Consider the following 102,670-nt stretch of genomic DNA (forward strand, 5'->3'; position numbering starts at 1 on the left):
TACTGCGAGGCCAACCAAATGTTCGTACATCGCATGTGTTGAAATAAGATTAACCAAGGTTTCCTACCACATTGATTTGTTTGTTTTCTGGGATTTCGTTGTAAGACAATACTGCCAGCCCTTGTGTAAATGTACGAGCGTAACGCGCTAGAAGAGGGCGCAGCTGTGGCATAACGAGAAGGATCGGAGGTAGCCCCTGTTGCTTAAGCTGTTGTCTGATCAATGGCAAGTTTTGTTGGAACTGACCAAGAATGTTTGGCTCAATTGGGAAGCTATCTAGTGTTACCGTACCAGAAGATTGTGCTTGTTGCAGTGAAGTTAGTAGCATTTGTTCTAGCTCATCAGACAGTGCGTAGACATTTAACTCGTTCTTTTGTCCTGCAATTAAGTTAACAAGCGTACGCTTTAGTGCACAGCGCACATCAGATGCAAGTAGGATCGGGTCCTTTGTATTTTCCGCGGATTCCAACATTGTGTTGGCAATCGTGCGAATATCTTTTAGTGGCACTTGGTCCAATAAAAGCTGACGATATACTTTCAGCTGCTGTGCTGGATTAAGTGCTGCTGCTAATGCTTCTGCTAGTTTCGGGGCTTGTTGTGTCAAACGCTGGGTTATTGCTTCCACATCGTCGTGCGTAAACAATTCTGCAAGGTTTGTCTTCATGATTTTACTAATATGAGTGGCTATAACAGTGCCATCGTCGACAACTTGGTAACCCATATTAAGTGCTTTTGCTTTATCTTGATGCTCAATCCACACAGCTGGCAACTGATAAGCAGGATCGCTACCCAAAATGCCATCTACCTCACCGTAAGTTTCGCCAACCGCTATCGCCATTAAACGCTCTGGTTCAATAAAACCTTGCTCAATGACTTCGCCATTTAGAGAAATTGTGTATTGGTTTGGCTTGAGGCTCAGGTTGTCACGAATACGAACTTCAGGTAATAAAAAGCCAACTTGTTCAGAAAGGTTTCGACGCACACCGCGGATACGTTGTGATAAAGGAGCCCCTTGTTCTTTGTTGACTAGATGGACGAGTCGGTAACCAAGCGCAAGTGATAATGTTTGGACGTGAGGAATATCATCCCATGTCAGCGGTGTATCATCGTCTTGCATTGCTTGTGAAAGTGCTTCGACCTCTTCAATCTGGGAGTCTTGCACTGGCTTCTTGGTTTGACGCCACCCTGCGAACGCTAATGCGCCAGCAAACGCAAAAAAGGCTAGGTGTGGCATACCCGGTACCATACCGATTACCGCCATAATACCTGCGACAGTAAATAGCGTTGCAGGAGTTGCCAGTAATTGCTTTTGCATGGTTTCCGACATGCCATTATCGCTATCATTAATTCGCGTAACGATAATCGCGGCAGCCGTTGCCAATAGTAGTGAAGGAATTTGAGCAACTAGACCATCACCGATTGTGAGTAGGGCATAAGTTTTAAAGGCGTCAGACGCAGCGAGTCCATGCTCGAAGACACCAATACTAATACCACCAATGATATTGATAAACAGAATCAACAAACCTGCGATGGCATCGCCACGCACAAACTTTGATGCACCATCCATCGAACCATGAAAATCGGCTTCGTTGGCGACTTCTTTACGGCGTAAGCGAGCCGTTTCCTGATCGATAAGGCCAGCGTTTAAGTCGGCATCAATTGCCATTTGTTTGCCTGGTAAAGCATCCAACGTAAAGCGGGCTGAAACCTCAGAAATACGTTCACCACCTTTGGTGATTACGACGAAGTTGATGATCATCAAGATGACGAACACCACCATACCAACGACGTAGTTACCGCCAATGACGACTTCACCGAATGCTTGAATGACCTTACCCGCTGCGTCACCACCATTATGTCCTTCTAGGAGTACAATTCGCGTAGAAGCCACGTTCAATGTGAGACGTAATAATGTTGCGACCAGCAAAATAGTTGGAAAAACAGAGAAATCTAATGGTCGCTTTGCGGTTGTGCTGACCAGCAATACTAGGATTGCTAAGACGATATTAAAGGTAAACAGCGCATCCAGTAGCAGAGGAGGCAAAGGAAGAATCACCATTGCTAATATCATTAGCAAGACGATTGGAATGCCAACGTAGCCTTTGGTTGATGTTTGAAGTTGTTTTAACCGGTTAAGCATACTTTCGTGTCCTTGGATAAACGCGGGTTAATCAGTGCTGCAAATGTTTTGGAATCGAAAAATGAGGTAAAGGAATTGGCTCTTTTCCCTCACCTTTACGAAAGGCTTTCAATTGCAAAACGTAAGTAAGAATATGTGCCACTGCGATGTACAGTTGGCTTGGGATTGCTTGTTCAATCGCCGTCGTGTGATAAATCGAACGGGTAAGTGGCGGGGAGTTAATGATTTCCACTTTGTTTTCTCGGGCGATACGTTGAATGTGCATAGCGGTTTCGTCTACACCTTTTGCGACGACAAAGGGCGCGTCAGAAAGTGAAGGCTCGTATTTCAGTGCGACTGCATAGTGCGTTGGGTTAGTGATGATCACGTCAGCCGTCGGCACCATTTTATCGATCTTACGGCGCGCAAACTGTTGCTGTATTTGACGAATACGTTGCTTTACTTCCGGACGACCTTCATTATTTTTAAATTCCTCTTTCAATTCTTGTTTCGTCATGCGGAGTTCTTTTAGGTGTTCCCAACGCTGATAAGGAATGTCGATAACCCCAAATAACAACAAGGCGAAGCCCATTAAGAGTAAGCCTTCAAACAGAATTGACATTACTAGAGAAAAACCTTGGCTGAGCGGGAGATTTTGCATGCCAAGTAATGGCTGTAAGTGGTTGTCTAAATAGCCATATAAGATGCCGAATATCACGGCTACTTTGAACGTTGACTTTAAGAGCTCAACCACTGAGCGGGTCGAAAAAATGCGCTTTATCCCGCTCAAAGGATTAATTTTGCTGAGCTTTGGCATTACGTTCGCGGGACGGAACATCCAGCCGCCTAGCACAAGGCTACTACCACAGGTCACGATAATAATGACGGTAAACAATGGTAATAGCATGTCGATGATGACCGCTAAACTTTGTCCCAATTGCTCGACAAGTTGTTTAGGATTTTCTAGGTCGGCTCGCGTCAGCATCATGTTGTAGCGAAAGATACCCGACATGCTTTCCCAAATACTATTAAGCTGAGAGTAAAAGTAGAGCGCCACCGCTAGAAATATCACCGCAGTAGTAAACTCTTTCGCGCGAGGAATTTGTCCTTCCTGGCGGGCTTTCTTTACCTTCTGCGGTGAGGCTTTTTCAGTTTTGTCTTGAGAAGATTGATCGCTCATGCTCCCCCCAACATAAAGTTACTCAAGTGTCTAATGGTGTCGTGAACGAGCGCCGTGTAGCGACCAGGAACACCAGAAACTGAGATTAATACGCTGAATAGACCCAGCAGCATCGTCATAGGAAAACCTAACGCATAGACATTAAGTGATGGTGCGGCTCGGTTCATTACACCAAAACTGATGTTGGCTAGAAGCATGGAAACAATAGCGGGCAAAGCCAAAGCGAGTGAAGAGGCAAACATCCAACCGAAAATATTGACAACACCTTGCAGAGAAAGCGATGTGATACCAGATCCGACTGGCCAAACAACAAAGCTTTGAATCACGATATCTATGACGAGTAAGTGTCCTTCTAGCGCGAGAAACAACAAGGTTGAGAAAATCAGAAATATGCGTCCCAAAATGGCGACAGAAAGCCCGTTAATAGGATCATTCATCATCGCCATACCTAAGCCCATTTGCAGAGAAATCACCTGGCCAAGCATGGTGAAAACGTTAAAGAGCATGTGCAAAATTAACCCAAACATTACCCCCCAAATAGCTTGCTCAAAAGCAAGGAACAGGGAAGTCATAGAGAATAACTCGACTTGTGGCATGGGTGGCATTAACGGTCCAGTAATGACAACGATCGAGAGGGCCAGTAAAGTACGAACCCAAACAGGAATAATCGCATCACCAAAGAAAGGCATTGAAATAAATACGGCTCCCACACGAAAAAACGGCCACCAGAGTTGACCGAGTATCGCCGAGAGCTCTGCAAATGTGATGGCCATTAGCCAATCATCCCTGGTATGTTGTGGAACAAGAAATCAAACAGTTCCATGATCTTACGGAGCATCCAGTGACCTGCAAAAATCACCATTAATAAGGTAACGAGCAAACGTGGCAAAAAGCTGAGTGTTTGCTCGTTGATTTGTGTGGCAGCCTGAAATACGGCGATACACAAACCGACAATTAAGCCTGGAACAACCAATACGGCAACCATCAAAATGATCAGCCATACTGCATCGGAAAATAACGTTACGGTTAGTTCTGGGGTCATAACTGCTCCTAGTTAACCGAAGCTGGCAGATAAGGTGCCAACTGTCATTGCCCAACCATCCACGAGTACAAATACCACCAACTTAAAGGGAAGTGAGACAATTAAAGGTGATAGCATCATCATACCCATTGCCATCAGGACACTGGCGACAACCAAGTCGATGACCAAAAACGGGATGAAAAGCATAAAACCAATTTGGAAGGCGGTTTTCAGTTCACTAATGACAAATGCAGGCAAGACAACGGCAAATGAAATATCCTCAACGTTTTGGTCGAGAGGCTCATTGGCAATACGTAACATTTGTTCAAGAGAGCTTTGGTGCGTCTGTGCCAACATGAACTCTCTCACTGGTTTCTCTGCAACAGAAAAAGCCTGTATTAGCGTGATTTCGCCGTTGTCGTATGGCTGAAACGCATTTTCATAAATATCGCTCCAGACAGGGCGCATAATCAGTAACGTCAATGCGAGAGCGATCCCGACCAACACTCTGTTAGGTGGGCTTTGTTGAAGACCAAGAGCTTGGCGCAAAATCGCAAGGACAACGACAATTCGAGTAAAGCTCGTCGCCATCAAAATAAATGCTGGAAGAAAACTGAGCGCCGTCATCAACAACAGAATTTGCAGTTTAACGCTGTATTCTTGTTGTGTGTCGCCATCAGAAACGGACAAGATAGTTAAGCCGTTGTCAGCCGCCATTGTTGGGAAAGCAAACAAAAGTGACACCAATACCAAAAGAGGTAACCAACGGTGCCAAGCGCTCAGATTTTTCATTGTGATGCCTACCTAAGATTATTGACCAACGCCACTCAATGCAGAGTCATGTACATCGATCAGACGAAGTCCATACTTATCATTGACAACGACAACTTCAGCGTGGCCCATAAGAGAACCGTTTACTTTCACGTCTAAAGGCTCGCCATTGAGCTTTTCCAACTCGATAACCGTGCCTTCACCCGCTTTCATTAAGTCCCCAAGTGGGATCTCCTTACTCGCAACTTCCAGCGTGACTGTGACAGGAATGCTTTTGAAAAAGCTAAGGTCACGTTCCGCAGTGGCTGGTTCTTGTTGGAGCGTATCTTCGGCTTCAAAGTCTTCTAATTGAAAATCATCAAAGTTCAGTTCTTCTGCGTCGAATGCATTAGTTTCTAGCGCTTCGCTCATCGCTGCGGTTCCTTATCAGGGTTAAAGATCAAAACAAGTTGGCCGTCTTGCTCGGCAATACGACCTGTAAATAGAGATTGGTTGCCAATGCTTACTGGAACCGTGTTAAGAAGCTCAATAGGTAAAATATCGTTGGGTTGTAAGCCAACCACATCACTTAAAGGCATCTTCTTTTTACTTAGAACAACGTTCAGTCGAACGGGGGTCGTCTCTAAAGAACGACAGAAAGGTTGAAACAAATCGGTATCAGGTTGCAGTTCAAGCTGCTCGATCAGCGTTTGAATAAGATGACCATCTAGCTTGAGATGAATTGAGCCTTGATGATCGTCAAACGCAATGTTTAATTGAACGTTAATGCCAATTCCTCTAGGGGTCTCATACTCACCCGTGTCCCACATTTCACCAGGAGCAAGCCAACCGATGATGATTCGACTGATGCGCTCTTGTAAACGTAAGTCACTGGCCGTCAGAGTAGCGACTGAACGCTCTGCACTTGCACCATAAAATCTATCAGCTAACTTTATTAGCGTGTGAGGGTTACCATGGATGAATACCATGCCGCCTTCCTGATGTTGATAGGTCGACGTTTGCTCTTTGTCCATCTCAACCGATGTAAAGCGGTGCAAGTCTACTGAGGTTAAGCTAGCTTCCACTTTTCCTGTGCTGAGCCAATTTTGTAATTCAGTCGTAAGGTTTGAGCAAGATTCTGAAATTAAATTATCGAGCTTCTCACGAATGATATGAATAGGTTTGCCTAATAATTCTACATCAAGTAGTTGACTATCAGAAATAGGCTCGCTAACTCTATTTTCCATTTATATTTTACCGTGCGTTAACAATCGAAAGTGTTTTAACTTAATGGCGTGTAGTCTACACAGAAATTTTAATGATCTTTTAGCTCCAAACTCTAAGATTGTGACTTTAGTTCACATGTTGCTTTGTTCATATAGTCATAATCTTTTAATGAAATTTAAAAAGAGTTAGTTTTCTTTATAAATCGCTTAATAAATAAAATAACAATGTTGAGCGTTTTAGTTGTTATAGATTTTTTAAATTGCCTTTATGGCGTAACAACAACTTCAAACAAATAAATTATAAGATACTGTTTTTTATGCTTAAAGCTTCCATTGGAGGCTAAGCGTGCTCTCTTGAGCGTTTTGTAACCAATTTTAATATTCAGAATAGGTAATTAAAATGATTAGCTATGCCAGTTCTCTCGGCTTGGTGGCATATTTAATTAAACGGTTTAAGTCATGGGAATGTAAGATATACATGAATCATGTCCGTTTGATAATTTGTAACACAATTATTGTTATCAGTTTTATTTTTTCAAAAGTGTCATATTCAGAAGAAGTCTTAACAATCCCTATGGACCTCTCTAAATGGACATATGAGGGAAATAAATTCAAATGCAACTTGTTGCAATTAAATAATGACTATGGGAAGTTTTATTTCCTAGCGGAACCTAATAATAAATTCTATTTTATTTCCGATATAGAATATGAAAACAATAAATGGAAAACGATTGCTTTAACAACTCAAAATGCTCCTTGGAGTAATGAGCTTTATAGAAAATAATTTGGCTCCCTTGAATTTACTAAGCCGTCTCAGCGTTTCATCTTTAATAAAGGCGCTGAAGAATTCATGGATTCAATTGCTTCGGGTAGTTGGGTGACGCTGTCACTTAAAGGAAGTAATGCTTCCTCTGTTTCAGAGATTGTGATTCCTACTCTTCAAATTCAAAACGCATTGAAATCATTTAATGCGTGTCGCGCGCGATTGCCTAAATTGTCTTTTTCAGAGGCAAGGGATATGGCGCTCTCATTTGAGTTTGGTCAGAAGACGTTAAGTCGTGGACAGAAAGCAACACTAGAAGCGCTGTATAGCTATGTATCTGTGGATGATCGAGTGACCAAAATCCTCATCGACGGTCACACCGATAACGTTGGTTCAAGTTTAACGAACCTTTCTGTGTCACGTACTCGAGCAGAGCAAGTCACCAACGCTTTGATTGAGCTTGGGGTCGACGAGTCGATGATCGAAACACGAGCTCATGGTTCGCGTTACCCAATTGCCAGCAATAACTCGGTTAATGGCCAAGCAAAAAACCGACGTGTCACCCTGCGTTTAGTGAGGGACAACGAGTATACGGCTACGAAACACCACCCAGATCTACAATCACAAAATCAACAAACGAAAGTTAAGGTTCAATGATGACGAAAACGAAAATTTTGTTGGTTGAGCCAAATGAAGCTCTTGCTCAACCAGTATTGGATGTGTTGCAAAATGCAGGTTACACCGCGAAACACACTCGTACTGGTCGAGGCGCTTTGCTTGAAGAGCGAGCAGAAATCACTTTAGTGAGCTCTACGCTGCCGGATATGTGTGTTCGTGAGTTTGTCGCGTGTCACCAAAAGCAGCGAAATTCGGGTGTTGTTATTGCGATTGTCGACCAAGAACAAGGCATCTTGGCTGCTGAGACGATGAAAGCGGGCGCTACTGATTATCTATTACGCCCATTTGAATCTAATCAGTTGGTTAATCTGCTTAAACGTGTTGAAGCGTTAGGTAAGCCAATGGCCAACATTGTTGCGGAGTCTTGGAGAAGCAAACAAGTTCTGCAATTAGCGCATCGTGCAGCATGTACTAACGCGAGTGTGCTTATTACAGGTGAATCGGGAACGGGTAAAGAAGTGCTGGCGCGATATGTGCATGAGCACTCTCCGCGTATCAATGGTCCATTTGTGGCGGTTAACTGTGCCGCCATTCCAGAGTCAATGTTAGAGGCTGTGCTATTCGGTCATGTAAAAGGCGCGTTCACCGGAGCGACAAATTCTCAAAGCGGTAAGTTTGAAGAAGCAAATGGCGGGACGATTCTGCTTGACGAGATTGGTGAAATGTCACCTGCGGTTCAAGCTAAATTGTTACGCGTCCTTCAAGAGCGTGAAGTAGAACGTGTTGGTAGCCATAAAGCCGTTCAGCTCGATATTCGTGTTATTGCGGCAACCAACAAAGACTTACGTGAGGAAGTTCAAAAAGGCACGTTCCGTGAAGATCTTTATTATCGATTAGATGTGCTGCCTCTGCACTGGCCGCCTTTGCGTGAAAGAAAAGAGGACATTCTACCGATTAGCCAATTCTTTATTGAAAAGTATCAAGATAGCAGCCGCTGTCACCTATCCCAAGATGCGATTAGTGCGCTGAGTCAGTATCACTGGCCGGGCAATATTCGTGAGTTGGAAAATGTCATTCAACGCGCTTTGGTCATGCGTCATGGTGATTACATTACAGCCCATGACCTGATGCTGCCTATTGAGCTTGTCGCGTCAGTTCCTACAGCAGAGCCAACTTCAAGTTTTGGTCATGTAGAAGCGAAGAAGCAAGCTGAATATCAGTTTATTTTGGAAAAGTTACGTCAGTTTGGTGGAAACCGAACGAAAACCGCAAACGCGCTTGGAGTCTCTACTCGAGCGCTACGCTACAAGCTCGCAGCAATGCGAGAACATGGTATTGATTTACAGTCGGCACTAGGCTCGGCTGCCTAATAGGAGAAAAAATAGATGGCAAGTCAACCTACTCATGCGGTCTCGGCAGAGCAACTTATGTTGTCAAAAATGCAGGCGATGCAGGCACAAGTGCAGCCGCCAGAGTTTATCGTGAGTGCAAATCCTTTAGATCAACAATCACTAAACGCACCTTTATCGTTCTCACAAGCGATGACAAATGTGTTGGATACAGTGAATCAACATCAATCAGTGGCTAGTCAAAAAATGACGGCCGTAGAAACAGGAAAAAGTGATGACCTAGTTGGTGCAATGGTCGCGAGCCAAAAAGCCAGCTTGTCCTTTAATGCTTTGATGCAAGTGCGCAACAAAGTCGTGACCTCATTTGAAGATATTATGAAGATGCCGGTGTAATTCATGTCAGAACTAACCCCCCAAGTCGCCGGAAACACAGCTATGGCTACCGGCACAGCACAGACATTTTCTACTGCCAACGGCATGGACGATGTGACAACGAAGCTGAAGCAAATCTGGTCTAGCAGTCAGAGAAACTTAGTGCTATCTGCGGTGTTAGCTGCGATTGTTGCAGCGATTATTGTGGTTGCACTATGGAGTTCCTCACAGAGCTTTCGTCCGCTATATAGCCAACAAGAGCGTTTTGATATCGGCGAAATTGTGTCGGTATTAGAAAGCGAAGGCGTAAGCTACCGCATGCAAGAGCAAAATGGACAAGTTCTTGTACCAGAAGGTGAGGTTGCGAAGGTGCGCATGTTGCTTGCATCAAAAGGTGTTAAAGCTAAGCTGCCGACAGGTTTGGATTCGCTCAAGGAAGATAGCTCTCTTGGTACGAGCCAATTTATGGAAACGGCGCGTTATCGTCATGGTTTAGAAGGTGAGTTAGTACGTACTATCATGTCTTTGAACTCAGTAGCGAACGCGCGTGTTCATTTAGCAATACCTCGTCAAACTCTATTCGTCCGCCAAAACAGTGAGAATCCTTCAGCATCTGTCATGCTTGAGCTCAAACCTGGTGAAGACTTAAAGCCTGAACAAGTTGAAGCGATCATTAACCTAGTGGTTGGCAGTGTCACGGCAATGAAGCCAGAATTTGTTTCTGTCATTGACCAGTACGGCCGTCTTCTTAGTGCAGATGTCGCTTCTGCGGAAGCTGGTAAAGTAAATGCGAAATATCTTGAATACCAGAAGAGTGTTGAAAAACAGATCATCCAACGCGCAGCAGATATGCTTACGCCGATTGTGGGGCCGAGTAACTTCCGAGTACAAGTCGCTGCCGATCTGGACTTTAGCCAAGTTGAAGAAACACAAGAAATTTTGGATAACGCGCCGGTTGTGCGTAATGAGCACACCATTCATAACAACTCGGTTGATCAAATTGCGTTGGGTGTTCCAGGTTCTCTAAGTAACCAACCGCCAGTGACAGGATCTGGTGAAGTGGAAACGAACGACAGCCAAAACACGAATGCGCGATCTGAAGTGAATCGTCAATATGCTGTAGGTAGTAGTGTTCGTCGTACTCAATACCAACAAGGCCAAATAGAAAAGCTTAGTGTCTCGGTTCTGTTGAACTCGAAAGCTTCGCCAGATGGTGTGGCGTGGAGTGAAGCCGATAAAGAGCAAATCTCAAACATGATCATGGATGCTGTTGGTATCTCTGCCACACGAGGTGACAGCTTAAGTTTAATGAGTTTCAACTTTACCCCAATTGAAATTGATGCTCCTCCTGCACTGCCGTGGTGGCAAGACCCTACAGTACAGCAGCCAATACGCTACGTTATTGGTGGCTTGTTAGGCTTGGCGATGATCTTCTTCGTACTGCGTCCATTAATCATGCACCTAACTGGCGTTGATAAACCTGTGCCTGAGCTAAATTTTGCTGAGCCTCAGGAAGAGCCTGACTACGAAAACTTGCAAACGCGTGAAGAGCGCGAGCATGAAGAAGTACTTGATCGCCGCCTATCTGAAAAAGGCATCTCAGCCTCTTCAGGTTTAGATGTAAACAGCGACATGCTACCACCAGCAGGTTCGCCATTAGAAATTCAATTGAAACACCTACAGCTTATTGCTAATGAAGAGCCAGAGCGCGTAGCCGAAATACTGAAACAATGGGTAAACATCAATGAACACAGTTCTATCAAAGCAGACGCTTAGTTATGTTGAACAAACCGCGCTCGTGCTATTAGGCATGGGCGAGGATGCCGCAGCGAAGGTTTTGCAACACTTTAGCCGTGATGAAACCCAGCGTGTGACTCGTGCAATGGCGAAGTTAAATGGCATTAAGAGCGATTCTGCTCGTGGTGTTATTCAAACTTTCTTTGAAGATTTCCGTGAGCACAGCGGTATTCGAGGAGCCTCTAAGGAATACCTATCTAATACATTGCGTAAAGCGTTGGGTAACGATTTGGCAAAAGGGTTATTGAATACGTTATATGGCGATGAAATTCGCAACAATATGCAGCGCTTACAGTGGGTGGAAGCAGAAACTCTCGCTCGTTTCATTGTGAACGAGCACCCACAAATGCAAGCAATTTTTCTAGCGTATTTGCCAGCGGACAGCTCTTCAGCGGTATTGAAGCACTTGCCACAAGATTACCATGACGAAATTTTGTTCCGTATTGCTCAATTGCAAGATATCGATCATCAAGTTGCCGTTGATTTGCATGAACTCGTTGAGCGTTGCATCGAAAAAGTATCCGCGAGTCAAAGCACGCCGTTATCAGGTGTTAAGCAAGCAGCAGATATCATTAACCGCTTTGAAGGTGACCGTGGTTCATTGATGGAAATGCTGAAGTTGCATGATGAAGATGTTGTTAATGCAATCGAAGAAAACATGTTCGACTTTATGGTTCTTGGCCGACAACGCGAAGAAACCATGGACATGTTGGTGCAGCAGATTCCGCTAGAGTTGTGGGCAGTCGCGCTAAAAGGTTCCGATATTACCTTACAACAAGCTATTAAGCGTTCAATGCCGCAACGTATGGTGAAAGCGCTAGAAGATGACATGGACGCACGCGGCGCTGTTGCGTTAAGTCGAGTTCAAAAAGCACGTCAAGACATCATGCAAATGGTACGTGAGCTGGATGAATCTGGTGAAGTTCAGCTGCTTCTCTATGAAGAGCCAACGGTGGAGTAAGGTCATGCTAGAGACAAAATCAAGTACTATGCGATTGCCTCCGAGCGGGTATCGTTTACACCGTTTTCCTCCTTTAGCGCAACCTAAGACTATCGAAGACGAATTCGGGCTAGATAACCAAGGCTGGCAAGAACCTCAAATAGATATCCAACAGCAACTTGAAGAAGGTTTTCAACAAGGTTTGCAACAAGGACATGAGGAAGGCTTACGCCAAGGTATCGAACAGGGCAAGCAACAAGGTCTGTTGGAAGGCCAAAAAGAAGGTTTCCAAAAAGGCTTTGTTTCCGGTGAGCAGTCTGGAAAGCAAGGCTTTTTGGAGGCGGCGAAGCCTGTCAATGAACTTTTTCACGCCCTTTCTCGTTGGCAAGATGAAAAAGAACAGCAACAACGCCATATGATTTGTGAACTGGTACAAAAGGTAGCTCAGCAAGTGATTCGTGCCGAGCTCACTTTAATGCCTCAGCAGATCCTAGCTTTGGTGGACGAGACATTGTCTGCCATGCCTGGTAAAGCGGAAACAGTAACTGTGCATTTAAATCCGCAAGATTTAGAGCGCATTACTCACATCAATGCTGATTTGCCGCAATCTTGGAAACTGGTCCCTAATACGGAGCTTCCTATTGGTGGCTGTCAGTTAGTGACTGATGACGCAGAAGCGGATGCGAGCTGCGACTCTCGTTTGGAAGCCTGTATGGACAATGTAAAGCAACACCTTTTGGATGAAGTCAGTATTCCACAGGTAGAGTCTGAGCATGAGTAATACCCTAAGCCATGAACTATTAAGTGAGCGTTTGAGCGAAGCCTTGGCTTCGCTCGATTCAATCCCTGTTGCTCGCGTAACAGGGCGATTGATAAAAGTAAACGGCTTAATGTTACAAGCCGTAGGGTGTCGGTTTAAGCTTGAGCAGCGTTGTCTCGTAGAAACCGCGGAAGGCGATATGATCGAAGCGCAAGTTGTGGGCTTTGAACACACTATTGCTTACCTCATGCCTATCCGCCGTTTAGGTGGTCTGTTTGCAGGTGCAAAAGTCATCCCTCTTGATGGTGACAGTACCGTACAGCTAAGCTCTCAGTGGTTAGGACGCGTACTGAATGGTTTAGGTGAGCCGTTAGATGACGGGGCACCGCTTAAGGGGGGTGATCGAGTTTCACTTGAACCAAAACCGATTAACCCACTGAAGCGACGCCCAGTTGATACGCCACTCAACGTAGGCGTGCGAGCGATTAATGGACTATTGACGGTAGGCAAAGGCCAACGTATTGGTTTGATGGCTGGCAGTGGCGTCGGTAAAAGTGTGTTAATGGGGATGATCACCAAAAACACGGAGGCCGATGTAATTGTGGTCGGGCTTATCGGTGAGCGAGGCAGAGAAGTACGTGAGTTCATCGAGAGAAACTTAACCCCAGAAGCGCGCAAGAAAGCGATCATTATCGCGGCTCCTGCTGATGAATCCCCGCTAATGAGGTTAAGAGCGACACTACTTTGTCATCGCGTTTCAGAGTATTTCCGAGACCAAGGCAAAGACGTTCTACTTCTGATGGACTCTCTAACCCGATACGCCATGGCACAGCGCGAAATCGCTCTTTCGCTCGGTGAGCCTCCAGCTTCTCGTGGTTATCCGCCCTCAGTCTTCAGCGTGTTACCTCAACTATTAGAGCGAGCGGGTAACAGTGAAAATCAACATGGTAGCTTAACGGCAATTTACACCGTATTGGCAGAAGGGGACGACCAACAAGATCCTGTCGTGGATTCCGCGCGCGCCATCTTAGATGGGCATGTCGTTTTATCGCGTCAACTGGCTGAGCAAGGGCATTATCCCGCGATAGATATCAACGCGTCTATTAGCCGTTGTATGAATACTTGTACGCAGGCCGCACACAGCACGATTGCGAATAACTTCCGTCAAATGTACTCCAACTACCTTCAGGTTAAAGAGTTACTGCCATTAGGGGGTTATCAACCAGGACAAGATCCTGAGTTAGATCAATCTGTTGCTATGTATCCAAATTTGCGTGCATATCTACAACAAGCTGCCAACGAGTCTGTAGATTACCCAACCAGTTTGACCGAGCTCGCGCAGCTTTTTCAAAGTGCTTAATCAAATGGGAGTGACAAGGCTGAAATGAAATCCAAGTTAAAAGCCGTAGGCAAGTTACAGCAAATGGAAGAAAAACAGCGTGACCGTGTGGGTCAACAACTTGATGCCATGCGTCAGCGTCACTCCCATCTTTCAATGCAATTGGAACAGTTGTCGGCGTTGAAAGGCCACGCTGGACAATCAACCCGAACCGGCCCGACGCTGACGAGCGCGGCTTTGATGAACTTTAATCGTGTTGACCAAATGCTACAAAGAATGCTTCGTCACCACGAGCAAGAGCAAGCCGTTATGCAAGCGGAATGTGCATCTGTACAGAAAACGCTAGAACACAAGCACGCACGCGTTCAAGGGTTAGAAAAAGTGCTTGAACGTTGGCGTACTAAGCAGAACTATGAAAAAGCGAAAAAAGAGCAAAAGATGATTGAAGACATCATTAACTCTCGCGTTAAGCGCAAGATATTATGATGTCTTGTTGACGCTACTAGGAGCGCGAATAATTTCTGCGGTGTCTTAACCAACCAAACCAGCCTCCAAGCATGATCAACCCTGATCCGAGAGCACCGCCGCCACTGCTGCCGTTGTTACCAAAGCCAGATGTGTTGGTATCGACAGGCTCAAAGCCAGAGTCCCCTTCGCTATGATAATCTTCCGAACTTGCTAAGAGGGCGTTATAACTGGTTTTTACACCTGAGCTGGTTTGGGTCTCAATCCATGTTGCATAGTTCAAAATCTCGGTAAACACACTTGGAATCGCAGCGGATTCGCAAACTGAAGAACCGTAGCTCACAATGCCAATTTGCTGATACATGCCATTATTGTCTTGATAGGTGAGAGGACCGCCTGAGTCACCACGACAGATGCCAGTGTAGCTTCGTTCAGGAAATCCATTCGCACATAAACTTTCCTGAGCGTTAAACCCTGTTACCAACGAAGCGCATTGGGTGTCGGTAAGGGGTTTTACTTCTGCCCAGCGTAAATAGTTAGGGGGGCTTTCATCATTGGTTGAGGTCTGACCTAAACCGAATATCTGATAAACTGACTTGCTGCTGTAGTCTCCAAAGTCTTGCGGTAAAGTGATGGATTGGACGTTATCGGTGATAGGTCTAGTCAATTCAAGGACAGCGATGTCATTAATCCATAAATCGCTAGGCACATAATCAGGATGAATCGTGATAGAGCGAACATCTTTGAATTCTTCAACAAACACGTCATTCATCGTAGGGTTTTTGACTAGCACTCGTAGATCGTTGATTGTCCAGCCATCAGTAAAAACGCTTGGTTCTACGCAGTGGGCCGCAGTTAAAATGAAGCGGTCGTTTACAATGGTTCCCCCACAAATATTGGCAAACTGATTAGCGCCAGTTTTATGTAGAATAAGACGTGCAAAAAAAGGAAGTTGGTTTTGGGTAGCCTGCTGACCCCCAATAATTGCCGTGGAGATCCCTTGTTCTGAAAGGCGGTTATCATTTTCTACTTCAGCGGTCGTACTCAAAGATACTGCAAAACAGAGTGCGCTTAGCCATATTTGATACTGCTTCATAAACCATCCTTGGATGAAAAGTGCTCTTCTAACTTTATACTAGTTTTTCAGTGAATGTGCTTAACAAAAGTTTCTAATAGTTGAATGATTGTTGTAGCCAAGATCGCAACAGATGAAACGATTCAAGCTTTAGCTTGTGTGGCGGGCATACAAAGTAAAGCTGTTGATGAGGATTAATGACGGGTTCACCCAGCTCGATTAGCTGACCATATTTGATGTCATCCTTCACAAACAAGCGATGAGTGACCAATAACCCCAAACGACGAGTTGTGGCCTGGACGGCTTGTATCGACATGTTAAAAGTGATTGGTTTTTTATTTTTAGGTCGCTGGATACCCGTCGCGTCCTGCCACACGTTCCAGTCGTTTTTTCTTCGCTCGTTAGTAACTTCAATGATGGGATACTGCTTTAAGAGTTGAGTGATGTTTGAGTCCTTTGTCGTCGCTAACAATTCAGGGCTGCACACCAAAACCAGTTCATCTTCACTGAGCTTTTCGCAGTAGTAATCCTGCCATTCTTCGGGATTTCCATGCACCAAGGCCGCGTCGATACCTTCTTGTTCTAAATTGAATCTGCCAGACAGGTTTGATAAACGAACGTCTAATTGAGGAGCAAACCCTTGTAAATCTGACATTCGAGGAATCCACCAGTGAAGAGCCAATGAATTCACCATATTGAGCGTAACACGCTGCAAGTTCTGATCTTGGATGAGTGCTTCCGTTGCATCGACAATTTGCTCTAAAGCGGGTGCCACCTTCCTGTAATACTTTTTACCGTCCGCGTTGAGTTGAACTTGTCTGCCTATGCGATCAAATAGAGGCTTGTTGACTTGACTCTCCAGCGATTTAATTGCCTGACTTACGGCTGAGTGGCTCACACTTAATATCTGTGCTGCTTCTGTCATGCTGCCAGACTCAGCTACTGCAACAAATGCGTAGATGGACTTTAAGGGGACTAGTTTCCGCATAATTTAAAAACCGTAGCTGGTGATAGATAAGTTAAACTGTAAGTTTTTCTTACATCAATGGTTAATATTACTCGCTATTTACGATAAGTGATGTCTTTTAAAATACTCCATATATTAAGGAGTATTGAATGAATGCTGTAAATAAATCTATCCTTTTCATGTTAATGTCTACGTTAAGCTTATCTGTTACTGGACTGTTAGCAAAGCAGTTGTCAGGCGAACTTTCCGTCACACTATTTAGCTTCTTACGTTTTTTGGTGCCTGCGCTTATCTTGCTTATCTTACTTCGTGTGAAAAACCTTACCTTTCCTAAAGCGGGCACGCTAAAGCCTATTTTATTGCGTGCTCTTTGTATCGGTTTGTCACAACTTTGCTTTATCGCGTCATTACAAACGTTAACGCTCGTTGAAGGGGTTGTGTTGTTTGCTACTGGCCCATTATTTATTCCCTTGGTCGAAAAGCTGTTCATGAGGGGGCGCATTCGTGTTTCAACATTGGCGGCTTTAGCAATGGCGTTCACTGGTGTGGTTATGTTGGCGGGCGGTGGAAGTGGGATTACATGGCGAGCGGATTTATTGCTCGGCTTGGCTGGTGGACTCTTCAATTCTGGTTCTCAGCTTACGTTATATAAAGTGAGTAAAACAAATATGTCGCCGCTAGAAATCAACTTTTGGGCGTTTGGTTTTGCTGCCGTATTTCTGTTGCCGCTAACTTTGTTTAACGACTTCGACGTGTTACTTAATATGAGTGTTATGGCGCCTGAGATTTCTTCAAATACGCTGTGTATCGGTATGATGTCTCTGATGATCATTAACACCCAAGTTTTTCGCTCCAAAGCATATAAACTGGCAAGCAGTGGCTCTCAACTTGCGCCACTCATTTTTACTAACTTATTGTTCACTGCGGTTTGGCAGAGCCTGTTTTTTGAAGACCGAATGAGTCGAAGTCAAATTATTGGGATGAGTTTAATAGTGCTCGCGATCATACTGAACACATGTTGGGTTCGCTTTACGGCGCATCGCAGTGGCGGTTTACAAGCGAGAACTTCCTAGTCTGTCGGAAAATGAAGGGGGCAGGTAGATAAATTGGTCGTGTGGTTTGATTTTTCCTGAGTATGGGCTAGCGTCAAGAAAGGTTCAGGGAGAGAAATCATGCTTACGCTAAATTATTACGTCGAAATTTCGGCGACACCGCAACGAGTGTGGGAAGTGCTAACCGATGTTGAGTTGTATAAACGTTGGGCACAAGCCTTTTCACCGCAGTCTCAATTTGAAGGAGCTTGGGAAGAAGGAGGTGGCATCACTTTTTTTGATCCAGATATGGGCGGGACAACGGCGATCATAGATACGGTGCTACCGCTTCAAAAACTTGAATTTCATCATGTTGCCATTTTTAATCCGGATAATCGTCAACAACTCGATGCTGACCTAGCATCTAGGTGGATCGGATCGCGAGAGATCTACCAGATCGATACCAACAACGATCGTTTACTACTCAATGTTACCATTCATACTCACAACGACTTTGTTTCTATGTTTAATCACGGATGGGAAAAAGCCTTACCCTTGATAAAAGCCATTAGTGAAGAGCAAGCTTAGGGTTCTTGCTTATCTTGGGCTGACGATGCGTTGCCTGAAGGTATACAATAGCACGCAAGATAGCTCACCTAAGAGAGTGGATGATGGAATTTAAAGTTGATACCCATACACATACGTACGCCAGTGGTCACGCGTACAGTACCTTGCTTGAAAATGCAAAGTTGGCAAAAGAGAACGGGCTGGATATGTTCTGCACGACCGATCACGCAGAATCAATGCCGGGTGCGCCTCATTACTGGTTTTTCTCTAACCAGAAAATTCTGCCTCGCTTTCTTGAAGGCGTTGCGATTATTCGTGGCGTTGAATCTAACATTATGAATACCGAAGGCGACATTGATATTCCACTGAGTGTGGACCGCAACTTAGATTGGGTGATCGCGAGTTTTCATGAACCCGTTTTTCGTCCTGCAAACAAGCAAACTCACACGGAAGCACTTGTTAATGTCATTCAGAGTGGCCGTATTGATGCGCTCGGTCATCTTGGTAATCCAAATTTCGACTTTGATTTTCAGACCGTTTTAGCGTGCGCGAAAGAGCACAATGTCGCGATTGAAATTAACAACACCACTCTGAAGGGCAATAGCCGAGTAGGCAGCGTAGACCGTTGCCACGAGATTGCACAAATCGGGAAAGATCTCGGTGTTTTCTTCACCACGGGCAGTGACGCGCACTTCTGTCACGATGTTGGTAATCTGGAGTTGGTTGGAGAGTTAATGGACAAAGTGGGTATTGATAGCAAGAAAGTGATTACTCACACCGCTCAGCAGTTTTTGTCTTTCTTAGCTTTGAGAGGCCGTAAACCAATTGCAGAATATGACAGCATTCTCAACGCATAAACTTGATTACATTTAAGGTATGCACCTGACGCCAGATTGCTTTACACTGCGACCCGGAAATACTCAAATAAGCTAGTTTTTCGCCTTTTATGGCGTAGGTTATTTGGGTGAATAAAGCCGACACAGAATTCGGCACTATAAATGGAGAAGTGAAAAATGTTACGTCCTTTAGTCCTAGGGTGTGCGATTGCGTTTGGCTCAACATACGCAATGGCAGAAGCGGTTGATTTAAAACAAAACATGAAACAGATGAAGATGGAATTCAAACAGGCGGCGGAAGCGTCTGATGTTGACACCATGAAATCTGCGATTGATAGCTTGCAAGCGATTGTTGAACAATCTAAGCGTGGTAATTACCCACCAGAGAAGTTTGATACTTACTTAGAAGGCTTTAACAAGCTGACGGTAACGCTAGATAAGATTGAAGCGGATCTTGATGCGGGCAAGCTACAAGAAGCAAAAGCTCAACTGCGTGAAATCGATAGTCTTCGTGAAGAGTACCACGGCAAGCGCAATCCAAGCATTTGGAGCAAGTTGTTCGGCTAATTATCTACTGAGCGGAGCATTTGCTCGTGGCAGTGGGTTACGTGTTATCTCTAAGTAATGAATGAACACATTATCAGCCTGCCATTTCGGCGGGCTTTTTTGCGCCTGTCAATCGATGCATTCAAGAAAACCTGTGAGGTAGCAACCACTTATTGATACTGTTTTTTGAGCTATCACTCAAAATTGGTTACGCTGTGTGAAATTTGTTAAGTCACCGTTATGCGTAGATTAATTCCTTTTTACCGCTCGATGTTATTTGCTAGTGCTCTCAGTTGGGTGCTAGTGACACTGATGCCTGTTATCAATGCTCATGGTAACAGCATGGGCGTGTGGGCGACGCTATGTACGCTTAACGGATTTGAGTTGGTCCAAATAGAAGAGGGCGACAATTCGGTCAGCCACAAAGGCAAGCCTTGTCCGTTTAGCCACTTCTCGACTTTTCATCACGATACACTTCCAACGACACCGATACTTTCAAGACAGAGCTTGGTGACTTCTGACAGCTACGCTTATTTGGCTCTAAGTGTGCGATTTGAAACACCAGTTCCTCGAGCGCCGCCAGTTTCCCTTTTCTCATAACGAAAACAATTACACGATACCCAAGTAACCTCGAGATGCTTGGTTCAGCGAGAATGACTTGGTTTGTAGACGCGGCGGCGATTTAAAGGTCTAGTGGGTCTAAATCAAGATATCGACAACAAAGTATATAAGCCAAGGCAACTCGCCCTTCGGGAGCGTGTCATTGCTCCGATTGCTGCTTCAAAAAACTTGGAAAGAGTTGTCTATTACACAGCGTTGTTTTCTTTGCACTCGAATCAATGACAACGCTCTGAATCCAGCATCTTGAAGTCACTTGGGTATATAGTCAGCAACACTGCCACTTCGAGCAGTAGTACTCCCGAATCTAAGTCAAATAGCGCCACATACGAATGCGTATGTGTAGGATGCGTTTGGCTGAATTTGGGTGTTCAACAATGAAAAAAGGAAAATACACATGTTGAGAAACTCGGCAAAGCCTCAACTCAAGGAAGCCTCACGCGCAAAATCCATCTACTTTATGACGTGGCGATGGCACTTCTACGCAGGTTTGTTCGTCATTCCATTTATGCTGATGCTTTCCCTCACGGGATTGGTGATGTTGTTTGATGACGAAATCGAACTGGCTCGATACGAAGCGACATTACAAGTTTCACCACAAGAGCACATGATTCCTGTCTCTGCACAATTGGAAACCGTAAAGCAGGCGTATCCCGATTTTAATATCACTCAATTTGTACCTGCTAAAACGGCCGATATTGCCAACCGATTCTCGATTCAAAACCAAGAAGGCAGCTCGCTGATTGTTGCAGTAAATCCCTATACAGGAGACGTACAGGGCACCATTAATCGTGGTGATAGCATTTATGAACTGATGAACAGCATTCACGGCACATTGCTCATCGGCGACCTAGGCGACCGTTTAATTGAAATCGCCGCAAGTCTGGGGATTTTGCTGTTGGTGTCTGGTTTGTACCTTTGGTTACCGAGAGACAACGCCAGCCGCGCCGGCTTTTTGAAAATTCGCCTTAACAATGGCCCTCGAATTTTGATGCGTGACCTACATGCGAATTTAGGTGGTGTACTGTCGCTTGTTCTGTTGTTCTTTTTGATTTCAGGATTGTCGTGGGCAGGGATCTGGGGGGCGAAAATGGTACAAGCTTGGAATACCTTCCCAACCTATTACACATGGGGTGAGAAACCGGAATCCACACTGACACATAAAGATCTTAACCACGGTGCTTCAGAAGAGATGCCATGGAACTTAGAGCTTGCTGCTGTGCCAGAATCGAAAGATAAGCCCGCTCATGATCATGCCAATATGAAGGAAGAGATGGCATACGCAGGCAGTCATGATGCGCTCTCCATTGATGATATCATCCTCAAGGCTGAAATGATGGGCTTCACTGGCTATAAGCTGTTTTTACCACGCTCTGAGACGGGCGTTTACACCGTTGCAGCTAACTCTATGGGCGGCGACATTTCCGACCCAAGACAAGATCGCACCAGCCACTTTGACCAGTATTCCGGTCGCTTGTTGGTGGATGTAACGTGGCAAGATTACAGCCTATTTGCCAAGTTCATGGCGGCAGGTGTGTCATTGCATCAAGGTGATGTGAGTATATTGAACAAAGTACTCAACGTAGTGTTCTGTTTGGCGTTCATCTTAATCTCAATCACAGGTGTGGTGATGTGGTGGATTCGTAGACCAAGTCGCAGTGCCGCATTGGGCGCGCCACCTAAGTTTCAACAAGACAGTATTTGGAAGCTTGGCTTAGTAACGTTAGTGATATTGTGTCTCGCGTTCCCGATGGGCGGTTTGGCAATTGTTACGGTTCTCGCACTGGATTGGCTGTTGTTCAACCGCGTTGAGAAACTGAAAACGGCGTTGAATTAGTAACAGACAAAGAATGGAATAATAAAAGAGCCTGTGAAGTCGAAGTGCTGGCTCTTTTTATTTCTGGTAAATCTCCAGTGGCAAGCCATCTGGGTCTTGGAAGAAGGTAAAGGCTTTGCCTGTAAATTCGTCAATACGAATTGGCTCAACTTCAACGTCATTCGATTCTAGGTAGACTTTCACTTGCTCAACATCATCAACCAAAAAAGCGAGATGTCGCAGGCCTTGCGCTTCGGGAAAGCTCGGTCTCTCAGGGGCGCCCGGAAAGCTAAACAGTTCAACTTGACTGCCGTCAGGTAAAGCGAGGTCAAGCTTGTAGGAGTCTCTGGCTTCACGATAGTTCTCGGCAATGACTTTCAGTCCTAACACTTCAGTGTAAAAGCGTTTTGACTTTGGGTAATCGCTGCAAATGATCGCGACGTGATGAATGGCATTAAACATGGTTAGCCTCTTCAAGCATGGTTAGTATCCTCGGAGACTAAATGCTCCTTAACGAAGTCGATAAACACACGCAGACGAGCGGGCATGTATTTGGTTTGCGCATACTGCATCGCGATAGCGCCATGATAGTTACTCTTGATCATCCAATCCGGCAGAACCTCCACCACTTCTCCTTGCTCTAAAGCGTCTTTGATCACGAAGTCATGGAAGATCCCAATTCCCAAGCCAGACTTAACCCCGTTCAAGCGCATTTGAGAATGGTTGACGGCGTAGCGTCCACTTACTGCGATCGAGTGGAACGCTTCCTCTTTAAAGAACGACCAGATGTTGTCTTTGTCGTTCTCGGCAAGGTAAATACAGTCGTGCTGCTCAAGCTCGGTTGGGTGCTCAGGCATACCGTGTTTGGCTAGGTAATCTGGAGAGGCACACAAAACAAGGTTGGTCTTGCTGATCTCTTTGAGGACCAGATTCTCATCGGGTTTGTCGGTGAGCTTGAATGCGACATCAATTCCTTGGCGGAACAGATCGATCTCACCATCTGCTGCACGCAGCTTAAGCTGTATATTTGGATAACGTTCTAGGAATGGCAACACAAACGGTTGAAGCACCGAATTAAGAAATGCTTCAGGGGCTGCCACTGTGAGTGCGCCTGTTGGCTCGGCATGATCTTCCGCTGATAGCTCAACGGCTTGCTGCGCGGCATTCACCATTGCGATGCTTTGGTCGTAAACCTTTTGCCCAGCTTGAGTAATGATCAACTTACGAGTCGTGCGCTCAAACAGTTTCACTGAGAGGGCTTGCTCTAATCGTGTGATCAACTTACTTAAAGCCGATGGCGTTACGCCGAGTTGTTTAGCAGCAGCGGTAAAACTGCCTTCGTTTACCACCAAGATAAACGAAGCAAGATCAGGAAGTAGGGCTATGAGTTTTGGATTAACCATAATTGTTCAGTTCTGCGCAGCGGAATAACGATATTGTCTGGTACGGTTTCACGAGGTTCAAGTGTCACCGTCTCGCTTTAACGATATTTTGCCAAAAATGCTTTGAGTGCAGGCAAGCCAGATTCACCAGTATGGTATTGCTGCCAACAGTGATAAATGGCCGTTTCGTGGTCTGCAATCAACTCGATAGCATCTCGCTCAGCGATTGAATACTGCTGTGAAGCGTTCACTTCTTCATGCCACTCTCGATACTTAACCTCATAAGGTTCTACCCACTTCAGAAGAGTCGCCACCAACTCTTGCCATGGTAAACCAATCCACTTGGTTGCATCTGCCAAGCCTTTATCTAGCATCTCTTGGTGTCGACTTTCGATATCTATGCCATTTGTTTGCAGTACAGGTCTGAGCTTTTCTGCGGTTAGCTCTTCCACTTCAATCAAGGTTTGCCACAGTGTTTGTTGTTCACTTTGGGTGTAATGGCTCAAGTAGTGGTTGAAAAAAGCGATGCCGTAGATTTCGCCATAGTAGGCAGACAGAACGTTATGAATCATGGTGAGAATCGTGATTTAAACAGGGAATATCGCATTGTAGGAGGGGAAAGCGCGACGTGTAAACACCTGATTAAGAGTAAAAAAGTGCTGCTGACAGAATTCGAACAGAACTTGTGAGAATTTTATGAGAATTCGATGAAGTTGCTGATAGATTTGCTCGTCATTCTTAGAGGCAAGAACGCAAAACGTTCGAAACGTAATGCTTAACCTACTCAAGTCACGAACAAAGAAGTAAAGCCGTACACATGAGCTTGGGTAGTTCAACCCTCATTAAAGGATGGAATCACAATGAAAAAACGTACCCAACTCGGACTCGTCATGACTTCAGTCGCTATGGCACTAGGCTCTGCATCAGTGAATGCGGCGGAATTGGAAATCACCGTGACAAACGCAACCCAAGGCATCTACTTTACGCCTCTTATTGTTGCCGCACATGGTTCTGATCTTCAAATGTTCAGAACGGGTCAAGCAGCAACGCCAGAACTAGAAGCAATGGCAGAAGGCGGTGATATCTCTGGTCTTGCTAGTGTGATTGGTAACGCTGGTGGTGCTGTGGTTGAGAACCCTGCTGGTGGCATTTTGAATCCGGGTGTTGCAACCACCTTCACCTTGGACAGTGGCGACCACGGTTATCTTTCTCTGAGCGCGATGTTGTTGCCAACCAATGATGGTTTCGTCGGTCTGGATAGTTGGAAGATTCCAACGGAAGCGGGTACATACCGAGCAACGCTAAGAAGTTACGATGCCGGTACAGAAGCGAACGATGAACTTGCGTCTAGCATGCCAAACCCACCTTTCATTACCTTTGGTACTGGCGGCACAGGCGTTGAAGCAACGGTAACTAACGACAAAGTTCACGTGCATCCGGGTAACCTTGGTGATAGCGATCCAGCCGGCGGCATCAGTGACCTAGACAGCAGCAGCCATCGTTGGTTAAACCCAGTTGCAACCATCACAATCGTTGTGAAGTAAGGGGGATGTATGAAATACAGAATCTTACTAGTTGCAGCTTCAGTCGGCTTGCTCGCCGGTTGTCCAAGCGATGATGATAACGATGTAGTGAAATCGTACCGCTACACCGTCAACGTGGCGAACTTGACTGCGAATCAACCTATGTCTCCGCTCGCGGTACTCACTCACAATGGTGACTACCAACTGTTTGAAATTGGACAAGCCGCATCTGTTGAACTTGAGCATCTTGCCGAAGGCGGGAGTAACGCTGAGCTGATTGAGTTGATGAACAGCAATGACAGTGTTTACCAAGGTATTTCGGGTAATGGATTGGTGTTGCCGGGTGCATCGGACGAAGTCACCATCACGGTTGACCCTAGTCGTTACGGTTACTTGTCTGTTGCGTCTATGTTTGTGAATACCAATGATGCCTTTGTTGGCGAAACGGGGCTATCGCTCAAATCGCTCGCAGTGGGTGAAAGCTATGAAATGAGCATGAACGTTTGGGATTCTGGCACGGAACTGAACGATGAACTTGCCGCAACCATTCCAGGCCCAGCAGGTGGCGGTGAGGGTTTCAATGCCGCACGTAATGACAGCAATGACATTGTTGCTTTTCATGCGGGTGTTGTTAGCCAAGATGACGGATTAGTAAACTCAGCACTTTCTGCGAACCATCGTTTCCTGAACCCAGGTGCGAAAGTCACCATCACTCGAGTCGAGTAACACAGGCTCCGATGACGTCTCCTTTCCAAAGCGCTTGTAGCCGAGCGCTTTATCCCTCATGGCGTCATCGGAACCTTTTTTGAAAGAATTTCTAATTTGTTCCGGTCATGTGCAAAGTGAGGATACTCGAAGGCAAGGAAAGGACCATGGAACAACAGGCAATCAATTTAGTCGCGAACATCTTGTTGGTGGAAGATGACGATGATTTGGCAGAACTGGTTCAGATGCATCTCAAGTTTCAAGGACACCAAGTGTCGCGAGCCACAAATGTCGCCGATGCTAAAGCGCAATACCAGCAACAACCCTTTGATTTATTGATCCTTGACCGAGGTTTACCAGATGGTGATGGCCTAGACATCTGCCATTATTTGCGTCAGCAACAAGATTGGAGCCCAGTGCTCATGCTGACAGCCAGAGACGGTGAAATGGACAAGGTTGACGGTTTAGAAGCGGGCGTTGATGACTACATCACTAAGCCATTTAGCGTATTAGAAGTCCAAGCACGAGTGCGAAACGTGCTACGCAGAGTCAGCCAAACCGTAGAAGCCAAAGTAGCAAATGAAGTCCTCAATGATGCGATGGATTTTGGTCCGCTGAGAATCATTCCGGAGTTGCACCAAGTATCCTTAAACGACAAGGATGTCACTCTTACCGCGACAGAGTTTACTTTGCTGCAGTTTCTCGCGACTCGTCCGGGCAGAGTCTACAGTAAAGATGAATTGCTCGATCACGTTTGGAATACCAGTCATTCTGGTTATCACCACACGGTGTGTAGCACCATAAACCGTTTACGCAGCAAGTTGTCTTTGTCTGATTCTGATCATCACTTCATTCAAACTGTTTGGGGTGTTGGGTATAAGTTTCAACCAAGACACTAATGCAAGAAAGTAAGTCAAAACATCAAGCCAAGACAGTAAGTCGGCAGTTGTTTTCACCGTCACTTTTCAATCATCACGGGTGTTTCTAAAACATCGCTGTTTAAGGAGGCGATAGGATGAGCTTCAAATCTCGCTTGGTAGTATTTACTAGCTTGTGGTTCTGCCTCGCGGCGGTGGTGATTGCACTGACTTACAATTGGCAAAAAGAAACCATTGAGTTACGCACCAAGCAAAGCCTGCATAAAGAGCTAGCCAGCCACATGCGTGATGATAATCCGCTGATGATCGGAACGGATTACAACCCTAAAGCACTTAAGTCGATCTTTCACACGCTCATGCTGATTGGCCCTGATTTTGAAATCTACTTCCTCGATAGCCAAGGCAATATCACCACTCATGCAGCACCGGAAGAGGCGGAAATCATGGGGAAGGTGGATCTCAATCCCATTAAGCAATTCTTAAATGACCAGCCTTTTCCTATTTTGGGTGAAGACCCACGTAATCGTGGTGAGCACAAAGTCTTTTCTGTCGCGGCGATAGAGGAATTAGGTTCTACGGTCGGTTATCTCTACGTGGTGATTGGCAGTACCCGACATGATGCCATTGCCAATGCTCAAGTCGATACCCCTTACATCGCGCTGGCAGGACTGGTCTTAGTTTCCATTTTAGGCTTTGCTCTTGGAGCTTATGTGCTGGTGAAACGTAGCCTATTGAACCCGATTGAGCGTGTGACCAAGCAACTTCAACAGCAAGCCGAACATGATTTCCGCCTGCAACCTGATTTTACTCACCAAGTGCCGGAGCTCGTGCCGATTGCGCACTCTTATCAGATGATGGCGAAGCACATTCAGCAGCAGTTTTTACAGTTGGAGTATCAATCGTCTCATCGTCGTCAAAGCTTGTTGCAGCTTAGTCATGATTTAAAAACGCCGTTATCGAGCGTGCTGGGTTATTTGGAAACATGGCGTTTGCAACATCCGGAATCCGATCCTTTGATTGACGTCGCTTTCCGAAATTGTGAGAAGCTCTCAACTCAATTGTATTCTTTGTTAGACGCCGCGCGCAAAGAAGCTCCAATGCCAAACTACGAGTACCGCCCCGTAGATCTTGGCGCGTTGATGGCAGAATGTGCCGAAACGATGCAGAGCCAGTTTTCTCGTAAAGAAGTGGTGTTGAAAGTGGATATCGATAGCGAAATCCAAACCGTGGGTGACAAGGGGCTATTGGAGCGGTTGGTATTGAACCTGCTTGAAAATGCATTGCGCCACAGCCCAATCGGCTCGGAAGTGCATTGCCAAGCACATTTGAGTGAGGATAAGTCGCGTATCCACTTTACCTTCGTCAATCACATCGAGGAAGAAGCGGAGGGAGGTTCTTTGGGGATCGGGACGAAGATTGTCCAATCGATCTTAATGCTTCACCACAGCTATCTTGAGACCAATGCAACCTCCTCTCAGTATCAACAGAAGTTCACACTTCTCGCAATCTAAAGAGAAGTGTGAGACATAAGTTAATGTTTATTCAATAACACCACATACGACGCGAGCGCCACCACCACCTAGCTTATTTGGGTGATCGGAGTGATTGTCACCACCTGCATGGATCATTAACGCTCGACCTTTTAAATCCGATAATTTTAGGCGAGGTGCGACAACGGGCTGATTGGCATTGCCGTCCATGTCCACATAGAGTGGAGGCAAGTCGCCTAAATGATTGTCATCGGTCCAAGGATAGCCATGCTTCCCTGTGTTGTTAGGATCATAATGGCCACCTGCTGCGCCGCCTAATACGGTTTTGTCATCCTTTTCTATGCTATCGCAAGATGGATTAGTGTGAACATGGAAACCGTGCACACCTGCTGACAAACCTGATAATTGAGGCGTAAAAACAACGCCATAATCACTTTGTGAAATCTCAATGGTACCCGCACTCTCATTGGTGTTGAGAGCAGTCATTTCTACCGTTTTTGCTAGCGCGTTAGGGGCGGCGACAAGAGCGGATGCAACTGAAATGCATAGCAATCCTTTTAACATGGGACCTCCTTCTTTTAGGGTGTACGCTCAAGCACATATTAGTGAAAACCTGTTTTACTTATGTATGTTGAGCGGTGAGTTTATGTCATAGAGTGATGTGTATCACTTTATGGTCTTAAACTGATATCTCGATCCGAAATCAGCTTTCTTTTATTTAGTCTTAACATATTGAGATCGTTAAGATATAAAAAGAATAGACGCCAATCTTAAAATAGCCTGAATATTTTTAAATTAACGCAAAGTTAAATTTTTAATGACTTTATAACAAAGCTCATAATTGTTTTATAAAGAATTTGGTGGAATTGTCCGCAATAAAGAATAGTCAAATTAACGAATATATTAATGTGAATATTGTTGTTTATAGATTTGTGGTCAAACTGTTGCTTATATCATCAAATAAGATAAAAAATTGGAACTAAAGTCACTTAATGGCAGAGGAAAAAATTAAACTCTGATTGTAATGGGTAATAATGTTTTAGTAACAGATAGTTACGCACTTAAAATTAATAATATGGCTAATTTCCGACAAGGATTGAAAAAGATGAAAGACAAGGAATCTATTCAGACTAATAGCAGCCGCCGTAATTTTCTGAAAGGCGCAACAGGAGCTGTTGTTGCTGGTGTGAGTGCTTCCGCTTTCTCAGGCGTAGCTCAAGCACGAGAACAGAAAATTGATTGGAGCAGCCGCGGGCTAGGTAGAAAACACGATAAGCGCTTCTGGCGTAAAGTGCGAAGACAGTTCGTTTTGGACAAACGAACCACTTACATGAACATTGGTACAACAGGTTCAATGCCAAAACATGTTCTTGAAGATTACGAGCATAACAACAAGCTGGTGGCTAAATATCCTTGGGATATGAAAGGCAAATTTGGCTCTTGGCCGTATGTTTCTGAGATGGTTAAAGACGTCGCACCAGGTTTTGGTGCTAACCCAGAAGAGATCATTCTCAGCCGCAACACTACTGATGGCTTATGCTCGATCATTAATGGCTTACACTTTGAACCAGGTGATGTGATTCTAACGACACACCATGAACATATTGCTGCAACATCACCTATGAACGTAGCGAAACATCGTTTTGGTGTGGATGTGGTAGAAATTCAACTACCAGTATTTACTGGTACTGAAAACGTTTCTGAGCAAGATTACATTCAAGCGTTCCGAGACGCGCTTGATGCGAATCAAAACGTTCGCCTAATTGTTTTCTCTCATATCACATACAAAACAGGAACCGCGCTACCAGCAAAAGCCATTTGTGCTTTAGCAAAAGAGTATGGTGTGCCTACTCTTGTTGATGGCGCGCATACGGTCGGTATGTTTGACCTTGATTTCCACGATATGGATTGTGATTTCTATGCAGGATCTGGTCATAAGTGGCAGTGTGGTCCGGGCGCGACAGGTATTCTGTATGTTCGTGATAATGGTAACCGTTTGAATGAGTATTGGAGTGACCGAGAGAACCCGTTATGGTTGATCAACTCCTCACTTTCTCATGCTGATTACCTGGGTAAACAGCTGCAAATGCAATACATTGGTAACGATAACTATCCTGCGAAACAAGCACTAGTTGATAGTTGCAAAATGTGGGATGAGATTGGTCGAGACCGTATCGAAGAGCGAGTTGTAAGCCTTGGTAGTTTATGTAAAACCTTGCTTCAAGAGTACTTACCACAAGCCAAAATGTATTCACCAAACGTGGAAGGCTTAACCAGTGGCTTAACGACGGTTAATCCGTTCTCCGATGTAACTAATGAAGAGATACTGACGGAATTCCGAGATCGTTTACGTGAAGAGTATGGTTACATCATCCGTACGACTAGCTTTAAGCTGCATAAGGATGATGACTTTGATACTTACGCGCTGCGTATCTCTACGCATTTGTTCCATGACGAACAAGATGTGGAAGGGCTCGTAGTGGCGATGACGAATTTGTATTACTCGTCGTTCTAACATCGTTGTTTATCACTCAAGCGCCCATTATTGGGCGCTTTGTGAAAGGTAAGGATATTATTATGTCAGTCATAACATTCAAAAGAACTTTAGCGACGGTGGCGCTCATGGTTACCTCTGTTGCGTCATCTGCCGCTTGGTCAGACGATTTACAACAAATCCGTGAACGCGGTGTACTGCGTCACATTGGTGTCCCGTACGCTAACTTTGTCTCCTATATTGAACAAGGTGAAGTGGAAACTTTGACTGGCTTGGATGTAGAGATAATAAAAGGTTTTGCCAAGTCGTTAGGTGTTCAGTACCAGTATGTTCCAGCACAGTGGAGCGACGTGGTTGGTAAGTTGACAGGGCAAAATGTGCAATATCACAACAAGCAGGCTGTTGTCGGAGAAAGTGTTCCAATTGAAGGCGACTTGATCGCAAATGGCGTTACTATTCTTGATTGGCGCTCTGAGGTTGTCGATTTTTCACAAGATTATTTTCCTTCAGGTGTATGGTTGGTTTCCAGATCCGACTCTAGTCTGAGCCCGATTAAACCAAGTGGGTCGGTCAATGAAGATGTTAAAAACGTCAAGCAGCTGATCGATGGTCGCGAAGTGTTAGCTTTAGAACATTCTTGCTTGGATCCTAACCTTTATGACTTATATGACACAGGTGCAAAAGTTATATTACCTGATGGGGCGCGTCTCCTTAATGAGATGGTTCCAGCGATAATGAAAAATGATGCGGAAAGCACATTATTAGATGTTGCGGATACGCTAATTGCCCTCGAAAAATGGCCGGGCGAAATAAAAGTCATTGGCCCTATATCTGAAAATCAAAAAATGGCTGTTGCATTCCGTAAAAATTCCCCTGAATTACGCAAAGCATTTGATCGTTATTTAAACTCGATAAAAAAAGACGGTTCATACGAAAAATTAGTAAAAAAATACTATCCATCTATTTACTACTTTTATAACGATTACTTTATAGAAGATAAAAAGAAAGTCCGATGAATAAGGCCGTTAAAAAATTTTCCAGTAAAAGATTTATTACAATAAGCGCAATATTAGTTTCAATTTACCTAGCTATGCTTATTACTGTGACTAGCGTAGGTCAAAATAAATTAAAAGAATCTCAATACAGAGAACTAGATTTAAAAGTTAAAAGTTATGCAAGCACACTCGATAATTTATTTACCATAGCGAGTGAAGATGTTGATAATCTAGCTACAGATAAAACAATACAAACATTCTTTGGTAATTTAGCTTCTGGAATGTCAATGGAGTATGGGTTAGGTGCCAGTTTAATTAATTTAAAGCGTCGCTTCGATGAGAAGATAGACAGTAAGCTAATTAATAGCAGCCAAATCTATAAAAAGCTCACGCTGGTAGGCAGTGATGGAGTCACCATTGTCACCACTGGATCTGAAAACCTTGCCGAGCACAAAATGGACATACAAACCTTAATGACTCAACACGGGCATCCCGAAGAGGTTTGTGCGACGCGATACAATGATGACGTTCGCATTCAAGTCATTAAGCAAGTTAAGTTCTCCGGAAAGCCTGTTGCTTTTTTAATTGCCGATCTTAATAAGAATATTGTTATTGACCAACTTACTAACCAAGAACACGAAGATAGTTATAGCCGAATGGTGCTAAAAATAAAAGACGTGGAAATGGTTGTATGGGATACCATAAATAAAATACCTTCTCACAATAAGGATGAGAACTATTTCGTTTCTGAGGCTGTAGACGGAAAAATTTACTTTGAAGTGCCTGTGGATAAACATCACTTTAAATTGATGGCGTGGTTCGAGCCTTTGAGTGAACGAGATATATTTACATCACGGCTCTTTATTATTGGTTTGAGTATTCTGGCCGTTATGATCGTCATTGCTTTATGTTATGCATTCATCACGAACAATAATAGGATTGAATTGAAAATTAAGCTTGAAGAAGAAAAAAAGCGTAAAGATATTCTTTCTCAACAGAATAAAAAATTAACGAACGAAATTGAACGTCGAAAAGCGTCTGAAAAAGAACTCGCCTTCCAAGCTAAATATGACACATTAACTAATTTGCCTAATCGTAGTTATGGTTCCGAGCGATTGGCTTTGGAGTTAATTAGGGCATCGCGTAGTGGGTCTAAAGTTTTGGTGATGTTCATCGACTTAGACCACTTCAAGCAGATTAACGATTCAATGGGACACTTTGTTGGGGATGAAATCCTTAAACTAAGTGCTCAGCGACTGTATCAAGTCGCGAGAAAAACAGACTTATTGGCGAGAATTGGTGGGGATGAGTTTTTACTCGTCATCCCTGATTTGCCTGATAATGATACTGCAAAGCGAGTTGCTTCAAGTGTACTTTCGGCGTTTAACGATCCGTTTGTTTGGAACAACCATGAATTCTTCTTGAGTAGTAGCGTCGGAATGTCTGTGTTCCCGGATGACGGAGACAACGCTGAGCAGCTTCTTGCATGTGCAGATATGGCAATGTATCGGGCGAAACAAGATGGGCGTGATGGCTTTTGTTTTTATAACCATAATATGAACCAAGATTTGCAACGCTATTTGGATCTGGAAAATCGTCTGAGAAGTGCGATCTCCAATCAGTTGTTAGAACTGTATTATCAGCCAATTATTGAGCTGAGTAGTGGTAAAATCGTAGGGGCAGAAGCGCTAATGCGTTGGAATGATGACAAGTACGGATTCGTAAACCCTGAAGAGTTTATCTCTATTGCAGAGAAAAATGGTTTAATTCATCAAATTGGTGAGTTTGCTATTCAACAAGCGTGTCGACAAGCGGCACAATGGCAAAGTCTGACTCCGTTGTTTGTTTCTGTAAACTTTTCTAGTGTTCAATTTAGGTATTGCGAGCGCTTACTTACGTTTATTAAACACAGCCTTGAGGAGTCTGGTCTTCCGTCAGATAAGTTCGATATTGAAGTGACAGAAAGTCTCCTCTTCAATCACGATTCTGAGCTATTAGACATGCTTAATAACTTACGAGCGTTAGGCACCAAACTTACTATTGATGATTTTGGTACTGGTTATTCTGCGCTGAGTTACTTGCAGAAGTTTCCGTTCGACCGCTTAAAGATTGATCGTAGCTTTATGCAAAATATGTTCGAGAACGACTCAGACCGCGAGCTTGTGAACGTAATCATAGCAATGGCGAAAGCGCTGGATCTTAAGATCGTCGCAGAAGGCATCGAAGAACAGCGTCATGTGGATTACCTGAAAAACCTAAACTGTGAGTTCGGACAAGGTTTCCACTATAGCCGACCATTACCTGCTAAGGACTTTGAAGCACTTTTGGCTAAGCCTACCTGGCTATAATTCCTTTTATAACAACCTCATAGAAAAGCATTAATTGAATTTATGCCTAGGATTCATTAATGCTTTTCCACCTTAAGGTATAATCCTTCCTCCTTCCTTGAATTACACTACAATTAATTGATGAGTGATAGCCCGTGACGCCCGTCACATAAAGGCTAAGCCTAATTCTAAACGAGTAAATACTCGCCAAAATAACTAGGAAGGAATTTCAAATGTCTTCTGCATTCTACCAACAGATTCAGCAGCAAATCGAAGAAGTAAAGGCGGAAGGCCTTTACAAATCAGAGCGTGTCATCATGTCTCAACAGCAAGCGGCTGTTAAAATCTCTACTGGTGAAGAAGTACTAAACTTCTGTGCGAACAACTACCTTGGTCTTGCTAACCACCCGGCACTTATCGAAGCGGGTAAAGCAGGCATGGACGAGCACGGCTTTGGTATGGCTTCAGTACGTTTTATCTGTGGTACGCAAGACATCCACAAAGAGCTTGAGCAGAAGCTTTCTAAGTTCCTAGGTAAAGAAGATACGATTCTTTACACATCATGTTTCGACGCAAACGCGGGCCTATTTGAAACTATTCTAGGCAAAGAAGACGCAATCATCTCTGACGCTTTAAACCACGCGTCAATCATCGACGGTGTTCGTCTATGTAAAGCAATGCGTTTCCGCTACTCAAACAACAACATGGAAGAGCTAGAGCAACAACTGATCGCTGCGAAAGAAGCAGGTGCTCGCCACATTCTTATCGTAACGGACGGTGTGTTCTCAATGGACGGCGTAGTAGCAAACCTTCCGGCTATCTGTGACCTAGCAGAGAAGTACGGCGCGTTGACTATGGTTGATGACTCTCACGCTGTTGGCTTCATGGGCAAAACAGGTGCAGGTACGCACGAGCACCACAACGTAGTTGACCGTATCGACATCATCACTGGTACGCTAGGCAAAGCAATGGGCGGCGCTTCAGGCGGTTACACATCTGGTAAAGCGGAAGTGATTGACTGGCTACGTCAGCGTTCTCGTCCATACCTATTCTCTAACTCTGTTGCACCAGCAATCGTAAGCGCTTCTATCCGCGTTCTAGATCTACTAGAAGAGAGCGGTGACCTACGTGATCGTCTATGGGAAAACGCAGCACACTTCCGTACTCGTATGGAAGACGCTGGTTTCACAATGGGTGGTGCTGACCACGCAATCATCCCAATCATGCTTGGCGACGCAAAAGTAGCAGCAGAATTTGCAGAGCGTGCGCTGGAGAAAGGCATCTACGTAATCGGCTTCTCATTCCCTGTAGTACCAAAAGGTCAAGCACGTATCCGTACTCAAATGTCTGCGGCGCACTCTCGCGAGCAACTAGACCGTGCAATCGACGCGTTCATCCAAGTTGGTAAGGACATGGGTCTTATTTAAGATTCTAGGCCTTAGACAATAGGGCCTTTAATTAAGGTTACATTATGAAAATTAAAGCATTATCAAAGCTAAAGCCTGAAGAAGGCATCTGGATGACTGAGGTTGATAAACCTGAAGTCGGCCATAACGACATTCTGATCAAAATTAAGAAAACCGCTATCTGTGGTACAGACGTACACATCTATAACTGGGACGAATGGTCACAAAAAACCATTCCAGTGCCTATGGTTGTCGGTCACGAATACGTGGGTGAAGTGGTTGCGATTGGTCAGGAAGTTCGTGGCTTTGAAATCGGTGACCGCGTATCTGGCGAAGGTCACATCACGTGTGGTCATTGTCGTAACTGTCGTGGTGGCCGTACTCACCTATGTCGTAACACAATTGGTGTGGGTGTTAACCGTGAAGGTGCATTCGCTGAATACCTAGTGATCCCAGCGTTCAATGCGTTCAAGATCCCTGAAGGCATCTCTGACGATCTAGCGTCTATCTTTGACCCGTTTGGTAACGCAGTACACACAGCACTTTCTTTCGACCTAGTAGGTGAAGACGTGCTTATCACAGGTGCTGGCCCAATCGGTATCATGGCAGCTGCGGTTGCTAAACACGTTGGTGCTCGCCACGTAGTGATCACAGACGTGAACGAATACCGTCTAGAACTTGCTCGTAAGATGGGTGTAACACGCGCAGTAAACGTGGCTGAAGAGAAGCTAGAAGACGTAATGGCTGAGCTAGGCATGACAGAAGGCTTCGACGTTGGTCTAGAAATGTCTGGTAACCCAGCAGCATTCAACTCAATGCTAACCACAATGAACCACGGTGGTCGCATTGCACTACTAGGTATTCCACCGTCAGACATGGGTATCGACTGGAACCAAGTTATCTTCAAAGGCTTGGTGATCAAAGGTATCTACGGTCGCGAAATGTTCGAAACTTGGTACAAGATGGCTTCACTGATCCAATCTGGTCTGGATCTATCGCCAATCATCACGCACCACTACAAGATTGATGACTTCCAAGAAGGCTTCGATGTAATGCGCAGCGGTATGTCAGGCAAAGTTATTCTTGATTGGGAATAACTTATTCAAGTAAGAAATGCGCTCCTTTTTGGGGCGCATTTTTGTTTCATGAAGATTTTTGTTTCGGGAAGAAATGGTCGCCAATCTTTTCTAAACTTCTCGTATCGTTCTGCTACTTTTTTTAGATTTTTTCCACTCAACTTCACCCTACCTTCTAACTAATTGTCAATTCTGTATTTGGAACAAGATAATAACCATTTGTTTTTAGAGGTTATTTTTAGCATTACATGCTTAAAAATCGTCATTTTTAAGTTTAATGTTTTTATTTTCCGTTCGTCTTTATCCTTATCCTGCTTCTTTTTATTGTTTTACATTTTATATGCATTTGGTTTGTCATAATTGAGCTATAACTAATAAAAAGGTTACCGATATACAGTGGAATGTAAAAATGGAGCTTTATATGAAAAGATTTTATCTGATGATGCCTCTGCTCTTAACCTCATTTAGTTGGCAAGCGAATGGAGCGTCAGTGAGCGGTACGATTGATGTTTCAATTAACCTTGTACAAGGTTGTGTGATTAATGGAAATAATGCGGTAGATGCAGCTTCTGGCGTTGGCTTTGGCTCACTCGCCTTTGGAGACGTGCCTGCAATCTTCAGTGAACAAGATGGTGTGGTAAATGGTGGTAGTGCGACGGGTATTGAAGTGCTTTGTAGTAATGGTGTGACACCGACGTTTACATTGGGCACCGGATTGTATGATGCAAGTGCGACCGTTGGTACCTACGCGATGTCAAATGGCGCGCAATTTATTGATTATACGTTGTTTACCGACTCAGACCGAAGCACACAAATTATACAAGGTGGGACGGTAGCTCTGTCTGAATTTACTAGTGCAACATCGCAAACTATTGAGCTTTTTGCGAAAGCTTACGGTACGAGCAGCATTGCCGGTACATACTCCGATACCATCAGTGTGACGCTAAGCTGGTAAAACGTGACGCTGGTTGTTAGGGGCTTTTCACTTGTCGCGATGAGTTTGTGTTCTTTAACTGTGCTGGCTGATGCGACACAAACTTTTCAGGTGTCTGCCACCGTAGATACAGGTTGTTTGATTAACGGCGCAGTACAAGAAGAAAGCGCAACCCAAGCCGGGCAAATAGGCACGTTAGATTTTGGTGAGCATTCTTCAGTTTACGTGACGGAAGTACAAGGCAGCATCACTTACAGTTCATCACTCACATTAAGTTGTACTCCGGGTATTACGATGAATGTTTCCGTAAATGGCGGGATGAATGCATCGGATGGTGTACGTAAGCTAAAGCACAGTGAAGAAGCGACAACGGTAGATTACTTTTTGTTTCAGGATCTAAATTATACGCAGGTGCTTGATATTGACACGCAATATTCCGTCGATACTGACCAAGACCCAGATAATATTCAGTTTCCTATCTGGGCAAAGGCGACAATAAATGGGAATGAAATGGCTGGAATTTATATGGATACGCTTACGCTGACATTAGAGTGGTAAGTGAACTTTGGAGGGGTGAAATGGAATTCATACTCAAAAAACTATTATTAATAACCTTCCTTTTTGTTTTTTTCTCAAATGCCAACGCTAACTCATTATTAATTTGGCCGATTTACCCCAAAATATCAGAGGAGAGTAATGCAACATCACTTTGGATGGTAAATAAAGGCAGTGTTGATTCTTATTTACAGGTGAGAATTTTTAAGTGGGAACAAAACGAAGGAGAAGATAGCTATTCAAGTCAAAGCCAGTTAATTGCAACCCCTCCGTTTGTCAAAATTGAACCAGGTGAAAAGCAGTTAATCCGCATCATCAACCAAGATGAGGCCTCTGCGGGTAAGGAGTATGCATACCGAGTGATCATAGATGAATTACCGCCAACTCAAAACCCTCAAACAGAATTGACGGAAAATGAACTCGCTGTCAAAGTCCGAATGCGTTACTCGATACCTTTGTTTATTTACGGGAAAGGGCTGACTGATACTCAAACACCAAACCGTGACAGTGAATTATGGGGTGATTTACAGGCACAGTTTATTAAGAAAAATAATCAGCGTTTTGTTCACATTAAAAATTCAGGAAAACACCATGTTCGCTTAGTGAATTTACAGTTGAATCTACCAAATAAAGATCCTGTCGTTATTTCCGATGGACTAGCTGGCTATATTCTTCCTGAACAGTATAAGGTTTGGTCTATTCCCCATAGTAATGTCAGGCCCTTGAGTTTGAGCGCGAATATTGGAGGTAAACGTTACCAAATACCATTGAAGCAATAATGAATAGATTTAATACAATGAATGCTTTCTTGTGGTTGGTATTACTTAGCGTAACGTGGAGCAGTATTGGTCTTTGTGCAAATTCAGCAAACCACTTCTCTGAGCTACCGAGTCCTGAAAATTTCTCATTAGAAAAGTTTGAGAATATTAGCCTCAATCTGGAGTTGGTGATCAATCAAAGAGCAACAGGGCTTGTTGCGAAAGTTGAGCGAGTTGGCGATCAGTTCTTTTTGCTCCGGGAGGACCTCATTTCAGTTGGGGTTACCGCCACGTCGTTGCCTGGAACCGAAGAGAGACTTGAGGTTACGTCTATCCCAGGTGTTAACGTGCGTTACTTGCAATCGTCATTGCAACTCGCAATTGACGTACCGCCTAATTGGTTACCGATGCAGAGCTTATCAGCGCAGGATATGGGGCGATTTTCCCCGGCTCAGTTTGGGCGTGGTGGCCTGCTTAACTACAACGTATTTGGTGTGTACGAGAACGAAAGCCGACAAAAGGAGGTTTCTATAAATCATGAAGTCAGAGCCTTTTCTGAGTTTGGCGTTTTTTCTACTACCGGGATATTTAAATCTAACTTTCATCGCGATGTTCAGTCCCAGCAAAGCAGCCAGTACACTCGTTTTGATACGAGTTACGAGTACGTCAATCAAGAGAAGCGAATTCGTATAGAGGTAGGGGACTATATTGTTCGCCCTTTATCTTGGAGCCAACCAGTAAGACTGGCGGGTATTCAGTTGTCGCATGATTTCTCTATGCGTCCGGATGTCGTGACGACGCCGTTACCTGCATTTTACGGTGAGGTCACAGCGCCCACTACGTTAGATTTGTTTATCAATGGCTTTAAAACTGACTCAATGAATGTTGGGCCCGGTCCTTTCATTATTAACGATATTCCAATGCTCTCTGGTGCTGGGGAAGCAACGGTAATTGCAACGGATGCTCAAGGTAAGCAAACGGTCATGACCAGCCCATTTTTTCTCTCTTCCGATCTACTCAAGACCGGATTTACATCTTACAGTGCGAGTATTGGTGCGATCAGAGAAAATTTCGGTAATGCATCTAACGACTATGGAGACGGTGGCGTGGTTACCGCTCTGCGTCATGGCATGACTGATTGGTTAACATTAGAAGCTCAAGCCGAAGCAAAAGATGACCTGATCGTTGCGGGGCTGGGCTTTGTCACCAATGCTTTCAATTTAGGTACGGTGGATGCCTCGTTTCGTGTGAGTAATTTTCAGGATCAATCTACCTCATATGCGCTAGGTTATAGTTATCAGTCTCGGCGGTTTAGCTTCGCTGCTCGAACTCAAGTAGAACAAGCCGACTTTTATACCTTATCTCATTTACCAAATTACGAAATGCTCGATGACGGCAAGGACGCTTCACTCGCGTCGCGCCATCTATCACAAATCAATATGGGAGTCCGTTTGGGAGATTGGGGCTCACTTTCTGGTGGGTACTTTGATATTCAACAATCCGACTCAGATTCACGTACCCTAAATCTTACTTATAGCTACGCTCTGCCTTTTAATATCAATATGTCCCTGTCTTACAACCATAGTATTGGTGGTCAGAGTGTTACGTTGGCGCAATTCTCTCTACCTTTCAGTTCTTTGGGGGGAAGTTCGGGGCTAACGCTGAAAAGAGAGGATGATGGCGATGTGCGAGGGCGAGTGGGTTACAGCCGCCTTGCGCCAATACGAGGTGGATGGGGCGTCAATTTAGCGCATGATATTAACGAACACCCAGAAAACCGTAAACAGGCTGATTTGACCTACCGTGCGTCATGGGCGCAGTTCAGAGCGGGGTTAAATGGCACCAGTGGCGACTATGATTATTTTGCGGAAATGGCAGGTTCGGTCTCTACGTTGGATGGAGAAATATTCCCAGCGAATGAAGTGTATGACAGCTTCGCTGTGGTGAGCACCAGTGGTTTTGAAGGTATTCCGGTTAAATATGAAAATCAAATTGTCGGAGTGACAGATGATGAAGGTTACTTACTTGTTCCTTGGGCTACGGCGTATTACACCGCCAAATATGAAATCGATCCACTTAATTTACCTGCCAATGCTGCGTTTTCTGCAACAGAGCAGTTTGCTTCGATACATTCGGGCTACGGCTACCTGTTAGAGTTCCCAATAGAGCTACAAATTGCACTGAGCATGACGGTGGTAGACGAAAATCATTTGTTCCTTCCGATTGGTACATATGGCCGCTCAGAAACGGGCTTAACAAGCCAAATTGGTTGGGATGGTTTTACGTACTTTGAAGGCGTTGACCCAGGCCGCTATATTCAGTTTTATCCTCAAGGACAGTCGCCATGTAAAGTGTTTATTGAGGGGTTGTATCAGCGTGACAGTCAAAAAATACAAACATTGCCTGAGCAGGTTTGTATCAAAGCCGAAGAAGAGACCACACTATGATTTTGCGCAGCTGGTTTGCTAGCCTACTTCTCTTTTTCTCGTGCTCGACAATGGCTTGTCAGCTCACGGCGGCAGCACCTTTAATCTTGTTTGGCAATGTTTCTTCGTTTACTGTTTCAAGCTCTCAGCAGCAAAGCTCAGCTCAGCCTCATGCGGGGATTACGTGTGACTTTTCTACACTTGTGTCTTTGTTAAGTGGCGACTACGTATCAGCAACGTTTAACAGTATAAATAATGGTTTGCTATTAAATGAGGATGATTCGAGTTCGGAGCTCAGCTATCAGATTTTTGGCGATCCAGGTTTTTCACAAGAGTATGTATTCGGCCAAACTTACAATTTTTTTGAAATCGGGTTACTCGATTTACTCGGGTTGTTTGGCACTCAAGCCGAGTTTCCGCTCTATGCTCGGACGGGAGTGGGTAGTAATCTTTCCGCTGGGACTTATAAAGACCAAATCACCGTATCCTGGATTTGGGATTACTGTAAGGGTATCGGGGTTCTAGGGGTATGCATTGGCCGCGCCAATGGCAGCGCTCAAAGCGTGATTACGGTTGAGTTGGAAGTGACCCCTGATTGTATGATCACAGCGCCAGATATTGATTTTGGTTCGTCCCCATTAGTGGCCGGTTTTGAACCAGTCAGTCAGGTTATATCGTTAACTTGTACCAAGAATAGTTCCTTCTCCATTGGCTTGAATGACGGCCTAAATGCGTCCGGCGGTCAGCGGCGAATGATTTCTAGTGGTCACTATTTGGAGTATGAAATCTATAAGTCATCAACGATGGAGCGCTGGGGAGGCACCAGTTCTGAACGTCGTGAACACGGTGACGTCGATACTGGCGGCTCCATTCCGGATGGTATCACTCCACAGAATTATAATTATCGCGCGCAGATACTAACCAGCCAAACGACCCCTCCTGCAGGTACTTACACCGATTCAATAATCGTTGACGTTCAATTTTGAGCATCATGTCAATTACATCATTAGAGGCTTCTATTCCAAAAATCTTTTGTAATCATAGTTTTCACTCTGTCACTGCTTAATTTTGTGAGATTAGTATGGCTTTATTCTCACGGAATTTAACTTTCAGAAATAAGGAAAATGATGAAGAAGTCACTAACAACACTAGGTTTGGCACTGGTATTTACAGGAACAGCTTATGCAGCAAGCTGGGGCTACGAGGGAAACCATGGGCCAGCTCATTGGGGTGAGTTTGCATCTGAGTGCGCAAAAGGTCAAAACCAGAGCCCAATCAACATTGAATCGGCGACCGAAGCGAAGCTAGAAAAATTGAATTTCGACTACGAAGGTAAGGCAATTTCACTGCTGAACAACGGTCACACTTTACAGACTGGTTTAGAAGGTAAAAACACACTCACCATTGATGGTAAAGAGTTTACGTTGAAACAATTCCACTTCCATACGCCATCTGAAAACCATGTGGACGGTAAAGAATACCCTCTAGAAGCACACTTTGTGCATGCCGACAAAGTAGGTCATCTAGCTGTTGTCGCGGTGTTCTTTAAACTGGGTGACGCGAACCCAGATCTAGCTAAGATGCTAGCTAACATTCCAACTAAAGATCAAGATGTTACCATCAAGGTTCCATTTGATGCTGATGCCCTTATCCCAAGTGATAAAGACTACTACCGCTTTAACGGCTCACTAACGACACCACCATGCTCTGAAGGTGTGCGTTGGTTGGTGATGAAAGAAGCACAAACTATTTCTCCTGAGCAGATAAAATCTTTTTCGGAAGTAATGGGGAAAAACAATCGCCCAATCCAACCGCTGAATGCACGTATAGTGTTAACGCAACAATAACCACTTCATGCGAAGAAAAATAAAAAGCCCGCTTAAACACAGCGGGCTTGATTATTTGGGTATTGGTGAGAACTAGAAGCCGTGATCTTCTTGCTCTTCCGCTTTTACCATTTGTATAGGATCAAGCTTAAGCGTCTGAGTAGGGAACGCGATATCTGCATCGTGTTCTTTAATGATGTTGATTACCTTAAGCAGTATGTCCTGCTTAACCTCATGGTATCTCACCCAATTCACGGTTTTAGTAAAGGTATAGATAAAGAAGTGCAATGATGATGGACCGAATGTATCGAAGTTGACGATAAGTGTTTGGCGTGCATCAATGTCTTTGTGATTTTTCAGCATTTCTTTTACCGCGGTGATAATTTGCGGCATTTTTTCAGCATCGTCGTAACGAAGTCCAATTTTTTCGTAGATACGTCGGTTCAGCATGCGAGATGGGTTTTCTACGACAATGCTGCTAAACACTGAGTTTGGCACATACAGTGGACGCTTATCGAAAGTTCGGATAATGGTCATACGCCAGCCAATGCGTTCTACCGTCCCCTCTATTTGTCGGTCTGGAGAACGGATCCAATCGCCAACTTTAAATGGACGATCGAAGTAGATCATAAGACCTCCAAAAAAGTTAGACAGCAAATCCTTCGCCGCTAAACCGACGATCAAACCACCAACACCACCGAAGGTAAGTAGGCCCGATAGTGACAGACCAAATGCCTGCATTACGGTTAGAATTCCGACGGTAATAAAGAACAGGCGCGCGACCTTAGCTATCGCTTGTACTGTTGTTTCATCTCGGTTCTTTTGTTCGAGAACATGCTCTTCAACATTGGTAATGAGCCGCATAACGGTCCATACGAAGATGCTGATGATTAAAATCAGTTTCAGCGTACTTAACCAGTTTATTTTATCGTTGAGCTCGCTCTCTAATATGATGCCGATAGAGACGGTTGCTGGCCAACACCAAATGAGTGTACTGACTGGCGCTTTTAGCGCATCAAGCAACATGTCATCCCAGTGGAAGGGCGTTTTCTCTACGAGCGCAGCGAGGCGAGAGCGGATCAGCCGCCAAGCTATCCAAGCTATAAAGCTAGCGAGCGTAATGAAAAGGACGCTTCCACTCCAATTTTGATGAGACGTTTCAATGTAGCTTTGTAATTCGGTAAACCACTGTGGCATATGTAACTTATTTCTAGTGAACCATGGAAGGAAAGGTAGCAGATATTACTCCTTCACCCCAGTGATTTCCTTTAAATCATTTACTTATGTCTAAACCGTCCGAGATGGACTTTTCCTTCCGATGACAAGAGAGTCACCTCAATGTTCTGTTGAGCGACCGCCTCATGCATGTTCAGAGGTACGCTACCAATGATTGAGGGTTGATATTTGGACGATCAATTATAACTTCTCTGACTTATCGCTAACATTTATCTTAAGTAAGTGTGAGAGTGTATTGGCTCTTGAATTAGCGGAGGCAGATATGGAATTTACAGAGCTGGATCGAAACGCGCTCTACGACATCTGGATGTCACAAAAAGCCAAAATGCACATCACTCAAATGGAAATGGCTAAGCGCCTTGGTTTGAGTCTACACGAGTTTTCTGGCTTGTTACGTGGTAATTCTCCACTGACGCTAGGTTTTGTAAAACAGCTATGCGAGCAGCTACATGTACGTCCTGGTCAGGTGATTCCGTCTTTGACGGAGCGTGATCTATCTACATCTGGTACCGTTTATTTACAAAATCGTGTGACGGTGGATGGTGATATCAGTAACGTGTTTATCGACGGAAACCAAGTCGTGATCGAGTACGTTCACCAAGTTAGCTAGCTTGCTCGTCAAATTATCGGGTTGAAGAGCAATAAAAAACGAGCCACTGTTGGCTCGTTTTTTCGTTTCTGTTTTGCTCGCTCGCAAAGATTATGGGATTTTCACTAGCGAATCGCGTGAAAGATCCGCGATAGACTTAGCTCCAGTCAGCGTCATTGCTACACGCATTTCTTTATCGTACAGATCCAGTAGATTTTCAACGCCTGCTCCGCCTTGTGCTGCCAATGCGTACACAAATGAACGACCAAGAAGCGTACAGTCTGCACCAAGTGCGAGCATACGAACGACATCAAGACCAGTACGAATACCAGAGTCTACGAAGATCTTAAGATCACCTTTTACTGCATCAGCAATGCTTGGTAGTGCTTTAGCACTTGAAAGTACGCCATCTAACTGACGGCCACCATGGTTAGATACCACAATGCCATCCGCGCCGAAACGTACCGCATCTTTCGCGTCTTCTTCATCTAGAATGCCTTTGATAACCATTGGGCCATCCCAAAAATCACGAATCCACTCAAGATCTTTCCAGGAGATAGAAGGGTCGAAGTTTGCGCCTAACCAGCCGATGTAATCTTCTAGCTTTGTTGGTTCACCACGATAAGTTGAGATATTACCTAAGTCGTGCGGTTTACCAAGTAGACCCACATCCAGCGCCCAGCTTGGGTGGCGCATCGCCTGGAATACACGACGCATGGCCGCGTTAGGGCCACTCATACCTGAGTGCATGTCACGGTAACGTGCGCCAGGAACTGGCATATCAACGGTAAACACCAGCGTTGTTACGCCTGCTGCTTTTGCACGCTCAAGTACGTTTTTCATAAAGCCACGATCTTTCAGCACGTAAAGCTGGAACCACATTGGACGTTCAATTGAAGGTGCGACTTCTTCAATCGGACAAACCGAAACAGTTGACATAGTAAATGGGATGCCTTTTTTCTCGGCTGCTTTTGCTGCTTGCACCTCGCCTCGGCGCGCGTACATACCAGTTAGACCAACAGGAGCTAGCGCGATTGGCATTGCCAGTTTCTCACCGAAGATCTCGGTTTCGAGGCTCAAATCTGTCATATCGCGTAGGACGCGTTGGCGAAGAGCGACATCACCTAAATCGTCAGTATTACGCTTCAGCGTGCGTTCGTCGTAAGAGCCGCCATCAATATAATGGAATAGAAACGGGGGAAGCTTGGCTTTCGCGGCAGCGCGGTAGTCAGTAGAAGCTGAGATAATCATAATGGTGTCCTAGCGGTTATTCTAAGCAAAGTTGTGGAGCAATTTGCTCTTTCGTTGAGTCTTCATCGCAAAGCAGTGAAGACATCAAAATGAGTATAGTTACCTATGGTTCACTTACGTTTGAACCGATGATGTTGGTAACCCATTTACATAATTGGTTGAAAAATTTTATTAAATCACTCAATCAGTTATGCAAACTGGAAAGGATGACACAGCTGTCGGGGGAATTGATGTAGCAAGCTAAATCAACATGTCGGGGTAGTAGTGCAGACAGCTGTGTCAAATTAGGCAGGGCTGTAAACCCTGCGTTTCGCGTTACTTCATTAAGACATCTGTCATTTGGAAGCCATAAATCAGAACCAATCCAATAATGCCTGTCATTACAATGTAGTAGAACGTAGGGATAATCGTTTTACGCAATGTTGCGCCTTCTCGACCAAGCAAGCCTACCGTGGCTGATGCGGCAACAACGTTGTGAATCGCAATCATGTTACCTGCGGCAGCACCGACGGCCTGGAGTGATACAACAATCACACTCGAAATAGACAACGTTTGTGCCACTTCGAATTGGAACTGGCTGAACATCATATTTGATACCGTGTTTGAGCCAGCGATGAACGCACCCAGTGCACCAACGGTGGCACTCAGCGCTGGGAACGCAGAACCAACAAGGTCAGAGGCGAAGTTTGCGGTTGTGACGGGCATACTTGCTAGGTCAGCACCGTTGATGCCTGAGTTGATAAAGATACGAACCATCGGAATGGTAAATACCAAGACAAAACCCGCCCCAATCAGTGTTTTGCTTGACTCGCCAAACGCTTCACGCAATGGCTTTACACTACCGCTTTGTAACATTGCAGCAAGTAGTGCGACAAACACCAGAATGCCACCAGGAAGGTATAACGGCTGAATCGCAGCGCTAACGCCAGTCTCACCAAGAATGTTGCTGAACGACAAACTTACGCTTTGTACAAAGCCTTTCAGCTCAGGGCTTACGCGGCTTGCGACGAGAATAACTGCCAGCATTACATATGGAACCCAAGCTTTTACGATGCTCATTGGCTTGCCCGGATTGTCGTTTAGATCGACTTTTAGCGAGCCTAACCACTCTGCAGGCCACTTGTCTTCGCTTTCGAAATCCCACTTAGTCTTTGGTACTAAGAAGCCTTTTTTCGCTGCGGTAACAACGATAGACAGACCAACCAAACCACCGATAAGTGAAGGGAACTCTGCACCTAAGAAAACACCGGTTAACGCGTATGGAACGGTAAAAGAGACACCAGCGAATAGTGCAAATGGTAGAATATCCAGACCTTCACTCCAGCTTCTGTTCTTGCCGAAGAAACGTGTTAACATCATCGCCATTAATACTGGGATCATCGTACCTACGACTGCGTGAATGACAGCAACGTGCGCTGTGATATCTTGCAGGTACATTTCCCACGTTGCACCTTGTGCGGCCAACGACTCACTGATGTTATGGGTGTCTAAACCTTTGTTTACACCTACGATGATAGGCGTGCCTACCGCGCCGAATGAAACAGGCGTTGACTGAATCATCATGCCCATAAGGACAGCGGCTAGCGCAGGAAAGCCGATTGCAACCAGTAGTGGTGCAGCGATTGCTGCCGGGGTACCGAACCCAGATGCGCCTTCAATGAACGAGCCAAAGCACCAAGCAATGATGATGGCTTGTACACGGCGGTCAGCCGAAATATCGGTAAATCCATTACGGATTGTGGTGATCGCTCCAGTGTGTTTTAAAGTGTTGAGCAAGAAGATGGCACCAAACACGATCCATAGAACAGAGACAGTAATGCCCAGTCCTTGGAATACGGAGGCCAGTACGCGATTGGCTGACATATCCCAAAACATTAGTGCGATAGCGACGGTTAGACCGAACGCAACAGGCATGGCTTTTTTAGCAGGCCAGTTGAGACCAACCAATAAGATGGCGGCAACAACAATTGGCGAAAATGCCACTAGGGCAAGTAGGGTTTCACTCATTTGTACATCCTTCGTACGCTGACTTCTCGAACGGTGTCAATCCGCTGTAGAGGTGACTTTTTGTTGTAATGGTTTTGTTAATTTGGCGTGAATTTACTCCTTTATTTTTTGTTGATATAGGGAAATAATGAAAATAATTAATTCCAAAAGTGACATAATGGTATGAGAGCAGACGACTTAATCCTATTTTCTCAAGTAATCGAACTTGGCAGCTTTAGTAAGGTTGCAGAGGCAAATAACCTTACAAATTCGGTAGTTAGCAAAAGAATGGCGAGGTTGGAGGAAGAAATAGGGGCTCAGCTATTATATCGAACAACGCGCAAATTAACCTTGACCGAGGCAGGTAAGGTGTTACTCCACAGTGCTAAAAATGTGAAGCAGGCCACTCAGGAGGCTATGGATGCTGTTGCAGGCTTTGGAGAGAATGTGAGCGGTCATATAAAAATGTCCGTGCCGTGTATCTCTGGAGATTTGATACTTGCTGATGCTGTTGCCGAATTTTGTAACCTTCATCCGGGTCTGACCGTGGACATGTCATTGGATAATCGCTTTGTCGATTTAGTGGCTGATGGTTACGATTTAGTCATTCGAACTGGCTACTTAGCCGACTCTAGTTTGATCGCACGACATATTCTCGATTCCCAATGGGTGGTATGCGCGTCACCTTCTTATATTGCGAAAAATGGGAAACCGATCGAGCCGATTGATCTCACCACGCACAATTGTCTGCAATACGCTTACCAAACCACAGGTGCAACGGATTGGGAGTTTAAAGGAGAAGATGGCAATTACATCGTCAAAGTATCGGGCTGCTTTTCTACTGATAACGCGACCGCATTACGTAAAGCCGCTCTGGGCGGCCATGGTATTGCTTACGTCCCGCGCTGTTTGGTGTATCACGATATTCGTAATGGTCAACTGGTGGATATTTTTCCTGAATTAGTAGGTAAAAAGTTGGGTATCTACGCGGTGTATCCGTTTACTCGTCAACCACCGAACAAAGTGAAGCTGCTTATTGAGCACATTCGTGACCGATACTTAACGATATCTCATTATTTCTAGGTTCTTCATAGATTTAAAACAATGTCGTTGAAATCAAAATAGGGTGCTCTAAGGTAATCACCGCAATAAAACGATTGAAGATAAACAACTTAATAAAAACAACGGAGTAACACGGACGTTATGCATTACCCAAAAACACGTAAAGATTCTGTCGTGGACACTTATTTTGGTCACGACATTACCGACCCTTATCGCTGGTTAGAAGATGATCGCAGTGAAGAAACCGCTCAATGGGTTTCGGGTCAAAATTCGGTCACCTTCGATTTCCTTGGTCAGATACCGTACCGCCAACAAATCCGTGACTTAGTGGCGAAGAGTCAAAACTACGAAAAATATTCCCAGCCATTTGTACGTGGTGACTACACCTACTTCTACAAAAACGACGGTTTGCAAAACCAAAGCGTATTGTATCGACGTAAAGGCGAGGGAGAAGCCGAGGTTTTCCTTGATCCAAATACTTTCTCCGAAGAGGGCACTACCTCTCTTGGCGAAGTTAGCTTCTCTAAAGATTATCGTTTGGTCGCGTATTCCATCTCGGAAGGGGGCAGTGATTGGCGCAAAATCTTTGTTATTGATGCGGAAACCAAAGAACAGTTAGAGCCTGAGATTGTGGATGCAAAGTTTACGTCGATTTCTTGGTTGGGCAGCAAAGGCTTCTATTACTCTAGCTATGATAAGCCGCAAGGCAGTGAGTTATCTGCGCGAACTGAACATCACAAGCTTTATTATCATGAACTTGGTACACCTCAGTCTGAAGATAAAGTGATTTTCGGTGAGTTGGATACGCAGGTTCATCGTTATGTGTCTGGTACCACGACGACGGACGATCGCTTCCTCATTATTTCTGGCGCAGAATCCACATCGGGTAATCGTCTGTTTTATATTGATTTACAGTCTGAGTCCCAAGCGATTGTGACGCTTCGCGAGACAACGCAAGGCGACACCTACTTGATTGATAGTCAAAACGAAACCTTGCTGCTTTACACCAACCTAGATGCGCCGAACGGCAAAGTTGTCAGCTACAACACTCAGACAGAACAATGGGCTGACGTGATTGCTGAACAGGAACAGCCGTTAGAAATCAGCAAAGGTGGCGGTTATCTGTTTGCGACTTATATGGTGGATGTACTTTCTAAAGTGCAGCAGTTTAACTACCAAGGTGAATGGATTCGAGATGTAGAACTGCCGGGAGAAGGCACGGCTTATGGTCTAGCTGGCAAGTTAGAAGAAATTACACTTTACTACACATTCACTAACTATGTGACACCACCGACGATCTTCTCATTTGATGTTGAGTCTGGTGAATCGACGCTGTTTCAAGAATCAAAAGCGCCATTCGATCGCAGTGAGTATGAATCAAAACAGGTGTTCTACACCTCAAAAGATGGCACGCAAGTTCCGATGATCATCTCATACAAGAAGGACATCGCGCTTGATGGCAGTGCGCCAACCATGCTGTATGGTTACGGCGGTTTTAACATCAGCCTCACTCCGATGTTTTCTGGCAATGTGGCCAACTGGCTGGAATTGGGTGGTATTTACGCTGTAGCCAACATGCGAGGCGGCGGTGAATACGGTAAAGCTTGGCACAACGCAGGCACTCAGCAGCAAAAGCAAAACGTATTTGATGACTTTATTGCGGCGGCGGAATACCTGATTGAAAACGACTACACTAGCTCCGAGCGCCTAGCGATTCGTGGTGGTTCAAATGGCGGCTTGTTGGTTGGTGCGTGTATGACGCAACGTCCTGAGTTATTTAAGGTGGCGCTGCCAGCCGTAGGTGTGCTTGATATGCTGCGTTACCACACGTTTACGTCTGGAGAAGGCTGGAAGTATGACTATGGCACGTCTGAGCAAAGCGAAGCGATGTTCCAATACTTGCTTGGCTACTCTCCTGTTCACAATGTAAAAGAAGGCGTGCAATATCCTGCTACCTTGGTGACAACTGCTGATCACGACGATCGTGTGGTTCCAGCACATTCGTACAAATTTATTGCGGAGCTGCAAGACAAACAGCAAGGCGCTAATCCAGTATTGATACGCATTGATGTTAATGCCGGTCATGGTGCAGGAATGCCGCTGAGTAAGCAAATTGACCTCACCACAGACGTGTATGCATTTACGTTACATAATATGGGTATTGAGTCGATTTAATGCCTTAGTTACTCGAAGCTTCTGAGAATAAAAAATGCCGCGACTCTGTCGCGGCATTTTTCATGGTTGGGGGAACTCAATTCATACTGTTTACCAGTATTTGAGCCAGGTTGACTAAGTCTGACTCTTGAACCAACCAGTCTCGGCGGCCAAACCGAAAGGCAGCTATGCCATTCTTAAGACAAGATGAAATCATCACCTTTTCTTAATCCTAGTTTATGAATATGAAACTGTGATGAACCTAAGCCGCATTGTGCTGATTTTCACTGTTTTCAAGATCAAATGAGGCATCTATCAGTTTTTTCGTGTAGTCATTTTTAGGGTTTTGGAAAATATTTTCGGCTGTACCTTGTTCCATGACCTCGCCTTTTTGCATGACAAGAACACGATCAGAAAGGGCTTTGACGACTGATAGATCGTGGCTAATAAACAAGTAGCCAATATTGTGTTTTTTCTGCAAATCTTTCAGGAGATCAATCACAGTCAGTTGAACCGAGCGGTCCAATGCAGAGGTTGGCTCATCAAGCAAAATAAACGAAGGCTCAAGAATTAGTGCTCGCGCGATAGCAATACGCTGACGCTGGCCTCCCGAAAACTCGTGTGGATAACGGTTGATGGACGCGGGATCTAAGCGAACCTCTCGAAGCACGTCGCGTGCTTTCTGCATACGTTCTTTTTTACTCAACATTGGCTGGTGGACAGTTAATCCTTCAGTGATGATCTCGCCGATAGTCATACGAGGAGAAAGCGAACCATAAGGGTCTTGGAATACCATCTGAACGTCTTTTTTCAGCTCAAAACGTTCTTTGTTTGTCAGCAAGGCCATATCTTGGCCTTTATATTCTATTTTGCCAGTTGAGGGCAGTAGACCTATCAAAGCTCGGCCGAGTGTAGACTTACCTGAACCGGACTCCCCAACGATCCCGAGGGTCTCTCCTTGTTTAAGCTCAAGAGAAATGCCTTTTACCGCTTCGAAGTACTCATTCTTGCTCGCAATAAAATGCGACTTTACCAAGAATTTGACTCGTATATCGTCAGCCTTTAACAGCTGCGTAGCACTTTCGCTAATAGGCTCCTTACTGCCTTTAGGAATCGAATTGATTAGCATACGTGTGTATTCGTGCTTTGGGTCCTTGAAGAGTGTTTGTGTTTCGCCTTCTTCGACGACTTCTCCTTTACACATCACAATGACACGGTCTGCAAAGTGTTTTACGACGCCTAAGTCATGAGTAATAAATAGGATTGCCATGCCCATCTGAGCCTGAATTTCTTTAATCAGGTGCAACACTTCTGCTTGAACCGTGACATCCAACGCCGTTGTTGGTTCGTCGGCGATCAAAATATCGGGCTCGTTAATCAGTGCCATCGCAATCATGATACGTTGCAATTGACCACCAGAAAATTCGTGTGGGTACTTGTTGTACGCTTTTTCTGGGTTTGGCATATGAACCAATTCAAACAGCTCTAACACCTTTGCTTTTGCTGTTCGTTTGTCGACCGGGCGGTGACACATGATGGCCTCAGCGACTTGGATACCCACCCGCATGTACGGGTTTAGTGAGGTCATCGGCTCTTGAAAAATCATGCCAATGCGATCACCGCGAATACTTTGCATTTCACGCTCTGTTTTATCCAAGATGGAGCTACCCTCAAACATGATGGATGAGCTTTCATGCAAAATAGCGTTGTCTGGCAGTAGTTTCATCAGTGCATTGGTTGATACTGACTTGCCAGAGCCAGATTCGCCAACGATGGACAGCGTCTCGCCTGCTTTTAAATCGAAGCTAACATTCTTTACTGCATCGACGATACCATCGTTTGTCGTAAAGCTGACTGATAGGTTGTTCACCGAAAGAATGGTTTTAGAAGACATCACAGATCCTTGTGGTTGATAAAGCAAATGATACTCAAGTAATGGACAGCACAAACCTAGTTGTCCTCAATGCTTGAGCTTTAGATTAATTATACAGGTGAGAAGGCGAAGATTTTGCCGAACTCATTGCTTGCAAATGTAAGAACTGCTCATGTGCGCGCGTTACGTGCTCGAGTTCTATCATCCATTGAGCATTACGTTGGGCAGAGCAAAATGCCGCCATGTGAGCTAACAAGTCTTCGCTCTGTTGACCAAGTAGGTGACCTACGCGCTCAATCAGTTCATGGCTCTCTAGCTGCAAAAATTGAAATAGCGCGTAAGTTTGATTGAGTATTGAGAACGCATCATGCTGTAAGCCGAGTTTGTTGAGAATCTCTGATTGCGTCACGCTGGCATCTCTAAGCCCCGTAATGAGACATACAAACTGGCAAGGTTTAGTTTGTGCATTTTCTAGCGCTAGATGAATGTGGTTGGGTAGATTGTTGAGCACGTCGTCATATAAACGATGAGCTTCTGGCCAATGGCCTTGTTCCATCAGTTGCTCCGCTTTTAAGTAGCGCATCCAGCATTGCTCAATATTCATATCCATCTCCACAACATTTGATTTGTTTAGATATTAAATGAAATTGATTATCAATTGCAAGTGCGTGTTAATATCACTTATGTGTTCATAAAATGTCCAATCAATCTAGGGTGGAAGGTAAATCACTTAAAATTAAGCAAATAATCTCTACACTCAAATAACGAAAATAAGAAAAAAGGAAGTGGATATGGCAATACTAAGATTGGAAGCTAAGCAGCTATATTCTGTAGCAGATCTAGAGAATATGCCATGTAAGTCGACCAAGGAGTTACCTCCAATTGATGAAATCGTGGGCCAAGAGCGCGCGCAAAAAGCGGTCGAGTTTGCGATGTCCATCAAAGAGAAAGGGTATAACATCTACGCCATTGGTCAGAATGGGCTAGGTAAACGCACCATGATCTTGCGCTATCTGAATCGTCACCAGCACGATGCAGCAGCCCTGTTTGATTGGTGTTACGTTGCGAACTTTGAGGATACCCGTACACCAAAGGTATTAAAGCTGCCTTGTGGTATCGGAAATAAGCTACGTGTTGATATTGAAGCTTTAATGGGCAAATTATTAAATGCTTTACCCCTAGCATTCGACAATGAAATGTACTTTAGCCGCGCTGAGCGATTAAAAAATCAATTGGCAGCTAAGCAACAAAACGAGCTGGATCGTATTAGTCGAGAGGCAAAAGAAAAGGGCATCAGCCTAACACTGACTACGCAGGGGGATTATCAGTTTGTCGCCATGAACGGTGATGAGCTTCATACGGAAGAGTCCTTTGATGTACTAAGCAAAAAAGAACAAGAGCAATTCAGCGATGCTATTGATGAACTCGAAGTGCGATTGCGCTCGATGGTTCGTGAGCTTACGGAGTGGGAAGAGACATACAGCGATAAAATCAAAAAGCTCAATGATGAAGTGACGCTTGATGTGATTACTCACTTCATCAAAAAACTCAAAGTGGATTACGCGCAATATTCCGAAATCAAAACCTACTTAACTGAGCTGCAAAAAGATATTGTTGAAAACGCAGATATCTTCCTTGACCAAAGTGGCGAGCAAGGCGAAATTGCGACGGCATCCTTGGATAAAAAATTGCCACGTCGTTATAAAGTGAACGTCTTGGTAAGCCGTAAAAGCAGCGAATTTCCTATCGTTGTTGAAGAAAATCCCAACTATCATTCACTCTTCGGGTCGATTGAGACTGCCACTTTCAAGGGAACGGTGTTTACCGACTTCTCGCTGATTCGTGCAGGGAGCTTGCATAAGGCGAATGGCGGCGTTCTATTAATGGATGCTCAGAAAGTACTTGAACAGCCTTACGTTTGGGATGGTTTGAAGCGCGCATTGCGTGCTCGTCAATTGAGTTTTACGTCTCTAGAAAAAGAAGTCACATTGACGGGGGCGGTATCACTCGATCCTGAACCGATTCCGCTTGATATCAAAATTATCTTATTTGGTGATTACCGAACTTACCAATTACTCCAACATTACGATCCAGAGTTCAGCGAGTTGTTCCGTGTGACGGCAGATTTCGAAGACGAAATGAAACGTACGCCGGAGTCTGAGCTGCATTACGCGCGCTTTATCTCTAGCGTGGTGCATGACAACAATATGCTGCATTGCGATCGCAAAGCCATTGCTCGGATCATCGAATACAGCTCACGTTTGTCTGGCGACCAATCCAAGCTATCTCTACATTCGGCTAATATCGCCAACTTGCTTCGAGAGTCGAATTACGTGGCTCGTCAAGCCAACTCCAACATGATCCGTATTGGTCATGTTGAAGAGGCGCTCAATAACCAAGAAATGCGAGTAAGCCGATTACGCGATAACGTAATGGAAACCTTTATTAACGGCACAACGCTGATTCGCACCGAAGGAGAAGCCGTAGGCCAAGTGAACGCACTTTCGGTATTGAGCACTAGTGACTACATGTTTGGTGCACCGAATCGCATCACAGCGACGACGTGTTACGGTGATGGGGATGTTATCGATATCGAGCGCAGCGTGGATTTGGGGGGCAGTATTCACTCTAAGGGCGTAATGATTTTGTCTGCCTACTTATCTTCCGTATTTGGTAAAACGGCACGAGTGCCATTAACGACAACCATTACCTTTGAGCAATCTTATGGTGGTGTTGATGGTGATAGTGCCAGCATGGCTGAGTTATGTGCGGTTGTGTCTGCTTTTTCAAAGCAACCAAACCGACAAGACATTGCGATAACAGGGTCGATGAATCAATTTGGTCAAGCTCAGCCTATTGGTGGCGTAAACGAAAAGATCGAAGGCTTTTATGATGTGTGTGTAATTAAAGGTCGTCATGACGGGCAGGGAGTCATTATTCCGCGCTCTAATGTTCACAATCTAATGCTTCGTTCCGACATCGTGAAAGCAGTCGAAAAAGGCGAGTTTAATATTTGGGCGATTGACCATGTTACTGAAGCTATCGAATTGTTTACGGGGAAAGTTGCTGGTGAGCCAACCGATGAAGGTTCTTATCCAATCGATACCATTTTTGGCCTTGCTCAAGCTAAGCTCAATTCGTTGAGAAAATAGGCTGAAACCGTCCTAAATGTGAATGTATCTCATCATAAGTGATCATAAGTTATCATAACGACAATATCCCGACGCTACTGTCGGGATATTGTCAATAACAGATTGAAAATGGAGAGTTTTTGTACTAGACAAAAGTGTGATCGACCTCTAATATTCGCCACTTGTTTATTCGTCTGGGATTTATCCCGTCGCAAGGAAGCATAGATATTCAAACTGCCGAAAAGTAACGTTGTTATAAGCACTGCTCGAGTTTGTTTGGATATAGACATCACGCATACAACTGAGGCCCTGTCATGCAGTTATCACTGAAAAATTTGTCAGTACGAACGCAAATTTTGGTTCCGGTATTATTTACCGCGATTGTTTTGTTTATTGCTCTTTGGATTACTAAAAACAATCTTCAAGCAGAGCAAGATGTTATTGCTTCCAACCAAGAATCTTTGGTTTTTCACAAAGACACATTGGCGAGTATTGACGACCAAATTTACCCTCTGCGCATAAGCGCGGTTTACGCTATTTACGATGCTTCTCGTCGTGAGAATTTTCTAACCGAATTGAAAGAAGGCTTAAAGCAAGTTGATGCCGATTTAAGCGCAATTGAAGCCCGAAACCTATTCCGTGACGATGCCGTTAAAGTTCGCCAAGCAATTGAATCCTATGTGCGATATTCAGAGCGCTCAGTTGCTTTCTTCAACCAATACGATCAAGGTTTGAAATCGGATAGCGAGTACCGTGCATTTGTCAAAGAGTATCGCAATGTTGGCCGAGAAATGGTCCAACAAATTAACACACTATCAAAGCATGTAAACGAGCAAGCTGAACAATCTACTATCAGAAGTCATCAGCAAAATGAACGTGTGCAAAATAACGCTATGTTGACGGTTTTAGCGGTATTTGCTTTCTCATTGATAGGCGCTTGGTTCCTATCTGGCATGATTGTTACACCAATCCAAAAGCTGCAAGAAGTGATGCGTCAGTTAGCAATGGGTAATCTATCAGTACGTGCAGATGTCGATGGGGACAATGAGATCTCTAAGCTGAGCAAAGATGTAAACCAAACCGCAGAGCAGTTATACAACACTGTGGACCAGTTAACCCGTATTAGTGAGGAAGTTGCATCTGCATCGACCGAATTAGCTGCGGTAATGACGCAAGCGGAAGCGAACGCTCAACAAGAGTTGGCGGAGATCGAGCAAGTTGCATCTGCGGTTAACGAGCTTGCAAGCACTGCGAATAATGTGAGTGATAACGCGACCTCTGCTGACGCAACCGCGCGTGAAGCTGATGGACTTGCTCAATCAGGTTTGGCTATCTTCCAAGAAAGTGCGGAAGCAAGTGCGCAAATGTCTCAAGCATTGAACGATGCAGCGCAAGTTGTTTTGCGTCTAAAAGAGCAATCTGTACAGATCAACGATGTTATTGAAGTGATTCGCGGCGTATCTGAGCAGACCAACTTGCTAGCATTGAATGCTGCGATTGAAGCGGCGCGAGCTGGTGAGTCTGGTCGTGGTTTTGCGGTAGTAGCTGATGAAGTACGCATGCTAGCAGCGCGTACTCAAGACTCGACACAAGAGATCCAAACGATCATTGAAGAGCTTCAAGCGCAGTCTGGGCTTGCGAATGACAGTATGCAAGTCAGCCTTGATATGCTTAGCCGCAACAACGAGCTGACGCAACAAGCGAATGAAGCGTTGGTTGGAATTACCGAGTCAGTCGCCAACATCAACGATTCAAACACGCAAGTAGCAACCGCAGCCGAAGAACAGTCTCAAGTTACTCAAGATATCAATCGCAACGTGGTTAACATGTCGGAGCTTGTAAACCAAAACGTAGCGGGCATCAGCCAGAGTGCAAGTGCGAGTACTGAGCTTTCATTACTTGCAGAGAAGCAGAAAGAGCAATTAAGTTTCTTTAAGCTTTAATTCATCATCTACTTATCAAATCTCTAAATCCCTGAGTGAATGCTCAGGGATTTTTTTGTTTGTAATAATCGGATTTATTATCAATAAGTCTATCTAAAACAGTCAGTTAACAATATTTTTTGCGGGCAATATCACGTTTTGTGATATTGTTTTTACATTTTTTTCGTCAATTTTTTTTTGACGCGAACATTTTTTTTAACTCAACCGATAACTTGATGGTTGAGAGGTATTCATATCGTCATTTTAAGTGGTGTTTTCTTCTATAAGCGCTGTTTATTCAACACGTTGCGTGAAAAATAACAACTGCTACTATGCCGCCAGTTTTCTCGTTGGTACAGAAAAGTCCTGTTTTTCTGGTGAGAAAACACATATAAAACAATGATATGGAAAATAAAAATGAAATTAAAAACTTTAGCTGTAGCAGTGGCGCTAATGGCATCAGGATCTCAAGTTGTCGCTTCAGAACTATACAACCAAGATGGCACTTCTCTTGAGATGGGCGGCCGCGCTGAAGCGCGTCTTTCTATGATGGATGGTAAGGCAGAAGACCGTACTCGCATCCGTCTTAACTTCCTAGGCAAACAGGAAATCAATGAAAACCTATACGGCGTTGGTTTTTGGGAAGGTGAGTTCAAAACAAAAGAAGAAGGTGCCGTAGATAACAATAGTGATCTTGAAACTCGTTACGCTTATGCGGGTCTGGGTGGCAAATACGGTGAAGTAACTTACGGTAAAAACGACGGCGCACTAGTGGTTCTTACTGACTTTACTGACATTATGGCTTACCACGGTAACACAGCAGCACTTAAACTGCCTGTTTCTGACCGTACAGATAACATGCTGTCTTACAAAGGCCAATTCGAGCAACTAGCTGTACGCGCAAGCTACCGTTTTGCTGATCGCACAACAGATGCACAAGGCTTTACAGACAACGAGGAAGATGGCTTCTCTCTATCTGGTGTTTACGCGTTTGCTAACACTGGTTTTGAACTAGGTGCTGGTTACGCAGATCAAAACGACAACGATGAGTTCATGCTGGTAGCTGCATACTCTGTAGGTGACTTCTACTTCGCTGGTAACTACACTGGCGCGGATATGGATGTTGCAGGTAAGACTTTTGATTACAAAGGCTACGAACTAGCCGCTGCTTACACTATGGGTCAAACTGTATTCACTTCTACGTTCAACAAAGGTGAACTAGAAGACGCAGATACTGTAGAAAACCTAGCTGTTGATGTAACTTACTACTTCAAGCCTAACTTCCGTGGCTACGCATCATACAACTTCGATCTAATGGATAACGAAGGCGCGGCTGAAAAAGATGAGCTAGCGCTAGGTCTACGTTACGACTTCTAAGTCATGACTCTTATCTAAGATACTGCCTTATTCTTAGTAAATAAAAACCCCTTACTGAAAAGTAAGGGGTTTCTTGTTTTCTAGCACTTCAAAGCTTCTTGATAAGCGATAGGGGTTATCAAATCTATCTTTTTAGTGTGAGCTTAGTCCCATCAAATTTGAGGTGACTGAGGAGGTTTTTAGCGTTGTTTTTACCAACCTCATCAAACTCCATTCCGTAGCGAGCATAATGCGTTGATTTTTGTAAATTACAAATACGACCTCGCAACGGCGCTAGCATACGACTTTCTCCGGGCATCGTTAGATCCAATGAAACGTGGTCACCAACCTGAAGTGGTCGGCTCATTGGTGATGTTACAAAACGACAGCCACTACGAGATAAATCTCTTATTTCGCATTCAGTTCGATAGGCTTCTAAACAAACACGCGCTCTCAAATTTACTTCGTAACGCACTTCTTTGCGAAGCTGAAAGACCTGCATAGTGTTGGGTAGGTCTAGCACCAAAATTGGGTACGGATCGCCTAGTCGATGCTGTAATTGGGCCCGAAATGGGATAACGGCCCCTTCACCTCGATGAGAGTAGGCTTTTACATTGATCCAAAAGCCTTCTTGAAAATAGAACTTCAAGTCTTCATCGGAGATGTTCGGAACCTCTATCAATGCAGTATTATTTGAGTGACAGCCAACAAATGTGCTGGTTGTAATAAACTTTGTACCAACGGGGGTGGTGACGTTTAAGCTCACTTCACTGCCATGTTCGACCATTGCCATTGCATCGGTGCTATTTAATGTACTTGCCTGACGTTCTGGTGCCTTCTTGCTTTGCAGAGGTAGCTTGCCGTCTCTGGCAATTGGGCTCATATTTCTCATTATAATTGTCGTACCTGATGTAAGAAGGTAATCGCGTGAGGCGAAGCAGCACTCTCGCATGGTATCGATTTTATTCAGTGATATAGTTTGATTCAATCAATCTGTAACAAAAATTAGAGAGCAAGATATGCATAAAGTAACTCATGAGACCACGAATAGTACATTCTGGGTTGATTTAGAGCAGGGTTATAAAGCCAAGGTGATTTATCAGCTTAAGGGTAATGTCATGCACATTACATCAACGGTTGTTCCTGAAGCACTGCGAGGTAAGGGGTACGGAAAAGTGATGATGGAAGCGGTGTTGCCAGAAATTGAGTCACTCGGTTATCAAATCAAACCAGTTTGCCCATATGTTATTCACTACATGGAGAAGAACCAAACGTGGTCACATCTGCTCGCATGATGAGTAACAACCACCAACGCTACCAAAATATTGGCCAGGAACTCAATCTAGGTAATTACCGCTCTGTAGAAGTCATACAATCGCTATGGGGAGGCTATGGAGAGTTAGTCCAAGTTACTTATTCTACTCGTTCGGTGATCATTAAGCATGTAAAACTCCCTAAGCCTTCAGAGCATCCTAGAGGCTGGAATACGGACCGTTCTCATCAAAGAAAGTTGCACTCTTATCAGGTGGAAGTGAATTGGTATGAGTATTTTTCCGGAGGGGTGGATACTCGCTGCCGAGTACCACAAGGTCTAAAAACGTTCCAATCGGAGAATGAATGGCTCATTGTGATGGAAGATCTCGCCGAGGTGGGCTTTCCAAAAGTCATCACAGATGCACAGCTAAAGCATCTACAAGCCTGCCTCACTTGGTTGGCGAACTTTCATGCGCGATACATCGATGTTCGTTCGGATAAGTTGTGGCATACCGGTACATACTGGCACTTAGCAACCAGACCCGACGAGCTTGAAGCATTGCAAGACACTGAGCTACAAAATGCGGCTCAATTGATTGATCAAACGCTTTCGCAAGCTAAGTTTAAAACACTAGTACATGGTGATGCCAAATTGGCGAACTTCTGTTTTGATGAAGAAGAATCAAGCGTTGCTGCGGTTGACTTTCAATACGTTGGATGTGGGTGTGCAATGAAAGATGTGGCACTGTTTATGAGTAGCGCCGTTAAGCCAGAACGTTGTGCAGAGATGGAAGTTTGGGTTTTGGATACGTATTTTGCTCAGTTGCAATACGCGCTAATGGTCTATCAACCGAATCTTGACCCTAATGAAGTCGAGCGTGAATGGCGTCCTTTGTTTGCTGTGGCTTGGGCAGACTTTCAGCGATTTGTGAAAGGTTGGAGTTCCGACCACTGGAAGATCAATCCCTACACAGAAGCATTGACTCGCAGAGCGTTGGCTTACTTACGAAAGTGAGTCGAAGTTTAAAAAGAAAAGCCTCCAATTAGTAGGAGGCTTTGTTTTATCTTTGGCCTGGTCTGATGCGCGCCATGTAATAGGTATTGATGAATTCACCATCACGGAAGGAACCGTCAATCGCTTCACCCTCAATTTGAAATCCATGCTTTTTATAAAGCCCAATGGCGGCGTCGTTATCGGCATTGACCTCTATCTGAATTCTTCTCACATTTAACCAGTTATCTGCTAGTTCAGTGACGGTTTCTATCAATTTGCTACCAATACCGAGTCCGTGGAAACTATCATGTACTCCGATGCCAAACGATGCCGTGTGCATCGTTCTTGGACGTAGAGAGTGGTGAAAGCCAATATTACCGACGACTTTACCATCAATTTCAGCGACATAGCTATAAACACCATCAGGTATGTTTGACAATCTTTCCACCCACATCGCGAGCGAAGGCTTTGGGAGTTGCAGGGTTTCACGCTGTGCTTTTGGTTGTGAATAGATTTCTACGAGTGCCGCTGCGTCTTCGACGGTCGTTGGACGTACGATAATTTCCATGCCTCTCTCCTTCGCTTTTTAGTTTTAATTTTTAATCTAACCACAGTTTTCTTATTTGGATAGTATTTTTTTATGTTTAATGGATAAATGCCTTTTAAATTAGCTTGTTATGATGTCTTTTTTTTAATTTTCAGTAGTGATTTATCATCGAATTGAGCGAATAGATTGCAAAGGTGTTGAATTATTGTACTGAGAATGGTGCGTACTGCAGAGTATCGTGGTGAATTTCATGTCGCAGTAAATAAACGCATTTAGTCAAACTGTGATGACGGCACTGTGCGTCAGTTGACTTGAATCAATAGAGGATGGGGTTACCTCCTATGAGGTATAGGGAAACGACACGTTTAGGGCTATTTATGCTTAACTTGATAAGGGAGTTTTGTTGAGGAAATAGCATGAAATCCTCTCAGTCTAAAATATCGCAAAGTCGGCGCCGATTTTTGCGTGATACAGCTCGAACTGCGGCTGGTGTTGGCGCAGCTGCGTGTGTATTGGGCTTACAATCGCTACAAAGCCAAGCTCGAGAAACCAAAGGTGTGCCTATTCGTCCGCCTGGTGCACTGCCGGAAGGCGATTTCGAATCAGCTTGTATTCGATGTGGCTTGTGTGTTCAGGCATGTCCTTACGATACCTTGAAACTTGCGACATTACTTTCACCCGTCGCGACTGGCTCACCTTACTTTACTGCACGCGATATTCCCTGCGAAATGTGCGAAGACATTCCTTGTGTTGTCGCTTGTCCGAGTGGGGCGCTGGATCCGAAACTAACCGATATTGATGATGCTCGAATGGGTACAGCGGTTCTTATTGACCATGAAACTTGCCTTAACTGGCAAGGGTTACGATGCGACGTTTGTTATCGCGTTTGTCCGCTGATTGATGAAGCCATCACATTAGAGATGGTTCACAACGACCGAACCGGTTATCACGCCAAACTTATCCCAACAGTGAATTCCGAAGTGTGTACCGGATGCGGTAAGTGTGAACAAGCGTGCGTGTTGGATGTCGCTGCTATTAAAGTCGTCCCGACGGATTTGGCGAAAGGCAAAGTGGGCAGCCACTACAATTTTGGTTGGAAAGAGATCGACAAACCACTCGAAAATATCCTTCCTAGTGAGACGCCTGTGCCGGAAGGTGCGCTTGAATCGCTAAAAGGAGGTAAGTAATGGCAAAGAATTTAGCTCAAAATGCTGGCAAAGAAGCGCTTGAAAAGCTTGGTTGGTGGCGCGCGCATCGGTTTTTGATTTTACGTCGGCTATGTCAGTTCACCATCATTGCGCTGTTTATGGCTGGGCCGACGTTGGGAATTCTAACTGGTAATCTGTCATCAAGTATGTTGCTCGATACCGTGCCGTTAAGTGACCCGTTAATTGTGCTTCAAGCTTTGGCGACAGGGCATGTTCCGGAGTTTAATGCGTTGTTAGGCGTAGTGATTGTCGTTGCGTTTTACGCGATTTTGGCGCCGCGCGCATTTTGTGCTTGGGTGTGCCCGTTGAACATCGTTACAGACTTGGCGGCGTGGCTGCGTCGAAAGCTCAACATTAAAGCGAGCTATCGTTGGTCTCCCGTGATTCGTTATTGGCTGATCCCTGTTTTGATGTTGGGCAGTGCGCTGTCTGGCGCAATTCTTTGGACATGGTTAGATCCAGTGGCGGCACTGCATCGCGGGTTGGTGTTTGGTATGGGCGCAGGTTGGGTGTTGATCGCCCTGGTGTTCGTGTTGGATTTACTCTTGGTTGAGCATGGGTGGTGTGGGCACTTATGTCCACTGGGGGCTACCTATGGCGTGATAGGCCGAAAAAGCCTGTTGCGCGTTACTGCTGTTCGCCGCGAAGATTGCACCAAATGCATGGATTGCTTTTACGTTTGCCCAGAACCAGAAGTGCTTCGGCAGCCTTTGAAAGAGGGAGATCGTCGAGTTATGGATCAAAACTGCATTAGCTGTGGTCGTTGTTTGGATGTATGTCCAGAACATGTGTTTGAATTTAAAAATCGCCTATCAGTAAAAGTCATTGATTAAGCCACTGAGCACATTTACTCATGCTTTATTTCTCTTGATACTTGAACATCGCGCTTAGCCAAGGAGTTAAGCGCGATGTTTATCTTCATAACAATATCCCTCAGCCATATCTGCTTGCTCTGGGCTGAAAATAATAATGATATTGCGAATTTGTTACATTTAAAGCTATGATGATGCCTTCATATTTAAAGGAAACATCATGACTACCTCATCGCACGGCTGGAGAACGCCGCAAAATTTCCTCCTGTTAATTTCCATTATCGTGCCCATTGCTTTTTCTACCTGGATGGCGTTGTTGAACAACTTTGTTATCGAGAAAGCAAACTTTGATGGTGCCGACATAGGCCTATTGCAAAGTGTGCGCGAAATTCCGGGTTTTTTGGCCTTTACCGCCGTGTTTGTATTGCTGTTTATCCGAGAGCAACGCTTTATGCTCGTCTCTTTGGCGATGCTTACGCTTGGTACGGCATTAACAGGTTATTTTCCCACTTTGTACGGTCTACTTTTTACAACCTTGTTAATGTCCACCGGCTTCCATTACTTTGAAACACTCAAGCAGTCTTTGTCTTTACAATGGCTATCTAAAGAAGAAGCGCCAGAAATGCTGGGTAAGTTTATTTCTGTTGGAGCTTTGGCTTCTCTGTTTACCTACGGCGCCATTTGGGTTTCGCTCGAACAGCTCAAACTTGATTTTAAAACGGTCTATTTAATGGCTGGTGGTTTAGGTTTTGTGCTCATTTTGGTGATGGCATTTGCCTTCCCACAATTTAAGACAAAAGTGCCTCAGAACAAGAAGCTCATCCTGCGTAAACGTTACTGGTTATACTATGCGCTTACGTTTATGAGTGGAGCACGCCGTCAAATTTTTACGGTGTTCGCTGGTTTCTTGATGGTAGAAAAGTTTGGTTACTCCGCCGCAGATATTACGTTGCTGTTCCTGATTAACTATGTCTTTAACTTCTTGTTTGCGAAGCGAATAGGCCGTTTTATCGGCGTTGTAGGTGAGCGCAAAGCGTTGATGTTTGAATACGTCGGTTTGATCTTCGTGTTCGTCGGGTACGGTTTGGTGCAAACGGCTGAGTGGGCGGCAGCATTGTATGTTGTCGATCATTTATTTTTCGCGTTAGCGCTTGCGATTAAAACCTACTTCCAGAAAATTGCCGACCCAGCAGATATGGCGTCGACCGCGGGCGTTGCGTTTACGATTAACCATATTGCGGCGGTTGTAATACCTGTTACGTTTGGTGTGATTTGGCTGGTTTCACCTGCTAGCGTATTTTACATCGGCGCTGGTATGGCAGCAGTGAGCTTGCTGTTGTCACTCAATATTCCAGCGAAGCCGGAAGAAGGCAACGAAACTCGCTTGTTGAAGTGGAGTTAAGTTGGCACTCACTATCTAATCATTAAAGCGAATACCTGTAATTAGACTCGCTGAAAAGGGTGCTTATGCGCCCTTTTCTTTTGATTGCAAATAGATAATCCCCCCAATGGTTGTCAATGCATGCTACGTCCGTTAGGGTTTAGAACTAAGTATTTCGAAATAACTTGGGCATAACTGACGCGAAACAATAAGAGGGGAGCTATACAGTGCAGATACATGGCAGAGAGTTGGATTTAGATCTAGGAAGCCGTCACATCGTTATTCAGCGCCGCTATGAGGCGTTAGGTGCTGCAAACGACCTACTCATTGCTATTTGGTTTTTAATTGGTAGCTTTTTCTTTTTGAATGATTCGTTGATTGAAAGTGGTACTTGGCTTTTCATCGTGGGCAGTGCGCAGTTGATCATTAAGCCCCTGATAAAACTGATGAGTTTAGTTCATGTTGGTCGTTTGAATAAGCAACTTTCTGGCACATCAGCGAGCCGCTGAAATTACCGCTTCTTTTGAATACTTGCAAGCAAGAAGCCAGCAGGCGAGTTATCGAGGGGAAAGACGGAAGATAACGTGGTCACAACACTAACCACGTTATGTTCAGTTTGAAGCTTCAGAATTTAAAACGGATACCAGAACAGTTGTGTGTCCATCACACGCTTGCTGATCGCAGCAATCACTATCACCGCAATCCCAGCCATGCAGATCATATCGGCTTTGGTCAGTGGTTTTAAGCTGTACCAAGTGCGAGAGGAGTGGCGGCCAAAACCACGTAGCGTCATCGCGTTTGAGATTTGATCGGCTCTGTCTAAACTAGAGAAAATCAGAGGTCCAAGAATCTTCGCGACGTTCTTCATACGAGTGAACAACGGAGCCTTCTTGCTCAGTTCTACTCCGCGTGCTTGTTGCGCGTGCATGATGTTAACAAAGTCCTTTTTCACTTCCGGCAAGTAGCGCAGCGTTAAGCTTACGGCATAGGCGATTTTGTAAGGCACACCTAAACGGTTCAAGCTGGCTGAAAACTCTGTCGGATGAGTGGTAAATACAAACACCAACGCGATTGGGAACATGCTGAAGTACTTCAACGTCACTGTTACTAGGTAAAACAATGTTTCTTGAGTGAGCGAGTAATTACCGGGTAACGAGAGTAAAACCGTTGATGAGCCCATGAACTCAGTACCTTGTTGCGGCGCTAACGCGAACATAAACAGGGCATTGATCAGTAATACCGTGCCTGTACCGAATAACAGCGGTTTGTAGACATGAAAGGGCACTTTGGTCATTTTCAATAAGCCTAAACCAAGCACGATCAACAGCGCGATGATTCGCAAGTCAAATGTGGTCAATACCACCGTTACCCAAGCAATGAAAAGCAAGAACTTAGTAATGCCATTCAACTTATGAAGTGGCGATTGGGTATCGATGTAGTTGATACCAAACTTCATTTTGTTGTCTTTCATGCCACTGCTTTCTCTGGTTGGTTTACTTCGCCGCTTTTTCGTTGGAGGTGCGCTTTTTCTACATTGATAAAATGCTGCATAAAGCCATTGGTGTCTTCGATGCCAACTTTCGTAGCCAACTCAAACAGACTTGTTGTAGTGAGGTTTGCTTGGCCTAGTAGCTCTGGACTGCTGAATACCTGCGTCATTGGTGCATCCGCGACTAATTTACTGTCTGCAATCACGATAGAGCGCGAGGTGTATTCCAACACTAAATGCATGTCATGAGAGATGATCATCACGGTTACGCCCAACTCGCGATTGAGCTTTTCGATGAAACTCAGCATAGACGTGTAGTTTCGATAGTCCTGACCTGCCGTCGGTTCATCAAGGATCAGAAGCTCTGGTTCCAAGACCAAAATTGACGCAATGGTTACGCGCTTTTTCTGGCCATAACTCAATGCTTCGATTGGCCAGTGACGGTATTTGCTCAAACCGCACAGCTCTAGGACTTCAAGTACTTTAGCGTCTATTTGTTTCTCTTCAACGCCACGATTACGGAGGCCGAAGGCCACTTCGTCGAAAATCATGTGATGGGAAATCATGTGATTCGGGTTTTGCATCACCACACCCACTTTCTGGCTACGCTCGAAGATGGTCAGTTCGTTAAGATCTTGACCATTCATGCTCATTGAGCCGCTATCCGCTTCAATAACGCCCATAATCAGTTTGGTGATGGTCGATTTACCCGAGCCATTTTTGCCAAGTACAGAGACAAACTCGCCACGCTTGATGTCAAAACTCACGTCTTCTAACGCGTTTTTCTCACCGTCGTAAGAATAGGTGAGGCCACGGACTTCAAGCAAAGTCTCGGCTGGCGTTTTGGGCGGTTGTGCTGTTGAACCATCAAACCATGCTTGTACTGCCGGTTTATATTGCTCCAACGGTAAGGTAGTTAAGCTAGAAGGTTTTGCATCGCCCTCAATCGCGCAGCCTGCTTCTTTCAGTGCTGAAATATAAAGCGGTTCGCGGATGCCGTAATCTTCTAGCAAAGGCGACGCTAAAATTTCATCTGGCGTTGTATCGGCAATGATTTTGCCGCTTTCCATCAAGATAATACGGTCAACTGAGCAATGCAGAACGTCTTCAAGACGATGCTCAATGATTACGATGGTTTTGCCCGTTTCGCGGTGTAGATCATCGATGATCTCGATGGTTTTTTTACCCGTTTTAGGGTCAAGCGCAGCTAGTGGTTCATCAAACAAAAGGATATCGACGTCATCGACGAGAATGCCCGCCAAAGAAACACGCTGTTTCTGCCCGCCAGATAAATCGTGGGGTGAGCGTTCTAGCATCTGTTCCAAGTCGACCATTTTGGCCGTGGCTTTGACCAATGGGTACATGTCGATATTTGAAGTTAGCTGGTTTTCCAGCGCAAATGCAATGTCTTCGCCAATGCTCAAACCGACAAATTGGCTGTCCGTATCTTGGAGTACGGTGCCAACTTGCTCAGTGTATTGGTGCATGTCGAAAGGGGCGGTGTCTTGACCATTGATGGTCAATGTTCCACTGGTTTCCCCTTTGATTGCGTGTGGGATCAGTCCGTTAAGACATTGCCCAAGGGTAGATTTACCACTACCACTTGGACCGATAATGACGATTTTCTCTCCTTTCTCTATCCTTAGATTGATATTTTTTAGCGTCGGTTTGTCCAGCGACTCATATCTAAAAGAGAAGTTAGAAAATTCGATTGTCATTCGACATTAAGCCTCTGTTAAGTTACGGCTTTGCTTGTTACGTTTAGCGACAGACTTAAGAATGAAGAAGCCAACAATAGCAATAAGAATGGTGTTACCGATCGCGATAATAGAAAGCTGGGTAAACACTTTAGTGAACGGTTCTGCGTATAAAATCGTGTCGAGGAATGCAGAGCAACCGTAACCAAATACGTTGCCTAATAGCGCAAGTACTACGAATAACGCGAAGTCTTTCATATTGAAATCACCTTTCTCCAAACGGTAGCGCGTTAGAGAAGGGAATAGACCGATAATCAAACCAACAATACCTGAACCAAGTACCCAAGTGAGCCATACGCCCCAACCAGCAAATAGGTCAGTAACCCAGTGACCAATAAAACCAACCAAGAAGCCAACAAGTGGTCCAAATAGTACTGAGAACAATGCTAATACTGCCATGGCTGGTTTTAGCGTTGTGTTTGCAAACACAGGGATGCCAAACATAGGTAAGCCGCCGATACCGTAAAGAGCAGCACCGATTGCAATAACCACAACAGTTTTAGCGGAAAGATTCATAGATAACCTCAGTTCAATAGTCGATTTTAAAGAACGTTTAATTGTTTTGTCGGAAAGCGTTAGTTATTTGATTGTGTAACATATATTCAAAACAACCAAGCTGCTTATTGTTTGCTCTATTTTTCTTCAGGAAATGTGTGATTTGATTCACGCATCCCTTTGACTGGCTTTGGTTTTAGCAAGCATTAAAAATAAGGCGCGCATTATACAGAATATTAATAAAAGTGGGAATGCTATCTATCTGGATGGCTAGAATGAATCAGGGGCTGATCGTCAGCCCCTGATTACACTGTTTGATGTTATTTTTACCGATAAATGAATGCGCTATATGTTCATTAATGGTCGAGGTATAAATAGTTCTGCCAGCTCTTCATACGAATAAGCACTTTGCGCATCACTGATACGTGAGTAAAGCTGTCTGAATAAACTGCAACTTCAACCGCAGTACCCATTGGTAGGTGGTATCCACTCAAGTCGTCGGTAATTTTCAGCTTCGCAAAAACACGTCCGCTCGTGCGCAAGGCATCAGTCCCAAGCAGAGCGCCTCGCGCTTGAATTTGGCTTTCACCAATGGCTGGAATCACGTCAATGACTTCGCCACGGAACACTTTGCCCGGGATAGCGCGGAACATAAATTCTGCTTCAAAGCCTGGCTTCAAGCGTTGTAATGAGTTTTGTCTGAATGCCGCGGTGTACGTAATGTCTTCGGTATGTACGAAGGTCATTGCCGGGGCAAGTGGCAACGGCACAGCCATAACACCAGGACGTAAAGCCAATTGCGTAACGTAACCATCGGTTGGCGCACGAACGACGGTTTGCTCTAGGTTAAACTCTGCTTTACGCAGCTCGGCAAGAAGTTGCGCGACTTGGGTATTTTCGCCTCCGATTTCAGAGTCCAGAGCGATTTGCGCTTGTTCTTGTTGCAAAATCGCAACGTCTAACATGGCTTCTGCCGCTTTATACGCTTGGCGTCGAGTATCCAAATCTTGTTCAGTAAACGCGCCACGATCAAAGCCCCTTTGATATCGGCTAAATTCCCTTTGTGCTTTATCTCTGTCCGCTTGCGCTTTCAATACAGCAGCTTCTGCCTCTCTTAGATCAGACTCTAAGCCCAACGCACCTTGGCTTGCTTCTTTGACTTTCGCTTCCAGGCGAGCAACTTCTGCTTCAAAAGGCACAGGATCGATTTTGAAAAGAATATCGCCCGTTTTGAGCGGTTGGTTGGCCTGGACTGGCACTTCCACCACGCGGCCACGCACGCCAGAGACGATAGGCGTAGTCGGGAACACTTGGTTACCCAATTGAGTAAATGGGTGGTTGTAGTTCATAAGCAGCACGAGTGTGCCCACTAACACTACGCCGCCAAGTACGGCGGTTGGAACGGTCCATTTGTTTAGAGGAATATTGAAAATTTTAAAAATGGCAATACAAAGAGCTGCGTAAGTCAGAATCAGCAATAAGTCCATTATTCGTCCTCTTTACTTTGTTCAGGCAAAGGCTTTTGCTGAATCTTTTGTTGTTTCAACATCGATACTTCGTTTTTGAGTTCGTTGACTTCATCGATGAGTTCTTCAAGGCGGTGATGAATGTCGTGTGTTTCTTGTTCTAGTTGTTTAAAACCCCAGCCGCGTTCCTTGCGCCATAATGTTGCCCAGATCCATAAAAATGGCCACAGCGCATGCAAAGTGAAAAGGCTGACCCAGCCAGCGTAGTGAATTGCGTCTTGGTGCGGGTGCTCTCTCTCTTTGGCGATTTCATATGGAATATCATGGATGACAATGATTCCGTAAAAGATCACTAAAGCAACGAAGATGAGTAACCCAAGTGCAAAATAGTCTAGAAACATCTTACCTACCTGTGCGTATTGCGAAATGGAAAATCTACGTAAATTAACAATTTAAGTATTTGTCTTAACTACAGATGAATCAAGCGGTTTTTATGTAGGAATTATGTTTATGCGATGTAAGTATCCACTGATGTTTATTGGCAGTTAAGGTGTTGCTGAGTACTTATTTAAACAAGCAGTGAAGTGATATAGGAAGGATAAGTAAAAAGTATACTAAAGCCCCAGGTGTCAACCGGGGCATGGTTTAAAGTTCGGTACAGACTTGGTTTCTGCCATTGGCTTTGGCGCGATAAAGAGCTTTGTCTGCACGATAAAAAGTTCGCTGAGTATTCTCGCCTTCTCGATGCAAGGTAATCCCTATGGATACGGTCAGCCCCCGCTCACCAAGAATATCGTCCCAACCATATTGATAAATCCGTTCACGATAATTCTCGGCATGCATTTCTGCGCGTTCCAGTTGGGTATTCTCAAGGATCACGAGGAACTCTTCACCACCAAATCGTACGCACGATGCGCCTTTAAATCTGAAGTAGGACGCCAGTTCCTGTGACACACTTTTGATCGCTTTGTCGCCCACCAAGTGGCTTAGTTCGTCATTGATGGATTTGAAGTGATCGATATCGATGACCATCAATGCAAATGCAGTATCGTGCAGAAGTAGATCTTTTAGTTTAACTTCTAACCAGCGTCGGTTGTGTAAAGACGTAAGTGGATCGGTAAAGACGTCCTGCTGTAGCTGAGCAACAGTATTTTTATGCTGCTTGGTGGTTTCTTTTAGTTCTTTGTTTTCTAGCTCTGACAAAATGAGTTTGAGTTGTAACTCAAAGCGTGAAAGTCGGCGTAGTTGAGCAGACCCTAACTCACCGATCGGAATATGTTTTACAAGATCAGATTCGATTCTATGCGCTTTTTTTTCACAATTTAATGCTTCTTGATACAACCCTTGAGAGGCGTAAACTTGACTCATCGCGTTATAAAAATGCTGAGTAACGATAGGAGATAGCTGCTTTTGAATCCTTTTACTGATGGAGTCCAACGTTAAATTAGCTAAAGAGGTGTGCCCTACACCGTTTAGACAATACGCAGTCTCAATTTTGACCATCGTAGATAACCAGTATGTCGTGGCACTACCCGTTGTATACTGAACATTCGAAATAGCCAGCAACGCACTGGGGTAGTCTTCTTGCAGACGATGTAATTTGGCTCGGTAGAGGTGAATTTGTGCGGCGAGGTTTTTATCACTGACGAGAATGCTCAGTTCTTCACATTCACTCAATAGCTCTTTGGCGTCTGCGGTACGGTTCAAGCTGATATAACAGGCAAGCATGTACAGCTTGTAACGAAGGCGTAGGGATCGACTGCCAATAGCGTGATCGATAGCATCTATTTTTTGATAATAACGTAATGCACGTTGGTGATCCCCATAGGCATCGCACAAATTACCCATTCCAATAATGGCCAATACGTACTCATCAATATAGCCGTACTCGACGGCGATATTGGTTGAAGCAACATACTCGGTTAATGCCGCATTGTAGTCACCTACTTCAACTAAACGCTCACTCAAGCTTGCTTTCACAGAAAGAATATCTTCTACATCCTCTGGTAAAACAAGCAACTCAAGCGCTTGTTTCAATTCACTAATGCTGTCGTTGAGCTGTTTGATCTCTCTTCGATACTCGGCGCTAATGATATAGCAATGCGCTTTCTCTCGGTTTGTTGACGCAATATGTAACCCTATGTGTTCCCATAGCGTAATCGCTTCTTCACCTGAAACGGAAGAAGGATCGATACCTGCGTCAGTCACCTTGCTAAGCAGTTGTTCCATTCTTCATTACCTCAATATAACTTTCTTCGAGCTGTTCTAACGTGAATGGGAAGGTCAGGATATCTTGCAAATACAGTATCGGTTTAGGGCCTTTGATTCCGCGTCGCTTCCATGGATAGATGTCTAACATCGCTTGGACAGTGCGGTAGACCTCTTCTGCTGCTTGACCTTTTTCTGCAATTAACATTGCTAGCCTGTTACTGGAAATTCTCGAGATGAGGTCGCTGGAGGTTGTCAATGCATGAACGAGCTCGGTACAAACATCGAGAACTTCGGGGTTTGAATGCTGAATCATAATGATGGCGTGGTTAGAGCGTTTGAGCTCCGTTTTAAACAAAACTAACTGTTCCCACCAGTAGGTCTCAGAAACGACATTAGAGAACTGTTTTTCAGGGTCGTATTCGTGTTGAGAGCGAATATGATTGATCAGCTTACGTGCTCGCTGCTCTAGTTGGCGTTTAGAGCCTCTTGCTTTATCCATGCTGATTCGGTGAGTTTGTTCTTTGAGCATTTTGAGTGCGTGCGTACGGTATTTCTTGAACGCGTTAAACGCAGACTCAAAGTCTCCTTGTTCTTCAGCGACTCGTGATTGTTGGAAGCAAATTTGGCTGAGTAGCTCACCGTGGTCGAAACTGAGTGCAGACTCTTCTGCTGCAAGTAGCAACTTGGCAGCGCTGTCTGTATTTTGGCGCAAAAGCTCAAGTCTTGCTCGGCTAATAAAAGAGTGTGCTTTCATCCAAACGAGATCATGCTCAATGGCGAGCTGGTGGGCTTTTTGGGTGGCTTCTTCGGCCGCATCAAGGCGTTCTAGTCCAAGCAGTGCTAACCCTTTAAAGTCCCAGATCTCGGCTTGCCACGTACTGTCACCATGATCTTTTAATACTTCGGTTGCTCCATCCAGTACCGTAAGCATCTCGACAAACTTATTTAGTAAGTAATAGTCCCAAGCTAATAGGATGCGCGCTTTGCCTTCTAACCAAGCAATACGAACATTGTTTGCCACTTTAACGGCTAACTCATGAGTTGAAGCGGCAAGTTGGTGTTCATTAGTGATGCGCCATACATTACCAAGCCCAATTAGAGATTCGATTTGAATTTCAACATCATCAACAAGAGCAGATTGTTCGAGCGCATTAATCCAATATTGTTGCGCGGAATAATACTTTGCTTGGCCCCAATATTGGAGTGCAAAAAGATGGAGAATTTCCGGGAGATGATCGTCGGTTTCAAGCTGTGTTTGTTTGCTGTAAGCGTCTTTGACGAGTTTTAAGCCTTGTCGGTAATCCATTAGGCACCAACAGCATTGCGCCATGATGAGTAAGGCTTTGATCTCTCCGTCCACAAATAAAATTTGTTCCGCGCGGATACGATATTGCTGCGCAATATTAAAGGTATGTTTAGGGGCCGATTTTATTTGGCCTTTAAGCTTAGTGAGATCATCTTCTAGCTGAATTTGGTTTTTATCCAACGTTCACATCCATGACTATCGAACTGGAAATCACACCTAATATTAAGTGGTTAGATGCATGTTTCTTTACCAAAGCGATGCGGATAACGTTTTGGTAAACGATCAGGGGCCGTAATGTATACCGTTACAACCCCTAATTACTACATCTAAATTACCAATAGAATAGCTACGATAGGAGCTGTTTGATTGTCAAAGGTGCATCAGAGACTTCTAACCTTTGTGCAGCGGTAAGACCTTGTTTATCCTGATAGCACAAATTATGCCAAGCTCTGAATATATCTAAAAGAGGTAAAATACCAGCAGGTCGTAATTTGCGACGTGGCTCGTTAATGAAGCTTTCGAAAAGAATCTGAAAGCGGTTTTGATAAAACTTCACATGACGAGTTGTCGCAACGTTAAACCATTTTTCAGGCTCATTTTGATCGCCAGCGAGGTAGCAAATGCCTTTGTGGTTTTCGTTTTGACTAGAGATTGCCCAACGATCGCGCCACCAACTCATATAGGCGATATCGACTTTGCCAAAGGGAGTGCTCATGTCCCAACTAGCGTCCTCTTCTACGTACATCAAGTCGACACTTTTCTCTTTAATACGAGGTAAACAAACGCTCAGTGCAGCTGAACGTAGTAGGGGATCTTGAGGCATGTATAGAGATACACGTTTGTTTGGGCAGCACATATCAAGTACGTGCAAATAGTGTGCATACGAGGTGTATGGCGGACGGACTAATGCCCCTTTTGAAGGGTAATGAAATACAGATAGATTACCAAGAGGGTCTTCTACGTTACCGCGAGCCAAAATTGTTTGGTATTTTTGGTCAATTCGCTCTCTGAGGTGATGAGAAGGTTCCGCAAGCGGCTCACTTGCTTCCGCTACATACTCCTGGGAAACAAAACGAGACACCTCATCGTAAGGATTATGATCGAGCGTTGCGATTGGCTCTTCATCAGCGGAATAATTGACGTGCTGGCAAAGAATATAGCCAGAATGCGCTTCGCCAGAAACAATCCAATACACACCGTTATTGCTGTTCGGTTGCAATGCAATATAGTTTGAGGCCAATTCATAATGCGTTGCGTGGTTTACCCAGCGCGCATCAATGGTTGCAAGCTTGCGGCGGCAGCGGCTAGCTATATGGTCAACATGATCGTAAAAGGTTTTTGGGTTAATACTAAGCTTGCGGCAGATTTCTCGTACTGAATATCCCGTAAACAACAAGCCCATCAAGTTCTCTTGAAATTGAAGCTTCTTGTTGGCACCAGACCACTTGTCAACAAAGGTACTTTGACACACTTTACAGCGGTAACGTTGGCGATCGCCACTGTAACCGAAAGCGTGATAGAGGTGTTTGTGAGTGTGGACAGAAAGTCCAAAGTTGTCGCAATCATCATTACGGCAAGCAGGCAACCCGTCACTGTGGACGTGCCGCAGGCGATGAAGTTCGTTCACGACATCGCGATTATTAAGTAAGGGGGGGAAAGCTCCACATTCACGGCATACCATCGCCGGACGCTTAGGGTTCGCATGTTGCAGAACGTAACGCTTTGCATCACTCAATCCAAAGTTGTCACACGCCAATGTTTTACAAAAGTTGAGTTGTAACCCATCTGCGTCTTTTGGCAGTTCGCCGTTAGACACAATCGCCCCCTCGGGATAATTCGGGCAGCCAGCATAACTCTGGCTGCAAATTATTACTTACTATTTGTTCTTAGATGTTGATTGCAGTTTCTAGTGCAACTTTCATCATGTCGTTGAACGACTTCTGACGCTCTTCTGAGCTTAGTTTTTCACCACGGATGATGTGGTCAGAAACTGTCAGGATAGTCAGTGCTTTCGCGCCTAGGTCAGCTGCTACGCCGTAGATACCAGCCGCTTCCATGTCTACACCTAGGATGCCTAGTTTTTCCATCTTCTCGAAGATGTCTGCTTCTGGTGTGTAGAACAGGTCTGCAGAGAATACGTTACCTACTTTTACAGGCACTTCCTGAGCGCGCGCTTGGTTAACGGCTTCTTCTAGAAGACCGTAATCAGCGATTGCTGCGAAATCGTGGTTGTTGAAACGGATACGGTTAACTTTAGAGTCTGTAGAAGCACCCATACCGATAACAACGTCCATTAGTTTCACGTCGTCACGTACTGCACCACAGCTACCTACACGGATAACGTTTTTCACGCCGTATTCAGCGATTAGCTCGTGTACGTAGATACAGCAAGACGGGATACCCATGCCGTGGCCCATTACAGAAACTTTTTTGCCTTTATAAGTGCCAGTAAAGCCGAACATGTTGCGAACGTCACAAACTTGTTTCACATCTTCTAGGAACGTTTCAGCGATGTATTTAGCGCGCAACGGGTCGCCTGGCATTAGAACTGTTTCAGCGAAATCACCTGGTTGTGCGTTAATGTGTGGGGTTGCCATAAGTGCTCTCCAAAGTTTTGTTTTGATAAAACGCCTCTATTATAGAACGCTATTACCAATTCTGTTGAACTTGTTCGTTTTCGTTGAGGCAATAATATCGGGACGTACAGTGGCCCCTTGAGAGCTTAGTCACAAAAACCACGCATTTAGAAACTGCAATTACTATTGATAACCAAATCTGTTGAAATCAAAAGAGCAATCGATTTGCTTTTGAGCAGTTTGTCGATTGCGCGCACAAATTCTTTGTTTTTGGGCCAAACTTTTTTCTGACAGCTGGTTGATCGAAATACTTTCGAGTGAAGTAAAACGATTAAATTGTACAACTTATTTTCTTGTACAATCTGGAAAGGCTTGCTATAAGTTATACAACAAAACTTTTTGTATAGGGATGCGTCATCATGGAATCTTCAATCAAAGTAGGTATCAGTTCGTGTGTTTTGGGTGAACGAGTGCGTTTTGACTCTGGTCATAAGGTGAGCAACTTTGTGACTAAAGAGCTCAGCCCGTATTTTGACTTTGTTTCGGTATGCCCTGAAGTCGGCGTAGGTATGCCAGTACCCCGTCCAACAATTCGTCTTGTTTCTAATGAAGAGCGTGTTGCATTGGTTGAAACCAAAAATCCAGAAAATGATCATACCGACAATATGCTCACTTACTCGGCCAATAAAGTAGATGAACTTCAAAGCGAGCAGCTTTGTGGTTACATCGTTTGTGCCAAGTCACCAACTTGTGGCATGGAGCGAGTCAAGGTTTACAGCAAGAACAGTGCTGCGAAAGAAGGTGTTGGCTTGTATACACAAACATTGATGCAAAAAATGCCTTGGTTGCCTGTTGAAGAGGATGGCAGACTTAACGACCCTGTATTGAAAGAAAATTTTATTACTCGAGTATTTTGTCTAAATGACTTTTACGACTCGATGGATGGTGAGCCTACTCGTGGCAAAATCATCGACTTTCATTCGCGCTACAAACTGACGTTAATGGCACACCACCCAGAGTCATACCGATCCCTTGGCCGCTTAGTTGCCGGTGTCGCTAATTATGAAATTGAAGACTTTTACCAAGAGTATCGTTTAGGACTGATGAAGGCGTTAACGAATCGGGCTAGCCGCAAAAATAACACAAATGTGTTGATGCATTTACAAGGGTACTTCAAACGCTCACTAACTAAAGAAGAAAAAGAAGAGTTAGCGACAGTGATTCACGACTACCGTATTGGAATGCTGCCTCTGCTAGCACCACTTACGTTGATTAAGCATTACTTAAATACTTACCCAGACGAGTATTTAGCAAAACAGAAGTTTTTAGAACCGTATCCGCAGGAGATGAGATTACGCTATGGTTTGTAGTTCAGAAGAAAAACTATACGCGATCCGAGATGTCGCAGAAATCACGGGTGTAAAACCAGTTACGCTGAGAGCTTGGCAACGAAGATACAACTTGATCCAGCCTCAGCGAACTGAAAAAGGACACAGACTCTATCGCCAGCAAGATCTCGATACGATTCGCGAAGTCCAGAGTTGGCTCGCGAAGGGGATTTCGATTGGTAAAGTTAAGGGGTTGCTAGGAAAAAGCGCCGATGTCGAAGTCAAAAACGAGGTTCGCACACTCGAAGAAGTTGAAAACATGCTGCTTGCGCTGTCTACCCTGAATCGAGGAAAAGCAGAGAGTTTACTTGCCTCTGTTCTTAAAGAGTACCCACTAAAACTCGTTATTGATCAGTTTATTAGCCCAGTATTTGATGCGCTAGATATGGTAAAAGGATCGTTGCGATCCTTGCAGGTGGGGTTATTTCAGACTTGTTTAATCACTCGACTTGCCCTTGTTATCGATTCTGAAAACAAAGCCGCTTCCAAAGGAAAGTGTCTGCTCATTAGCTTTGAACAAAACAGAGAATCTGAGAGTTGGATTCAAGCAGCGAAGCTTTGTGAACAAGGGTATCACACGACTTTGATCGATAAGGTTGATGATGTTTCTGGTCTACTAGATCACGAGGTCATTGAAAATGGTTCGTTTATCTACCTTTTCTCCAATAAAGCACTAGCTGCTAAACAAGTAGCGTCCATCAAAATGCTTCACGCACAGCTAGGTGATCGGATGGGGTGCTCTGAAGTGATAGAGAAATTACACCTAACTTAGTAGACAAAAGATAGGAGCTACCATGATTTTAGTATGGTTTCGACGTGACTTACGTACGTTAGACCACACGGCACTCAAAGCGGCATTGGATTCAGGTCATCCTGTCGTCGCTTGCTTTATCGCGACGCCAGAGCAGTGGCGGGAGCATCACATGGCGCCGATGCAGGCAGACCTCATTGCTCGTCGCTTAGCTTGTCTTAACGAGGAGCTTGAAAGCCTTAATATTCCCTTTTTGTACAAAGAGGTGCCGTCGTTTTCCGATTGTACAGATGTGATTAGTGGGTGGGCGGAAACACTTGAAGCCACGTCTGTCATGGCAAACATTCACTATGAGGTGAACGAACGAGAGCTCGATACACAAGTAAGTGAAGCGTTAGCTTCTCACGATATCGAATTTGAACTGTTTCATGACAAATGTGTGCACGCGCCAACGACGGTTCTTAATAAGCAAGGCGAATATTTTAAGGTGTTTACGCCATTCAAGCGTGCTTGGTTAACGCAGTTCCATATGCCGACGGTAGTAAAACCTCACGAGCAAGCGCCACTCAATAAAAAGGTACTCGAACAATTAGAGTCGGCTCGATTTAATTCAAGCTTCACATTTAGCTATCCTCGAGAATCCAGTGAAGACTGGCTGGCTTCGACTAATGATATTTTGAAGCAGCTTAGGGAATTTGCACGGGAGCGCAGTGACGCGTATCAAAGCGAGCGAGACTTTCCAGCTATTGATGGCACTAGCCAACTGTCTCCATACCTTGCGATTGGCGCGCTATCACCAAGGCAGTGTATTGCTCGTTTGTATGCTGAAAATCAACAAAATGACCTTACAGAAGGGAAAGCAACTTGGTTAAGTGAGATCATTTGGCGTGAGTTTTATCAGCACCTATTGGTTTTCGAACCAAAACTCGTCAAAGGCAAAGGATTTATCGATTGGGAGGATAAAATCCAGTGGTCCTATGATGAGAAAGCCTTTGAGCGATGGAAGACAGGAACAACAGGATACCCAGTCGTTGATGCAGCAATGCGTCAGCTCAATCAAACAGGTTGGATGCACAATCGATTACGTATGATTGTCGCGAGCTTTCTTACCAAGGACTTACATATTGATTGGCGATGGGGAGAAGCGTACTTCATGAGTAAGCTGGTGGACGGCGATTTTGCAGCGAACAATGGTGGCTGGCAATGGTCTGCTTCTACGGGTTGTGACGGGCAGCCATACTTTCGTATTTTCAACCCGATAAGCCAAGGCGAAAAGTTCGATGCTAATGGTGAATTTGTGCGCCACTGGGTACCAGAAATCAAAAGTGTACCGAACAAATACATCCATAAACCTTGGACTTGGGAGGGCTTTTCTTTACTGGAATATCACAAGCCGATGGTTGATCACAAGACAGAAAGAGAGATAACCTTACAGCTCTTTAAAAGTGCCAAGGAATAGAGTGAAATGCTTAGCAAAAAGCGATCAATGAGTTTCGCAAAACGTACCCTGCTATCTGTGTCGTTATCTTTAGTGAGTGGTCTATCATTCGCTAAGATGTACGAATTACCAGAGGATGGAAGCCGTTTAATTGGTCGCCTTGAAAACCACGTCGTGCAAGAAGGCGAAACCATGGCAAATATCGCTAAGCTCTACGATGTGGGTATGCTAGGTTTAATGGCCGCAAACAAAGGCGTGGATCCCTTCTTACCAGAAGAGGGGCATGTTCTTACTATTCCGACACAGCTAATCCTCCCAGACGTACCTTATAAAGGTATCGTTATTAATCTAGCCGAGCTGCGCTTATATTACTTTCCGAAAGGAGAGAATATTGTCCATGTATTTCCTGTCGGAATTGGCCGAATAGGGCGCGATACCCCAGTAATGACAACGCGTATCAGCCAAAAACGACCGAACCCTACATGGACTCCTCCAGCCTCTATTCGTGCCGAGTACAAAGCAAAGGGCATTGACCTACCAGCCGTTGTTCCTGCGGGGCCTGATAATCCACTTGGTATGTTTGCATTGCGTTTAGCTTACGGGAATGGCGAATACCTAATTCATGGTACCAACAAGGACTTTGGGATTGGTATGCGAGTCAGCGCGGGTTGTATTCGTATGGACCCAAGTGACATTGAGTGGTTATTTGACAAGGTTCGTAACGGCGAAGACGTTAACATCATTAACCAGCCTATCAAAATGACACTTGAGCCTGACAGAAGTGTGTTCTTAGAAGCACATGAGCCTTTGACTCGTAGTAATGGCGAGAAAGATGAACTGAAAGTGCCGAAAGAGTTAAAGTGGTGGTTGGATGAATTCGGTATGAAAAACGTGAAGGCTAAAGCAGCAATCGCTGCACAGAATGGGGTTCCTATCGAAATAACCGCGCCTTAACGGGCGTTAAGACGCGGTATCAAATCTTACTTAGTGTAAGACTGAGCGATGTTATCGATACGCTCGTTAGCACGCTCAGCTTCTTCTTGAGCAGCCATTGCTGCTGCGCCTGATTTTTGAACGTCAGATTGAAGAGCTTGTACGTCTTGGCTTAGTTGGCTAACTTGGTTGCTTAGTTCGTCTAATTTTGCTGCATTTGCTGTAGCTGCGTCATCAGAAGAAGCACAACCGGCTAGTAGAAGTACTGAAGTTGCTGCAGCTGCGATCAACGTTTTGTTCATATAAGAACTCCTTGCTTATAGTGAAAGTCTCGCCACTAACTATTATTTTATACAGTAGCGAGGTTAAATGTGGTTACATTTTATCAGTACATGATGTAGCAAAAGTCAAAAAAACCCAAGAATTTCATGGAGTACCTGACGTCAACTTTTACCTGAACTTAACAAAGTTTAACTACCTATCCTTTATTTCGTTCTCACAACAGTTTTCATAGCAGGTGTATTTGCCACGTTCCTGATATCAATAATTTAGACGATATTGACACAAATGAAAGTTTATTGGCCCAAATAACTGCTATTTAAGTCGTTTTGTTGATGGATAGAAGGCATATTTGAACGGCTTTTCTCTAAACTTCCTGTCCAGCTGCTCATCAAAAAGGCTAGTCTTTACTCTGAACTGAGCCACAAATGATGTTTTACCGTTACCACAGGGAATTAGTTTGTGTGATCTCTATCTATACTCCTATGATTTGCGGTATTATACCGAGCTTTATTTTTTTGCTGCGTTAGAGCGGAAACGACACTACAGAGCGCTCAGACGCTGACTGATTTATTGGAGAATACTTTGCAATTTAAAGATCTAGGCCTAGACAACCGATTGTTGAAGAACCTAAAACACTACGATTTTAAAAAAGCGACTGACATTCAGCAGCAGGCGATTCCTGTTGCGATTGCAGGCAAGGATCTATTGGCATCTTCGAAAACGGGTTCGGGCAAGACTTTGGCGTTTGTATTGCCAATGCTTCATAAGTCTTTAAAGACAAAATCGTTTTCTGCGAAAGACCCTCGCGCGGTTATCCTTGCTCCTACTCGTGAGTTAGCGAAACAAGTATATGGTGAGCTTCGTTCTATGCTAGCTGGCCTATCTTATGAAGCAGCACTGGTTTTGGGTGGTGAGAACTTTAACGATCAGGTAAAAGCTCTGCGTCGTTACCCGAAATTTATCGTGGCGACACCAGGACGTTTGGCTGATCACTTAGATCATCGTTCGCTTTATCTGGATGGTTTGGAAACACTGATTCTTGACGAAGCAGACCGTATGTTGGATTTGGGCTTTGCACCAGAGCTTCGTCGCATTCATAAAGCAGCCAAGCATCGTCGTCGTCAAACGTTGATGTTCTCTGCGACATTAGATCATGCAGACGTCAATGAAATCGCGGCTGAAATGCTCAATGCGCCAAAGCGTATTGCTATCGGCGTTTCTAACGAAGAACATAAAGATATTACGCAAAAATTTTACTTGTGTGATCATCTGGATCATAAAGAGGCAATTTTAGATCGTGTTCTTTCTGAGGCTGAATATCGTCAAGTTATTATCTTTACGGCAACGCGTGATGATACTGAGCGACTAACAGAAAAGCTAAACGAAAAGAAACTGAAGGCTGTAGCACTGAGTGGTAACTTGAACCAGACTCAACGTAACACCATTATGAGTCAGTTTGAGCGCGCAGTATTTAAGATCCTTGTAACGACTGATGTTGCTTCCCGCGGTTTGGATATTGCAACTGTGACACACGTCATCAACTTCGATATGCCAAAGCATACCGAAGAATACGTACACCGAGTTGGTCGTACTGGTCGTGCTGGAAACAAAGGGGATGCAATCTCTCTTGTTGGTCCAAAAGACTGGGATAGCTTTAAACGTGTAGAAGCATACCTACAACAAGATCTTGAGTTTTCAGTGTTCGAAGATTTGAAAGGTAAGTTTAAAGGCCTTAAGCCACCTAAACCAGATTTCCGCAATAAGAAAGCGACAGCAAAGAAAGCTCGCCCTCAAGCGAAAAAATCGGCGAAAAAACCAGCTAAGCGTGACAAGAGCTTCTACAAAAACGTATCTGTGGGTGATGATGTCTTCATCCCTAAGAAAAAACCAGCGGCACCGAGCTCTGAAGAGTAAAAGCTGCTGTAGTTTCCCATTGATTTTAGTTCTTAAAAATCCGAGTGTTCGCACTCGGATTTTTTATGTCTGTCGCTAGGTGAAATAGCGTCTTTCCATACTCACTCGTTTGTCAGCTTTTATATTTGTCTGGTTGTATATAAACAGCATAGAACGCTAATTTAGGAAGTTATTAAGTTTTATTACCTCGGTCAAAGCAAACGTTTTTCCTCACACACTAGATAAAAATCTCACATGATTATGAAAATGATAATTGATCTCATTTTTATTTAAGGGCAGAATACGCGCCATTGTATTAATCCTATAAATGAATTCGCTCTCTATATGAAATTTACTCATGTTTTTTTAGGGCTCATAATTACCTCTAGTTCTGGCTTTGCTGCTGATGATTTCAACTGGCTTCGAGATGATGCTCGTAAAGATGAGCGAGTTCTTACCTACCTAACAGAACAAAACCACAAAACTGAACAGCACCAAAAAAGTTATCAGACGTTGACAAAAAACCTACTCACGCAGTGGGGTACCATGGTGGCAGACAAAGGTGATAAGCCATGGTCGATCATGAGTGGAAGAGAGTGGACGCTAACGCGTCGCGATGGTCGTTACTTACTGTTATCCCGTGCGAGTCAACATGCGCCAGAAAACGTGGTGTTCGATTTCGATAAACGACAATCTGCGCATCAGTACTACCAACTTGGTCAATGGCAAGTGAATGGTGACACATTACTTTTCACGGAAGATATCGACGGCAGCGAACAATATCGCGCCGTGGTTGTTGATTTACTCTCCGGTCAATCTACGGAACTGGTGACGCACGTCGATAGTGGCGTATTGTTGTCACCTAACGGGAAAGTGGCATTCCTCGTTGCAAAGGAAAAGCGCACTCAGCGACCTCATCAGATCTTACGTATCTCCACTGAATCTTTGGCAAAAACAGTCCTATGGAATGAACCCAAGTCAGATTGGTTACTTTCTTTCTATCGTGCGGCAGATAGCCGTTATGCTGTGCTGCAAAGCAACAACGAGTCAACAACAGAGCAGAAGCTTGTCGACCTAGAAACGGGCACTGTCTCAGATTCATTGCGAAAGCCTGAAGTGGGTGTGGAATATTACGCGGATGTGGCGAAAGGTTACATTTATCTGAAAAGCAACCTTGAAGGAAAGTTCGCCCTTTACCAAGTCGAACTCGCACCGCTTGGCGCAACATGGCAACGCTTCACCAATCCTCGTGAGCCGCTTGAACAGTTCTACCTTTATGATGCAGGAGTTGTGGCACTTAGCAAGCCAAACAATGTGTCGACTTTGACGGTGTATTCTTACCAAGGTCAGGAAAAAGTGATACTGCCATTGGAACACGATGGTCATGTCGCTTGGCTAAGCACGTTGGGCGATTTTGAATCAAACAAGATTCGTATCCGAAGCATGTCGATGACTACGCCTCCTCAGTGGGAAGAGTTCGATGTAAAAACGCTGAATAAATCCTTGTACTCTCAAGATGCTTACCAAGACTTTGATAGTCAGCGTTATGTATCCCAACGTATTTTTATTAAGCACGACGGCGTTTCTGTCCCGGTCTCTTTGGCGTATCGCAAAGACAAATTGCACCCACAATCTCCTGTGATGATTTACGGTTACGGCGCGTATGGTTTTACGATGAAACCGTACTTTATGCCTCAGGTTATCAGTTTACTCGACCAAGGTGTGATTTACGCTATCGCCCATGTCCGTGGCGGTGGGTACTTTGGCGATGAATGGCACGAGCAAGGCCGTGGTGTGCGAAAAGCCAATTCTATTGGTGATTTTGTCGCGGCCGCGAAGGCGCTGCAAACATTCGAACGTGGCAATAGAGAGGTTTTCGCCATCGGTTCTAGTGCTGGTGGCACGTTGGTGGCCGGAGCGGTTAATCAAGATCCTAAATTGTTTTCAGGTGTCGTACTTAAAGTGCCTTTTGTTGATGTGGTTGCAAGTATGTCGGATACCTCACTTCCGCTTACCACACAGCAGTATGGCGAATGGGGTAACCCAACCAAACCTGAACAATTGGCGTTAATGAAGGCGTACGATCCGATTCTCAATATCCATAAAGACGCTTACCCACCCATGTTGGTTCAAGTCGGTTTAATCGATCAGCGCGTGCCATATTGGGAAGGCGCAAAGTATCTCGCTAAAGTTTCAGCGTTAAGTGAGCGCAACGGGCCGTACTTGTTGCAAACTGATTTTAATTCGGGCCACCAAATGGACCCACGACAAGCGCAAGAACAACAAGCAAAAGAATACGCATTTCTACTATCACTCATTAAAACATCTAAAGCGGAGCAGTAAATGAAGCTTACCCCAGTGTCAGCGGCAGTACTTTCGGTACTTGCTGCCAGTCAAGTGCACGCCGAATCTAAGGTTTTCTCAATGGAAGAGGTGGTGGTAACCGCCAATAAAATCGATCAGCCATTGTCTAAAGTGGCAGGTAGTGTCGCGGTTATCACAAACGAGCAAATCGAAGAAAGAGGCGAGACCGAGCTATATGACGTGCTGCGTAACGAACCTGGTGTAAGCGTGACGGGCGGTGCAGGACGTCCGCAAAACATTACCATCCGTGGTATGACGGGTAACCGCATTATGATCGTTCGTGATGGCATTCGTTCTGCGGATGGCTTCGGTGCGAATGACATTAATGATGCCGTTGGGCGAGATACTTTTGATTTATCCAATTTTGAATCGCTGCAAATCATTAAAGGGGCAAGTTCTTCGGTGCATGGCTCTGGCGCGATCGGCGGTGTGGTGATTTTAGAATCCAGTCAGCCGGGTGATTTCTTAAAAGACAAAGACTTCTACACCGATGTTTCCGGTACTTACACCGATATCAGCAACAAGTACAAAGGCACGAGTAATCTAGCTTTCCGTTCCGGTGATACAGAGAGTTTGTTTAACGTTTCATACTGGCAAGGACAAGAGACACGTAACTTTGATGAAGATTTGTATAACCGCGACCTCGATGGTTACAGCGGTGCTTATACGATCAACCACTTTTTCAATGAAGAGGTGATGTTGAAAGCCAAAGCGGAACTCTACACCCAGAACCAAGAGCGTTTGGAGGGTTCACCGTCCATTCAACCTGATGGAATTTGGCATATTGAAGACTTTGCTGAGGATGAGACCACAGAAGAGTACAGCGCTTATATTGGTGCAGAGGTGACTCCGATTAATCCAACTTGGTTCGAAGAGTTGGATACCAAAGTTTACTGGCGTCACACCGAAGTGGTGGAAGACACCAACCGTTTAATGCGCCAAGTGGATCATAATGGTTTGATCACCAAGCGTCGCGAGCTGGAACACAAAACCTTCATTGACGAAACAATTGGCTTACGGTGTTGAGCTTTCTACAGACTATTACGAACGCACAGATAGCGACTCCAAGATTGATTGGAACGGAGTAACACCTTCGACCAAACAACCTTTCGCTCCTGCTCGTGCTTATAACATTGGCTTGTATGTCCGAGACATGGTGGAACTGGATAAATGGACCATCACAGGTGGCCTACGCTTTGATGCGCACCGTCTCACGCCAGACGGTGCGGGTGAAGTGGGCGGCTTCCCATTAAAAGACATGGATAGCTCAGAGGTATCTCCAAGTCTGTCGGTTTCTCGTGAAGTATTTGCCAACAACATTGCTTATGTATCTTATAACCATGGTTACCGTGCTCCGGAATACGATAAAGCGTATGGCTTCGTAAGCCACGACTTTGTGCCGCTCACGCCGTTTGTCATTGCACCAAACATGGATCTAGAAGCTGAAACTTCCGACTCATTTGAAATCGGTAACAAGTTCGATAACGGTCGTGCGTATGTCTATGCGTCTTTGTTCTACAACAAGTTTGAAAACTTCATCGACGTTGTGACCACGGGCTTTGACTCAAGCAATGGTAATTACATTAAACAATACCAAAACCTCGATGGTGTCGAGACGTATGGTGCAGAGCTTTCTGCAGGTTACGCGATCACTAAGCGATGGAACATCAGCACCAAGTTTGGCTACGTAGATGGCAAAGATGCGGAAGGCGAATACGTTCGAAGCATTACGCCATTCGAAGGTAACGCTCAACTGAAATACGCCAACCAAGACTTCAATGCTTACGTGGCTTGGAACTGGGCCGCGGCCATGGATCGCGTTCCTAAATGCCAGACCACGCTTGGTCTAGCGACAGAGTGCGCGCAGACAAGTGCGTGGAATACGTTTGATATTGGCGCAACTTACCACGTTTCCAAAGACCTTCGTGTTAGCGCAAACATCATCAACCTGTTCGACAAAGAATACATCCGATACCAAGACGTAGCGGGTATCGCTGAGGAAAGTAAGCGTTACTCAACTGAGCCTGGGCGCTACTTCACGCTAAATGCAAAATACGAATTCTAGGACGAAATCATGAAGCTAAAACCATTGGCGTTTTCGCTGCTTATTGCTTGTACCCCTGCGGCACAGGCTGCAGAGTGGGATTATCCCGCAACGGACTCTGTGGTAACGAATGAAGCGCAAGCGAAAACTTATCTAGACAGCCACTACTCGGAAGCGGGCGAGTTTAAGTTCCGTTACAAAACCCAGTCTCAGCTTGGTGAGCATTACAATTTTGATGTTTGGGTAAACGGTGAATATCAAGCACAGCGCACCCTCGTAGTAACAACCGATAAAAATCATCACGTTGTGCGAGTGTTTAAGAGCCTTGAAGATACGATCATTCGTAACGGCAAACCAACAGTTGCAATGGAATTGGAATCACCTCGCCAACTGCAAGCACAAGAGCCACCTGCTTTGAGCTCTGGAAGTCTGGTTGATGTTGAGGTTTCTTTGTTCAACCCAGATCTTCGCACCATGCAACAGCAAGCGGCACCAGAATCGACGTGGTCAGCACTATCCGATTACCCTCAGCCGATCGAGTACGTCACCAAGCCGATTGAGGTTTTACAGTCCGGCGGTAAGTTCTATTTGTCTAACCCAAGATTGAAGCAAGTGGATGCGACGGGCTTATTTGCAGCCCCGACACCTGGTGAAGCGCCTGTACTTGATACGTTGGGTTTTCTCAGCGCAGAAGGGGTTCAAGCATTTGACAGTGTTGATGAGATGCAAAGTACCGAGTTTGGTGACAATGCGTTTCCACAGTTGATGGCTTTTTATCATCTTGATAGCTCGATCCAATATCTGACAAGCCTGACTTACGACTTGTTTGATGAACCGCTTCGTTTTGATGCTCGCGGTTTATCAAAAGATAACTCTACTTACTATTACGGTCCGAAAGCACTCATGCTGGGTGTCGGTGGTGTTTCTCCGGATGCAGTTGATGCTGATGTGGTGATACACGAGCTTGGGCATGGCATTCATTACCAAATCGTACCGGATTGGGCGTACGGTCACACTGGTGCTATCGCAGAGGGTTTTGCTGATTACTGGGCGGGCAGCGCGAGCTACCGCACTCAATATTTGGATGCTTCGCGTCGTGGTCAAGAATTCGAGTTAGATACGGTGTTCAACTGGGACGGTGTGTTCGGAACACGCAAAACAACTCGTAGCTTATGGAACCAAAGAGCACGTTACTTCGAGAGCTCAGAGTACCCAGCGCACGTCAGTGTGGGCGGTGAACTAGGTGACGAGCTATGGTCAACGCCGCTGTTTCAAGCGCTTAAAGCATCGGTTGAACGATACGGTGATGATACCGATAGGGTGTTCCGCGAGTTTGACGCCATTGTTCTTGAAGGCATGTACGGCATTGGTCGTGGCGTGAAAATGCATGATCTGGCGGAGTCGACCGTGTTTGCCGCAAACACCTTGTTCCCAAATAAAGACTACGCCCAATTCCTGACGGATAGCTTCAGCAAACACAACTTACTTAAAGCGCCTCTTCGTGTTCGCTATGACGCTCGATACATCGCACAAGGTCAAGACGTTGGTTTGAGCCTGAGCCAAACTGGCCGTGAAGCGAGCATCAAAGGGCAATGGCAGCTAAACAACGCATCTGTTTTCGACTTTGATGAAACGCTTTCTGACTCGACCTCAATGAAGGTGGCGTTACCAAGCGGTCTAACATGTGGCACGCAATTCGATTCCTCTATTTCATTGGATTATCAATTTTCTGAAGGCCTAAAGACTCACCAGTGGAGTGAAAAGGTGATGCTGGTTAATGGTACGCCAGAGCTCGATATCCAGCCTCAACCAGTGAACTCCGCTTTGCCGGAACAGGGCGACAGACTGTTCTCTCAGACGCTATCGGACAAGTCACGCACGATTGATGATTCGTTTGCGGTTTACCTGAACATCGAACATGACTCACTGCAAGATCTGCAAGTGACGCTAGTGTCTCCACAAGGCAAATCGGTCGTGCTACTTAGCCATCAATCAAGCAATACCAAAGGATTTAAAGGTTACTTCACCGCTCAGTATGACGAGGAGTTACAAGCACTTGTCGGTCAACCGAGTTGGGGTACTTGGCGTCTCGAAGTGTCTGACCGCGTGTCAGGGAACTCTGGGGTGTTGAAAGAGTGGGGTGTGAGTCACTTTGCTCAGTATCAGTGTAGTGCTGATACCACTAAAGAAAGCAGTGGCGGTGGTTCAGGTGGCAGTGGTTCGCCTTGGACCTTGTTAGGACTTTTCCTGCTTTCAATGGTGAGAGTGATTCGCTCTCGTTAATTAAAATCAAAAGAAGATAAAATCTATGAAGTTTCAATATTCTTTCGTTGCTATGTCACTAGCCCTAGCTGGCTGTGGCGGAGGTTCTGGTGGTGACACGTCGGCACCGACCTATGATGTAGCTGGCACCATCGTTTCTGCAGGTACACTTCTTGATACGCCAGTATGTATCGATTTAAACCAAAACTACGTTTGTGATTCCACTGAACCGAGTGCTAAAACGGATAATGCCGGTAAATTTAGCCTGACTTCAAGCGACAAAAACGTACTAACCAGCACCATTCTTGCTCAAGTTGATCAAGGTTCAAACCAAACGTTGCGTCTTGCGGCTCCGGGTCAAAATTTAGCAACGGGTAACACGGTCAATGGTGTAACAACGTTGCTCGCGGGTCTTGTAATTGACGGTAAAACCGTTGCTCAAGCTGAAGAGATTGTGAAAGCGCAACTCGCCGATGCCGGCGTTTCTCTTTCTGGTACGGTGATGTCTAACGCAGAAGCTAGCGAGCTAGACAAGCTAGAGCAAAACACGGTTGTGCTATTAGCTGCGATGCAACCAAAGCAAATGATCAAAGGCGTAGCGCTGCTTGCTCAAAATCTTAGCTTTCAAGGTAAATCGTTGGCCTCTGATCTTCTGTCTGAAGCGGAAGTAAGTGCATTTGCTGAAGAAATTGTAGCGGTTGCTGAACAAACGGTTGGTAGTAACGATACGGGCGCCGTTCTTTATTTTGCTGAAGGAGCAGCAGACGTTGCTGAGGTTCAAGCGTCTTACCCTGGTCAAGATGCAGAATACGGCTTCGACAAAGAAGACAAGCAAACGTCGACAGGCGCTGGCTTTAAGTTCGTTAAGCTAGATTCACAAGGTGCAGCTTTAGCTGCAGATGCGACTGAGTGGGCTTGTACTATGGACGAGCGTACTGGTCTTGTTTGGGAAAACAAAAGTGCGGATGCGAGCTCAGTTCAATTTAAAGATCGCCTATTTGCGTTTGAGTCTGAAACATTTAAGCCATTTAGCAAAGATGTAGAGCTTGCAGGTTGTAAAGACGCTGGTGATGAAGTTTGTACCACTAGCCAATATGTTCAGTACATAAACAAACAATCGTTATGTGGAATCACTGGTTGGCGCTTGCCTACTTACCGTGAGACTTATGACTTACTAGACTTTGGTGAACAAACACTGTTTGCTCCGAACGATGAATATGCAAAATACAACGTCTATGGTTTTAATGTTAAATACTTTCCACAGCAAACCATAGGTAGCCCTTATTTAGGATATGGTGCGTTTTGGCATAGCGACTTTAAGTTTACGAATGCATCATCACAACTTATTGATGGCGAGATTTATTTCCCTGCGATTGTCTCCCGGGGCAAAGATAGAGGCACTATTTCATACGTCGAGATTCGATCAAGCAACACAAGTGCGGGTGCCGATGATTCTTACCAATTCCCAATCCGTCTAGTCGCAGTTAAGGGGCAATAAGATGAAGAAATTAATAACTGTACTATCTCTTACTTTGGCTTCTCAAACTGCAATAGCTGCACAAGAGTGTTCTACTGACTTTGCTAAAACGGCACCTAACACGCGTTATACATATTCTGAGAGCGGTACCGTAACTGACCTGAAAACAGGTCTAACATGGATGCGCTGTCCAGTTGGTATGACATGGAATGTAGGAAACCAAGAATGCCAGGGGACGCGATCTACAATGTCATGGCAACTCGCTCTCTCCACAGCCAAACAAATTCGTAATAAGGACGGCAACCATCCTCTTCACAATTTTGCTGACAAAAAAAATTGGCGACTAGCAAATATCAAAGAGCTAGTATCTCTAACTGAGCGAGCTTGCCACAGCCCAGCCATAAATAGTACAGGGTTTGCTAGCGGCTATAGTCTGAAAGATGGAGATGATGTTCTAGGGCGTTATGTCTGGAGCAACACACCTAATGGCGACGGTAAGCATGTTGCAACTTTTGATACGACTAATGGTGAGGTTTTCAATAGAGATCCGTTAAACTCAAGTTTCAAAAGCTCTCTCTTGTTAGTGACAGATGAATAATAATTATTACGTTAATAAGGGTTGATAGCTTTGCCTTTATGATAGGCTCCGCCAGTGCGGAGCTTTTTCTTTTCTAACCTTTGGAACTTATCGTGTTGAGCAGAGTATTTAAACTTGGAACTGCTTAAGTTGATGTTTTTGATTTTCTGCTAAACCAGACAACTCTTGCGCTGCCGCGGCGGATTGAGTGATACCAGTGACGTTCTGGCTCACTAGTTCATAGATGTTCGTTAAGTTGTTGTTGATATCAGCCGTAACCTGTTTCTGCTCTTCTGATGCGGTCGCAACTTGAGTGTTGATTGAGTTCAGATCGGCGATAGCATTACTGATATTAGCAAGTGATTGGCTAACTTCTTGTGTAAGAGCTTGGTTGTCTGACAACATGGCTAAGCTGGAATGCATACTTTCATTTGCGTGACCAGATTGTTGCTGTAGCTCTTCTATAATGGTTTGGATCTCTTTGGTGGACTCCTGAGTTCGCGCTGCCAGCATACGTACTTCATCGGCCACTACCGCAAAGCCTCTGCCACTTTCGCCCGCCCGTGCAGCTTCAATCGCTGCATTCAGTGCAAGTAGATTCGTTTGCTCAGAAATACCTTCAATCACTTCGATCACGCGACCAATGTGTTCTGATTGATCTTTTAGTGAAGTCACGACGGCAGCGGCTTCGTTAAGTTGTTCCGCCATCTTTTCACTTGCGCGAGTGCTTTCCCCAAACATGCTTATACTTTGTGAGGTTAACGTACGTGCTTGATTTGATGCACTATCGGCTTCTTGTGCATTGGTCGATACTTCAGCTGCGGTCGACTCTAGCTGATTGATCGCCGAGGCTACTTGCTCAACTTCTTGCTTTTCTTGATCCGAGTTGACGCTGCTTTGAGTCATAACAGTTGCTAACTCGGTTGATGCTGATGCCACATCTTCACTAATGCGAACCAATGCGCTTACAGTTTCACGCAGTTTTTCTATGGTCTGGTTTACATCTCGAGCCAGCTGAGACACTTCGTTTTTCCCGATGGCTTCGGCCTTAACTAGTAGGTTTCCCTTCGCGACTTCCTGCATCGTTACTTGAAGGTTACGAATCGGCGCAACGATGTAGCTGGCGAGTACCCAACTAATAAGTGAAGCGGCACTCAAGATCACCGCAAGCGAGACGGCGCTGTAAGTTAGCGTGGTTGAATGTTGTTCGCCATTCGTTTCGACTTCATCGGTGACGATTTGATTCAATTGTTTAGATAGTTTGTCGATGGCGTTGATCATCGCTTCGCCAGCTAATCGATACTCAGCCATTGTAGATTCGTACTTTTGATTGAAATCAGAGGTGGTGTAATCAGAAGAGTGTTTAGTGGTGAGCAGAGGTGTCATGGTAACGCGAGTGAAATCAACATAGTGATTCATGGCCTTACGCATAGCATTGACTTCATTTTGAACGCCAGGGAGATTGTCGATGGAGTTAAGAAAATCGCGGTTTTTGTTTTGTCGCTCAGAAAGCTCTTGGTTGAGAGACTGAACATCTTCGGCTCTAAATAGACTATAAATGGCTTTGATGCGCATGGCGTAAGTGTTGTCTACGATGCCGCTAAGTTCCTCTTTGTGAATGATTAGCTTATGGGTGGAAGCCGAAACCTTATTGAATGCTTGATCGAGTTTACCGATTCCGACACTCAGTCCAATGATGAGTAATATAACTGTGAATAGAACAGGCAGAAAAACCTGAAGTTTAATAGAAAGCGTACTAAGAAATTGACGCATGAGATTGACCCTCTATCGGTTTGATTATTATCTTTTTTATAAATAAGCATTTCGATTTTAATTGTTACATTTGCTAAATCAATGAGTTACTCATATCTAATTGTTATGAAATGTACCAAAATCGATGGGGTTATCATCTTGAACATGAGGCAACGTTATAAAAACGTTACGTTCAAATTGAGAGAGGGATAAGTCGCGGAATTAATAGTTAGAAATGACAACGTGTCATAGAGGGTTCAACTAAGTGAAACACAACTGTCATATTCAAATTCTAAAGTGAGCACCGTTCAAGTGAAACACAACGGCAATAAAGCCACTTAAGGAAATTGTGATGAAAAAGACAGTAATCGGTGCAATCGCACTTCTAGGCGCAATGGCAGTGACTCCTGTTTCTGCTAAAGAAACTATCTCTGCAGTGGGTTCTAGCAGCGTAACTCCACTGATGGAAGTTTTCTCTGAAACGTACATGAAGAAGAACCCTAACGTATTTATCGAAGTTCAAGGTCCTGGTTCTTCAGCTGGTGTAAAAGCAGCGAAAAATGGTTCAGCAGACCTTGGTATGTCTTCTCGTAATCTAAAAGACTCTGAAAAAGAATCAACACTAATCGAAGAAGTGGTTGCTCGTGATGGTATCGCAGTGGTTGTTAACCCACAAAACAAACTGCCAGGTCTAACAGCCGAGCAAGTGACTGCAATCTACAAAGGCGAAGTATCAAACTGGAAAGAAGTCGGTGGTGCAGACAAGCCAATCGTAGCCATTACTCGTGACACAGCTTCTGGTACTCGTGGCGCATTTGAAGACATCATGTCTCTAAAAATGAAGATTTCTGGTAAGAAGGTATCAGCTATCTCTCAACGTGCTCAAGTTGCAAACGGTAACGGCGCACTGAAAACAATGGTTGCATCTAACCCATACGCAATCGGCTACATTTCTCTTGGTACTGTAGACAACACTGTTAATGCGCTAGCAATCGACGGCGTTGATGCAACGGTAGCTAACGTTAAAAACGGTTCTTACAAAGTAGCGCGTCCATTCCTTGTTCTTTACAAAGAAGGCAAGCCATCAACAGAAACGCAAAAATTCCTAGACTGGATGCTAACTGACGAAGCGCAAGCGCTAGTTGACCAAAAAGGTTACATCTCAGTTAACTAATCCCATCGGGACTCTAAAGTTTGCTCAGCCCAACGTTTCGGGCTGAGCCTTTTCTATCCATTGTGTTCAACGGCATTGCCCAGAACCGTGAGATTTTTAAATGACCATCGCAACAAATAGTGAAAAGCTTATGAATACTGACGCTAGAGCTATCAGCAAGTCAGGCCTACGCGAGAAGCGTCGTGTAGACTGGAAAGAGCGCATCTTCCACGGCTTGTTCCTAACGAGTGCCGTAATCGGCATTGTTTCATTGGCCGTTATTGCATACTTCATCGTTCGAGAGAGTATTCCGGCATTCCAAGAAGCAGGCGTATCGGGCATTGTCTTAGGACAAAACTGGTTACCACCTGCGCTTTACGGTGTCGCCACCATGATTGTGGCATCTATCGTATCGACGGCTGGTGCTGTCATTGTTGGGGTTCCAATTGGTGTTCTGACCGCCATTTTTATCGCTGAAATCGCACCAAAGCGATTAGCAGACATTATCCGTCCAGCGGTTGAGCTGCTAGCCGGTATTCCTTCAGTGGTCTACGGTTTCTTCGGTCTGGTTATTATCGTTCCATTGATTCAGAAAGTATTTGATGTACCTGCAGGTAACACTATCTTGGCCGGTATTATTGTTCTTGGTGTGATGATTCTACCAACAGTAATTACGGTTTCTGAAACGTCTATTCGCGCTGTCCCTCGTACTTATAAAGAAGGTTCTTTGGCACTGGGCGCATCGAAAATCTACACCATCTTTAAGTTGCTCGTTCCAGCGGCTCGCTCAGGCATCATGACAGGTGTGATACTGGGTATCGGTCGTGCGTTGGGTGAGACCATGGCGATTATCATGGTTATGGGTAACGCGCCGGCAATGCCAGAAGGCATCTTGGATTCGGCTCGTACACTAACTGCAAACATCGCTATTGAAATGTCTTACGCAAGTGGTGTTCACGCGAACGCACTTTACGCTACAGGTGTAGTACTTCTGGTCTTCATCATGTCGTTGAACGCTGTACTACTGTACCTAAACCGAGAAAAAGCGAAGTAATCGCTCGTTAAAGGTGACTATTATGGATCGCGCAAAACTAAAAAAAGCACGCCAGTTCAAAGATAATGTCTTTAACGCATTTGTCTGGATTTCGGCAGCACTAACGGTAGGTTTCTTGTTCTGGATTATCTGGTACATCCTATCAAACGGTCTACAACACGTAGATTGGAACTTCATTACTGATAACTATACGCGCACAGGTGAAGAGCACGGTATCTTCCCAATGATTGTGGCGACCATTTACATGGTTATCGCTTCTATCGCAGTGGCAGCGCCACTCGGTATCATGACGGCAATCTACTTGACCGAATACGCGAAAGTGGGCAGTCGTTTGGTGAAAATCATCCGATTCTGTACCGAGTCATTGGCGGGTATCCCGTCGATCATTTTCGGCCTGTTTGGTATGACTTTCTTCGTGGCGATTCTTGGCCTTGGCTTCTCGATTCTGTCGGGTGCATTGACGCTAAGTATCCTAATCCTGCCAGTTATCATCCGTACAACGGAAGAAGCGTTGATGGCAGTACCACAAACGTACCGTGAAGGCTCTTATGGCCTCGGTGCTTCTAAGATTTACACTATCTGGCGTTTGATTCTTCCGAGCGCAATGCCAGGTATCTTAACCTCGGTCATTCTAAGTATTGGTCGTGTCATTGGTGAGTCTGCTCCAGTATTCCTGACAGCAGGTATGGTTGCACGTATTCCTGATTCTTTATTGGATTCAGGTCGTACGCTAACCGTTCACCTATACAAACTGACTACCGAACTGTTTACCGTTGAAGAATGGAATCAGGCTTACGGTACGGCAACAGTGCTTATCGTAGTTGTTCTCTTGATCAACATGGTAACGAAACTGATTGCTAGACGTTTTAACACCGCAACTTACTAACAACACTAATTAAGAACGCACGTTAAAAGACACGAATTCAAGAATTAAGAGATTAAGACAATGAACAAATTTGATATTGAAAACCTAGACCTATTCTACGGTGACAACCAAGCACTGAAATCGATCAACTTACCAATTCCAGTTCGCCAAGTAACTGCACTTATCGGCCCGTCAGGTTGCGGAAAATCAACGCTTCTACGCTGTTTGAACCGAATGAATGATCTAATCGAAGGCGTGAAAATTACAGGTAAATTGGCGATGGACGGCGAAGATATTTACGGCAACATTGATGTTGCTGACCTTCGCATCAAAGTCGGCATGGTATTCCAAAAGCCAAACCCATTCCCGATGAGCATTTACGAGAACGTGGCTTACGGCTTACGTGCTCAAGGTATCAAAGACAAAAAGACAATTGATGAAGTGGTAGAGCGTTCGCTGCGCGGTGCTGCACTTTGGGATGAGGTGAAAGATCGCCTTAAATCACACGCATTCGGTCTTTCTGGTGGTCAGCAGCAACGTTTATGTATTGCACGTACAATCGCGATGGAGCCGGATGTGATTCTGATGGATGAGCCAACGTCGGCACTTGACCCAATTGCGACACACAAAATCGAAGAACTGATGGAAGAGCTAAAGAAGAACTACACCATCGTTATCGTGACTCACTCAATGCAACAGGCGCGTCGTATCTCTGACCGCACTGCGTTTTTCCTAATGGGTGAACTGGTTGAGCACAACGATACGCAAGTGATCTTTAGCAACCCTCAAGACGACCGTACTCAAGGCTACGTAAATGGTGATTTCGGTTAATCCACCGTATTTACAAGCATAACTAAATAACTATAAGCGATGGTAACTTTGCCCCTCTTGATGAGGGGCCTTTTTCTTTTTAAGTCGTAGGCTTAAAACATCTACCAACACAAAAATCTTGTAAATAAGTACAACTTTCCTCCCCAGTTTATAAAGCATGTAACTTATGTGAAACATGGCTTTAAAAGTGCTGAAGAGCTCTCGAATGTAACACTAAGTCTGATAATTTTGCGAATGACTTAACAGCTCAAATTTGAACGTATTGATTGCATATCATGGCCTAAGTAGTTTTTTATCGAGGATAAAAAAGTAGATTAGGTTGGTAGGGTGAGTTTAAGAAGTTTTACAAGAAAAGTGTCTTCAACGAGGGACCATCGGTTGCTAGCGGAGGCAATCTTTGATCATTTAGAGAGTCTGTTCTCCCCTCAAGCCCTCGCTATTTTTGAAGATCCTTCAATTAACCCTCGTCATTCTATGAGCTTCTCTCGCGGAGAGCTTTACCCAACCCAAAACTATCCTGAGACATTCTGGGAGTGGGCAAGTCAGTTTGATACCTCTGAAAGCATCATACCTCTGGCGATCAACACTTGTAACTGGAATCACACCCGAGATTTAGGCGGTGATAGTTACATCATGATGCTCGACAACACGCCTATCAAACGTACCTACCTACTGATTCAATCTGTACATGCTCGCACAGCACATAATATCTATGAAGAAAGTTACGACGCAATGCAGCTCGCAGCGGCGCGTTGGCAATGTATTCGTGCTGAAAAAAATGCCTCGAAAGAGATCAGGCACAGAGATATTCGTGAAGCGCAATATGTTGATGAGATTAGCCAACGCGAGCGCTTTATCGAAAATATGAAGTTAGTTCAGCAAGTTGCACTCGAAATCTCTAATCCTGATTCTTTAAAGGACTTGTACTACAAAGCCGTCGAAGCGTTACGTGAACGACTTGGGTTTGATCGCTCTACACTGATGCTTCTCGATATGAAAAAGCGCAGCTTCAGTGGTACATACGGCACGGATGAGTCAGGAATTACGATTGATGAATTTCACACACAATACGATTTACATCAACTTAGCGAGGAGTATATCACCGCGTTATCTAGCCTTGAGAGCAACTTAGTGATTGTAGAAGACGCGCCAATATACACAGCAGGCAAGGTCATCGGGCAGGGCTGGAATGCGATGTTGATTTTACGCGATGGCAATGAACCGTTTGGGTGGTTCGCGCTAGATAACTTTATTCATCGTAAGCCGATAACGGCATATCAAAAACAGATGTTGGACTCGTTTGGTTCACTCTTCTCTCAAATTTACATTCGTAAGCGCCAAGAACAAAACGTACGCATGCTGCATTCAAGCATGGTTGAGTTATCACGTTGCACTACTGTCAGTGGAGTATGCAAATCGGCCGTCACTTTCGCCATTAAAAATCTTGGTATTGATCGAATGGCGGTGTTTTTAACTGATGAAAATTGCTCTTACATGCAAGGAACGTGGGGTACCGATATTCAAGGTAATGTGGTGGATGAATCTTACTTCTTTGGCGAAACCCAAGATTTCTCTCTTATAAATCTGGCTCGCTCAATGCCAAACGAAGTCGCATTTGAAGAATCAGTGCCTATTTATCATGACTGTAATATTGTTGGCTTTGGTTGGGCTGCGATGACGGTATTGACTTCAAATAGCAGTGGTCCTATCGCCTTTATCGCTGTTGATAATTTGCTGACACGTGCGCCGTTAACTTCTCAGTTACGTGAAGTGATTCGTATGTTCGCGTCCAGCTTAGCTGAAGTATTGCAACGTACTCAAGCTCAAGAGGCTATTCGCGAATTAAACGAAAACTTAGAGCTGGAGGTTCAGAACCGAACAAAAGAGTTGGAGGAAGCCAATCGACAGCTTGAGGTACTTTCTAAGCTCGATCCTTTGACGCGTCTTGGTAATCGCCGCATGTTAGAACATGTGATGCAAAAATATTGTGCCCTAGAGTGTGAAGACGACATGTCGTTTGGCCTGATCCTGATTGATATTGACCATTTTGGCTTATTCAATAATCACTATGGTCATCTCGAAGGCGATATCGCATTGATGCGAATTGGCTATATCTTGGATCATCATACCAAAGGTGAAGATGAAGTTTTTTGCCGTATCGGAGGTGAGGAGTTTGCATTGCTCATGATTGGTTCTGAGCAAGAGGAGGTCCGACTGAGAGCAGAGTGCATTCGTCAGTGCATCGAGGGCGAGGGGATAAAGCATCGACATAACCCAGAAGGGGAGTTACTTACCGTTTCAGTCGGTTACTCCTGTTATAAAGCGAAAGGCAAAGACTTTAATTTCGACCATTTATATCAGTTGTCGGATAAGGCACTCTATCAAGCGAAGAATCATGGGCGAAATTGTGTAAGGCGATACGAATACGAGCCCCAAGTTTTGTTGAGTAAGTGATGTTCATAAGAGCAACTTGATAGGGAAGAAGCGGCGGTTGGTGCTCTAGATAAAACCGCTAAAGCAAAATTTGGCCGGATAAGAGAATTGGCAGCTCATGAGAGCTGCCATTGTTATCTAGTTATTTATAACTTTTCGAGTTGGTGGTCGGTTTTCGTTACGTTTGCTTTGCCAAGGTTTTGAATTTTCGCTAGCAGCGAATCAGGGCTCCAAGGTTGTTGGTTAGCACTAAAATACGCTTGATTCATGGCATTAAGCTCTTGCTTAATTGCTTGTACGTCGCCAGGGTTTAGCCTGCCTTGATGAGTGGTTAAATACTCATTTACAGAGCGTTCAATTTTCGCAGCATCGCCCTCTTCGATGACTTTTTTTAGCGCGTCGATGCAAAGTGGCTGTTCAGTATATGAAACCGTTCCACTCGCTGTTATTGACCGCTTTTTCCATGCCCAAATAGCGATTCCCAATGTCATTATCCAAAGCCCTAAGAAAACAAAGGTTAATGTTCGCCAGAGACTGTTTACATCGCCGCTTGATTCAGGACTAGGGGCTGACACTAAAGGCGCTGAAAGAGGCGATTCCGGCAACGTGATTAGCCCAGTGTCATTTTTCTCTACGTCTAATGTTAGCTCTGGTAACGTTGTTTTCTTCGCTTCATCATTTTGACTGTCCCACCAGTTCAAGTCGTATCCTGGTAAGGTATATTTCCCGGCCTCTGTAGGAATAATGACTTGCTTCACCGTCATGGTAACGGTGCCATCTCTCGCGCTATCGAACTTAGGTTGTTCGGGATACACGCGCAGTGAACTCGGGTAACTAATATTGACTCGTGGCAGATATTCGGCTTGTGTACCGCGAGCCTTAACTTGAATGGTTCGAGTGAGTGAAGAACCTTGCTTTACTGTGTTGATCGCGTTAATCGACAGTAGATTACCTTGATCATCTTGCCAGCTCTGTGTCATTTCTAACGCTGAAGCAGGAAGCCATTCACCTTTAAATTCGCTCGGAATCGGTTTGACCGTTATTGGCATGCGTTCCGCTTTGGTATTGATAGGCATTATTTTGGTTGAGCCCGTCAAGCTGTCGCCATAAATATAAGAACCGGTCAGTTTAGGACCTATCAAGGTATAAGTGCCTGGTTGATTGGCCGTTAAGCGAAACGACTGCTCTATGACCGCTACTTCTAACCCATTTAAGATCTTCTGTCTTTGCTGTAAGCCACCCAGTGCCTCAAGCTTCATGCCTTCAATTTGCGGAGGTACTATTTGTGGGTTATCTAGGCGTCGAGTGTCCGCTTTGATTAGAAGCTGTATACGTAATGTTGCAGATTGCTGAGGGTAGAGCGTACTGTTGTCGACCGTAATATTGAAGCTAAATAGATCATCAAGATTGGGGTCTGTTTGGCTCGCGTTGACACGTAGTTTTATCGGCTCCGTTTTCATACCATCAGCGGAAAAACTTGGAATAATCAGAACACCTTCTTTCATTGGTGCAATTGAGATACTCCACTCGGTACGCACTGATTTTCTTCCGTTAATGTTATTGCTAGAGCGGCCATAACGAGGTTGACCCAAGAAGAAGTCTTTCTCTAGAACATTGAAGTCGATTGAGTCTGAGCTGAGCTCAGTATCTGAAATGATTCTGAGGTTAATCACTTCATTCTTGGCTACTTGTGTTTTATTCACACTAGCTTGAAGTGTCTGTGCCATCACCGAGAAACTGGATATTAGGCTGGCCACAAAAATAAAGACCAGTTTTACGCCTTTGTTCATCACAGGCTTACCACTCCTTTTGAGATTGTTGTGGAGGTTGTTTTTGTTGCGCTTGAAGTTGCATTTGCGCACGGATCAAAAAGCTTGGGTCGCGAGCACTTTCTACTGCTTCTAGTCGACGGAACTCAGGATCATCCTGATGCATTTTTTCGGGATGCGCTTTAGCCTGTATTGGTTCACCTTGATCCTTCACTTGCTTGTCATCTCGTTGCGGTTGATGTTGTTCCGTTTCTTGTTTTTCTTCTTTATTTTCAGAATCTTGCTGATTTTGTGACTGTTGTCCTTGCGCTTCTTTCCCTTCGTTTTGAGACTTTTGTTGCTGTTGCTGTTGCTGTTGCTGTTGCTGTTGCTGTTGCTGTTGCTGTTGCTGTTGCTGTTGCTGTTGCTGTTGCTGTTG

At 44.7% G+C, this 102,670-nt stretch carries 87 protein-coding genes and 3 pseudogenes (1 of these 90 only partly in view); 56 read left to right on the forward strand and 34 right to left on the reverse strand.

Translation table 11 applies throughout. From position 1 onward, the window contains the following. The 8 genes in view from R8O11_RS08145 to R8O11_RS08180 are tightly spaced (at most 31 nt apart) and all read right to left on the reverse strand, a layout consistent with a single transcriptional unit that may run on beyond the window. A protein-coding gene (locus tag R8O11_RS08145) for an EAL domain-containing protein (RefSeq protein WP_005375023.1) crosses the window boundary here: on the reverse strand, nt 1–30 show its beginning. 741 nt of this gene lie to the left of the window's left edge; 30 of the gene's 771 nt are visible here — the first part of the coding sequence; its start codon is at nt 28–30; the stop codon falls past the left edge of the window. A gap of 19 nt (nt 31–49) precedes the next feature. Next, entirely contained in the window at nt 50–2,140 is a 2,091-nt protein-coding gene (flhA, locus tag R8O11_RS08150; protein ID WP_005375024.1) for a flagellar biosynthesis protein FlhA, read from the reverse strand. Between the two features lie 31 nt (nt 2,141–2,171). Continuing rightward, nucleotides 2,172–3,299: a flagellar biosynthesis protein FlhB gene (flhB, locus tag R8O11_RS08155; RefSeq protein WP_005375025.1), complete on the reverse strand. Its 1,128-nt coding sequence runs from the start codon at nt 3,297–3,299 to the stop codon at nt 2,172–2,174. After that, nucleotides 3,296–4,072, reverse strand: coding sequence for a flagellar biosynthetic protein FliR (fliR, locus tag R8O11_RS08160; protein ID WP_005375027.1), 777 nt, complete (start codon nt 4,070–4,072; stop codon nt 3,296–3,298). Before fliR ends, flhB begins: the two co-directional genes overlap by 4 nt. After that, nucleotides 4,072–4,341, reverse strand: coding sequence for a flagellar biosynthesis protein FliQ (gene fliQ / locus R8O11_RS08165; RefSeq protein ID WP_005375036.1), 270 nt, complete (start codon nt 4,339–4,341; stop codon nt 4,072–4,074). The genes fliR and fliQ overlap by 1 nt, the downstream gene beginning before the upstream one ends. 12 nt (nt 4,342–4,353) lie before the next feature. Then, entirely contained in the window at nt 4,354–5,112 is a 759-nt protein-coding gene (gene fliP / locus R8O11_RS08170) for a flagellar type III secretion system pore protein FliP (protein ID WP_005375037.1), read from the reverse strand. Nucleotides 5,113–5,130: 18 nt separating this feature from the next. Next, nucleotides 5,131–5,502, reverse strand: a complete 372-nt coding sequence (gene fliN / locus R8O11_RS08175) for a flagellar motor switch protein FliN (RefSeq protein ID WP_005375038.1) — start codon at nt 5,500–5,502, stop codon at nt 5,131–5,133. Then, the gene (locus R8O11_RS08180; protein WP_213971605.1) at nt 5,499–6,317 is read right to left on the reverse strand and encodes a FliM/FliN family flagellar motor switch protein; all 819 of its coding nucleotides are present in this window, start codon (nt 6,315–6,317) and stop codon (nt 5,499–5,501) included. Before R8O11_RS08180 ends, fliN begins: the two co-directional genes overlap by 4 nt. Nucleotides 6,318–6,696: 379 nt before the next feature. Here R8O11_RS08180 and R8O11_RS08185 point away from each other — a divergent pair. From R8O11_RS08185 to fliJ, 8 genes and pseudogenes are all read left to right on the forward strand, one after another. Beyond that, nucleotides 6,697–7,716: pseudogene (locus R8O11_RS08185) on the forward strand (OmpA family protein). Next, nucleotides 7,716–9,047, forward strand: coding sequence for a sigma-54 interaction domain-containing protein (locus R8O11_RS08190; protein WP_031778880.1), 1,332 nt, complete (start codon nt 7,716–7,718; stop codon nt 9,045–9,047). Before R8O11_RS08185 ends, R8O11_RS08190 begins: the two are co-directional and overlap by 1 nt. 15 nt (nt 9,048–9,062) lie before the next feature. Continuing rightward, a complete protein-coding gene (gene fliE / locus R8O11_RS08195; protein WP_005375045.1) occupies nt 9,063–9,419 on the forward strand; it encodes a flagellar hook-basal body complex protein FliE in 357 nt (118 codons plus the stop codon). Nucleotides 9,420–9,422: 3 nt separating this feature from the next. Continuing rightward, nucleotides 9,423–11,174 carry a flagellar basal-body MS-ring/collar protein FliF gene (gene fliF, locus R8O11_RS08200; protein ID WP_005384024.1) on the forward strand — a complete coding sequence of 584 codons (1,752 nt, stop codon included), beginning with the start codon at nt 9,423–9,425 and terminating at the stop codon, nt 11,172–11,174. Then, nucleotides 11,143–12,156: a flagellar motor switch protein FliG gene (locus R8O11_RS08205; protein ID WP_005375048.1), complete on the forward strand. Its 1,014-nt coding sequence runs from the start codon at nt 11,143–11,145 to the stop codon at nt 12,154–12,156. Before fliF ends, R8O11_RS08205 begins: the two co-directional genes overlap by 32 nt. Before the next feature lie 4 nt (nt 12,157–12,160). Continuing rightward, a complete protein-coding gene (gene fliH / locus R8O11_RS08210) occupies nt 12,161–12,916 on the forward strand; it encodes a flagellar assembly protein FliH (protein WP_005375050.1) in 756 nt (251 codons plus the stop codon). Next, nucleotides 12,909–14,255: a flagellar protein export ATPase FliI gene (fliI, locus tag R8O11_RS08215; RefSeq protein WP_053307936.1), complete on the forward strand. Its 1,347-nt coding sequence runs from the start codon at nt 12,909–12,911 to the stop codon at nt 14,253–14,255. The genes fliH and fliI overlap by 8 nt, the downstream gene beginning before the upstream one ends. Nucleotides 14,256–14,279: 24 nt before the next feature. Further along, the gene (fliJ, locus tag R8O11_RS08220) at nt 14,280–14,720 is read left to right on the forward strand and encodes a flagellar export protein FliJ (RefSeq protein ID WP_005384016.1); all 441 of its coding nucleotides are present in this window, start codon (nt 14,280–14,282) and stop codon (nt 14,718–14,720) included. A gap of 16 nt (nt 14,721–14,736) precedes the next feature. Here fliJ and R8O11_RS08225 read toward each other — a convergent pair whose 3' ends face one another. Both R8O11_RS08225 and R8O11_RS08230 read right to left on the reverse strand, forming a co-directional pair. Next, entirely contained in the window at nt 14,737–15,795 is a 1,059-nt protein-coding gene (locus R8O11_RS08225; protein WP_025768593.1) for a S1 family peptidase, read from the reverse strand. A gap of 73 nt (nt 15,796–15,868) precedes the next feature. Further along, on the reverse strand, nt 15,869–16,762 hold the full coding sequence (locus R8O11_RS08230) for a LysR substrate-binding domain-containing protein (protein ID WP_005375063.1): 894 nt from the start codon (nt 16,760–16,762) through the stop codon (nt 15,869–15,871). Between the two features lie 128 nt (nt 16,763–16,890). On the opposite strand from R8O11_RS08230, the gene R8O11_RS08235 reads away from it, so the two are divergent. From R8O11_RS08235 to R8O11_RS08260, 6 genes are all read left to right on the forward strand, one after another. Beyond that, a complete protein-coding gene (locus tag R8O11_RS08235; RefSeq protein WP_176311335.1) occupies nt 16,891–17,814 on the forward strand; it encodes a DMT family transporter in 924 nt (307 codons plus the stop codon). Nucleotides 17,815–17,913: 99 nt separating this feature from the next. Beyond that, the gene (locus R8O11_RS08240; protein ID WP_053303872.1) at nt 17,914–18,360 is read left to right on the forward strand and encodes an SRPBCC family protein; all 447 of its coding nucleotides are present in this window, start codon (nt 17,914–17,916) and stop codon (nt 18,358–18,360) included. 83 nt (nt 18,361–18,443) lie between these two features. Next, entirely contained in the window at nt 18,444–19,196 is a 753-nt protein-coding gene (locus tag R8O11_RS08245; RefSeq protein ID WP_170960403.1) for a phosphatase, read from the forward strand. 156 nt (nt 19,197–19,352) lie between these two features. Further along, nucleotides 19,353–19,742 carry a cytochrome b562 gene (locus R8O11_RS08250; protein WP_064369619.1) on the forward strand — a complete coding sequence of 130 codons (390 nt, stop codon included), beginning with the start codon at nt 19,353–19,355 and terminating at the stop codon, nt 19,740–19,742. A 219-nt stretch (nt 19,743–19,961) separates the two neighbouring features. Beyond that, nucleotides 19,962–20,321 (forward strand): hypothetical protein, encoded by a 360-nt coding sequence (locus R8O11_RS08255; RefSeq protein WP_080276971.1) that lies wholly within the window; start codon nt 19,962–19,964, stop codon nt 20,319–20,321. Nucleotides 20,322–20,736: 415 nt separating this feature from the next. Continuing rightward, nucleotides 20,737–22,176, forward strand: a complete 1,440-nt coding sequence (locus R8O11_RS08260; protein WP_318194071.1) for a PepSY domain-containing protein — start codon at nt 20,737–20,739, stop codon at nt 22,174–22,176. A gap of 57 nt (nt 22,177–22,233) precedes the next feature. Here R8O11_RS08260 and R8O11_RS08265 read toward each other — a convergent pair whose 3' ends face one another. From R8O11_RS08265 to R8O11_RS08275, 3 genes are all read right to left on the reverse strand, one after another. Beyond that, nucleotides 22,234–22,617: a VOC family protein gene (locus R8O11_RS08265; protein ID WP_161445704.1), complete on the reverse strand. Its 384-nt coding sequence runs from the start codon at nt 22,615–22,617 to the stop codon at nt 22,234–22,236. Between the two features lie 11 nt (nt 22,618–22,628). Beyond that, nucleotides 22,629–23,558: a LysR family transcriptional regulator gene (locus R8O11_RS08270; protein WP_033906703.1), complete on the reverse strand. Its 930-nt coding sequence runs from the start codon at nt 23,556–23,558 to the stop codon at nt 22,629–22,631. A gap of 77 nt (nt 23,559–23,635) precedes the next feature. Further along, on the reverse strand, nt 23,636–24,109 hold the full coding sequence (locus R8O11_RS08275) for a hypothetical protein (protein WP_318194072.1): 474 nt from the start codon (nt 24,107–24,109) through the stop codon (nt 23,636–23,638). A gap of 288 nt (nt 24,110–24,397) precedes the next feature. Here R8O11_RS08275 and R8O11_RS08280 point away from each other — a divergent pair, with 288 nt between their 5' ends. From R8O11_RS08280 to R8O11_RS08295, 4 genes are all read left to right on the forward strand, one after another. Continuing rightward, nucleotides 24,398–25,081, forward strand: coding sequence for a spondin domain-containing protein (locus R8O11_RS08280; protein WP_318194073.1), 684 nt, complete (start codon nt 24,398–24,400; stop codon nt 25,079–25,081). A 9-nt stretch (nt 25,082–25,090) separates the two neighbouring features. Continuing rightward, on the forward strand, nt 25,091–25,786 hold the full coding sequence (locus tag R8O11_RS08285) for a spondin domain-containing protein (RefSeq protein ID WP_033906706.1): 696 nt from the start codon (nt 25,091–25,093) through the stop codon (nt 25,784–25,786). A 146-nt stretch (nt 25,787–25,932) separates the two neighbouring features. Next, entirely contained in the window at nt 25,933–26,664 is a 732-nt protein-coding gene (locus tag R8O11_RS08290; RefSeq protein ID WP_033906707.1) for a response regulator transcription factor, read from the forward strand. Between the two features lie 116 nt (nt 26,665–26,780). Then, nucleotides 26,781–28,154 (forward strand): HAMP domain-containing sensor histidine kinase, encoded by a 1,374-nt coding sequence (locus tag R8O11_RS08295; protein ID WP_318194074.1) that lies wholly within the window; start codon nt 26,781–26,783, stop codon nt 28,152–28,154. Between the two features lie 27 nt (nt 28,155–28,181). Here R8O11_RS08295 and R8O11_RS08300 read toward each other — a convergent pair whose 3' ends face one another. After that, on the reverse strand, nt 28,182–28,697 hold the full coding sequence (locus R8O11_RS08300) for a superoxide dismutase family protein (RefSeq protein ID WP_017635497.1): 516 nt from the start codon (nt 28,695–28,697) through the stop codon (nt 28,182–28,184). 541 nt (nt 28,698–29,238) lie between these two features. Between R8O11_RS08300 and R8O11_RS08305 the strand changes: the two genes are divergently transcribed. From R8O11_RS08305 to R8O11_RS08355, 11 genes are all read left to right on the forward strand, one after another. Further along, nucleotides 29,239–30,648, forward strand: coding sequence for an aminotransferase class V-fold PLP-dependent enzyme (locus tag R8O11_RS08305; RefSeq protein ID WP_005375092.1), 1,410 nt, complete (start codon nt 29,239–29,241; stop codon nt 30,646–30,648). A gap of 62 nt (nt 30,649–30,710) precedes the next feature. Continuing rightward, complete coding sequence (locus R8O11_RS08310; protein WP_042521667.1) at nt 30,711–31,643, forward strand: transporter substrate-binding domain-containing protein; 933 nt, start codon at nt 30,711–30,713, stop codon at nt 31,641–31,643. Further along, nucleotides 31,640–33,970, forward strand: a complete 2,331-nt coding sequence (locus R8O11_RS08315; RefSeq protein ID WP_138939440.1) for a putative bifunctional diguanylate cyclase/phosphodiesterase — start codon at nt 31,640–31,642, stop codon at nt 33,968–33,970. The genes R8O11_RS08310 and R8O11_RS08315 overlap by 4 nt, the downstream gene beginning before the upstream one ends. 212 nt (nt 33,971–34,182) lie before the next feature. Next, nucleotides 34,183–35,376, forward strand: a complete 1,194-nt coding sequence (locus R8O11_RS08320; protein ID WP_171345512.1) for a glycine C-acetyltransferase — start codon at nt 34,183–34,185, stop codon at nt 35,374–35,376. 44 nt (nt 35,377–35,420) lie between these two features. Next, nucleotides 35,421–36,452 carry an L-threonine 3-dehydrogenase gene (gene tdh / locus R8O11_RS08325; RefSeq protein WP_005383983.1) on the forward strand — a complete coding sequence of 344 codons (1,032 nt, stop codon included), beginning with the start codon at nt 35,421–35,423 and terminating at the stop codon, nt 36,450–36,452. 388 nt (nt 36,453–36,840) lie between these two features. Further along, nucleotides 36,841–37,386 (forward strand): spore coat U domain-containing protein, encoded by a 546-nt coding sequence (locus tag R8O11_RS08330; protein ID WP_021035866.1) that lies wholly within the window; start codon nt 36,841–36,843, stop codon nt 37,384–37,386. A 39-nt stretch (nt 37,387–37,425) separates the two neighbouring features. Further along, on the forward strand, nt 37,426–37,923 hold the full coding sequence (locus R8O11_RS08335) for a spore coat U domain-containing protein (protein ID WP_005383978.1): 498 nt from the start codon (nt 37,426–37,428) through the stop codon (nt 37,921–37,923). A gap of 20 nt (nt 37,924–37,943) precedes the next feature. Beyond that, entirely contained in the window at nt 37,944–38,699 is a 756-nt protein-coding gene (locus R8O11_RS08340) for a molecular chaperone (protein ID WP_158155475.1), read from the forward strand. 17 nt (nt 38,700–38,716) lie between these two features. Further along, on the forward strand, nt 38,717–41,125 hold the full coding sequence (locus R8O11_RS08345) for a fimbria/pilus outer membrane usher protein (RefSeq protein WP_213986635.1): 2,409 nt from the start codon (nt 38,717–38,719) through the stop codon (nt 41,123–41,125). Further along, nucleotides 41,122–42,090, forward strand: a complete 969-nt coding sequence (locus R8O11_RS08350; RefSeq protein WP_158155473.1) for a spore coat U domain-containing protein — start codon at nt 41,122–41,124, stop codon at nt 42,088–42,090. The genes R8O11_RS08345 and R8O11_RS08350 overlap by 4 nt, the downstream gene beginning before the upstream one ends. A gap of 141 nt (nt 42,091–42,231) precedes the next feature. Beyond that, complete coding sequence (locus tag R8O11_RS08355; protein ID WP_158156056.1) at nt 42,232–42,951, forward strand: carbonic anhydrase; 720 nt, start codon at nt 42,232–42,234, stop codon at nt 42,949–42,951. A gap of 72 nt (nt 42,952–43,023) precedes the next feature. On the opposite strand, the gene R8O11_RS08360 is transcribed toward R8O11_RS08355, so the two are convergent. Further along, entirely contained in the window at nt 43,024–44,127 is a 1,104-nt protein-coding gene (locus R8O11_RS08360; protein ID WP_005375107.1) for a mechanosensitive ion channel family protein, read from the reverse strand. A 301-nt stretch (nt 44,128–44,428) separates the two neighbouring features. Between R8O11_RS08360 and R8O11_RS08365 the strand changes: the two genes are divergently transcribed. After that, complete coding sequence (locus R8O11_RS08365; RefSeq protein WP_256899180.1) at nt 44,429–44,776, forward strand: helix-turn-helix domain-containing protein; 348 nt, start codon at nt 44,429–44,431, stop codon at nt 44,774–44,776. A 90-nt stretch (nt 44,777–44,866) separates the two neighbouring features. Here the strand turns inward: R8O11_RS08365 and lldD are convergent, their stop codons facing one another. Together lldD and R8O11_RS08375 are read right to left on the reverse strand one after the other, a co-directional pair. Next, the gene (gene lldD / locus R8O11_RS08370) at nt 44,867–46,006 is read right to left on the reverse strand and encodes an FMN-dependent L-lactate dehydrogenase LldD (RefSeq protein WP_158155471.1); all 1,140 of its coding nucleotides are present in this window, start codon (nt 46,004–46,006) and stop codon (nt 44,867–44,869) included. A 315-nt stretch (nt 46,007–46,321) separates the two neighbouring features. After that, entirely contained in the window at nt 46,322–48,013 is a 1,692-nt protein-coding gene (locus R8O11_RS08375) for an L-lactate permease (RefSeq protein ID WP_005375111.1), read from the reverse strand. A gap of 162 nt (nt 48,014–48,175) precedes the next feature. On the opposite strand from R8O11_RS08375, the gene R8O11_RS08380 reads away from it, so the two are divergent. Continuing rightward, nucleotides 48,176–49,075 carry a LysR family transcriptional regulator gene (locus R8O11_RS08380; protein WP_005375112.1) on the forward strand — a complete coding sequence of 300 codons (900 nt, stop codon included), beginning with the start codon at nt 48,176–48,178 and terminating at the stop codon, nt 49,073–49,075. 120 nt (nt 49,076–49,195) lie between these two features. Continuing rightward, nucleotides 49,196–51,229 carry a prolyl oligopeptidase family serine peptidase gene (locus R8O11_RS08385; protein WP_318194075.1) on the forward strand — a complete coding sequence of 678 codons (2,034 nt, stop codon included), beginning with the start codon at nt 49,196–49,198 and terminating at the stop codon, nt 51,227–51,229. A gap of 241 nt (nt 51,230–51,470) precedes the next feature. On the opposite strand, the gene R8O11_RS08390 is transcribed toward R8O11_RS08385, so the two are convergent. Beyond that, nucleotides 51,471–53,102, reverse strand: coding sequence for an ABC transporter ATP-binding protein (locus tag R8O11_RS08390; protein WP_171342461.1), 1,632 nt, complete (start codon nt 53,100–53,102; stop codon nt 51,471–51,473). A gap of 85 nt (nt 53,103–53,187) precedes the next feature. Next, entirely contained in the window at nt 53,188–53,685 is a 498-nt protein-coding gene (locus tag R8O11_RS08395; RefSeq protein ID WP_005375116.1) for a hypothetical protein, read from the reverse strand. A 187-nt stretch (nt 53,686–53,872) separates the two neighbouring features. On the opposite strand from R8O11_RS08395, the gene R8O11_RS08400 reads away from it, so the two are divergent. The 3 genes from R8O11_RS08400 (at nt 53,873) to R8O11_RS08410 (ending at nt 59,511) form a co-directional block, all read left to right on the forward strand. Then, nucleotides 53,873–56,233 (forward strand): Lon protease family protein, encoded by a 2,361-nt coding sequence (locus R8O11_RS08400; protein WP_005375118.1) that lies wholly within the window; start codon nt 53,873–53,875, stop codon nt 56,231–56,233. 293 nt (nt 56,234–56,526) lie between these two features. Beyond that, entirely contained in the window at nt 56,527–58,155 is a 1,629-nt protein-coding gene (locus R8O11_RS08405; RefSeq protein WP_005375120.1) for a methyl-accepting chemotaxis protein, read from the forward strand. Nucleotides 58,156–58,551: 396 nt separating this feature from the next. Then, entirely contained in the window at nt 58,552–59,511 is a 960-nt protein-coding gene (locus R8O11_RS08410; protein ID WP_017635483.1) for a porin, read from the forward strand. A gap of 124 nt (nt 59,512–59,635) precedes the next feature. Here R8O11_RS08410 and R8O11_RS08415 read toward each other — a convergent pair whose 3' ends face one another. Continuing rightward, nucleotides 59,636–60,382: a flagellar brake protein gene (locus R8O11_RS08415; RefSeq protein WP_042521645.1), complete on the reverse strand. Its 747-nt coding sequence runs from the start codon at nt 60,380–60,382 to the stop codon at nt 59,636–59,638. Nucleotides 60,383–60,509: 127 nt separating this feature from the next. Here R8O11_RS08415 and R8O11_RS08420 point away from each other — a divergent pair, with 127 nt between their 5' ends. Both R8O11_RS08420 and R8O11_RS08425 read left to right on the forward strand, forming a co-directional pair. Then, complete coding sequence (locus R8O11_RS08420) at nt 60,510–60,785, forward strand: GNAT family N-acetyltransferase (RefSeq protein WP_017635482.1); 276 nt, start codon at nt 60,510–60,512, stop codon at nt 60,783–60,785. Further along, nucleotides 60,782–61,759 (forward strand): phosphotransferase, encoded by a 978-nt coding sequence (locus R8O11_RS08425; protein ID WP_017635481.1) that lies wholly within the window; start codon nt 60,782–60,784, stop codon nt 61,757–61,759. The genes R8O11_RS08420 and R8O11_RS08425 overlap by 4 nt, the downstream gene beginning before the upstream one ends. A gap of 46 nt (nt 61,760–61,805) precedes the next feature. Here R8O11_RS08425 and R8O11_RS08430 read toward each other — a convergent pair whose 3' ends face one another. After that, nucleotides 61,806–62,306, reverse strand: coding sequence for a GNAT family N-acetyltransferase (locus R8O11_RS08430; RefSeq protein WP_017820512.1), 501 nt, complete (start codon nt 62,304–62,306; stop codon nt 61,806–61,808). A gap of 395 nt (nt 62,307–62,701) precedes the next feature. On the opposite strand from R8O11_RS08430, the gene napG reads away from it, so the two are divergent. From napG to R8O11_RS08450, 4 genes are all read left to right on the forward strand, one after another. Further along, nucleotides 62,702–63,472 carry a ferredoxin-type protein NapG gene (napG, locus tag R8O11_RS08435; RefSeq protein ID WP_005383947.1) on the forward strand — a complete coding sequence of 257 codons (771 nt, stop codon included), beginning with the start codon at nt 62,702–62,704 and terminating at the stop codon, nt 63,470–63,472. Next, a complete protein-coding gene (napH, locus tag R8O11_RS08440) occupies nt 63,472–64,326 on the forward strand; it encodes a quinol dehydrogenase ferredoxin subunit NapH (protein ID WP_065275473.1) in 855 nt (284 codons plus the stop codon). Before napG ends, napH begins: the two co-directional genes overlap by 1 nt. 199 nt (nt 64,327–64,525) lie before the next feature. Next, nucleotides 64,526–65,707 carry an MFS transporter gene (locus R8O11_RS08445; protein ID WP_005375129.1) on the forward strand — a complete coding sequence of 394 codons (1,182 nt, stop codon included), beginning with the start codon at nt 64,526–64,528 and terminating at the stop codon, nt 65,705–65,707. A gap of 206 nt (nt 65,708–65,913) precedes the next feature. Continuing rightward, nucleotides 65,914–66,195, forward strand: coding sequence for a YrhK family protein (locus R8O11_RS08450; protein ID WP_025768568.1), 282 nt, complete (start codon nt 65,914–65,916; stop codon nt 66,193–66,195). 122 nt (nt 66,196–66,317) lie between these two features. Here the strand turns inward: R8O11_RS08450 and R8O11_RS08455 are convergent, their stop codons facing one another. The 9 genes from R8O11_RS08455 to deoD all read right to left on the reverse strand — a co-directional run bounded on the left by R8O11_RS08455 (nt 66,318) and on the right by deoD (nt 77,007). Next, a complete protein-coding gene (locus tag R8O11_RS08455; RefSeq protein ID WP_138939430.1) occupies nt 66,318–67,157 on the reverse strand; it encodes an energy-coupling factor transporter transmembrane component T family protein in 840 nt (279 codons plus the stop codon). Further along, nucleotides 67,154–68,893 carry an ABC transporter ATP-binding protein gene (locus tag R8O11_RS08460; protein ID WP_318194076.1) on the reverse strand — a complete coding sequence of 580 codons (1,740 nt, stop codon included), beginning with the start codon at nt 68,891–68,893 and terminating at the stop codon, nt 67,154–67,156. Before R8O11_RS08460 ends, R8O11_RS08455 begins: the two co-directional genes overlap by 4 nt. Nucleotides 68,894–68,899: 6 nt before the next feature. Beyond that, nucleotides 68,900–69,448, reverse strand: coding sequence for an ECF-type riboflavin transporter substrate-binding protein (locus R8O11_RS08465; RefSeq protein WP_005375133.1), 549 nt, complete (start codon nt 69,446–69,448; stop codon nt 68,900–68,902). 335 nt (nt 69,449–69,783) lie between these two features. Then, nucleotides 69,784–70,914 carry an HlyD family secretion protein gene (locus R8O11_RS08470; RefSeq protein ID WP_005375134.1) on the reverse strand — a complete coding sequence of 377 codons (1,131 nt, stop codon included), beginning with the start codon at nt 70,912–70,914 and terminating at the stop codon, nt 69,784–69,786. Further along, complete coding sequence (locus tag R8O11_RS08475) at nt 70,914–71,294, reverse strand: DUF3302 domain-containing protein (protein WP_005375135.1); 381 nt, start codon at nt 71,292–71,294, stop codon at nt 70,914–70,916. The genes R8O11_RS08470 and R8O11_RS08475 overlap by 1 nt, the downstream gene beginning before the upstream one ends. A gap of 244 nt (nt 71,295–71,538) precedes the next feature. Further along, nucleotides 71,539–73,122, reverse strand: coding sequence for a GGDEF domain-containing protein (locus R8O11_RS08480; protein ID WP_005375136.1), 1,584 nt, complete (start codon nt 73,120–73,122; stop codon nt 71,539–71,541). Then, nucleotides 73,106–74,590: a hypothetical protein gene (locus tag R8O11_RS08485; protein ID WP_171342466.1), complete on the reverse strand. Its 1,485-nt coding sequence runs from the start codon at nt 74,588–74,590 to the stop codon at nt 73,106–73,108. The genes R8O11_RS08480 and R8O11_RS08485 overlap by 17 nt, the downstream gene beginning before the upstream one ends. A 166-nt stretch (nt 74,591–74,756) precedes the next feature. Continuing rightward, nucleotides 74,757–76,226, reverse strand: coding sequence for a hypothetical protein (locus R8O11_RS08490; protein ID WP_005383936.1), 1,470 nt, complete (start codon nt 76,224–76,226; stop codon nt 74,757–74,759). A gap of 70 nt (nt 76,227–76,296) precedes the next feature. Next, on the reverse strand, nt 76,297–77,007 hold the full coding sequence (gene deoD, locus R8O11_RS08495) for a purine-nucleoside phosphorylase (RefSeq protein WP_005375140.1): 711 nt from the start codon (nt 77,005–77,007) through the stop codon (nt 76,297–76,299). A 398-nt stretch (nt 77,008–77,405) separates the two neighbouring features. Here deoD and R8O11_RS08500 point away from each other — a divergent pair, with 398 nt between their 5' ends. From R8O11_RS08500 to R8O11_RS08515, 4 genes are read left to right on the forward strand one after another with little or no spacing between them, the layout of a single operon-like run. Then, nucleotides 77,406–78,356 carry a DUF523 and DUF1722 domain-containing protein gene (locus R8O11_RS08500; protein WP_318194077.1) on the forward strand — a complete coding sequence of 317 codons (951 nt, stop codon included), beginning with the start codon at nt 77,406–77,408 and terminating at the stop codon, nt 78,354–78,356. Continuing rightward, nucleotides 78,346–79,146 (forward strand): MerR family transcriptional regulator, encoded by an 801-nt coding sequence (locus R8O11_RS08505; RefSeq protein WP_005375142.1) that lies wholly within the window; start codon nt 78,346–78,348, stop codon nt 79,144–79,146. Before R8O11_RS08500 ends, R8O11_RS08505 begins: the two co-directional genes overlap by 11 nt. A gap of 22 nt (nt 79,147–79,168) precedes the next feature. Beyond that, entirely contained in the window at nt 79,169–80,584 is a 1,416-nt protein-coding gene (gene phrB, locus R8O11_RS08510) for a deoxyribodipyrimidine photo-lyase (RefSeq protein WP_171342467.1), read from the forward strand. Between the two features lie 6 nt (nt 80,585–80,590). Continuing rightward, complete coding sequence (locus tag R8O11_RS08515; protein WP_005375144.1) at nt 80,591–81,517, forward strand: L,D-transpeptidase family protein; 927 nt, start codon at nt 80,591–80,593, stop codon at nt 81,515–81,517. A gap of 26 nt (nt 81,518–81,543) precedes the next feature. Here the strand turns inward: R8O11_RS08515 and R8O11_RS08520 are convergent, their stop codons facing one another. Next, the gene (locus tag R8O11_RS08520) at nt 81,544–81,798 is read right to left on the reverse strand and encodes an Lpp/OprI family alanine-zipper lipoprotein (RefSeq protein ID WP_005375145.1); all 255 of its coding nucleotides are present in this window, start codon (nt 81,796–81,798) and stop codon (nt 81,544–81,546) included. A 550-nt stretch (nt 81,799–82,348) separates the two neighbouring features. Here R8O11_RS08520 and R8O11_RS08525 point away from each other — a divergent pair. The 6 genes and pseudogenes from R8O11_RS08525 to R8O11_RS08550 all read left to right on the forward strand — a co-directional run bounded on the left by R8O11_RS08525 (nt 82,349) and on the right by R8O11_RS08550 (nt 92,416). Next, nucleotides 82,349–83,692, forward strand: a complete 1,344-nt coding sequence (locus tag R8O11_RS08525; protein WP_167415878.1) for a DEAD/DEAH box helicase — start codon at nt 82,349–82,351, stop codon at nt 83,690–83,692. Nucleotides 83,693–84,016: 324 nt separating this feature from the next. After that, nucleotides 84,017–86,014 (forward strand): prolyl oligopeptidase family serine peptidase, encoded by a 1,998-nt coding sequence (locus R8O11_RS08530; RefSeq protein ID WP_238975569.1) that lies wholly within the window; start codon nt 84,017–84,019, stop codon nt 86,012–86,014. Next, nucleotides 86,015–88,100 (forward strand): annotated as a pseudogene (locus R8O11_RS08535) (TonB-dependent hemoglobin/transferrin/lactoferrin family receptor). Nucleotides 88,101–88,109: 9 nt separating this feature from the next. Further along, entirely contained in the window at nt 88,110–90,362 is a 2,253-nt protein-coding gene (locus R8O11_RS08540) for a proprotein convertase P-domain-containing protein (protein ID WP_318194078.1), read from the forward strand. Between the two features lie 25 nt (nt 90,363–90,387). Continuing rightward, a complete protein-coding gene (locus R8O11_RS08545) occupies nt 90,388–91,839 on the forward strand; it encodes a DUF1566 domain-containing protein (RefSeq protein ID WP_171344174.1) in 1,452 nt (483 codons plus the stop codon). 1 nt (nt 91,840) lies between these two features. Next, complete coding sequence (locus R8O11_RS08550) at nt 91,841–92,416, forward strand: DUF1566 domain-containing protein (protein ID WP_005375151.1); 576 nt, start codon at nt 91,841–91,843, stop codon at nt 92,414–92,416. Nucleotides 92,417–92,524: 108 nt separating this feature from the next. Here R8O11_RS08550 and R8O11_RS08555 read toward each other — a convergent pair whose 3' ends face one another. Beyond that, entirely contained in the window at nt 92,525–94,168 is a 1,644-nt protein-coding gene (locus R8O11_RS08555; protein ID WP_132936296.1) for a methyl-accepting chemotaxis protein, read from the reverse strand. A 331-nt stretch (nt 94,169–94,499) separates the two neighbouring features. Here R8O11_RS08555 and R8O11_RS08560 point away from each other — a divergent pair, with 331 nt between their 5' ends. The 5 genes from R8O11_RS08560 to R8O11_RS08580 all read left to right on the forward strand — a co-directional run bounded on the left by R8O11_RS08560 (nt 94,500) and on the right by R8O11_RS08580 (nt 100,504). Then, on the forward strand, nt 94,500–95,321 hold the full coding sequence (locus tag R8O11_RS08560) for a phosphate ABC transporter substrate-binding protein (protein ID WP_005375153.1): 822 nt from the start codon (nt 94,500–94,502) through the stop codon (nt 95,319–95,321). Between the two features lie 100 nt (nt 95,322–95,421). After that, complete coding sequence (pstC, locus tag R8O11_RS08565; protein ID WP_005375154.1) at nt 95,422–96,354, forward strand: phosphate ABC transporter permease subunit PstC; 933 nt, start codon at nt 95,422–95,424, stop codon at nt 96,352–96,354. A gap of 22 nt (nt 96,355–96,376) precedes the next feature. Beyond that, nucleotides 96,377–97,240: a phosphate ABC transporter permease PstA gene (gene pstA / locus R8O11_RS08570; protein WP_005383923.1), complete on the forward strand. Its 864-nt coding sequence runs from the start codon at nt 96,377–96,379 to the stop codon at nt 97,238–97,240. A gap of 60 nt (nt 97,241–97,300) precedes the next feature. Then, the gene (gene pstB / locus R8O11_RS08575; protein WP_005375156.1) at nt 97,301–98,050 is read left to right on the forward strand and encodes a phosphate ABC transporter ATP-binding protein PstB; all 750 of its coding nucleotides are present in this window, start codon (nt 97,301–97,303) and stop codon (nt 98,048–98,050) included. Between the two features lie 327 nt (nt 98,051–98,377). After that, entirely contained in the window at nt 98,378–100,504 is a 2,127-nt protein-coding gene (locus tag R8O11_RS08580) for a GGDEF domain-containing protein (RefSeq protein ID WP_054574929.1), read from the forward strand. Between the two features lie 125 nt (nt 100,505–100,629). Here the strand turns inward: R8O11_RS08580 and R8O11_RS08585 are convergent, their stop codons facing one another. Further along, the gene (locus R8O11_RS08585) at nt 100,630–102,276 is read right to left on the reverse strand and encodes a BatD family protein (protein ID WP_318194079.1); all 1,647 of its coding nucleotides are present in this window, start codon (nt 102,274–102,276) and stop codon (nt 100,630–100,632) included. Between the two features lie 4 nt (nt 102,277–102,280). Next, nucleotides 102,281–102,670: pseudogene (locus R8O11_RS08590) on the reverse strand (hypothetical protein); the annotation flags it as partial.

Source organism: Vibrio sp. 1288, from assembly GCF_033344475.1.

Coding starts and splice junctions, on each gene's coding strand:
- R8O11_RS08550 (WP_005375151.1), top strand. CDS start 91,841: ATGAAGAAATTAATAACTGTACTATCTCTTACTTTGGCTTCTCAAACT.
- R8O11_RS08265 (WP_161445704.1), bottom strand. CDS start 22,617: ATGTTTAATGCCATTCATCACGTCGCGATCATTTGCAGCGATTACCCA.
- R8O11_RS08260 (WP_318194071.1), top strand. CDS start 20,737: ATGTTGAGAAACTCGGCAAAGCCTCAACTCAAGGAAGCCTCACGCGCA.
- R8O11_RS08410 (WP_017635483.1), top strand. CDS start 58,552: ATGAAATTAAAAACTTTAGCTGTAGCAGTGGCGCTAATGGCATCAGGA.
- fliI (WP_053307936.1), top strand. CDS start 12,909: ATGAGTAATACCCTAAGCCATGAACTATTAAGTGAGCGTTTGAGCGAA.
- R8O11_RS08340 (WP_158155475.1), top strand. CDS start 37,944: ATGGAATTCATACTCAAAAAACTATTATTAATAACCTTCCTTTTTGTT.
- pstB (WP_005375156.1), top strand. CDS start 97,301: ATGAACAAATTTGATATTGAAAACCTAGACCTATTCTACGGTGACAAC.
- R8O11_RS08540 (WP_318194078.1), top strand. CDS start 88,110: ATGAAGCTAAAACCATTGGCGTTTTCGCTGCTTATTGCTTGTACCCCT.
- R8O11_RS08255 (WP_080276971.1), top strand. CDS start 19,962: ATGCGTAGATTAATTCCTTTTTACCGCTCGATGTTATTTGCTAGTGCT.
- R8O11_RS08290 (WP_033906707.1), top strand. CDS start 25,933: ATGGAACAACAGGCAATCAATTTAGTCGCGAACATCTTGTTGGTGGAA.
- napH (WP_065275473.1), top strand. CDS start 63,472: ATGGCAAAGAATTTAGCTCAAAATGCTGGCAAAGAAGCGCTTGAAAAG.
- fliR (WP_005375027.1), bottom strand. CDS start 4,072: ATGGCCATCACATTTGCAGAGCTCTCGGCGATACTCGGTCAACTCTGG.
- R8O11_RS08555 (WP_132936296.1), bottom strand. CDS start 94,168: ATGCGTCAATTTCTTAGTACGCTTTCTATTAAACTTCAGGTTTTTCTG.
- R8O11_RS08385 (WP_318194075.1), top strand. CDS start 49,196: ATGCATTACCCAAAAACACGTAAAGATTCTGTCGTGGACACTTATTTT.
- R8O11_RS08520 (WP_005375145.1), bottom strand. CDS start 81,798: ATGAACAAAACGTTGATCGCAGCTGCAGCAACTTCAGTACTTCTACTA.
- R8O11_RS08470 (WP_005375134.1), bottom strand. CDS start 70,914: ATGGACTTATTGCTGATTCTGACTTACGCAGCTCTTTGTATTGCCATT.
- R8O11_RS08480 (WP_005375136.1), bottom strand. CDS start 73,122: ATGGAACAACTGCTTAGCAAGGTGACTGACGCAGGTATCGATCCTTCT.
- R8O11_RS08445 (WP_005375129.1), top strand. CDS start 64,526: ATGACTACCTCATCGCACGGCTGGAGAACGCCGCAAAATTTCCTCCTG.
- R8O11_RS08190 (WP_031778880.1), top strand. CDS start 7,716: ATGACGAAAACGAAAATTTTGTTGGTTGAGCCAAATGAAGCTCTTGCT.
- R8O11_RS08250 (WP_064369619.1), top strand. CDS start 19,353: ATGTTACGTCCTTTAGTCCTAGGGTGTGCGATTGCGTTTGGCTCAACA.
- fliQ (WP_005375036.1), bottom strand. CDS start 4,341: ATGACCCCAGAACTAACCGTAACGTTATTTTCCGATGCAGTATGGCTG.
- R8O11_RS08425 (WP_017635481.1), top strand. CDS start 60,782: ATGATGAGTAACAACCACCAACGCTACCAAAATATTGGCCAGGAACTC.
- R8O11_RS08455 (WP_138939430.1), bottom strand. CDS start 67,157: ATGAAAGACAACAAAATGAAGTTTGGTATCAACTACATCGATACCCAA.
- R8O11_RS08505 (WP_005375142.1), top strand. CDS start 78,346: ATGGTTTGTAGTTCAGAAGAAAAACTATACGCGATCCGAGATGTCGCA.
- R8O11_RS08270 (WP_033906703.1), bottom strand. CDS start 23,558: ATGGTTAATCCAAAACTCATAGCCCTACTTCCTGATCTTGCTTCGTTT.
- R8O11_RS08390 (WP_171342461.1), bottom strand. CDS start 53,102: ATGTCTTCTAAAACCATTCTTTCGGTGAACAACCTATCAGTCAGCTTT.
- R8O11_RS08300 (WP_017635497.1), bottom strand. CDS start 28,697: ATGTTAAAAGGATTGCTATGCATTTCAGTTGCATCCGCTCTTGTCGCC.
- fliF (WP_005384024.1), top strand. CDS start 9,423: ATGTCAGAACTAACCCCCCAAGTCGCCGGAAACACAGCTATGGCTACC.
- R8O11_RS08310 (WP_042521667.1), top strand. CDS start 30,711: ATGTCAGTCATAACATTCAAAAGAACTTTAGCGACGGTGGCGCTCATG.
- R8O11_RS08285 (WP_033906706.1), top strand. CDS start 25,091: ATGAAATACAGAATCTTACTAGTTGCAGCTTCAGTCGGCTTGCTCGCC.
- R8O11_RS08380 (WP_005375112.1), top strand. CDS start 48,176: ATGAGAGCAGACGACTTAATCCTATTTTCTCAAGTAATCGAACTTGGC.
- napG (WP_005383947.1), top strand. CDS start 62,702: ATGAAATCCTCTCAGTCTAAAATATCGCAAAGTCGGCGCCGATTTTTG.
- R8O11_RS08395 (WP_005375116.1), bottom strand. CDS start 53,685: ATGAATATTGAGCAATGCTGGATGCGCTACTTAAAAGCGGAGCAACTG.
- R8O11_RS08345 (WP_213986635.1), top strand. CDS start 38,717: ATGAATGCTTTCTTGTGGTTGGTATTACTTAGCGTAACGTGGAGCAGT.
- R8O11_RS08245 (WP_170960403.1), top strand. CDS start 18,444: ATGGAATTTAAAGTTGATACCCATACACATACGTACGCCAGTGGTCAC.
- R8O11_RS08530 (WP_238975569.1), top strand. CDS start 84,017: ATGAAATTTACTCATGTTTTTTTAGGGCTCATAATTACCTCTAGTTCT.
- R8O11_RS08405 (WP_005375120.1), top strand. CDS start 56,527: ATGCAGTTATCACTGAAAAATTTGTCAGTACGAACGCAAATTTTGGTT.
- pstC (WP_005375154.1), top strand. CDS start 95,422: ATGACCATCGCAACAAATAGTGAAAAGCTTATGAATACTGACGCTAGA.
- pstA (WP_005383923.1), top strand. CDS start 96,377: ATGGATCGCGCAAAACTAAAAAAAGCACGCCAGTTCAAAGATAATGTC.
- R8O11_RS08295 (WP_318194074.1), top strand. CDS start 26,781: ATGAGCTTCAAATCTCGCTTGGTAGTATTTACTAGCTTGTGGTTCTGC.
- R8O11_RS08460 (WP_318194076.1), bottom strand. CDS start 68,893: ATGACAATCGAATTTTCTAACTTCTCTTTTAGATATGAGTCGCTGGAC.
- R8O11_RS08305 (WP_005375092.1), top strand. CDS start 29,239: ATGAAAGACAAGGAATCTATTCAGACTAATAGCAGCCGCCGTAATTTT.
- R8O11_RS08315 (WP_138939440.1), top strand. CDS start 31,640: ATGAATAAGGCCGTTAAAAAATTTTCCAGTAAAAGATTTATTACAATA.
- R8O11_RS08465 (WP_005375133.1), bottom strand. CDS start 69,448: ATGAATCTTTCCGCTAAAACTGTTGTGGTTATTGCAATCGGTGCTGCT.
- flhA (WP_005375024.1), bottom strand. CDS start 2,140: ATGCTTAACCGGTTAAAACAACTTCAAACATCAACCAAAGGCTACGTT.
- fliE (WP_005375045.1), top strand. CDS start 9,063: ATGGCAAGTCAACCTACTCATGCGGTCTCGGCAGAGCAACTTATGTTG.
- R8O11_RS08415 (WP_042521645.1), bottom strand. CDS start 60,382: ATGAGAAATATGAGCCCAATTGCCAGAGACGGCAAGCTACCTCTGCAA.
- R8O11_RS08420 (WP_017635482.1), top strand. CDS start 60,510: ATGCATAAAGTAACTCATGAGACCACGAATAGTACATTCTGGGTTGAT.
- R8O11_RS08225 (WP_025768593.1), bottom strand. CDS start 15,795: ATGAAGCAGTATCAAATATGGCTAAGCGCACTCTGTTTTGCAGTATCT.
- R8O11_RS08320 (WP_171345512.1), top strand. CDS start 34,183: ATGTCTTCTGCATTCTACCAACAGATTCAGCAGCAAATCGAAGAAGTA.
- fliN (WP_005375038.1), bottom strand. CDS start 5,502: ATGAGCGAAGCGCTAGAAACTAATGCATTCGACGCAGAAGAACTGAAC.
- phrB (WP_171342467.1), top strand. CDS start 79,169: ATGATTTTAGTATGGTTTCGACGTGACTTACGTACGTTAGACCACACG.
- R8O11_RS08180 (WP_213971605.1), bottom strand. CDS start 6,317: ATGGAAAATAGAGTTAGCGAGCCTATTTCTGATAGTCAACTACTTGAT.
- R8O11_RS08205 (WP_005375048.1), top strand. CDS start 11,143: ATGAACACAGTTCTATCAAAGCAGACGCTTAGTTATGTTGAACAAACC.
- R8O11_RS08275 (WP_318194072.1), bottom strand. CDS start 24,109: ATGATTCATAACGTTCTGTCTGCCTACTATGGCGAAATCTACGGCATC.
- R8O11_RS08230 (WP_005375063.1), bottom strand. CDS start 16,762: ATGCGGAAACTAGTCCCCTTAAAGTCCATCTACGCATTTGTTGCAGTA.
- fliH (WP_005375050.1), top strand. CDS start 12,161: ATGCTAGAGACAAAATCAAGTACTATGCGATTGCCTCCGAGCGGGTAT.
- R8O11_RS08400 (WP_005375118.1), top strand. CDS start 53,873: ATGGCAATACTAAGATTGGAAGCTAAGCAGCTATATTCTGTAGCAGAT.
- tdh (WP_005383983.1), top strand. CDS start 35,421: ATGAAAATTAAAGCATTATCAAAGCTAAAGCCTGAAGAAGGCATCTGG.
- fliJ (WP_005384016.1), top strand. CDS start 14,280: ATGAAATCCAAGTTAAAAGCCGTAGGCAAGTTACAGCAAATGGAAGAA.
- R8O11_RS08330 (WP_021035866.1), top strand. CDS start 36,841: ATGGAGCTTTATATGAAAAGATTTTATCTGATGATGCCTCTGCTCTTA.
- lldD (WP_158155471.1), bottom strand. CDS start 46,006: ATGATTATCTCAGCTTCTACTGACTACCGCGCTGCCGCGAAAGCCAAG.
- R8O11_RS08240 (WP_053303872.1), top strand. CDS start 17,914: ATGCTTACGCTAAATTATTACGTCGAAATTTCGGCGACACCGCAACGA.
- R8O11_RS08545 (WP_171344174.1), top strand. CDS start 90,388: ATGAAGTTTCAATATTCTTTCGTTGCTATGTCACTAGCCCTAGCTGGC.
- R8O11_RS08280 (WP_318194073.1), top strand. CDS start 24,398: ATGAAAAAACGTACCCAACTCGGACTCGTCATGACTTCAGTCGCTATG.
- R8O11_RS08235 (WP_176311335.1), top strand. CDS start 16,891: ATGAATGCTGTAAATAAATCTATCCTTTTCATGTTAATGTCTACGTTA.
- flhB (WP_005375025.1), bottom strand. CDS start 3,299: ATGAGCGATCAATCTTCTCAAGACAAAACTGAAAAAGCCTCACCGCAG.
- R8O11_RS08475 (WP_005375135.1), bottom strand. CDS start 71,294: ATGTTTCTAGACTATTTTGCACTTGGGTTACTCATCTTCGTTGCTTTA.
- R8O11_RS08360 (WP_005375107.1), bottom strand. CDS start 44,127: ATGCCACAGTGGTTTACCGAATTACAAAGCTACATTGAAACGTCTCAT.
- R8O11_RS08430 (WP_017820512.1), bottom strand. CDS start 62,306: ATGGAAATTATCGTACGTCCAACGACCGTCGAAGACGCAGCGGCACTC.
- R8O11_RS08355 (WP_158156056.1), top strand. CDS start 42,232: ATGAAGAAGTCACTAACAACACTAGGTTTGGCACTGGTATTTACAGGA.
- deoD (WP_005375140.1), bottom strand. CDS start 77,007: ATGGCAACCCCACACATTAACGCACAACCAGGTGATTTCGCTGAAACA.
- R8O11_RS08375 (WP_005375111.1), bottom strand. CDS start 48,013: ATGAGTGAAACCCTACTTGCCCTAGTGGCATTTTCGCCAATTGTTGTT.
- fliP (WP_005375037.1), bottom strand. CDS start 5,112: ATGAAAAATCTGAGCGCTTGGCACCGTTGGTTACCTCTTTTGGTATTG.
- R8O11_RS08365 (WP_256899180.1), top strand. CDS start 44,429: ATGGAATTTACAGAGCTGGATCGAAACGCGCTCTACGACATCTGGATG.
- R8O11_RS08350 (WP_158155473.1), top strand. CDS start 41,122: ATGATTTTGCGCAGCTGGTTTGCTAGCCTACTTCTCTTTTTCTCGTGC.
- R8O11_RS08560 (WP_005375153.1), top strand. CDS start 94,500: ATGAAAAAGACAGTAATCGGTGCAATCGCACTTCTAGGCGCAATGGCA.
- R8O11_RS08335 (WP_005383978.1), top strand. CDS start 37,426: ATGAGTTTGTGTTCTTTAACTGTGCTGGCTGATGCGACACAAACTTTT.
- R8O11_RS08515 (WP_005375144.1), top strand. CDS start 80,591: ATGCTTAGCAAAAAGCGATCAATGAGTTTCGCAAAACGTACCCTGCTA.
- R8O11_RS08500 (WP_318194077.1), top strand. CDS start 77,406: ATGGAATCTTCAATCAAAGTAGGTATCAGTTCGTGTGTTTTGGGTGAA.